111 protein-coding genes and 3 rRNA genes (2 of these 114 running past the window's edge) are annotated in these 115,343 nt (G+C 32.5%); 86 read left to right on the top strand and 28 right to left on the bottom strand.

What is annotated here, in order from left to right; genetic code table 11:
- From pstC to QPK35_RS06815, 15 genes are all read left to right on the top strand, one after another.
- On the top strand, positions 1 to 223 hold the final stretch of the coding sequence (gene pstC / locus QPK35_RS06885) for a phosphate ABC transporter permease subunit PstC (protein WP_290033217.1). 683 nt of this gene lie to the left of the window's left edge; 223 of the gene's 906 nt are visible here — the last part of the coding sequence; the start codon falls outside the window, past its left edge; it ends in the stop codon at positions 221 to 223.
- Positions 220 to 1,116: a phosphate ABC transporter permease PstA gene (gene pstA, locus QPK35_RS06880; RefSeq protein WP_290033216.1), complete on the top strand. Its 897-nt coding sequence runs from the start codon at positions 220 to 222 to the stop codon at positions 1,114 to 1,116. Before pstC ends, pstA begins: the two co-directional genes overlap by 4 nt.
- A 2-nt stretch (positions 1,117 to 1,118) precedes the next feature.
- Entirely contained in the window at positions 1,119 to 1,901 is a 783-nt protein-coding gene (gene pstB, locus QPK35_RS06875; protein WP_290033215.1) for a phosphate ABC transporter ATP-binding protein PstB, read from the top strand.
- Between the two features lie 13 nt (positions 1,902 to 1,914).
- The gene (pstB, locus tag QPK35_RS06870; RefSeq protein ID WP_290033214.1) at positions 1,915 to 2,667 is read left to right on the top strand and encodes a phosphate ABC transporter ATP-binding protein PstB; all 753 of its coding nucleotides are present in this window, start codon (positions 1,915 to 1,917) and stop codon (positions 2,665 to 2,667) included.
- Between the two features lie 54 nt (positions 2,668 to 2,721).
- Positions 2,722 to 3,477, top strand: coding sequence for a phosphate signaling complex protein PhoU (gene phoU / locus QPK35_RS06865; RefSeq protein ID WP_290033213.1), 756 nt, complete (start codon positions 2,722 to 2,724; stop codon positions 3,475 to 3,477).
- 186 nt (positions 3,478 to 3,663) lie between these two features.
- Complete coding sequence (frc, locus tag QPK35_RS06860; RefSeq protein WP_290033212.1) at positions 3,664 to 5,004, top strand: formyl-CoA transferase; 1,341 nt, start codon at positions 3,664 to 3,666, stop codon at positions 5,002 to 5,004.
- An 88-nt stretch (positions 5,005 to 5,092) separates the two neighbouring features.
- Entirely contained in the window at positions 5,093 to 6,247 is a 1,155-nt protein-coding gene (locus QPK35_RS06855) for an NAD(P)-dependent malic enzyme (protein ID WP_290033211.1), read from the top strand.
- 36 nt (positions 6,248 to 6,283) lie between these two features.
- Complete coding sequence (locus tag QPK35_RS06850; RefSeq protein ID WP_290033209.1) at positions 6,284 to 7,255, top strand: AEC family transporter; 972 nt, start codon at positions 6,284 to 6,286, stop codon at positions 7,253 to 7,255.
- A 19-nt stretch (positions 7,256 to 7,274) separates the two neighbouring features.
- Complete coding sequence (gene citC / locus QPK35_RS06845) at positions 7,275 to 8,315, top strand: [citrate (pro-3S)-lyase] ligase (RefSeq protein ID WP_290033208.1); 1,041 nt, start codon at positions 7,275 to 7,277, stop codon at positions 8,313 to 8,315.
- Positions 8,316 to 8,319: 4 nt separating this feature from the next.
- The gene (gene citD / locus QPK35_RS06840) at positions 8,320 to 8,613 is read left to right on the top strand and encodes a citrate lyase acyl carrier protein (RefSeq protein ID WP_290033207.1); all 294 of its coding nucleotides are present in this window, start codon (positions 8,320 to 8,322) and stop codon (positions 8,611 to 8,613) included.
- Positions 8,614 to 8,615: 2 nt separating this feature from the next.
- The gene (citE, locus tag QPK35_RS06835; protein ID WP_290033206.1) at positions 8,616 to 9,521 is read left to right on the top strand and encodes a citrate (pro-3S)-lyase subunit beta; all 906 of its coding nucleotides are present in this window, start codon (positions 8,616 to 8,618) and stop codon (positions 9,519 to 9,521) included.
- Entirely contained in the window at positions 9,511 to 11,049 is a 1,539-nt protein-coding gene (gene citF, locus QPK35_RS06830) for a citrate lyase subunit alpha (RefSeq protein ID WP_290033205.1), read from the top strand. Before citE ends, citF begins: the two co-directional genes overlap by 11 nt.
- Positions 11,050 to 11,062: 13 nt before the next feature.
- The gene (citG, locus tag QPK35_RS06825) at positions 11,063 to 12,481 is read left to right on the top strand and encodes a triphosphoribosyl-dephospho-CoA synthase CitG (RefSeq protein ID WP_290033204.1); all 1,419 of its coding nucleotides are present in this window, start codon (positions 11,063 to 11,065) and stop codon (positions 12,479 to 12,481) included.
- Positions 12,462 to 13,250 carry an alpha/beta fold hydrolase gene (locus tag QPK35_RS06820; protein ID WP_290033203.1) on the top strand — a complete coding sequence of 263 codons (789 nt, stop codon included), beginning with the start codon at positions 12,462 to 12,464 and terminating at the stop codon, positions 13,248 to 13,250. Before citG ends, QPK35_RS06820 begins: the two co-directional genes overlap by 20 nt.
- 61 nt (positions 13,251 to 13,311) lie before the next feature.
- Complete coding sequence (locus QPK35_RS06815) at positions 13,312 to 14,991, top strand: alpha-keto acid decarboxylase family protein (RefSeq protein ID WP_290033202.1); 1,680 nt, start codon at positions 13,312 to 13,314, stop codon at positions 14,989 to 14,991.
- Between the two features lie 38 nt (positions 14,992 to 15,029).
- On the opposite strand, the gene QPK35_RS06810 is transcribed toward QPK35_RS06815, so the two are convergent.
- Positions 15,030 to 15,791, bottom strand: a complete 762-nt coding sequence (locus tag QPK35_RS06810) for a class A sortase (RefSeq protein WP_290033201.1) — start codon at positions 15,789 to 15,791, stop codon at positions 15,030 to 15,032.
- A gap of 285 nt (positions 15,792 to 16,076) precedes the next feature.
- On the opposite strand from QPK35_RS06810, the gene QPK35_RS06805 reads away from it, so the two are divergent.
- Both QPK35_RS06805 and QPK35_RS06800 read left to right on the top strand, forming a co-directional pair.
- Positions 16,077 to 18,611, top strand: a complete 2,535-nt coding sequence (locus QPK35_RS06805) for a M1 family metallopeptidase (RefSeq protein ID WP_290033200.1) — start codon at positions 16,077 to 16,079, stop codon at positions 18,609 to 18,611.
- Between the two features lie 117 nt (positions 18,612 to 18,728).
- Positions 18,729 to 19,559, top strand: coding sequence for a Cof-type HAD-IIB family hydrolase (locus QPK35_RS06800; RefSeq protein WP_290033199.1), 831 nt, complete (start codon positions 18,729 to 18,731; stop codon positions 19,557 to 19,559).
- A gap of 31 nt (positions 19,560 to 19,590) precedes the next feature.
- On the opposite strand, the gene QPK35_RS06795 is transcribed toward QPK35_RS06800, so the two are convergent.
- Positions 19,591 to 20,322 carry an MIP/aquaporin family protein gene (locus QPK35_RS06795; RefSeq protein WP_290034264.1) on the bottom strand — a complete coding sequence of 244 codons (732 nt, stop codon included), beginning with the start codon at positions 20,320 to 20,322 and terminating at the stop codon, positions 19,591 to 19,593.
- A 131-nt stretch (positions 20,323 to 20,453) separates the two neighbouring features.
- Between QPK35_RS06795 and QPK35_RS06790 the strand changes: the two genes are divergently transcribed.
- On the top strand, positions 20,454 to 21,119 hold the full coding sequence (locus tag QPK35_RS06790; protein WP_290033198.1) for a histidine phosphatase family protein: 666 nt from the start codon (positions 20,454 to 20,456) through the stop codon (positions 21,117 to 21,119).
- Positions 21,120 to 21,150: 31 nt separating this feature from the next.
- Here the strand turns inward: QPK35_RS06790 and QPK35_RS06785 are convergent, their stop codons facing one another.
- The gene (locus QPK35_RS06785) at positions 21,151 to 22,605 is read right to left on the bottom strand and encodes an APC family permease (protein ID WP_290033197.1); all 1,455 of its coding nucleotides are present in this window, start codon (positions 22,603 to 22,605) and stop codon (positions 21,151 to 21,153) included.
- A 196-nt stretch (positions 22,606 to 22,801) separates the two neighbouring features.
- Between QPK35_RS06785 and QPK35_RS06780 the strand changes: the two genes are divergently transcribed.
- On the top strand, positions 22,802 to 24,919 hold the full coding sequence (locus tag QPK35_RS06780; protein WP_290033196.1) for a putative ornithine decarboxylase: 2,118 nt from the start codon (positions 22,802 to 22,804) through the stop codon (positions 24,917 to 24,919).
- A gap of 47 nt (positions 24,920 to 24,966) precedes the next feature.
- On the opposite strand, the gene QPK35_RS06775 is transcribed toward QPK35_RS06780, so the two are convergent.
- Both QPK35_RS06775 and gap read right to left on the bottom strand, forming a co-directional pair.
- The gene (locus QPK35_RS06775) at positions 24,967 to 25,860 is read right to left on the bottom strand and encodes a LysR family transcriptional regulator (protein WP_290033195.1); all 894 of its coding nucleotides are present in this window, start codon (positions 25,858 to 25,860) and stop codon (positions 24,967 to 24,969) included.
- A 206-nt stretch (positions 25,861 to 26,066) separates the two neighbouring features.
- A complete protein-coding gene (gene gap, locus QPK35_RS06770; RefSeq protein ID WP_290033194.1) occupies positions 26,067 to 27,080 on the bottom strand; it encodes a type I glyceraldehyde-3-phosphate dehydrogenase in 1,014 nt (337 codons plus the stop codon).
- Positions 27,081 to 27,564: 484 nt separating this feature from the next.
- Between gap and QPK35_RS06765 the strand changes: the two genes are divergently transcribed.
- From QPK35_RS06765 to QPK35_RS06740, 6 genes are all read left to right on the top strand, one after another.
- Positions 27,565 to 27,810 (top strand): transcriptional regulator, encoded by a 246-nt coding sequence (locus QPK35_RS06765; RefSeq protein WP_290033193.1) that lies wholly within the window; start codon positions 27,565 to 27,567, stop codon positions 27,808 to 27,810.
- Positions 27,811 to 27,931: 121 nt separating this feature from the next.
- On the top strand, positions 27,932 to 30,085 hold the full coding sequence (locus QPK35_RS06760) for an AAA family ATPase (RefSeq protein ID WP_290033192.1): 2,154 nt from the start codon (positions 27,932 to 27,934) through the stop codon (positions 30,083 to 30,085).
- Between the two features lie 150 nt (positions 30,086 to 30,235).
- Positions 30,236 to 31,402: an AbrB/MazE/SpoVT family DNA-binding domain-containing protein gene (locus QPK35_RS06755; RefSeq protein WP_290033191.1), complete on the top strand. Its 1,167-nt coding sequence runs from the start codon at positions 30,236 to 30,238 to the stop codon at positions 31,400 to 31,402.
- Positions 31,403 to 31,455: 53 nt separating this feature from the next.
- Positions 31,456 to 32,214, top strand: a complete 759-nt coding sequence (locus QPK35_RS06750; RefSeq protein WP_290033190.1) for a DUF4767 domain-containing protein — start codon at positions 31,456 to 31,458, stop codon at positions 32,212 to 32,214.
- Positions 32,215 to 32,393: 179 nt separating this feature from the next.
- Positions 32,394 to 33,137 carry a deoxynucleoside kinase gene (locus tag QPK35_RS06745; RefSeq protein WP_290034263.1) on the top strand — a complete coding sequence of 248 codons (744 nt, stop codon included), beginning with the start codon at positions 32,394 to 32,396 and terminating at the stop codon, positions 33,135 to 33,137.
- A gap of 130 nt (positions 33,138 to 33,267) precedes the next feature.
- Positions 33,268 to 33,777 (top strand): universal stress protein, encoded by a 510-nt coding sequence (locus QPK35_RS06740; RefSeq protein ID WP_290033189.1) that lies wholly within the window; start codon positions 33,268 to 33,270, stop codon positions 33,775 to 33,777.
- Between the two features lie 53 nt (positions 33,778 to 33,830).
- On the opposite strand, the gene QPK35_RS06735 is transcribed toward QPK35_RS06740, so the two are convergent.
- Together QPK35_RS06735 and QPK35_RS06730 are read right to left on the bottom strand one after the other, a co-directional pair.
- Positions 33,831 to 34,055 carry a hypothetical protein gene (locus QPK35_RS06735; protein WP_290033188.1) on the bottom strand — a complete coding sequence of 75 codons (225 nt, stop codon included), beginning with the start codon at positions 34,053 to 34,055 and terminating at the stop codon, positions 33,831 to 33,833.
- 38 nt (positions 34,056 to 34,093) lie between these two features.
- Entirely contained in the window at positions 34,094 to 34,435 is a 342-nt protein-coding gene (locus tag QPK35_RS06730) for a hypothetical protein (RefSeq protein WP_290033187.1), read from the bottom strand.
- A gap of 121 nt (positions 34,436 to 34,556) precedes the next feature.
- On the opposite strand from QPK35_RS06730, the gene QPK35_RS06725 reads away from it, so the two are divergent.
- The 4 genes from QPK35_RS06725 to QPK35_RS06710 all read left to right on the top strand — a co-directional run bounded on the left by QPK35_RS06725 (position 34,557) and on the right by QPK35_RS06710 (position 39,078).
- Complete coding sequence (locus QPK35_RS06725; protein ID WP_290033185.1) at positions 34,557 to 35,363, top strand: Cof-type HAD-IIB family hydrolase; 807 nt, start codon at positions 34,557 to 34,559, stop codon at positions 35,361 to 35,363.
- Between the two features lie 87 nt (positions 35,364 to 35,450).
- A complete protein-coding gene (locus tag QPK35_RS06720; protein WP_290033184.1) occupies positions 35,451 to 36,206 on the top strand; it encodes a DeoR/GlpR family DNA-binding transcription regulator in 756 nt (251 codons plus the stop codon).
- Positions 36,203 to 37,117, top strand: a complete 915-nt coding sequence (pfkB, locus tag QPK35_RS06715) for a 1-phosphofructokinase (RefSeq protein ID WP_290033183.1) — start codon at positions 36,203 to 36,205, stop codon at positions 37,115 to 37,117. The genes QPK35_RS06720 and pfkB overlap by 4 nt, the downstream gene beginning before the upstream one ends.
- 11 nt (positions 37,118 to 37,128) lie before the next feature.
- Positions 37,129 to 39,078, top strand: coding sequence for a PTS fructose transporter subunit IIABC (locus QPK35_RS06710; RefSeq protein ID WP_290033182.1), 1,950 nt, complete (start codon positions 37,129 to 37,131; stop codon positions 39,076 to 39,078).
- A 167-nt stretch (positions 39,079 to 39,245) separates the two neighbouring features.
- Here QPK35_RS06710 and QPK35_RS06705 read toward each other — a convergent pair whose 3' ends face one another.
- The gene (locus tag QPK35_RS06705) at positions 39,246 to 39,683 is read right to left on the bottom strand and encodes a hypothetical protein (protein WP_290034261.1); all 438 of its coding nucleotides are present in this window, start codon (positions 39,681 to 39,683) and stop codon (positions 39,246 to 39,248) included.
- 118 nt (positions 39,684 to 39,801) lie between these two features.
- Positions 39,802 to 40,833 carry a DUF1002 domain-containing protein gene (locus QPK35_RS06700; RefSeq protein WP_290033181.1) on the bottom strand — a complete coding sequence of 344 codons (1,032 nt, stop codon included), beginning with the start codon at positions 40,831 to 40,833 and terminating at the stop codon, positions 39,802 to 39,804.
- 211 nt (positions 40,834 to 41,044) lie between these two features.
- Between QPK35_RS06700 and pnuC the strand changes: the two genes are divergently transcribed.
- The 6 genes from pnuC (at position 41,045) to QPK35_RS06670 (ending at position 47,923) form a co-directional block, all read left to right on the top strand.
- Positions 41,045 to 41,809 carry a nicotinamide riboside transporter PnuC gene (gene pnuC / locus QPK35_RS06695; RefSeq protein WP_290033180.1) on the top strand — a complete coding sequence of 255 codons (765 nt, stop codon included), beginning with the start codon at positions 41,045 to 41,047 and terminating at the stop codon, positions 41,807 to 41,809.
- Between the two features lie 187 nt (positions 41,810 to 41,996).
- The gene (locus QPK35_RS06690) at positions 41,997 to 44,021 is read left to right on the top strand and encodes a DHH family phosphoesterase (RefSeq protein ID WP_290033179.1); all 2,025 of its coding nucleotides are present in this window, start codon (positions 41,997 to 41,999) and stop codon (positions 44,019 to 44,021) included.
- A gap of 10 nt (positions 44,022 to 44,031) precedes the next feature.
- Positions 44,032 to 44,481, top strand: coding sequence for a 50S ribosomal protein L9 (gene rplI / locus QPK35_RS06685; RefSeq protein ID WP_290033178.1), 450 nt, complete (start codon positions 44,032 to 44,034; stop codon positions 44,479 to 44,481).
- A 144-nt stretch (positions 44,482 to 44,625) separates the two neighbouring features.
- Positions 44,626 to 46,008 (top strand): replicative DNA helicase, encoded by a 1,383-nt coding sequence (gene dnaB / locus QPK35_RS06680; RefSeq protein ID WP_353851761.1) that lies wholly within the window; start codon positions 44,626 to 44,628, stop codon positions 46,006 to 46,008.
- Between the two features lie 621 nt (positions 46,009 to 46,629).
- Positions 46,630 to 47,376 carry an RNA-binding cell elongation regulator Jag/EloR gene (gene jag / locus QPK35_RS06675; RefSeq protein ID WP_290033177.1) on the top strand — a complete coding sequence of 249 codons (747 nt, stop codon included), beginning with the start codon at positions 46,630 to 46,632 and terminating at the stop codon, positions 47,374 to 47,376.
- Between the two features lie 64 nt (positions 47,377 to 47,440).
- Positions 47,441 to 47,923 (top strand): MarR family winged helix-turn-helix transcriptional regulator, encoded by a 483-nt coding sequence (locus QPK35_RS06670; RefSeq protein ID WP_290033176.1) that lies wholly within the window; start codon positions 47,441 to 47,443, stop codon positions 47,921 to 47,923.
- Positions 47,924 to 47,973: 50 nt separating this feature from the next.
- On the opposite strand, the gene QPK35_RS06665 is transcribed toward QPK35_RS06670, so the two are convergent.
- Positions 47,974 to 48,219, bottom strand: a complete 246-nt coding sequence (locus QPK35_RS06665; protein WP_290033175.1) for a hypothetical protein — start codon at positions 48,217 to 48,219, stop codon at positions 47,974 to 47,976.
- A 212-nt stretch (positions 48,220 to 48,431) separates the two neighbouring features.
- On the opposite strand from QPK35_RS06665, the gene QPK35_RS06660 reads away from it, so the two are divergent.
- From QPK35_RS06660 to QPK35_RS06625, 8 genes are all read left to right on the top strand, one after another.
- Entirely contained in the window at positions 48,432 to 49,070 is a 639-nt protein-coding gene (locus QPK35_RS06660) for a DUF1700 domain-containing protein (protein ID WP_290033174.1), read from the top strand.
- Positions 49,070 to 50,047: a DUF4097 family beta strand repeat-containing protein gene (locus QPK35_RS06655; protein WP_290033173.1), complete on the top strand. Its 978-nt coding sequence runs from the start codon at positions 49,070 to 49,072 to the stop codon at positions 50,045 to 50,047. Before QPK35_RS06660 ends, QPK35_RS06655 begins: the two co-directional genes overlap by 1 nt.
- Positions 50,048 to 50,064: 17 nt before the next feature.
- Positions 50,065 to 50,298 (top strand): PspC domain-containing protein, encoded by a 234-nt coding sequence (locus QPK35_RS06650; protein WP_290033172.1) that lies wholly within the window; start codon positions 50,065 to 50,067, stop codon positions 50,296 to 50,298.
- 73 nt (positions 50,299 to 50,371) lie between these two features.
- Positions 50,372 to 50,863, top strand: a complete 492-nt coding sequence (locus QPK35_RS06645; protein ID WP_290033171.1) for a hypothetical protein — start codon at positions 50,372 to 50,374, stop codon at positions 50,861 to 50,863.
- 493 nt (positions 50,864 to 51,356) lie between these two features.
- On the top strand, positions 51,357 to 52,757 hold the full coding sequence (locus QPK35_RS06640; RefSeq protein WP_290033170.1) for a zinc ribbon domain-containing protein: 1,401 nt from the start codon (positions 51,357 to 51,359) through the stop codon (positions 52,755 to 52,757).
- Between the two features lie 22 nt (positions 52,758 to 52,779).
- Positions 52,780 to 53,610 (top strand): zinc ribbon domain-containing protein, encoded by an 831-nt coding sequence (locus QPK35_RS06635; protein ID WP_290033169.1) that lies wholly within the window; start codon positions 52,780 to 52,782, stop codon positions 53,608 to 53,610.
- Positions 53,611 to 53,954: 344 nt separating this feature from the next.
- A complete protein-coding gene (locus tag QPK35_RS06630; protein ID WP_290033168.1) occupies positions 53,955 to 54,548 on the top strand; it encodes a class A sortase in 594 nt (197 codons plus the stop codon).
- Between the two features lie 287 nt (positions 54,549 to 54,835).
- Complete coding sequence (locus QPK35_RS06625; protein WP_290033167.1) at positions 54,836 to 55,072, top strand: hypothetical protein; 237 nt, start codon at positions 54,836 to 54,838, stop codon at positions 55,070 to 55,072.
- Positions 55,073 to 55,121: 49 nt separating this feature from the next.
- Here the strand turns inward: QPK35_RS06625 and QPK35_RS06620 are convergent, their stop codons facing one another.
- Both QPK35_RS06620 and QPK35_RS06615 read right to left on the bottom strand, forming a co-directional pair.
- Positions 55,122 to 55,880, bottom strand: a complete 759-nt coding sequence (locus QPK35_RS06620) for a DUF4811 domain-containing protein (protein ID WP_290033166.1) — start codon at positions 55,878 to 55,880, stop codon at positions 55,122 to 55,124.
- A gap of 3 nt (positions 55,881 to 55,883) precedes the next feature.
- The gene (locus QPK35_RS06615) at positions 55,884 to 57,383 is read right to left on the bottom strand and encodes an MDR family MFS transporter (protein ID WP_290033165.1); all 1,500 of its coding nucleotides are present in this window, start codon (positions 57,381 to 57,383) and stop codon (positions 55,884 to 55,886) included.
- Between the two features lie 157 nt (positions 57,384 to 57,540).
- Here QPK35_RS06615 and QPK35_RS06610 point away from each other — a divergent pair, with 157 nt between their 5' ends.
- Positions 57,541 to 58,089 (top strand): TetR/AcrR family transcriptional regulator, encoded by a 549-nt coding sequence (locus QPK35_RS06610; protein WP_290033164.1) that lies wholly within the window; start codon positions 57,541 to 57,543, stop codon positions 58,087 to 58,089.
- A gap of 41 nt (positions 58,090 to 58,130) precedes the next feature.
- Here QPK35_RS06610 and QPK35_RS06605 read toward each other — a convergent pair whose 3' ends face one another.
- A complete protein-coding gene (locus tag QPK35_RS06605) occupies positions 58,131 to 58,442 on the bottom strand; it encodes an ArsR/SmtB family transcription factor (protein ID WP_290033163.1) in 312 nt (103 codons plus the stop codon).
- A gap of 160 nt (positions 58,443 to 58,602) precedes the next feature.
- Between QPK35_RS06605 and QPK35_RS06600 the strand changes: the two genes are divergently transcribed.
- Entirely contained in the window at positions 58,603 to 60,498 is a 1,896-nt protein-coding gene (locus tag QPK35_RS06600) for a heavy metal translocating P-type ATPase (protein ID WP_290033162.1), read from the top strand.
- Positions 60,499 to 60,537: 39 nt separating this feature from the next.
- Here the strand turns inward: QPK35_RS06600 and greA are convergent, their stop codons facing one another.
- Both greA and QPK35_RS06590 read right to left on the bottom strand, forming a co-directional pair.
- Positions 60,538 to 61,008: a transcription elongation factor GreA gene (gene greA, locus QPK35_RS06595; protein ID WP_290033161.1), complete on the bottom strand. Its 471-nt coding sequence runs from the start codon at positions 61,006 to 61,008 to the stop codon at positions 60,538 to 60,540.
- Complete coding sequence (locus tag QPK35_RS06590) at positions 61,001 to 61,384, bottom strand: type II toxin-antitoxin system RelE/ParE family toxin (protein ID WP_290033160.1); 384 nt, start codon at positions 61,382 to 61,384, stop codon at positions 61,001 to 61,003. Before QPK35_RS06590 ends, greA begins: the two co-directional genes overlap by 8 nt.
- 88 nt (positions 61,385 to 61,472) lie before the next feature.
- On the opposite strand from QPK35_RS06590, the gene QPK35_RS06585 reads away from it, so the two are divergent.
- The 6 genes from QPK35_RS06585 to QPK35_RS06560 all read left to right on the top strand — a co-directional run bounded on the left by QPK35_RS06585 (position 61,473) and on the right by QPK35_RS06560 (position 66,767).
- Positions 61,473 to 62,834: an MATE family efflux transporter gene (locus QPK35_RS06585; RefSeq protein WP_290033158.1), complete on the top strand. Its 1,362-nt coding sequence runs from the start codon at positions 61,473 to 61,475 to the stop codon at positions 62,832 to 62,834.
- Positions 62,835 to 63,284 (top strand): DUF805 domain-containing protein, encoded by a 450-nt coding sequence (locus QPK35_RS06580; protein WP_290033157.1) that lies wholly within the window; start codon positions 62,835 to 62,837, stop codon positions 63,282 to 63,284. It abuts the gene before it with no gap.
- Positions 63,285 to 63,300: 16 nt separating this feature from the next.
- Complete coding sequence (locus QPK35_RS06575; RefSeq protein WP_290033156.1) at positions 63,301 to 63,780, top strand: DUF805 domain-containing protein; 480 nt, start codon at positions 63,301 to 63,303, stop codon at positions 63,778 to 63,780.
- A gap of 45 nt (positions 63,781 to 63,825) precedes the next feature.
- Entirely contained in the window at positions 63,826 to 64,401 is a 576-nt protein-coding gene (locus tag QPK35_RS06570) for a DJ-1 family glyoxalase III (RefSeq protein WP_290033155.1), read from the top strand.
- A gap of 112 nt (positions 64,402 to 64,513) precedes the next feature.
- On the top strand, positions 64,514 to 65,233 hold the full coding sequence (locus QPK35_RS06565; protein WP_290033154.1) for a hypothetical protein: 720 nt from the start codon (positions 64,514 to 64,516) through the stop codon (positions 65,231 to 65,233).
- Between the two features lie 157 nt (positions 65,234 to 65,390).
- Entirely contained in the window at positions 65,391 to 66,767 is a 1,377-nt protein-coding gene (locus QPK35_RS06560) for a DHA2 family efflux MFS transporter permease subunit (protein WP_290033153.1), read from the top strand.
- A gap of 29 nt (positions 66,768 to 66,796) precedes the next feature.
- Here the strand turns inward: QPK35_RS06560 and QPK35_RS06555 are convergent, their stop codons facing one another.
- Complete coding sequence (locus QPK35_RS06555) at positions 66,797 to 67,141, bottom strand: DsrE family protein (RefSeq protein ID WP_290033152.1); 345 nt, start codon at positions 67,139 to 67,141, stop codon at positions 66,797 to 66,799.
- 14 nt (positions 67,142 to 67,155) lie between these two features.
- Entirely contained in the window at positions 67,156 to 67,947 is a 792-nt protein-coding gene (locus QPK35_RS06550) for a sulfite exporter TauE/SafE family protein (protein WP_290033151.1), read from the bottom strand.
- Between the two features lie 170 nt (positions 67,948 to 68,117).
- Between QPK35_RS06550 and QPK35_RS06545 the strand changes: the two genes are divergently transcribed.
- Entirely contained in the window at positions 68,118 to 69,125 is a 1,008-nt protein-coding gene (locus QPK35_RS06545) for a D-2-hydroxyacid dehydrogenase (RefSeq protein WP_290033150.1), read from the top strand.
- Positions 69,126 to 69,242: 117 nt separating this feature from the next.
- Positions 69,243 to 69,599, top strand: coding sequence for an iron-sulfur cluster biosynthesis family protein (locus QPK35_RS06540; RefSeq protein WP_290033149.1), 357 nt, complete (start codon positions 69,243 to 69,245; stop codon positions 69,597 to 69,599).
- A gap of 42 nt (positions 69,600 to 69,641) precedes the next feature.
- Here the strand turns inward: QPK35_RS06540 and QPK35_RS06535 are convergent, their stop codons facing one another.
- The 3 genes from QPK35_RS06535 to QPK35_RS06525 all read right to left on the bottom strand — a co-directional run bounded on the left by QPK35_RS06535 (position 69,642) and on the right by QPK35_RS06525 (position 73,629).
- Entirely contained in the window at positions 69,642 to 71,162 is a 1,521-nt protein-coding gene (locus QPK35_RS06535) for an MFS transporter (protein ID WP_290033148.1), read from the bottom strand.
- Between the two features lie 175 nt (positions 71,163 to 71,337).
- A complete protein-coding gene (locus QPK35_RS06530; RefSeq protein WP_290033147.1) occupies positions 71,338 to 71,769 on the bottom strand; it encodes an Hsp20/alpha crystallin family protein in 432 nt (143 codons plus the stop codon).
- Positions 71,770 to 71,865: 96 nt separating this feature from the next.
- Positions 71,866 to 73,629 (bottom strand): ABC1 kinase family protein, encoded by a 1,764-nt coding sequence (locus QPK35_RS06525; protein ID WP_290033146.1) that lies wholly within the window; start codon positions 73,627 to 73,629, stop codon positions 71,866 to 71,868.
- A 198-nt stretch (positions 73,630 to 73,827) separates the two neighbouring features.
- Between QPK35_RS06525 and QPK35_RS06520 the strand changes: the two genes are divergently transcribed.
- The 15 genes from QPK35_RS06520 (at position 73,828) to QPK35_RS06450 (ending at position 92,102) form a co-directional block, all read left to right on the top strand.
- Positions 73,828 to 76,617: a sigma-54-dependent transcriptional regulator gene (locus QPK35_RS06520; RefSeq protein WP_290033145.1), complete on the top strand. Its 2,790-nt coding sequence runs from the start codon at positions 73,828 to 73,830 to the stop codon at positions 76,615 to 76,617.
- Positions 76,618 to 76,838: 221 nt separating this feature from the next.
- On the top strand, positions 76,839 to 77,342 hold the full coding sequence (locus QPK35_RS06515; protein ID WP_321315177.1) for a PTS sugar transporter subunit IIB: 504 nt from the start codon (positions 76,839 to 76,841) through the stop codon (positions 77,340 to 77,342).
- Between the two features lie 46 nt (positions 77,343 to 77,388).
- Positions 77,389 to 78,390 (top strand): PTS sugar transporter subunit IIB, encoded by a 1,002-nt coding sequence (locus QPK35_RS06510; protein ID WP_290033144.1) that lies wholly within the window; start codon positions 77,389 to 77,391, stop codon positions 78,388 to 78,390.
- A gap of 11 nt (positions 78,391 to 78,401) precedes the next feature.
- Entirely contained in the window at positions 78,402 to 79,208 is an 807-nt protein-coding gene (locus QPK35_RS06505) for a PTS mannose/fructose/sorbose transporter subunit IIC (RefSeq protein ID WP_290033143.1), read from the top strand.
- A 19-nt stretch (positions 79,209 to 79,227) separates the two neighbouring features.
- Entirely contained in the window at positions 79,228 to 80,151 is a 924-nt protein-coding gene (locus tag QPK35_RS06500; protein ID WP_290033142.1) for a PTS system mannose/fructose/sorbose family transporter subunit IID, read from the top strand.
- Between the two features lie 25 nt (positions 80,152 to 80,176).
- On the top strand, positions 80,177 to 80,551 hold the full coding sequence (locus QPK35_RS06495) for a DUF956 family protein (RefSeq protein WP_290033141.1): 375 nt from the start codon (positions 80,177 to 80,179) through the stop codon (positions 80,549 to 80,551).
- A 456-nt stretch (positions 80,552 to 81,007) separates the two neighbouring features.
- Positions 81,008 to 82,571, top strand: a 16S ribosomal RNA gene (locus tag QPK35_RS06490).
- 195 nt (positions 82,572 to 82,766) lie between these two features.
- Positions 82,767 to 85,676, top strand: a 23S ribosomal RNA gene (locus QPK35_RS06485).
- Positions 85,677 to 85,756: 80 nt separating this feature from the next.
- Positions 85,757 to 85,873, top strand: a 5S ribosomal RNA gene (rrf, locus tag QPK35_RS06480).
- The 16S, 23S and 5S rRNA genes sit together here, the layout of an rRNA operon.
- A 384-nt stretch (positions 85,874 to 86,257) precedes the next feature.
- The gene (locus QPK35_RS06475) at positions 86,258 to 87,598 is read left to right on the top strand and encodes a conjugated bile salt MFS transporter (RefSeq protein ID WP_290033140.1); all 1,341 of its coding nucleotides are present in this window, start codon (positions 86,258 to 86,260) and stop codon (positions 87,596 to 87,598) included.
- Positions 87,599 to 87,784: 186 nt separating this feature from the next.
- A complete protein-coding gene (gene bsh, locus QPK35_RS06470; protein ID WP_290033139.1) occupies positions 87,785 to 88,735 on the top strand; it encodes a choloylglycine hydrolase in 951 nt (316 codons plus the stop codon).
- Positions 88,736 to 88,849: 114 nt separating this feature from the next.
- Positions 88,850 to 89,212, top strand: a complete 363-nt coding sequence (locus QPK35_RS06465; RefSeq protein WP_290033138.1) for a GntR family transcriptional regulator — start codon at positions 88,850 to 88,852, stop codon at positions 89,210 to 89,212.
- Between the two features lies 1 nt (position 89,213).
- On the top strand, positions 89,214 to 90,080 hold the full coding sequence (locus QPK35_RS06460) for an ATP-binding cassette domain-containing protein (protein WP_290033137.1): 867 nt from the start codon (positions 89,214 to 89,216) through the stop codon (positions 90,078 to 90,080).
- Position 90,081: 1 nt separating this feature from the next.
- Entirely contained in the window at positions 90,082 to 90,726 is a 645-nt protein-coding gene (locus QPK35_RS06455) for a hypothetical protein (protein ID WP_290033136.1), read from the top strand.
- A 92-nt stretch (positions 90,727 to 90,818) separates the two neighbouring features.
- A complete protein-coding gene (locus QPK35_RS06450) occupies positions 90,819 to 92,102 on the top strand; it encodes an FAD-binding oxidoreductase (RefSeq protein ID WP_290033135.1) in 1,284 nt (427 codons plus the stop codon).
- A 59-nt stretch (positions 92,103 to 92,161) separates the two neighbouring features.
- On the opposite strand, the gene QPK35_RS06445 is transcribed toward QPK35_RS06450, so the two are convergent.
- Entirely contained in the window at positions 92,162 to 93,148 is a 987-nt protein-coding gene (locus QPK35_RS06445; protein ID WP_290033134.1) for a LacI family DNA-binding transcriptional regulator, read from the bottom strand.
- 21 nt (positions 93,149 to 93,169) lie between these two features.
- The gene (locus QPK35_RS06440) at positions 93,170 to 94,660 is read right to left on the bottom strand and encodes a sucrose-6-phosphate hydrolase (RefSeq protein ID WP_290033133.1); all 1,491 of its coding nucleotides are present in this window, start codon (positions 94,658 to 94,660) and stop codon (positions 93,170 to 93,172) included.
- A gap of 226 nt (positions 94,661 to 94,886) precedes the next feature.
- Here QPK35_RS06440 and QPK35_RS06435 point away from each other — a divergent pair, with 226 nt between their 5' ends.
- Positions 94,887 to 96,827: a sucrose-specific PTS transporter subunit IIBC gene (locus tag QPK35_RS06435; protein WP_290033132.1), complete on the top strand. Its 1,941-nt coding sequence runs from the start codon at positions 94,887 to 94,889 to the stop codon at positions 96,825 to 96,827.
- A 239-nt stretch (positions 96,828 to 97,066) separates the two neighbouring features.
- Positions 97,067 to 97,933 (top strand): DegV family protein, encoded by an 867-nt coding sequence (locus tag QPK35_RS06430; protein WP_290033131.1) that lies wholly within the window; start codon positions 97,067 to 97,069, stop codon positions 97,931 to 97,933.
- A gap of 36 nt (positions 97,934 to 97,969) precedes the next feature.
- Here QPK35_RS06430 and QPK35_RS06425 read toward each other — a convergent pair whose 3' ends face one another.
- Positions 97,970 to 99,082 (bottom strand): glycoside hydrolase family 3 protein, encoded by a 1,113-nt coding sequence (locus QPK35_RS06425; RefSeq protein WP_290033130.1) that lies wholly within the window; start codon positions 99,080 to 99,082, stop codon positions 97,970 to 97,972.
- A 135-nt stretch (positions 99,083 to 99,217) separates the two neighbouring features.
- Between QPK35_RS06425 and QPK35_RS06420 the strand changes: the two genes are divergently transcribed.
- The 11 genes from QPK35_RS06420 to guaB all read left to right on the top strand — a co-directional run bounded on the left by QPK35_RS06420 (position 99,218) and on the right by guaB (position 109,299).
- Entirely contained in the window at positions 99,218 to 99,979 is a 762-nt protein-coding gene (locus tag QPK35_RS06420) for a DUF6574 domain-containing protein (RefSeq protein WP_290033129.1), read from the top strand.
- A 115-nt stretch (positions 99,980 to 100,094) separates the two neighbouring features.
- Positions 100,095 to 100,511, top strand: coding sequence for a helix-turn-helix domain-containing protein (locus QPK35_RS06415; RefSeq protein WP_290033128.1), 417 nt, complete (start codon positions 100,095 to 100,097; stop codon positions 100,509 to 100,511).
- A gap of 145 nt (positions 100,512 to 100,656) precedes the next feature.
- Positions 100,657 to 101,349: a TerC family protein gene (locus tag QPK35_RS06410; RefSeq protein WP_290034258.1), complete on the top strand. Its 693-nt coding sequence runs from the start codon at positions 100,657 to 100,659 to the stop codon at positions 101,347 to 101,349.
- A 73-nt stretch (positions 101,350 to 101,422) separates the two neighbouring features.
- Entirely contained in the window at positions 101,423 to 101,563 is a 141-nt protein-coding gene (locus QPK35_RS06405; RefSeq protein WP_290033127.1) for a hypothetical protein, read from the top strand.
- Positions 101,564 to 101,739: 176 nt separating this feature from the next.
- Positions 101,740 to 103,284, top strand: coding sequence for an ABC-F family ATP-binding cassette domain-containing protein (locus QPK35_RS06400; RefSeq protein WP_290033126.1), 1,545 nt, complete (start codon positions 101,740 to 101,742; stop codon positions 103,282 to 103,284).
- An 80-nt stretch (positions 103,285 to 103,364) separates the two neighbouring features.
- Positions 103,365 to 104,123 carry a L,D-transpeptidase gene (locus QPK35_RS06395; protein ID WP_290033125.1) on the top strand — a complete coding sequence of 253 codons (759 nt, stop codon included), beginning with the start codon at positions 103,365 to 103,367 and terminating at the stop codon, positions 104,121 to 104,123.
- Positions 104,124 to 104,143: 20 nt separating this feature from the next.
- Positions 104,144 to 104,614 carry a hypothetical protein gene (locus tag QPK35_RS06390; protein WP_290033124.1) on the top strand — a complete coding sequence of 157 codons (471 nt, stop codon included), beginning with the start codon at positions 104,144 to 104,146 and terminating at the stop codon, positions 104,612 to 104,614.
- 11 nt (positions 104,615 to 104,625) lie between these two features.
- Positions 104,626 to 105,414 (top strand): tyrosine-protein phosphatase, encoded by a 789-nt coding sequence (locus tag QPK35_RS06385; RefSeq protein WP_290033123.1) that lies wholly within the window; start codon positions 104,626 to 104,628, stop codon positions 105,412 to 105,414.
- Between the two features lie 74 nt (positions 105,415 to 105,488).
- Complete coding sequence (locus QPK35_RS06380) at positions 105,489 to 106,823, top strand: hemolysin family protein (protein ID WP_290033122.1); 1,335 nt, start codon at positions 105,489 to 105,491, stop codon at positions 106,821 to 106,823.
- A gap of 55 nt (positions 106,824 to 106,878) precedes the next feature.
- Positions 106,879 to 107,661, top strand: a complete 783-nt coding sequence (locus QPK35_RS06375) for a tyrosine-protein phosphatase (RefSeq protein ID WP_290033121.1) — start codon at positions 106,879 to 106,881, stop codon at positions 107,659 to 107,661.
- A gap of 150 nt (positions 107,662 to 107,811) precedes the next feature.
- The gene (gene guaB / locus QPK35_RS06370) at positions 107,812 to 109,299 is read left to right on the top strand and encodes an IMP dehydrogenase (protein ID WP_290033119.1); all 1,488 of its coding nucleotides are present in this window, start codon (positions 107,812 to 107,814) and stop codon (positions 109,297 to 109,299) included.
- Positions 109,300 to 109,336: 37 nt separating this feature from the next.
- Here the strand turns inward: guaB and QPK35_RS06365 are convergent, their stop codons facing one another.
- From QPK35_RS06365 to QPK35_RS06345, 5 genes are all read right to left on the bottom strand, one after another.
- Entirely contained in the window at positions 109,337 to 110,266 is a 930-nt protein-coding gene (locus QPK35_RS06365; RefSeq protein ID WP_290033118.1) for a magnesium transporter CorA family protein, read from the bottom strand.
- Between the two features lie 69 nt (positions 110,267 to 110,335).
- Entirely contained in the window at positions 110,336 to 111,010 is a 675-nt protein-coding gene (locus tag QPK35_RS06360) for an ABC transporter ATP-binding protein (protein ID WP_290033117.1), read from the bottom strand.
- A gap of 14 nt (positions 111,011 to 111,024) precedes the next feature.
- Positions 111,025 to 112,083, bottom strand: coding sequence for an ABC transporter permease (locus QPK35_RS06355; RefSeq protein ID WP_290033116.1), 1,059 nt, complete (start codon positions 112,081 to 112,083; stop codon positions 111,025 to 111,027).
- Between the two features lie 5 nt (positions 112,084 to 112,088).
- On the bottom strand, positions 112,089 to 112,481 hold the full coding sequence (locus QPK35_RS06350; RefSeq protein WP_290033115.1) for a TetR/AcrR family transcriptional regulator: 393 nt from the start codon (positions 112,479 to 112,481) through the stop codon (positions 112,089 to 112,091).
- Complete coding sequence (locus QPK35_RS06345) at positions 112,465 to 112,593, bottom strand: hypothetical protein (protein ID WP_290033114.1); 129 nt, start codon at positions 112,591 to 112,593, stop codon at positions 112,465 to 112,467. Before QPK35_RS06345 ends, QPK35_RS06350 begins: the two co-directional genes overlap by 17 nt.
- 167 nt (positions 112,594 to 112,760) lie before the next feature.
- On the opposite strand from QPK35_RS06345, the gene QPK35_RS06340 reads away from it, so the two are divergent.
- The 5 genes from QPK35_RS06340 to QPK35_RS06320 all read left to right on the top strand — a co-directional run.
- Positions 112,761 to 113,465: a TVP38/TMEM64 family protein gene (locus QPK35_RS06340; RefSeq protein ID WP_290033113.1), complete on the top strand. Its 705-nt coding sequence runs from the start codon at positions 112,761 to 112,763 to the stop codon at positions 113,463 to 113,465.
- 400 nt (positions 113,466 to 113,865) lie between these two features.
- On the top strand, positions 113,866 to 114,468 hold the full coding sequence (gene apf / locus QPK35_RS06335) for an aggregation-promoting factor (protein ID WP_290034257.1): 603 nt from the start codon (positions 113,866 to 113,868) through the stop codon (positions 114,466 to 114,468).
- Between the two features lie 144 nt (positions 114,469 to 114,612).
- Positions 114,613 to 114,792, top strand: a complete 180-nt coding sequence (locus QPK35_RS06330; protein ID WP_290033112.1) for a hypothetical protein — start codon at positions 114,613 to 114,615, stop codon at positions 114,790 to 114,792.
- A gap of 24 nt (positions 114,793 to 114,816) precedes the next feature.
- Positions 114,817 to 115,299, top strand: a complete 483-nt coding sequence (locus tag QPK35_RS06325; protein WP_290033111.1) for a nucleoside 2-deoxyribosyltransferase — start codon at positions 114,817 to 114,819, stop codon at positions 115,297 to 115,299.
- A gap of 21 nt (positions 115,300 to 115,320) precedes the next feature.
- Positions 115,321 to 115,343, top strand: partial view of a cytochrome b5 domain-containing protein gene (locus QPK35_RS06320; protein ID WP_290033110.1) — the start only. 214 nt of this gene lie beyond the right edge of the window; only the first 23 of its 237 coding nucleotides appear in the window; the start codon lies at positions 115,321 to 115,323; its stop codon lies beyond the right edge, outside the window.

Genomic DNA, 115,343 nt, shown 5'->3' with positions numbered 1-115,343 from the left:
AGCGGTACAAATGGTTATCGGAAATGCGGTATTAATGCCAGAAGGTTTAGGAACACCAACTGCAACATTAACTAGTCAATTAACAAGTCAAATGGGTAATACTGTTTTAGGAACAGTTTCAAATAATGCTTTGTGGTCATTGGCATTAGTCCTATTAATTATGTCACTAGCATTTAACCTCTTGATTAGATTTATTACACGGAAAGGAGCAATTAAGCGATGAATCCTAAAACAAGCGATAAGGTTGCCAAAAAAGTAATTTATGGCATTGTAGGCCTATTAATTTTATTATTGGTTTTCTTGATTGGCTATATTTTAGTTACAGGATTACCTGATATGTCTTGGCACTTCTTAACAAGTGTAAGTGAATCATTTGAAGCTGGGGGAGGAATTCGTGATCAAATTTTTAACTCAGTATATATTTTGATCTTAACAACATTAATTTCTTTTCCAATTGCTTTAGGAGTAGGGATTTATCTAGCTGAATATGCAAAAGATAATTGGTTTACAAGCTTTTTAAGAACAATTATCGAATTATTAAGCTCCTTACCTTCAATTGTTGTTGGTTTATTTGGTTATTTATTGTTTGTAATTAAGTTCCAAATTGGTTTCTCAATTATTTCCGGGGCAATAACATTAACATTCTTCAATTTACCTTTATTGACTCGTAGTATTGAAGATGCATTTCGATCCGTTTCACGTGACCAACGAGAAGCTGGAGTCTCATTAGGAATTTCAAAATGGAAAACAATTACAGGTATTGTTTTCCCATGTGCGTTACCAGAAATCCTTACAGGAATTATTTTAAGTGCTGGACGTATTTTCGGTGAAGCTGCTGCCCTAATTTATACAGCAGGACAAAGTAACTCAGTAATTAATTATGCTAACTGGAATCCATTTTCAGAAACAAGTCCATTAAATATTTTCAGACCAGCAGAAACATTAGCGGTTCACATTTGGAAAGTTAATACAGAATCAATTTTACCTGATGCCCACCAAGTTTCTAGTGGTTCAGCAGCAGTGTTGATTATTGTAATCTTGATTTTCAACTTTGGTGCTCGTTGGATTGGAAATCTCGTTTATCGGAAATTAACAGCTACAGATAAGGATAGGTAATTATGACACAAGAAACATATATTAGAAAAATCAATGAAGAAGTGGCCCTTTCAACTGAAGACTTAGCTGTTTTTTATGGTGAGAAACAAGCTTTTTCAGATGGAACAATTTGTTTTCCAAGATACAAAATTTCAGCATTGATTGGACCATCAGGATGTGGTAAATCAACATTTTTACGTTCATTAAATCGAATGAATGACGGAATTGCACGGGTAGAAGGAAAAATTATGTATCGTGATTTAGATATTAATAATGATGATATTAATATCTATGAACTTAGAAAACATATTGGAATGGTATTTCAACACCCAAATCCATTTTATAAATCAATTCGTGAAAATATTACTTACGCATTGAAATATAATGGTATTAAAGATAAAAAAGTACTAGAAGAAAAAGTAGAAAAAAGTTTGAAGGCAGTTGCCTTATGGGATGAAGTTAAAGATTCACTTGATAAAAACGCTAAAGCATTATCAGGTGGGCAACAACAACGATTATGTATTGCACGTTCAATCGCAATGGAACCAGATATTTTACTTTTAGATGAACCAACAAGTGGTCTGGATCCAATTTCAACACGAAAAGTTGAAGCAACTTTACAAGAATTAAAGAAAAAATACACAATTATTATTGTTACACATAACATGCAACAAGCATCACGTAGTAGTGACTACGCTGCATTTTTCAATATGGGACGTATTATTGAATTCGATAAGACAAAGAATATCTTTACAAATCCACATATTAAATTGACAGAAGATTATGTTTCTGGAAACTTTGGATAAGAGGTGAGAGCAATTGGAAATTTTGACAACCGAAAATGTACACTTGTATTATGGTAAAAAGGAAGCATTACATGGCTTTGATTTAGGATTCAACGAAAAAGAAATTACAGCGTTGATCGGGCCATCAGGATGTGGTAAGTCAACTTATTTACGTTGCTTAAACCGAATGAATGATTTGATTGAAAATGTAACCATTACAGGTAGTTTCAAGTTAAATGGACAAGATATTTATAGTCCTAAATTAGATGTAGTTGAATTACGAAAAAAGGTCGGAATGGTATTCCAACAACCTAATCCATTTCCTTTATCAGTATATGATAATATTGCTTTTGGATTAAAATTAAAGGGAATAAAAGATAAAGATGAAATCGATCAACGAGTGGAAGAAAGTTTAAGACAAGCTGCTGTTTGGAATGAAGTTAAAGATAATTTGAAAAAAGATGCTTTAGCTTTTTCCGGAGGACAACAACAACGTATCTGTATTGCACGTGTATTAGCAGTTCAACCAGAAATCATTTTGATGGATGAACCAACAAGTGCCTTAGATCCAGTATCCAATGCTAAGATTGAAGAAATGTTAGTCGAACTTAAGAAAAATTACACAATTATTATTGTTACACATAACATGCAACAAGCATCACGTATTTCAGATAATACGGCATTTTTCTTGAATGGTGACTTGATTGAAGCAGGAAAAACAGCTAAATTATTCTTAAATCCAAAAGAAAAATTAACAAACGACTATTTAAATGGTCGATTTGGTTAATTATAATAGACTAATATAAGTTGTAGACAATGAGGAATGAAAGGCGGAGAAACGATGAAAGAAATCTTTCATGATGAAATGAAAAAATTAAATGGACGCTTCAATGAAATGGGGATTGATATTAGTGAACAAATTTATCAAGCCACAAAGTCATTTGTTGACCACGATCAAAAATTAGCTGAAGAAACAATTGATCGAGACGAAACAATCAATGATAATGAAATTTCATTGGAAGAAAGAGCCTTAAAAGTGATTGCGTTACAACAACCAGTTGCACGTGATTTCCGTAAAATCATCAGTATCTTGAAGGCTAGTTCTGATTTGGAACGAATTGGTGATCACGCAATTATGATTGCACGTGAAACAATTCGATTAAAGGGTCAAAATCGAATTGAAGAAGTTGAAAATATGATTTCAGAAATGACAGCAAATATTCGTAGTATGCTTGAACAATCACTAGATGCGATTATTCAAAATAATACTGAAGAAGCACAAAAGATTGCTAAGTCAGATAGTGAAATTGATGAACAATACTATAACATTTATCAATTGTTAATTGAAATCATGAAACGTGAAACAAGTACTGCAGTTGCAACAACTAGCTACTTGATGGTTATTCGAATGTTGGAACGAATTGGTGATCATATTGTAAATCTTTGTGAATGGGTTATTTACGATAAAACTGGTAAACTAAGAGAATTAAATCCAGGTAAATTACACCGTGATGAATACTTGAAGATTGAAGAACAAGAAGCAATTATTCGTCATGAACGTAAAAAAGAAAGATTAGCTAAAGAATCAAAAGAATAATAGATGATGGAGACTATAGTGGTCTCCATTTTTTTATTGAAAAAAGTTACTAAATTAAATTGATTTTAGTAAATGTAAAATAACTCTCCTTTTTGTCAATGGTGTTAGAATGAAACTGTAATCAAAGGAAATGCTAATTAATAGCAAAAGTGATTACTTATAACTATTGCAAAGGGGAGTTTTATTATGGCAGAAGATAATTCAACATATGCACCTTTAAAGGGAATTAAAGTAGTTGATTGGACACAAGTACAATCAGGTCCATCATGTACACAACTACTAGCTTGGTTAGGTGCAGAAGTAATCAAAATTGAACGACCTGATACAGGTGGAGATCCAACAAGAAATCAATTATTAGATATAAAAGATTCATGGGGAATGTATTATCTTCAATTAAATGCTAATAAAAAGTCACTTACATTAAATATTAAAAGCGATCAAGGAAAGAAGATCATGACAGATCTTCTAAAAAAGGCAGATATTTTTGTTGAAAATGTACGTCCAGGTGCTGCTGATCGTGCCGGTTTTGGTTGGAAAGATGTTCACAAAATGAATCCAAGATTAATCATGGCTTCATTAAAGGGATTTAACGAAGGTTCACGTTTTGAAAATGTTAAAGCTTATGAACCAGTAGCACAATCAGCTGGTGGTGCAGCTTCTGCAACAGGTTGGAATGATGGTAAGTATAATGTACCAACTCAGTCAGCTGGTGCTTTAGGGGATAGTAATTCTGGTATGCACCTTACAATTGGTATTTTAGCTGCATTATTACAACGAGAACATACTGGAGAAGGAACATATGTATATCAATCCATGCAAAATGCAGTACTTGATTTATGTCGAATTAAATTACGTGATCAAGTAATGTTAGATAATTTGGGTGCATTACCTCATTATGCTGTATATCCTAACTTCAAATGGGGAAAGGCAATTCCACGTGCTGAAAATACAGAAGGTGGAGAAGTTATTGGTTGGACATATAAAGCTAAGGGATGGGAAAAGGATCCTAATGCTTATGTCTATATTGTTATTCAAAATTCCAATAAGAGTTGGGAAACAATTGCTAATACAATGGGTCATCCAGAATGGATTGATGATGAACGTTTTAAAGATTGGCAACATCGTCAATTACACAAAGAAGAATTATATCCATTAATTGAATCATATACAAAGCAATATGATAAATATGAATTAACAGAAAAATTAGGTAAAGTAGGAATTCCAGTAGGACCAATTCTTGATTGGTATGAAATTGAAAATGATCCTGAATTAAATGCAGATGGAACAATTGTTACAATTGATGAAGGTGGAAACCGTGGTAAATATAAGACATTAGGAATTCCATTTAAATTAGGAAACTATGTTCCAGATTATAAACGTGCACCAGATTTAGGTGAAAACAATAATGAAATTTTAAAGGGACTAGGATATAGTGAAGAACAAATCAAAGAACTTGAAGAAAATGGTACTATTATTCCTGCCCAAAAGCCAAAAAACCCACGGCGAGAAGTTATCAAAGGCAAATAATTTGGTAGAATAAGGGTGTGACCAACTCAATAAAGAGTTGCGTTAACCCTTATTTTAGTTTATAAACATAATGAAAGGACTAATTATAATGACAACAACAGATGATGAAATATTTAAAATGCATGGTGGTAAAAATCCTGGTGTATTAAGCATGAAACCACGATTTGATGTTACTGATCGTGAACAGTTAGGGAAAGCATATACACCAGGAGTTGCAAAAATTGCAAAATTAATTGCTAAAGATCCACAAGCTAAAAATGAATATACAATGAGTGGAAAATTAGTTGCGATTGTAACTGATGGTTCAGCGGTTTTAGGTTTAGGTAATATTGGACAGGCAGGTGGGTTGCCAATTATTGAAGGAAAAGCTTTGCTATATAAAGATTTAGCGGGTGTAGATGCAGTTCCTCTAGCATTAAACCAGGTTCCAGTAGATGAACAGGTTGAAACACTAAAAAACTTGGCAGATTCTTTTGCAGGTTTTCATTTAGAAGATATTGCAGCTCCAAAATGCTTTGAATTGGAAGAAAAATTAGCACAATTAGTTGATATTCCCGTATATCATGATGATCAAGAAGGAACAGCAATTGTTGTATTAGCCGCCTTGATGAATGCTTGCAAAGTAGCTCATAAGGAACTCAAAGATTTAAAAGTATTAATTAACGGAGTGGGAGCATCAGGATATGCAACTGCAAAATTATTATTAGCTGCTGGTATCAATAAATTGATTTTAGTTGATAAAGAGGGGCCAATTACAGCAGAAGATACTAATTATAATCGTTATCAACGACAATTAGCAGAAGAAAGCGATATTAAAACTAAGTTTGAAAGTTTAGATGATGCAATCGAGGGAGTAGATGCATTTATTGGACTTTCTGTAGGAGATATTTTAAGTGCAGATCAAGTAAAGAAAATGGCACAAAATCCAATTATTTTTGCACTTGCAAATCCAAAGCCTGAAATTGATCCACAAGTTGCTCATGATGCAGGTGTGAAAATTATGGCAACTGGTTCAAGTCAGTATCCAAATCAAGTAAATAATGTATTAGTATTTCCAGGGTTATATCGTGGATTATTAAAATCGGGGATTAAGAAAGTTACTCCAGAATTGGAAATTACGATTGCGCAAGGATTAAGTGATCGTATAAAGAATCCAACAGCAGAGAAATTTATTTCTGGTGTCTTTGATGATGGAGTAGTTGATACTGTTACTCAAACAATTATTGATTTTGCTAACAGATAAAAAGGTTAGATATTTTTAGAAAAGAGGGGAATTGTAATGGAAGTATTTTGGACTTCAATTCAAAGTGTCATTTCAATTGTAATTATGATGGCAGTGGGATATTTCTGCCGTGCTAAAGGATGGTTTAGCGATCGTTTCTCGAAAGGATTATCACAACTTATTATGAAAATTGCCTTACCATGTGCAATTTTTATGTCAATGTTACAAAGATTCCATTTAGATCAACTTAAAAATTTATCTAAGGGACTTATTTATACAATTTTATCAATTGCAATCGGTTATTTGATTAGTTGGATAGCAATTCATGCGTTTAAAATTCCAAGAGGACAACGTGGATTAATGATGACCGGAATAAACGGTGCTAATACCGTATTTATTGGATTACCATTAAACGTTGCTTTATTTGGAAATGTATCAATCCCTTACTTATTGGTTTACTATATTGTAAATACAATTATTATTTGGACAGTCGGTGTTTGGGTAATTGCAGCAGATGATCCTACCACTAAGGATGCTAATGTAAAAATTAGTTGGAAACACTTTTTACCTGCTCCAATTTGGGGATTCATTATTGCATTGCCATTTTTGATTTGGATGCCTAATGCAGCAACTCAATTACCTACATTTATCACAAGAACAATTTCTGATATTGGAGATTTAGTAACACCATTATCATTAATGTATATTGGAATTATGCTACGTGATTTTGGAATCTCAAATATCAAATTTACTAAGAGTTTAAATATTTCGCTAATTGGAAGATTTATTGTATCACCAATTATTATGTTTTTAATTATTTTATGTGGCGTACATATGGGAATTTCAATTAATCCAATGTTTCATAAAACATTAATTATTCAAGCTGCTACACCATCATTAGCAGTATTACCAATTTTAGCTGATCAATATCATTGCGATGTTGAATTTGCCACAGATTTAGTTGCAGCTACCTCAGTATTATTTGTGATTGTGGTACCTATTATTATGATGATTATGAATTTCATTTAGAAATCAGAGAGGATTATATATGCAAGTCAACGAAATTAATATCAACTTACAGCGAAACTACAATAGATGGCATGATTTTTTAGTAAAGCATGATATTAGTGGTTTTGCTAAACAAGAATTAACTTCCATTGATAAAACCTTTATTTGGAGTAATGAAAAAAGAGAAATTATTGCAACAGGTTCAATTGCAGGCAACGTATTAAAATATGTGGCAATTGATGCTAAATATCAACAAGATGGGGCAATGTTTAATCAGGTAATAAGTTATCTGGTTAATCAGGCAGCTACAATGAATCGTTTCCATTTGTTTGTATTCACTAAACCTAAATATGTTCAAAGCTTTGAATATGTAGGCTTTAATAAATTAGCTGAAGTTGAAGATGGTGCTGTTTTAGAAAATGGAACACCTAATATTTCAGATTACATTCAAACATTGCCACATGTAAAAGATGCACAAAATAAACGAATTGCAGCAATTGTTGCAAATGCAAATCCTTTTACTAAGGGACACCGTTATTTAGTGGAAACTGCAAGTAAGGAAAATGATGTAGTTTATGTTTTTGTTGTTAGTCAAAATGTTTCATTGTTTACATACGATGAACGTTTCAAATTAGTTCAAGCAGGGACCAAAGATTTAGATAATGTTTTCGTTGTTCCAGGAAAAGAATACATGGTTAGTTATGCTACCTTTCCAGCTTACTTTTTGAAGGATGATCAAAATGTGGGAAGATATCAAGCTAAGTTAGATGCAACTTTATTTAAAGAGAAAATCGCTAAACCATTAAATATTAAATACCGTTATCTTGGCAGTGAACCATATTCGAAAACGACAGATGTCTACAATGAAGAATTAATGAAGGTATTACCGCCTGAAGTGAAAGTCAAAATAATCGAGCGTGCACGTAATGATCAAAATGATATTATAACAGCAACTAAAGTACGTGAAGCAATCAAACAAAATGATCTTTCAACAATAAAACATTTAGTAGTACCAACCACATTTGAGTTTATTAAAGAACATTTAAGTGATTTGCAAAAACGTATTAAGGAAAGGATGTAGTTTAATGGAAATTAAGAAAACAGCACTTGCTGGGACAGTAGAGTCTTCTGATATTCAAATTACAATCAGCAAAGGAGACCATGGAATTCAAATTGAATTAGACTCATCAGTTGAAAAGTTATATGGAAATCAAATTCGTAAAGTAATTACAGAAACAATTGAATCATATGGAATTAAAAATGCTAACGTAAAAGCAATTGATAAAGGGGCACTAGATTGTGTGATAAAAGCGCGTGTAATGACTGCGGTTCAACGTGCTTTGGAAACTAGTGATGAACCTAATTGGGAGGTGCTCTGATTATGGAAGAAAGATTACGGCGAACAATGATGTTTGTTCCAGGAAATAATGCAGCAATGGTTAAAGATGCTGGAATTTATGGAGCAGATTCAATAATGTTTGACTTGGAAGATTCCGTTGATTTAATGCAAAAAGATGCAGCTAGAATTTTAGTATATGAAGCACTTCAAACGCAAGATTATGGTAATGCAGAATTAGTAGTTCGGGTAAATGATATTAATTCTAAATATTTCAAACCAGATGTTTTTGCAATGGTTAAGGCTGGCGTAGATGTAATTCGACTACCTAAAACAGAATCAAAAGAAATGATGCAAAAATTAGTTGAAGTAATTGAAGAAGCTGAGGAAAAGTTTAATCGTAAAAAAGGATCAACGCATGTAATGGCAGCAATTGAAAGTGCAAAAGGTGTAATGAATGTGCTAGAGATTGCTGAATCAACTGATCGAATGATTGGAATGGCTTTGTCAGCTGAAGACTATACAACTGATTTGAAAACACATCGTTATCCTGATGGTGCTGAATTAGAGTTTGCACGGAATATGATTTTAAATGCTGCAAGAACAGCAGGGATTGCTGCCTTTGATACAGTCTTCACAAATATGAACGATGAAGAAGGCTTTAAAAAAGAAGTTGAACATATTCACGAATTAGGATTTGATGGGAAATCATTAATTAATCCACGACAAATTGATCTTGTAAATAAAATCTATGAACCAACTAAAGATGAAATTGAAGATGCATTAGATGTTCAAGCGGCAATCGAAGAAGCCCATCGAAATGGTTCAGGAGTAATATCAATGAATGGTCAAATGGTTGACCGGCCTGTTGTTTTACGTGCACAACGGGTAATTAGATTAGCAAAAGCTTCAGGATTATTAAATGAGGAGGGCGAGTACATTGAAGAATAGTTTAGGCCGAGTTTTATCTGACGATATTATGACTAAAAATGGGTATCAACCTTTTAAAACAACTGAAATTGGAAATCCAGTTGTTCAACGTGTAGCTCCTCAAGTACATGTTTCAACAGGAAATGATAAGGTAACTGATTCCTTAGCTGAAGTTATCCGTGAAACTGTAAAGGATGGAATGACAATCTCATTTCATCACCATTTGCGTGAAGGTGACTTTATCTTTAATCAAGTTATGACAGAAATTATTAACCAAGGAATTAAAGATTTAACACTTGCTCCATCATCAATCACTAATATTATGAATGAAAAAGTAATTGAAGGGATTAAGGCAGGAGCAATTACACATATTGAATCATCTGGAATGCGTGGAACATTAGGAGATGCAGTCTCTCATGGAATATTAAATGACCCTGTTATTTTACGTTCTCATGGAAGTCGTGCACGTGCAATCGAAAATGGCGAAACAAAAATTGATGTGGCATTTCTAGGAGTTCCTAATTCAGATCGATTAGGTAATGCTAATGGAATGACAGGAGATGCAGCATTTGGTTCTTTAGGTTATGCTTTAATTGATGCACAATATGCTGATCGTGTAGTTTTGTTAACCGATAATATAGTGGATTATCCTAATACGCCAGCTTCAATTAAGCAAACACAAGTTGATTATGTAGTAAAAGTTGATAAAGTGGGAGATCCTGATCGAATTGGTTCTGGAGCAACTCGTTTTACTAAAAATCCAAAAGATTTGAAGATAGCTAAAATGGTTAATAATGTTATTACACATTCACCATACTTTAAGGAAGGATTTTCATTCCAAACAGGTTCAGGTGGGGCGGCATTAGCTGTTGCACGCTTTTTACGTCAATCAATGATAGATAAACAAATCACAGCTTCATTTGCTTTAGGTGGAATTACTACTCCAATTGTAGACCTACTCAAAGAAGGATTAGTTCATAAATTAATGGACGTTCAAGATTTTGATAAGGGTGCTGCTGATTCTATGAAAAATGACCCTAATCAACAGGAAATTGATGCATCATGGTATGCAGATGCTGACAATAAAGGAGCAATGGTTGATCAGTTAGATGTTTGCATTTTATCAGCATTAGAAATTGATACTGATTTTAATGTTAACGTAATGACAGGATCGAATGGTCTTTTGCGGGGAGCAATTGGTGGTCATCAAGATGCAGCCACTGCAAAGATGACAATTATCTCCGCACCATTAACTCGTGGTAGAATTGCAACTATTGTTCCTAAGGTAGGAACGGTTGTTACGCCAGGCGAATCAATTGATGTTTTAGTTACGGAAGTTGGAGTAGCTGTAAATCCTAAACGTAAAGACTTGATTGATATTTTTGCAAAAGTGCCAAGTATTCCATTGATGACAATTGAAGAATTACAACAAAAAGCAGAGAAAATTGTAGGTAAACCAGAACCATTACAATATAAAGACAAAACAGTTGCAATGATTGAATATCGCGATGGTACAATTATTGATGAGGTAAAAGAAATTAAAGATTAAGGATCAACAAAGTATGGAAATTTTTGGACATGGACAAAAACAAGATATTCAACAGATACTAGCAAGTAGAGATCGGCGAGTAGAATTACAACAACGATTAGTTGAAAAAAATCCACAATATACTTTAGTAAGTGCTAAATTAAATATTCCAGGCCCAATTAAAAATAGTAAATTAATTACTCAATTTTTTATAGATGAATTGCTTTGCTTTGAACATCAATTACAACAAAGGGGTGTGCTTTATAAAGTTGCTGAAGAATGGCTGACGGCAGCAAGTGGTCCTGAAAGATTTTATTTGATTAAATTAGATAGTTTTCACGTGAAACAATTGACAACTCAATTTGAGGAATCAGCTAAACAACGGCGATTATTTGATTTAGATGTACTTACATTGTTTCATGAAAAAGTCGTTTCTATTTCACGTGAACAACTTCATCAAGATCCGCGAAAATGCTTATTGTGTGATCAGAATGCAAAGGAATGTGCACGTTCACGAAAGCATTCACTTGAGGAACTGCAAAGTAAGGTAACGACTTTAATTTCTGAGACGTTAATTAGTACACAAAAATCACAAGTTGCATATCAACTATCTCAAATTGGTGTAAAAGCAATGATAGATGAAGTGACTGTATGGCCTAAACCGGGATTAGTTGATCCTTTAGAACATGGATCACATCCAGATATGGATCATTTTTTATTTATCAAAAGTGCATTAGCAATTCAAAATTATTTAGAACAATGTGCATATGTAGGATTAAATTATCATGGAAATTCATATCAAGAAGTTTTTGAAGAATTAAGGACTTTGGGAAAACGTGCAGAAAAAACAATGTTTGCAACGACTGCAAATGTTAATACGCATAAGGGTGTCGTTTTTTCACTTGGGATTATGACTGCAGCTGTAAGTATTGGATTAAACCAAGCTAAACTGACTGAAAAAAACATCCAAAATATTATTCAAAAAATGCTGGTCAATTTGATAAAGGAAGATTTTAGCAAACAATCTACTACTCCAACTGCTGGAGAAAAGCAATACTATAAGTATAAATTAGGTGGCATTCGTGCTGAAGCAGCAGCGGGCTATCCTGTAGTGTTTGATTATGGCTTAAAGACATTTAATATTGCTAAAGATTTACCTTTAAATGATCGTTACATTGTTACATTAATGCAGATTGCACGGCATACAGAAGATTCAACTCTGATTAAACGAGCTAAAGACTTAAATATAATTGAATGGAAAAATTGCCAAATTGATCATTTCTTTGATTTAGGGGCAACTTTGACTGAAAAAGGACGAGAGTTTTTGGCTCAATTACAAGTAGATTTTACAAAACGAAATTTGAGTCTGGGTGGAAGTGCAGACTTACTTATATTAACAATTTTTGTTGATGAGGTAGAAAGGATTTTTAAAGATGGACTTTATCACAAGTGATGGGATTCGATTAAATTATCAAGAATATGGTAATGGCATGCCAATTATTTTTGTTCATGGATTTAGTGGGTGTCAGGAAATTTGGACTGAACAAATTGATTTCTTTGTGGAACATGGATTTCGTGTAATCACATATGATCAGCGAAATCATGGAGCTTCACAAATTGATGAGAATCTATCAGATATTTTTGTTTTGGTGCGCGACTTAAAAGAACTTATTAAACATTTGTGCAAACAGAAACCAATTATCGTAGGACATTCGATGGGAGCATCAGTTGCATATGGTATTTTAGGTCAATATCAAAATTTAGTTAAAGCAGTAGTTGCGGTTGATCAGTCTCCTAAAATGGTAGAAGACGATGAATGGCATTATGGATTTATGCATGCAACAAGAACTAATTGTCGAGCTAAGGCAGAACAACTACCACATATACGACAAACACTCCATGGCGTAACCGATAAAACACGTCAAAAAGTTAAAAATGCCCAGCGACAATTTCCTTTCGATTGGCAATTAAATAAAAAATTGTTATATAGCCATGTTAGGGTTGATTGGCGTAAAGATATAGTTAACGCAAAGGTTCCAGTTTTATTAATCACGGCTAATCAGAGTCCATTTTACGATGGTCGGTATGCAGATGTGATGTGTCAGGAAAATCCTAAATTTGTATCACATATTGCAATTGATCAAACTGGGCATTGCGTAATGGCGGAGCAGCCAACTGAATTTAATCAGGATGTTTTAAGCTTCATTAAAAATTTAAAATAAAAGAGGATACCTGTCTAAGCGATTAATTGAGTTTTATAAAACATTTTGGGGAGGACTTATTATGAAAAAAGTCACAGTTATTGATTATTTAATTCAACGATTACACGAAGTGGGAATTGATGATATTTTTGGAGTTCCTGGGGATTACAACTTATCATTTCTAGATGACGTTGAAAAAAGTGATGTTGTTAACTGGGTTGGTGATTGTAATGAATTGAATGCGGCTTATGCTGCTGATGGTTACGCACGAAAGAAAGGTGCAGGAGCTTTAATTACAACATTTGATGTTGGAGAATTAAGTGCTTTAAATGGAATTGCCGGAAGTTTTGCTGAACATGTTCCAGTAATTGCAATTACCGGTGCACCAACAACAAAAGTACAAGAAAACAAAATGTTAATGCACCACACAGATGCAACTGGTAATTTTAAACGCTCATATCGTGCTTATAAACAATTTACTGAAACACAAGCCTTATTAGGTTTTGAAAATGCAGGGGTAGAAATTGACCGTGCAATTACAACAGCTATCATAAAAAGACGTCCTGTATATATTTCATTACCGTTAGATGTTGCTCATAGTATGATTGCTGCTCCAAGTGCACCTTTAAATTTAACAGTGCAAAATACAGATCATACCAAACGTGTAGCTAAGAGATTGATTGATGAATTAAAACAAGCTAAACGTCCAGTAATCTTAGCTGGAAATGAAATTATGACATTCAGAGCTAAAGAAGCATTTGAAAAATTAATTAATAAGACACATATTCCAGTTGCAACTTTGTTACTTGGAAAATCATCAATTAATGAAGAAAATCCATACTTTATTGGAACATATTATCCTAATTATGGTGATAAGAGAGTACTAAATTACGTTGATCAGAGTGATTTAGTAATTGTCTTTGGTAGTAAATTAATCGATGTGAATACTGGTAGTTTCACTCAATGTTTTACACAAAAAGATACGGTTATTCTCAATGGAGACAATACTGACTTCTTTGGTGTGAAGAGCCGAGGAGTAAATATTAATAACTTAATTAAAGATGTTTATGCAAAGAATTTTGTTTTTGATTTTGACAGCACAGGTTTACAAAATGTTCGTCCAGATGTTAAATATGAGGACAATGATGCTAAAGAATTAAATCTAGAGCAATATATGTATGCATTTAAAAACTTTATGCAAGATAATGATACAATTTACACTGAAACAGGAACTTCACAATATGGCTTGTCCTTTATGAACCTAAAAAAGGGTGTTGATTTTGAAGCTCAACCTTTATGGGGATCAATTGGATATACACTTCCAGCTGTTTTAGGAAGTCAAATTGCTGATCCTGAAGGACGGCATATACTATCAATTGGTGACGGCTCTGCTCAAATGACAATTCAAGAATTAAGTCTAATTCAAAGACATCATTTAAAACCAATCATCTTTTTAGTTGATAATAGTGGTTATACAATTGAACGTGTAATTCATGGTCCTCACGCTCAATATAATAATATTGCAAGTTGGGATTATACAAAGATTCCAGCAGCTTTAGGCATTACTAAAGAAACCATGGACATTAATGTCGCTACAACTAAAAAAGAAATGCTTGAAATTATGAAAAAAATTGCTGATGATCACAGTAAAGCACATTTTGTTATCATCAAAACTAAACCATTAGATGCTCCTGAATTAGTAAAGAAAATTGGAAAATCAATGAGTTTAATTGATAAGTCACACTTTTATGAAGAAGATTAATCATTTATAAAAATAACTTCCATGAATTATCATGGAAGTTATTTATTAATAAGGTTTTTTTCTTTAAAAGAAGAATCCCAGGGATTTAGGCACAGCATATCCCAACGAGAATATCTAACAGTATATTTTGCATCTAAAAAAGCTCGAGATGATTTAGAAACGTCATTATAACTTTTAGTATTAACTAGTTTTGCTTGAAAAACAATTCGTTTTGTGTTGTTTGAATCACTACATGTAATCAATGTGAGTTTAGAGAATTTGCTATTTTGAAAAATAGTTTGATTATAAGCAGAAATAGTAGATTTAGCATATATTCGATAGCTATAAACTTTATTAAAATTGGTTACATATAAGATATCACCAATTTTTGCTTTCTTATACAATGGTGTAAATAAAGCATTCTTACTTGTAGGAACATTATGAGCAGCAAGGGTAAAGTTTCCCTCGCCAAATTTTTGATTAGGCTTTAAAGTTCCTGCACATAAAGCATAAATAGAATTATTAACGCCTTCTGCAATTGGAACATTAAGGCCTAATTTTTCATTATATATTCCACCGATAACATGTATTTCAGGATGATAAATCCGTGCTTTAATAACAGTAAAAAGATTTATAGGTTTTACATCATCCCATTTATAAGGAATTTTATTTTGAGAAGTCTTATTATCTTTATAAATTATAGGATGATAACTCTCAATAAAAAAATTAGTTAAAGGTTGATTGAATGTCATTACGAACCCTGCAATAAGAGCAAAAATAATAGTAGACCTTTTAATATAAAGTAAAATTTTCTTTTTCATAAATCCTTGGTAGTACCCCTGAAAAGGGAAAGCGCTATGATATATGAAATATCTCTAGCGCTCCTTTCTAATTTAGTTATATAATTTATTGCTTTTTGAACTTTTTGTTATATAAAATATCGTATATTAAACAAGTTTAAATTGTATTTTTAATAGTGTCAAATGTTTTATGAGATTAATTAAAATCAAAATGAAAGCGCACAAATCTTTTTCTTTAAATCCGTTTCCAATTGGCCTATACTCAAGCTAGTTGGATGAATATAAATTAATTTAGGGGTGATTGTAATGAGTCAAAAAGAACATTTATATGATCTATATAGACCTAGTCATTATAATATCTATTTAGATATTAACCGTGAAAAGAAAGTCTTTTCTGGTAAAGTTTCAATTGAAGGTGAAGCTTTAGATTCAAATATTGGAATTAATGAAAAATATATGAATATCACATCTGTTAGCGTTAATGGCAAAGATGCTGCTTTTATCTACGATAAGGATAATGAAGCTATTCGTATTGAAGTCGATCAATTGGGGAGTGCTACTCTTGAAATTGAATTTAATGCCAAATTAACTGATACTATGATGGGAATTTACCCTTCCTATTATGAGGTTGATGGTATTAAAAAACAAATTATTGGTACTCAATTTGAAAGTACTGCTGCTCGTCAAGCTTTTCCATGTGTTGATGAACCAGAAGCTAAAGCAACTTTTGACATGGCAATTAAATTTGATGAAAAGCCAGGTGAAACTATTTTAGCTAACATGCCTGAACGAGAATGTGTAGAGGGTGTTCATTATTTTGAAACAACTAAAAAGATGTCATCCTATTTAATTGCATTTGCCTTTGGTGAGATGGTAAGTAAAAAAACAACAACATCAGATGGCATTAAAATTGGCGTTTTTGCTTCTCCTGCACATCAAGAAGATGAACTTGACTTTGCGTTAGATATTGCTAAAAACGCTATCGAATTTTATGAAAAATATTATGATACTAAATATCCTTTGCCTCATTCATGGCAATTAGGATTACCAGACTTTTCAGCAGGAGCAATGGAAAATTGGGGCTTAATTACATATCGGGAAGCATTCCTAACATTGGATCCTAATAATGCAGCTTTGAGTATTAAACAACATAATGCTACTGATATTACTCATGAATTAGCTCATCAATGGTTTGGTGATCTAGTAACAATGAAGTGGTGGGATGATTTATGGTTAAATGAAAGTTTTGCTAACATGATGGAATATGTATCAAGTGATGCAATTCATCCTGAATGGCATATGTGGGAAGTATTTCAAGAAAAAGAAGTACCAATGGCATTAAATCGTGATGCAATTGATGGAGTTCAACCTGTACACGTTGAAGTAGAAGATCCCGCTGATATTGATGCAATTTTTGTTGGAGCAATTGTTTATGCTAAGGGTTCAAGAATGCTTGTAATGGTACGTTCTTTAATTGGCGATGATGCATTACGCAAAGGTTTAAAGAACTACTTTGAAGCTCATAAATATGGCAATGCTGTTGGTGAAGATTTATGGAAGGCATTAGGCGATGCTTCAGGAATTGACGTTAGTGCAGTAATGAAATCATGGTTGAATCAACCTGGGTATCCCGTTGTAACTGCTAAGATTGTAGATGGAAACTTACAATTATCACAGAAACAGTTCTTTATTGGTGAAGGTAAAGATATGGGACGAAAATGGCAAATTCCTTTGAATAGTAATTATGAAACTATTCCTGAATTAATGAAGGATACAACCTTAGATCTTGGAAATTATCAAGAATTAAAACAAAAGAACAATAATAAGCCATTTATTCTTAATGTAGATAATAATTCTCACTTTATTGTAAAATATGATGAAACATTACTTAATGATATTTTAGAGCATCTTGATGAACTGGATGCAATTAGTCAACGTGAATTATTACAAGATATGCATTTACTTGCTAAGGGACGTGAGATATCATATTCAGCATTAATTCCATTAATGGGTCACTTTAAGGACAATCAATCATATATTGTTAATGATGCTTTATTTGAAATTGCTGATGATTTAAAGAAATTTGTTACACCTGATTCTCAAGATGAGAAAAATTTACGTGCTTTATTTAATCAATTAAGTGAAAGTAAATTTGCTAAGTTGGGAATAAAAGCTACATCAAAAGATGATAATGATGCAATTTTAGGTCGTCCAACAATTGTTAAGGCAGCATTATATGGTAAAAATGAAAAAGCAATTGAAGCAGCACATAAATTATTTACTGAATATCAAGATAATATTATAAATATTCCAGCAAGTGTGCGTGCTGCGGTAATGATGAGTGAAGTTACTAATTATGGAAACGAAAAACTATATGAAAAACTTTTGAATGAGTATCGCCAAACAAGTGATGGGATATACCAACGTGATCTTAGTGTTGCTTTAACTGCAACCACAGATAAACAATTTATCCAAAAATTATTGCAAGAATTCAAGAATGCAGATACTATCAAACCACAAGATTTACGAGAATGGTATTTAGGCTTATTGCAAAATGATGATGGGCAACAAGCTGCTTGGGATTGGATGCGAGATAATTGGAATTGGATGAATGAAACGGTTGGTGGTGATATGGAATTCCATACATATATCACTGTCACAGCTAATACATTTGATACTGAAAAACGGTATAAAGAATTTAAAGCATTCTTTGAGCCAAAATTAAATACTCCTGGACTAACACGTGAAATTGAAATGGATGTAAAGGTAATCAAGGGTAAAGTTGATTTAATTAATGCTGAAAAGCAGGCAGTTAATAAGGGAATTAGCGAAGCATTATAATATTAAAAATAGTGAGTACAAGGGATATAGGAATATATCCCTTGTATTTTTTATTTTGAAATAACACGATATAATAATATATAAAGCGATTACATTTATTTAAAGGGGATTTAATTTATGCAAAGGAAAATAATTGCAATTGATATTGATGGAACTTTAACGAATGATAAAAAAAGAATTATGCCAGAAACTAAGGCGGAATTAATTAAATTAAGTGATATGGGACATAAAATTGTGTTATGTTCAGGAAGAGCAATTACAGGTATTGAGCCATATTTAAAAGAATTAAATTTATGGGGGAAAAAGGGTCAATATGCGATTGCGTTTAATGGTGGTGGAACATATGATTTATCAACGGAAAATGTCATTGATGCAGGTTACTTAAATAATCAAGAGGTAATGCAAATTGCTAAACTATCTCATTCTTTGAATGTTAATGGTGAGGTAATTACTAGCTCAAGTAATTCATATATCATAAACGGAAAAGAATCAGTCTATAAAAAAATTGATCGTAAGAATAGTCAGTTGATTTTTCACAAAGTGAATGATTATAGTTTTTTGAAAAGTGAACATGTGCAAAAATATTTGTGGGTAGATGAACCTCAAGTAATTACAAAGCAAATCGAGAATATTCCAGCAGATTTCTTTAAGGATTTTCAAATTGTAAGAAGTGCACCTGTTTTCTTAGAGTTTCTTCCAAAAAATGTAAGTAAAGGAAATGCAATTTTACATTTATCTCAAGCATTGGATATTCAGTCTGCAGATATCATTGTCTTAGGGGATGAAGAAAATGATTTATCAATGTTCAACATTGCAGGAGTAGCGATAGCAATGGAAAATGCGAGAGATGAAATAAAAAAATCAGCAACAATGATTTCAATTGCAGATAATAACCATGATGGGGTAGGTAAAACATTAAAATTACTATTTGATTCAAAAAGAGCGTAAAAAAAGACTGGATTTAATCCAGTCTTTTTTATTACATCAATACCACACGTAAAGCTGCAGCAAGAATACCACCAATGATTGGACCTACCATTGGTACCCATGCATATGCCCAGTTAGCTTTTCCCTTATTTGGTACCGGTAAGATAGTATAAGCCAAACGAGGACCCCAATCACGTGCAGGGTTAACAGCGAAACCTGTTGTTCCACCTAAAGCCATACCAATAACTGTGATGATTAAACCAACAATTAATGGCTTTAATCCTTGTGTGAAGTTACCTAAGTTTAATAAAGTGAAAATAAAAATAAATGAGGCAATAATTTCACTAAGAAGATTAAAAATAGGACTGTTAATAGCAGGAGCTGTTGCAAAAATACCAACTGAGTTACCTTCTGCTTCATTCTTAGATGCTTTGAAATGAGGATAATATTGAATTAATACAAGTGCTGCACCAACAAAAGCGCCTAAAAATTCACCAGCTAAATATGGTAATACATTACTCCATGGAAAAAGACCAAAAATTGCTGAACCTAAAGTAATAGCAGGGTTAATAAAACCTTGTGAACCAAGTGTTCCAGCAACATAAACACCGAATGTAATAGCTAGTCCCCAACCTAATGATACAAATAACCAATTTTGACTACGGTTATATGTGTTTTTTAAATTAATACCTGCACCGATTCCACAACCGAGAGCGGTTAAAATCATTGTTCCGAAGAACTCTCCAATAAATCCATGCATGAATTTATACCTCCTAAAAAATATAATCCATCCAGATTATAGGTTATTTTTATTTAGAAAACGTATAAAATCCTGGATTTTTAAATAACCTTAATTAAAAATTCTTAAATCTAATATGTTAAAATACGAGTATTAGCAAAATGAGAGGAAAAGATATGAATTTTACAATTTATTTAACACGTCATGGTCAAACGATGATCAATAAATATCGTCGACTTCAAGGATGGTGTGATTCACCACTAACAGAAAAAGGAATTGCTGATGCTAAGATAGCAGGGAAGCATTTAAGTGAAATAAAATTTGATGCAGCATATAGCAGCGATACATTGCGTGCAATGAAAACGAGAGATTTCATATTGAGCGAAAATCAAAATGAAATTCCACAAACATTTGAATTAATGAATTTTCGTGAACAAAATTTTGGATATTTTGAAGGTGCTGATGCAGGCCAAACTTGGACAATGGCTGGATTACCTCATGATGCAAAAACATATTATGAGATTATTGATAAATTAGGTTTTGCAGCTACTCGTGATTTATTACATGAAACTGATCCATTTCACGATGCTGAAAATGATAAAACTTTTGTAACCCGTATTAATCAGGGATTTGATTATTTGAGAAAACACCATCAAAATGGAGAAAATATTTTATTAGTAAGTCATAGTTTAACGATTCGAACTATTGTAAATCAATTTGCTCCTAAATATAATGCTCCAGTGAATGGACCTCAAAATGGATCAATTACAAAGCTTAAAGTTAGCGATAATGATGTTATAGTAGAATATTATAATCATTATTTAGATGGCGAAGAATATTAAAAAAGCAGGTTAGTTAACCTGCTTTTTTTATTTATTCAATATTTTTTTCTTTTCTTTTTAATTCAAGTTTGCGTAGCCAAGGAAGAAGGAATCCAAGAACAATTAAGAATCCTACAGTTAGGAAATTCATTAATAGTTGATGATCAAATGTGGCAGTTCCTGGTTCAGCATCCTGTGGAATAAATCCCATGGTTGCACAAATAAATGTGAAGAGGAAGCACCACCAACCGACAGCTAAAGCACCTTTTCGGTTTTTAATAAATACATAACTTGAATTAAATTCATCTTGATGCCATCTAATGGCAATAAATGCAACGAAAACTAATGCAGTCTTATATGGAGAAACAATCCCATTTAGATTTAATAGCCAGTTATAAATAGAGTTAATGCTAGGAAGAGTACCACTTAATAATAAAATTAATAAACTAATCCCAGCAGTTAAAATATAACTGTTAATTGGACGACCATTTTTGTTTTTCTTAGTTAGCCAACTTGGCATGTATTTAGAAGCTGTATCGCTAGCAAATACACGACTTGCAGCATCAATTAAAATAGCTAATTGAGCTAACATAAAGAATAATTGAACAAATGCAAAAACATACATCAATGATTTACCCATTCCACATTGTTCACCTAACAATTTAAATGCATAGTATGGACCATTCATTTTGAAATCAGCTGGAATATGATTTGCATTAAAGAAAACAGCAAGAGCTAATGTTCCAAAAATGGTCAAGAAAGCAGTCATTAATGCAAGTGCCCACATCGCTTTAGGGAAATCACGATTGGGATTTTTCAAACGACTAATGTATGGGGCAGCTAATTCAGCACCAGACATCGCAAAAATTAGTAGTCCAGTTGTCGAGAAATAATGGAGACTGAAACTTGGCTTAAACGCTTCTAAACTAAAATGAGTAGCAACATGAGCGCCATGTGTGAGTGCCCAAACTGTCATGAAAACAAAAAGCATTGAAATTAAGAACATAGCACCGCCACCAATGACGGAAAGAATTTCAAGTGAGTTTCTAACTTTATTTTCAAAAATAATGAATAATAAGATGATAATAAATGTCATTAAGCCAAATGTCATGGTTGACATATGTTGGTTTAAAGTGGCATTTCCTAAAATTATCCAACTAATTGATACAACAACAGAGTTTGATACATCAACTAAATAAGGAATGGTTTGTGTCCAATACATCCAAGATGTGACATAACCGAAGAGATCACTGTGAGTTCCACGACGAATCCAAGAGGCAAGACCTCCAGCTTCTTCTCCACCAAAAGTTAATCCCAATTGAGTTGCAATCAATGCATAAGGGATAACGTATGAGAATAAAAGGAAGATCCAGGAAACGACAACAGAAAGTCCTTGGTTTTGAAAAGGGTAGAAAATATTTTCAAAACTAATAATAGTAACGAAATCTAATAAGGCAATAACTGGCCAGCTCATATAATGTTTTTTAGTTGTTGTTAAATCATTCATAATTTGATTTTTCCTTTCTTATTTTGAGTTCAAATTAGTGAATGATTTGCCAGGAGCTTTATTCCAGCTAAGTCCAGCGTTATACTGCATGCTTTCTCTCCTTTACGTTATAATTAATTTATGTACATACTAATATAGTTTAATCTAATTTTGATAAATAGCAAATGATTTTGACAATTAAAAGGAGGATAGGAATATGAAGTATTTAAAAATTGCTGCACCTAAAAATCTAATGAAGTATATTCCTGAAGAATGGATTAGTGTTACTCTGGACTCAAAACTAAATGGGGCAGAATTGGCAGCTATTGTAATTGATAAAAATAGTATTGATGAAGACAAAACTGCAACTAAAATTCGAGAAGATTCTGCACTTTATATTCCAATCGTTGTTGTAGATGTAGTAAAAGAGTCTGATAAAATTTCTGAGGAAATAAAAAAATGTGCAAGTGAATATGAAAAAAGAATGATTCCTCGATTTTTAACTGATTTAATTAATTTTGCTGATAAACGACCTGTAAGTTTTACAACTCCTGGTCACCATAATGGACGTTATAATGCTAAACATCCAGCAGGAGTTGTATTTAATAAGTTTTTTGGAGATAATTTATTATTTGCGGATACAAGTGATACGGTGGCAGAATTAGGAGATACGATGACTCACGCTGGTTCTCCGTTAGAAGCAGAGCAAAAAGCTGCAGAGGTATATCATGCAGATAAGGTTTATTTTTGTCCTAATGGAACGACTGGTTCAAATGATATTTGTGCGAGTGCAATTTTGCGACCAGATGATTTAGTTTTATTTGACCGTAATAATCATAAATCACTGTATAATGGTGCGTTAATTATGAATGGTGCTAAACCTGTTTATATTCCAACTGACCGTAATCCACTCGGGCTAATTGGTGAGATGGATCCAAGCTTTTTAACAGAGGATAGATTAAGAGCAGAAGCAGCTAAGGTTGACCCTCAAAAAGCTAAGCAAAAACGCCCATTTAGAATGGCAGTAATCCAGGCAGAAACATATGATGGCGTATTTTATAATGCCGCATGGTTATTAAAGAAAATTGGCAGTTTATGTGATTATGTTCTTTTTGATTGTGCTTGGGGAGGATTTGAGCAATTTGTTGATTTAATGAATGAATTATCACCTCTTAGTCAAAGCTATAGTGCTGAGGATCCTGGAATTTTAGTAACTCAATCATTACATAAACAACAAACAGGAATGGGCTCTGCTTCACAAATTTTAAAAAAAGATGCACACATTAAGGGACAAGATAGATATGTTGATCATAAGCATTTTAATAATGCCTATTTAAAATATGTAACTTCAAGTTATAACTATCCCCTTTATGCTTCAATGACAGTAAATTCTTATCTTGCAAGTGGCAGAAGCAACCAAAAGTGGTGGCAACAAATTTTAATAAAGGGAATTGAATGGAGAAAACAATTAATTAAGAATTCAAAATTATTCCGTCCTTTAGTCCCAATTGAAGTTGATGGAAGATTATGGGAGGATATTCCTACAACTGAATTAGCCAGTGATATTAAATATTGGCGGCTAAATCCAGAAGATGATTGGCATGGATTTAAACGAATTGCAAAAAATGAAGCAATTATTGATCCATTAAAATTAACGGTTGTAACGCCAGGAATTGATATTGCAGCTGCCACATATGAAAAAGAAGGAATTCCAGGACCAATTGTTGCTGAATTTTTAACAGAACATCAAATTTTAAAAGCTAAGGCTGATTTAAACTCATTACTATTTCTTTTAACTCCGGGAGATCTGGACAGTGATCTTGATGCATTGCTAGATGCATTTATGGAATTTGAAGAATTATATGAAAAAGATGCTCCACTAGACGTTGTATTACCTCAACTAACCAAAAAGTACCATAGGCGATATGCAAATTATACAATTAAAAAACTTTGTCAGGAAATGCATGATTATTATAAACAAAATCATACATTTGAATTACAACAAGCATTATTTGAAAAGAAAGATATGCAAAAATATGATTTGAGTCCAGCAGTAGCTGACTTAAAATTTAGATATAATCAAAGTGAATTATGTAACTTAGAAAATGTTGAAGGAAGAATTGCTATGGAGGGCGCTTTACCATATCCTCCAGGTGTATTCATTGTTGCACCTGGCGAGAGATGGCAGAAAGTCGACATTGCATATTTTCAAACACTTGTAGGAGCAATGGAAAAATTTGATGGTTTTGTACCAGAAATCCAAGGAGTTTATTATGGTGATAAAGATGTCAATGGTAAAATTCATGTACAATGTGAAGTTTTAAAAAATGAATAATATAACAAAAGAGACTAATTACTTAGTCTCTTTTTCTATGTAAAATTTTATTCATGATAAGTAGGTAACCACTCATCAAGCAATTGAAGGTATTCTTTTTCAAAATAATTATTATTTAAGTAAACCAAATATATTGGATGAGTAATATTAATTGAATTTAAATTGACTTCCATCAATGTACCATCGTGAATTTGACGTGCTACAATTCCACGATACATAAAACTAATACCTACACCTGTTTCCAATACTTGTTTGATTGTTTCAGGATTACTAATTTGTGTTCGCTGATCAAAATCACTAACTTTAAGATTTTGAGTGCCTAAAATTTGTTGCATAATTGCATAGGATCCAGAACCGCTTTCGCGATAGATGAGTGGAAAATCAAGCAGTTCATTTAATTTATATTTTTTATTAGGATCTAGACCTAATTTTGGAGATGCAACTGCAATAAATGGCTCGTCAATCAATGGATGAGCAGTGAATTGTTCAGTGTCAAAATTACCCTCAACTAATGCAAAATCTAACTTACCAGAATGTAATTGCGCTAAACACTCTTTAGTGTTCATAATATCACAGTGGAGGATGATTTCTGGATGCTTTTCATTAACAAATGCAATTAAATCAGGCAACATTGAGTTTGTTAATGATTGAGTCGCAGCTAAATGGAGTGGACGTTTATTTTTAGGAATTGCATGTAAATGTTCTTTGAACTTATTACTTTGAGAGCGCAAAGATTCCACAAATAAAAGAAGTTGTTTTCCTGATTGTGTTAAATGTAATTTGCGCTTTTTATAAGTAAAGAGTTTAACATTTAATTCTTCCTCAAGGTTTTTCAATTGTTGTGATACAGCAGGTTGACTAATATAGAGTTCTTCTGCGGCTTTTGTATAAGAGCCCACTTTAGCGACTGTTAAAAAAGTGAGTAATTTGTGATCAAACATGATTTAACCTTCTTTAAAGATAAACTGAATTTATACTTTTATTTTATATTATTAAAATAATTTATTCAATATTACATAATGAAAAATATTATAGATAAGTTATTTTAGCACAAGAATTGGAGAAGGGGTTATTAAAATAAAAAAAGACTATGACTTAGTCATAGTCTTTTTTACCTGTAAATTAGATTTCACTAACAGGCTTTATCTTAAAGCATGCTTGCGAATTTTTCTAATGTACGGATCATTTGAGCTGTGAAGCCTGATTCGTTGTCATACCATGCAGCAACTTTTACTACTTGGCCTTCGCCTTCACCGACAACTTGTGTTTGTGATGGGTCAAATACTGAACCAAATGATGTACCGATGATATCGCTTGATACGATTTCGTCTGCGTTGTAACCAAATGATTCGTTACCATCTGTTACCTTCTTAACAGCTTCGTTTACTTCTTCAGCTGTAACTGCTTTGTCTAATGTTACAACTAATTCTGTTACTGAACCTGTGATTGTTGGTACACGTAATGCGTGTCCATCTAACTTGCCGTCTAATTCTGGAACTACCTTACCTAAGGCCTTTGCAGCACCTGTTGAGTGAGGAATGATGTTTTGTGCAGCAGCACGTGCGTTACGTACATTACCTTTGCGGTCTGGACCGTCTTGTAAGTGTTGTGTTGCTGTGTATGCGTGTGTTGTTGTCATTGTACCTGCTTTGATACCAAATGCATCGTTAACAGCCTTTGCCATTGGTGCTAAGCAGTTTGTTGTACATGATGCAGCTGAAATGATGTTTGCATCTGGTGTGATGATGTCATCGTTTACACCGTAAACAACTGTTGGCATGTCACCTGCTGGTGCTGATACAAGAACTTTCTTTGCGCCAGCCTTCAAGTGTGCTGATGCCTTTTCTTCTGATGTGTAGAAACCTGTTGATTCAAGTACTAAATCAACACCATCGTTCTTAACCCAAGGAATGTTTGTTGCATCTGCTTCTGCATATACAGGGATTTCCTTACCGTTTACGATAAGTGAGTGATCTGTTGCAGATACTTCTGCATCAAATTGACCATGAGCTGTGTCATACTTCAATAAGTGAGCTAACATAGCTGGTGATGTTAAGTCGTTGATAGCAACGATTTCCAAATCATCTGATACTTCAGCAATCCGACGGAATGCTAAACGGCCGATACGACCAAAACCATTAATACCTACTTTTGTAGTCATATTAATATTCCTCCTAAAAGGTAAAATTTGAATGATGAAAATCATCATCCCTTAAACAAGTTTTATTATAACGCTATATCATTAAAAATAACAACTAATATCTTACGAAATTAGAAATAAAATTTAAATAAAAATATTATACTAAAAAAACTTTAATATATGGATATTTTTTTAGATAATTAATTTTAATTAAAATATAAAAAAAGCCCCTTCCAATTGCCAGTAGACCTCAACAGTTCTATGTATAGTAATAGAATTGCTTCTATTACTATATAGCCCGATACGGCAATTTGGAAAGGGTGGTGTTATTACAAACACCATCATAATAATAACATTATGAATTCATAAGTTAAGTATCAACAACGAAATACCAAGAATTGTTGTAAATTTCAAAAAAAGCAAAATTTATTTTACATTTGTGGTATTTTACACTTGTAATATATTACAAATGTGATATACTAATAGTCGTAGGGATGTGATAGAGATGAAAATCGATATTAAAAGTTATCTCGATCACCAAGAATTAACAATTTATCGAGTAGCTAAAATATCGGGTTACGGTTACACAACTCTACATAAGTCGTTTAACAAAGAGCAATCAAAGGCTACTTCGATGAATTTGCGAGATCTTGATGCGTTAGCACAAGCCCAACATAAAGCAATGTGGGAAGTGCTTCGAGAATTAGAAGAAGGATATCTTGTAAATGACGACAGAAAAGATGATAGATAGTAAGGTTTTGTAACCGCAGGAAGTCTTGGTTGAGTCACTTTGGTTTGTGTATCAGTCAGACTTTTTTGTTATCAACTCTTACTGATATATATTACTTAAGAAATTTAGGAGGTATGCTACTATGGCTGATATTCCAGTAGGACCATTTGATAATATGGATGATATTTTTAATCAATTAATGGGAGGTATGAATGGAATTAATTCCGAAAATCGTCGTTATTTAATTAACGGACGAGAAGTAACTCCTGAAGAATTTGCAGAATACCGTAAAACAGGAAAATTACCAAAGGGTGCAAATGCACAAGGAGCACAAGTTGCAGGTAAAGCTAAGAAAGATGGTATCTTAGAAAAATTAGGACGCAACTTAACTCAAGAAGCTCGTGATGGTAAGTTAGATCCTGTAATTGGTAGAAATAAAGAAATTCAAGAAACAGCTGAAATTTTGTCACGTCGGACAAAGAATAATCCTGTATTAGTTGGAGATGCCGGTGTAGGTAAAACAGCTGTTGTAGAAGGATTAGCACAAGCAATTGTAAACGGAGATGTTCCAGCTGCTATTAAAAATAAGGAAATCATTAGTATTGATATTTCTGGTCTAGAAGCAGGGACACAATACCGTGGAAGTTTTGAAGAAAATATCCAAAATTTAATTAAAGAAGTAAAACAACGTGGAAATGTAATTTTATTCTTTGATGAAATTCATCAAATTTTAGGCGCCGGTGGTATGGGTGGCGACAATGGCTCAAAAGGTTTAGCAGATATTTTGAAACCAGCATTATCACGTGGCGAAATTACAGTAATTGGTGCAACTACACAAGATGAATATCATAATACAATTATGAAAAATGCAGCTTTAGCACGTCGTTTTAATGAAGTTACAGTTAATGCGCCAAGTGCAGAAGATACATTTAAGATTTTACGTGGAATTCGTCCACTTTATGAAAAACATCACAATGTAGAATTGCCAGACAATGTCTTAAAAGCAGCTGTGGACTATTCAATCCAATACATTCCACAACGGAGCTTGCCAGATAAAGCAATTGATTTAATTGATATGACTGCTGCACATTTAGCAGCACAACATCCAGTAACAGATGTTAAGGAAATTGAAAAGCAAATTGCTGCAGAAAAAGAAAAGCAAGAAAAAGCAGCTGAAGATGAAGATTATGAAGCAGCATTAAATGCTAAAACAAAGATCAAAGATTTGCAAAAGCAAATTGATAACCATGCTCAAGAACAAAAAGTCACTGCAACAGTAAATGACGTTGCTGAAGCAGTTGAAAGATTAACTGGTATTCCAGTATCTAAGATGGGTGCTAGCGACATTGAACGCTTAAAGACAATCGGTGACCGTTTGAAGGGTAAGGTTATTGGTCAAGATGAAGCGGTTGATGCAGTAGCACGTGCAATTAGAAGAAATCGTGCTGGATTTGATGAAGGAAACCGTCCAATTGGTAGCTTCTTATTCGTTGGACCAACTGGTGTAGGTAAAACTGAATTAGCAAAACAATTAGCTTTAGATATGTTTGGTTCAAAGGATGCGATTATCCGACTTGATATGTCAGAATATTCAGATAGAACAGCGGTATCTAAATTAATTGGAACTTCAGCAGGATACGTTGGTTATGAAGATAACAACAATACGTTAACTGAACGTGTTCGTCGTAATCCATATTCAATTATCTTGTTAGATGAAATTGAAAAGGCTGATCCACAAGTTATTACTTTATTATTACAAGTGTTAGATGATGGACGTTTAACTGATGGTCAAGGAAATACTGTTAACTTTAAGAATACAGTAATTATTGCTACATCAAACGCTGGATTCGGTAACGAAGAATTAAACGGTAATGAAAAGAAGGATGAAGATATCATGAAGAAGATTGCTCCATACTTCCGTCCAGAATTTTTGAATCGTTTCAATGCAGTTATTGAATTCTCACACTTGACAAAGGATGACTTGAAGAAGATTGTTGATTTAATGTTGACTGAAGTTAACCAAACTTTAGCTAAGAAAGACATTGACTTAACAGTTTCTGAAAAAGCTAAAGATTACTTGATTGAACAAGGTTATGATGAAGCAATGGGAGCACGTCCATTGCGTCGAGTAATTGAACAACAAATCCGGGATAAAGTAACAGACTTCTATTTGGATAATCCAAATGTAAAACATTTAGCTGCAGATATGGAAGATGGTAAGTTAGTTATCACAGAACGTAAGTCAGCTGAAAATAAGGATCAAAAAGAAGAAAAGAAGACAGATGAAAGCAAGTAATTAATAGTTATAAGCGGTTCACTGACTTTTATAAAGGGAATCATGATTATTCATGATTCCTTTTTTTGTATATTTTGAAGGAAAAGCTAAAAAGATAAGAGCGTTTTGTTATAATAAAAAATGAAACTTATTTTTGAAAGGAAAATAATAATGACCAAAATAAAGGTAACATTACCTGATGAGGTAGTTGAAAAATATAACATACATGATGGTGACAAATTTCATATTAGCGAAAAACATGGAGAAATTCGTCTCAAAAAAACTAATAATACTAGCAATAAGCGTCAATTCAATGTAATGTGGCTAGTATTAGCATCAATTATTGCAAGTGCTATTTTTGGCTTATATATTAATGCAATACATTTAAAACAAGTTCCATTGGTTGGGAATCAATCAATTGCTAGTGGTTTGATTGTATTAGGTGGTTTATCAGGAATGATAATGTTTAGTACCTATTTCATTGTAAACCGAAAAAACATCACTACTAATTATTCAGCGCATACTTTTTGGAGAACATTTCCAGTGATCGTAATATCGTTCGTACTAATTTTAGCACTTGCTTTAATGGGAATTGCATGGGGAATGGGAAGAATTTTCACAGGAATTACTTTTGGCCATGTTACAGCAATAATGTTATTTTTAGTTTTTGTTTTAGCAATCAATTATATTATGGTCAGAATTGGCTTAGCTGTAGATTATGGCATGTTAACGACAATTATGATTTTAGTGATTATTAGCGGTGCAGTATTATCAATGGCATCTAACGGTAAAAATTGGTGGCAACATAATCTTAGTTTTTTAGGTACTAAAAATGCTAACAATAGCTGGCAATTTAATTTAACGCTTGTTTTTTCATCATTATTAATGGTTGCGTTAATTGATTATATTTTTGTTTCATTACATGATGTAGTTAAAAATTCATGGCGAACAATTACATTAAGAATCTTATTGACTTTAACGGCTCTTGATGTAGGTGCTGTTGGGGTCTTCCCTAACAATGCAAATTTCCATATTTTGCATGATAAAGTTGCAGGATATTTAGTTTATTTTATTATCATCTTAATAGTAGGAATTCGTTGGCTTTTACCCGAAGTGGGAAAACGGTTCTTAACTATTTCATATGCAATGTGTATAGGACTAATTGTTGTTGATTTAATGTTTAAACCATTCTATCTGATTTCATTAACAGCTTTCGAATTGATTGCTTTTGTTCTTGCTTTCGGATGGATCTTATTACTTTTTGATACAATGATTGGAATTGTAGAAGATGATGGACAAAATTATCAAATTAAACTTAAATTTGATAATAAAGATTAAAAAGGAACATCTATAATTAATTACCGGGGAAATAAATGTAAGGAGATTAAATAATGAAAAAATGCCCTAAATGTGGGAGCGAGAATCCAAAGAATGCCAATTTTTGCAAGAAATGCGGTAAAAGTTTACTAAATGTAAAACCAGAAACTCAATCTTTACGACGAACAGGAAATCATAATGGAGGGCAAAATTATAATCATAAAAGATATAAATATATAGTATTTTTAATTGCTGTCATTATTATTTTAATTGGATGGATGCTACTTTCAAAATCAAGTAATGAAAGACATTCAAGTGAAGAATCGATGTCAATAGATGTTGTACAGAGTGCAAAGAGCAAAAAAACAACAGAATCGACTTCAAAATTGGAAAGTTCTTCTTCAAGCCAGACAGTGAAACTATGGAATAGTAATAAAGCTAGTCAACTTGCATCATTCATGCAGTCTTGGGGAAATCAAATGAATCAACAATATGAAAATTGTGGAGAAGATACAAATAATGATGTTGATTTTCATGATTACCATTTTCCAAATGATTTCGGTAATATTAATTACAGAGTTAATAATGAACCAGTAAGCGTCACTTGGTCAGCGGATGGACAGGGTGATGCAGATTATAATGTAGTTGCAATTTATAGTGATGCAAATAATCCAAGCAGTGCAGGGACACACTTGTACTTTTTTGCAATTCATAATGGAAGTCCAATTGTTTTAATTACAGAACAAAGCGATGGAGAAAATCAATTGAATTTCAAAGAAACTGCCAATCGAGACTTGCGGGCAGGATTTGAAAAAATTGTCAATGAAAATTAAAAATTTATAAAGAGACAATGCCCATTTAGGATATTATTCCACAATATATAGTAATCATAAGCGTTTTTCATCGCAAAATATTGACTTTATTTTTTAAATAAATGGGCGTATGATATAAAGTGCAATTAAAAAAGAGACTAGTTTTGTCTGGTCTCGGAGGAAAGGATGCATCTATCATTTTGATTACACTTTCAGGTATTATCGGATCAGGCAAATCAAGCCTTACACAAATTTTATCAGAGGAATTAGGAACAAAAGCTTTTTATGAACCAGTAGAAGACAACCCTGTATTGCCTTTGTTTTATAAAGGTAATGAGATTGCTGCTAAAAAGCGTTCAGAAGGAGATAAAGAAGCTACTAATCCTTACGCATACTTATTGCAAACATTCTTTTTAAACCGTCGTTTTGCAATGATTAAACAAGCAATGGAAGAAGACAATAACATTTTAGACCGTTCTATTTATGAAGATGAGATCTTTATGCGTATGAATACTGAAATGGGTAATGCTACAGATGTTGAATATGATATCTATAAGAGCTTGCTTAGCAATATGATGGAAGAATTACCATATGCTTCACATAAAAAATCACCAGATTTGATGATCATGATCAATGTATCTTATGATACGATGCTCAAGCGAATTGAAAAACGTGGTCGTGAATATGAATTGGTCGAAAATGACCCTTCATTAGTTGATTACTATCACCGTTTATTAAAACAATATGATATTTGGCGTGATGAATATGAAGCATCTCCAATGCTTGTAATCGATGGAGATAAATTTGATTTTGTAACTAATTTAGAAGACCGTGTAACCGTTCTTGAAATGATTGAAAGTAAATTAGTTGAATTAGGCAATTTAACAGAAGAAAAATTTGCTGAATTAAAAGAAAAACATAAAATTATGTTAGATGAAATGTAATTAAAAGTGGAATGAGAATTAGTTTTTAAAGAGCTATCTTTAAGGCTAGTTCTCATTTTTTATAAATATGTTCTTTGCTTGAAAAAAATAATTGATACAGCTATCATTAAAATAGATAGGAGTGTTGATTATGGCATTAGGCTACAAAAAAATTTTAGTAGGTATTGATGGTTCAAAGGGTTCAGAACAAGCTTTATTTGATGCTTTAAATATAGCTAAAAGAAATGATGCTCATTTAGATGTTTTATGGGTATTAGATATGAATTCACTTGAATATGGTAATGCGGGGATTACTTTAGATGGTGAACGAATTTACAAAGAAGAACAAGAATGTGAAAAATATATAAATGATCTTAAACAACATTTGATTGAAGAAGGATTACCTGAAAATAAAATTGCAGTTCATTTGAGATTTGGTAATCCAAAAACAGTAATTGTCGAAGATTTTCAACCTGAATATCAAAATGATTTAATTATTGTAGGGGAAACAGGTAAGAATTTCTTCAAACGTATTATTGTTGGTTCAGTTGCCTCATATATTATGCGGACTGCTAAGTGCGATGTAATGATTGCAAAGGCACCTGAAAAGATTTTATCAAAAGAAATTGATATTGATTTGAAAGATATTGACGCAGAATAATTATAACCTAAGATTAGATCTTGTAACTCTTTTATGATCTAATCTTAGGTTATTTATTTTCTGCGTTCTTTAATTTTTTTAACGAGATATTGAATTGCAACTGTCATTAATGATGTAAATGTACTTAAAACGATGAAGTCAACAATTAATAGTAAAATCATCCCTAATGATAAGGATGGATGCAAAGAAAATTGTTGAATTGTGAATGCTAAGCAACCAATTAATACAATTGCATTAATAATAAATATTATTGTTAAATTTCGTTTTAAATGTTTCATAGACACTCCATCTTTATTAGAAATTTAAGCAGACTGAATTATTCGCTACCTACGATGCTGCGAACTTGCATTCCAAGATTTTCCCAAAACTTATATGGATTTTGTTTAAAGTCATCCGCAAATGTTTTGAAACCTTCACGGGGAACCATTTCACCAAGACGTTCACTCATTGCGCCTCTAACCCATAACTTTTCATCTTCCACGTCCCATAATACAGTCCAGTAGGATTCTTCTAATGCTTCGTTGAATAAATCTTGAGCACCAGAAATAATTGTGTCACGTAATACGCCTTCTTCAGTTGCATCAGGATATCCATTTGCTTTAAGCCAATTAAGTTTGGCAAGAACTTCTGGATAATCATTTGGAATTACATTAAACATTGAATTGCTCCTTTGAATAAATATATGTTTTTATTTTACAAAAAAATTCCTATAAGTAAAAGACTTATGATATTCTATAAATGAAAAAGAAAGCGATTTCTAAAAGAGATGAGGGATCCAAATGGCAATCAAATTAATTGCTACTGATATTGATGGAACTTTGGTAAATGATGAACGTAAAATTACATCATTTACAAGGAAAGTATTAAAACAAGCTCGAGCTAAAGGAGTTTATGTTGTTTTATGTACAGGACGACCTGTTTCAGGTATTCAAAATTATATTGAACAATTAGAATTAAATACTACTGATGATTTTGCAATTACCTTTAATGGGGCGCAGATTCAAAATATAGGAACAAATGAAGTGATTGCACGTAATGAGATTTCGATACCGGATTGTATTGAATTAGCAAATTTAAGTCATCAATTAGGAATTAAAGCTCAAATAGTAACTGCTGATTCTGACCTATATGTTTTTGATCAAGATATTAGTCGTTATTCAGTGAAAGATGCTTTCTATACTAACATGGAATTGCATTATCGTGAGATATCACAATTATCAGTCAAAGCAACTAAATTTATGTGGGCTGATGAACCTAATAAAATTTCAAAGACAATAAAACAAATTCCGCAAGAAATTAAGTCAAAATATTATATTGTAAGAAGTGAGCCATTTTTCCTTGAATTTACTTCTCCCCAAGCCACTAAAGGACATGCTGTAATTGAACTTGCTCAAAAGTTAGGGATTAAGCAAAATGAAATAATGACTGTTGGTGATGAAAATAATGATTTAACCATGTTAGAGGCTGTTAAACATAGTGTTGCAATGGGAAATGGAAATGAAAAGGTAAAACAAGTTGCTTCATATATTACTGATGACAATAATCATGATGGCCTTGGAAAAGCAGTAGAAAAATTTGTTTTATGAAAATTAACAATTAGTGATTGAAAATGACTGAATGTGATTGAAACTGGCAATTAATGATGCTAAAATAAAGTCATGGAGGGAATGAAAATGCTTGCAGAAGAACGACAACAAATTATTTTAGAGATGTTGAGATCAAATCGAGTTGTTGAAGTTCAAGAATTTTGCAAACGCACCCACGGATCTGAATCTTCAGTTCGGCGTGATTTAAAGACGTTAGAAGAACAAGGACTTCTTGAACGGGTGCATGGAGGAGCAAAGATTAATTATGCCTTACAAAATGAACCTGATATGTTTGGAAAAGCTTCACAGAATCCAGATGCTAAACGAGCAATTGGGCAACAGGCGGCTACACATGTTAATCCAAATGATGTAATTTTTTTGGATGCAGGTACAAGTACATTGGCAATGGTTGATTATTTGCCACAAAACCAGGGGATTACAGTAGTAACAAATGGAATTTTACATGCCTCAGCACTTGCTGAGAGGCATATTCGATCAATAATCATTGGTGGACATTTGAAAGAAACAACTAAAGCGATTGTTGGAGTCAGTGCACTTTCTCAATTAAACAAATTACGTTTTAATAAAGCTTTTCTAGGGATGAACGGAGTTGATATTTCTGATGGATATACTACTCCTGATCCTGAAGAGGCAGCTATTAAAGAATGTGCAATGCAGAAGGCTCAGTATTCATATGTTTTAGCAGATTCATCGAAATTAAATGAAGTTTCATTTGTGCAAGTAGCTCCTTTAAAAATGGCTACTCTGATTGTTGAAAAAATATCTGCAGCATTACTTCATTCATTTATGAAAGAAACAACTGTTGAGGAGGTCAAAAGATGATTTATACAGTAACAGTAAACCCATCAATTGACTATATTGTTCAATTAGCAAACCTAAATTTAGGTGAAGTAAACCGAATGGATTATGATAACATGCTTCCTGGCGGTAAGGGGATCAATGTTTCCAGAATTTTACAAGAATTAGGACATGATAGTATTGCCTGGGGATTCTTAGGTGGTTTCACTGGAGATTTTGTAAAATCTTCACTAGAAGAAGTGGGACTAAAAACAGATTTTACACCGATTGAAAAAAATACTCGAATTAACGTTAAAATTAAAGCTGAGAAAGAAACAGAAATTAACGGTCGTGGACCTAAATTAACTGATGAAGAACTTGCAAGTTTTAAAAAGCAATTTGACAAGTTAACAGCAGATGATACTGTTGTTTTTGCAGGTAGTTTACTTCCAGGATTAGATGATAATTTCTATTTTGATTTAATTAAAATTATTCGTGAAAAAGGTGCACAATTTGTAATTGATACAACTGGAGATAGTTTATTAAAAACATTGCCAGAACACCCACTAGTTGTTAAACCTAATAATCATGAATTAGCAGAAATGTTCCACGTGAAATTTGATGGAATCGATGACATTGTTAAATATGCAAAGAAATTGTTAGACATGGGTGCGCAACATGTTTTAATTTCTATGGCAGGCGATGGTGGCTTAATGGTAACTAAAGACAAAGTTTACCGTTCTCTTGCACCGAAGGGAACTGTAATTAATTCAGTTGGTGCAGGGGATTCAATGTTGGCTGGATTTACAGGAACATATGCTCAAACAAAAGATCCTGTTGAAGCATTTCGTTATGGATTAGCTTCAGGTTCTGCAACAGCATTTTCTGAGGATTTAGCAACAAAAGCTAAAATTGACGAAATTTTACCTCAAATTAAGATTACAGAATATAAATAAGGAGAATTATTATGGATATTCGTAAATTATTGATGAAAGATATCATGATTATGAACCTTAAAGCTACAACCAAAGAGGGCGTAATTGATGAAATGGTTCATAATTACTATGAAAAAGGTATCATTAGTGATGAAGAATTATATAAAAAAGATATTTTAAAGCGTGAAGCAGAAGGTTCAACAGGAATGGGCGATGGAATTGCAATTCCTCATGCTCATGATGAAGCTGTAAAGAAACCAGCAGTAATGTTTGCACGAAGCATTAAGGGTGTCGATTATGACTCAATGGATGGTCAGCCAGCACACTTATTCTTTATGATTGCTGCTCCAGAAGGTGCAGATAATACTCACTTGCAAGCTTTAGCTGCTTTATCACAAGTGTTAATGAATCCAGATGTAGTGGCTGCTTTGAAGAAAGCTGAAACACCAGATCAAGTTCAAGACATCTTTGCAAAGGCTGTAGCTGAAAAAGAAGCTGAGAAAAAAGCAGCAGAAACGCCTGCGAATAGTGACAAACCATATATTGTAGCTGTTACAGCATGTCCAAATGGTATTGCTCACACATATATGGCAGAAGAAAACTTAAAGAAAACAGCTAAAAAAATGGGTGTTGATATCAAAGTTGAAACAAACGGTTCAGAAGGTATCAAACATGAATTAACAAATGACGAAATCAAACGTGCTAAAGGAGTTATTGTAGCTGCAGATAAAAAAGTTGCAATGAGTCGATTTGATGGTAAGCATTTAGTAAATAAACCTGTAACAGCAGGGATTAAGGAACCTGAAAAATTAATTCAAGATGTTTTAGATGATAAGGCACCTATTTATCATGCAAATGGTGATGATAGTTCTAACGAACAAGAAGAATCAGGTTCAGGAATTTGGGCAAATATCTACAAACAATTAATGAATGGTATTTCACACATGCTTCCATTTGTTATTGGTGGTGGGATTTTGATGGCCCTTTCATTTGTAGTTGAAAACTACATGGGTGGTTCAAAATCAGAAGCATTTGTCTTTTTGAACAATGCTGGTAATATGGCATTTGCCTTTATGGTACCTGTATTAGCTGCATATATTGCTGAATCAATTGGTGATCAACCAGCCTTAATGCCAGGTTTTGTTGGTGGATTTATGGCAATGGTTTATAAGGGATCATTTGGTGGAGCATATATCGCAAATATTCAACATGGTGCTGCTTCATCAGCAGGATTTTTAGGTGGTATCGCAGCTGGTTTTATTGCTGGATACATTGTGGTTGGCTTAAAGAAACTCTTTGCTAAATTACCTAAATCACTTGAAGGAATGAAACCAATGCTTCTATATCCAATCCTTGGATTACTCTTTATTGCATTGATTATGTACTTCATTATTAATCCAATCTTCTCTGGAATTAACCTTTGGATTACTAATTTCTTAAATAGCATGGGTACAGGTAATTTAGTCTTATTAACAACTATCCTTGCTGGAATGATGGCTATTGATATGGGTGGCCCATTTAACAAAGCTGCATATGTTTTCGCATCAGGAGCATTTGCTAATGATCCACATTCAGCAACAGCTGCAATTTTAATGGCTGCTGTAATGGTTGGTGGTATGATTCCTCCATTTGCTACAGCTATTGGTACAGTTTTATTTAAGAACAAATTTACAAAACAAGAACGTCAAGCAGGTGTTACTAACTGGGTATTAGGATTCTCATTTATTACAGAAGGAGCAATTCCATTTGCTACAGCGGATCCATTACGTGTTATTCCATCATGTGTAATTGGTTCAGCAATTGGTGGAGGAATTGTTGGTTTGATGAAAGTTGGGGTTCCTGCTCCTCATGGTGGTTTATGGGTAACACCATTAGCAACTAATTGGGTTGGTTATGTATTAGCAACAGTAATTGGCGCAATTATTGCGGGAATTATTATGGGGTTAGTGAAGAAGAAAGTTTCTGAAGATCCATATGAATAATAAATAAAAAGGTAGCAAATTGACTGCTACCTTTTTTTATTTAGTCAAGATTTTGAAATGGTTATTAGTTCAGTAAAATTTAATCGGTTAAAAAGAGGTTGTGACACATAAGCCATAACCTCTTTTATTTTAGGGCTCGAACCTATTTATTTTGTAAATTAATTAATTTACTCGTCATCAACATCAAATTTGTGTGCTTCAACTAAAATTTCTTTAGCTTTTTCAATGTAATCTTTTTCGGCTAAGAATGCTTTAACTTCATAACCTTCAGACCCCTTCAATTGGTCAAGTTTTTTGTCCAATTCTTTAAATTCTTCGCGTAAATGTTTGATTACATCTTCTTCGTCTTCTTCATATACGTAGTGATTTTGTACTGAGTCTTTGTGGCCTTCATCTTCATGCACCATGATCTTGATTTCATCTTTATCAACCTTAACAGCATGTTTCAAAATTGATTTGATGTCTTTAATAGTTTCATGTTGTGCAGTACGATGTTTCTTTTCATCGACACCGTCTTCAATTTTTGTTAAGTGGTTCTCAGCGTCCATGATTTTCTTTGAAATTCTACTCAATGCTTTTAATTGTCTCTTTGCGTAATCCATAATCTAACACTCCCAATTTTTAAAGATTTAGGTTTCACCCTTCATTCATTAAAATATATCTATTGTCATTAAAGTAAAAGAAAAAAGGCTTGGCATAACGCCAAGCTTTTTTGCATTATAATTAATTCCAACCAAAAAGATTTTTAACCCAGTTAACAAAACGTTCAAACCAGTTTTTGGCATTTTGAGTAGCGGCTTGTCCTTCTTTACTATTCATCCAATCTTTAGCCTTATTCATTAAATTACCAGTAGAATCTTTAACATTTTCAATTGTGTTATTAACGTTTTTAGTATAAGATTTATCGGCAGAAATTGGAGAATTTTGGAAATTAATCAAAGCATTTACGATGTTATTCTTTTGTTCATCACTAGTTTTATTTTCGATGCCTTGTTTAGCTAAAGCTTTATCAAGCATATCTTGAATATCTTGTTTTGTTGCTAGATTTTGTCCATTATCATTTTGTTTTTGCTTAGAAATTTCTTTAGAAGCTTCTCCAATAGCAGCCATTAGTTTTCCGGGATACTTCTTATCATCTTTATTGTCATCAATAGCATTTTGAGTAGCAGTTAACATTTCATTAGCTGTTGAAGTATTTTGAGTGTTTAGTTGAACTCCGTCTTCAGCCAAGGCTTCATATACTCCTGTAAGAGCTGATTCTCCCGATACAGGGCGGTTAGCACAAACGACAATAGTGACATCTTTAACACCAGCCATTTGGGCAACCATAGCATATTGTTGAGCTGTTACTTCAGTGATATTATTATCGCCTTCATAATTTTTAATATTAACTTTTACCCCAGAACCAGGATCACTTGGTGCAATTGCAACAGAACTAATCATAGCGGCATTAGTAGTACCAGAATTGCCATTAGCAATATACTTGTTATAATCTGCGGCAGTAGCTGTCAATTTTTTAAATGAGGAATCTACGCCAAAAATATCATCTAATTGTGAGCGTACTTCGCTTGAAGTTCCGGCACCATAAACAACATATGCAGAATTTAAAGTTTGATGACTATTTGATTCTGAACTTGATGTTTCTGATGTACTTTCATCAGCAAAGACCATTTGATTAGTTGATGGTAGCATGCTAATAGTTGTGATTAACATGCAAGTACTTATTAAAAGTAATAATAGTTTGTTTTTTTTCATAACAAACTTCCTTTCTATTTTCTTATATACGAATTTTATCATTTTTTAAATATAATGATTCAAATTATTTATGAACTTTATTCGAAAAAAAACAAAAAAAGACAGAAAAATACAATATATTGTAATTTGTTATTGATATACATACTATATGTATGTATAATGAAAAATGTTGTTTTTAATAACAAAAAAATTTAGAAGGAAGTTTTAGTATATGTTTGACCGTTATCGGGATGTATTGACCCATTTACCACAATATTCAAAAAATGTATTTCGTAAAGGATACTTTAATTGGTTAATTGATCAATGCAAAGGCTGGGGTAAATTCAGTTATGGATTATTAGCATTTAACTTTATTTTACAAATTATTTCATTAGTGCAATCATTCGCTAGTCATCCATTCACATCAATTATTGCATTTATTGGTGGAAATTTATCAGTAGCATGTGTAATTGGTATCTCTAACCGTTCTGGAATTCAAGGATGGGCTGGATTAATTAGTGCTTTATGTATTGCTACTACAGCATTTATTGCACATAACTATGCAAATGTATGGGAACAAATTGGCTATATTTTATTCTTAGATATTTTTTGTATTTTGGATCCAAAATGGAATGATGATATTAAGGCTGAAAAATTTGAAAGCTGGCTTGAATGGATTAAGTATGGAATCTTTTTCTTACTTTCATGGGCAGTATTACATTACATTTTCAGTTTAACAAACGACCCACGCGTCTTTTTAGACAGTATGAGTTTAGCAATGTCTGTTACAGGATCACTTTTAGAATTAAATCGTAAACGTGAACAATATTTTGTATGGACATTGGCTTCAGTTTTGACCATTGCATTATGGGTACAAACAATGTTAGAAGGAGCCGGAAACTTTGCTTTGATCTTTAGTTATTCAATCTTCTTCTTAAATGATATGTATGCATTCTTTAGTAGAAAAGGTTGGTTCCGTTCAGAAACAGGAAAATAAAAACAAAAAATTTATTAAATCCAATGACAAATGCTGACAAGAATTGTATACTAAGTACAATCAAACTCATAACCAAGAAAAAAGCTTCGGTTTTCCGGGGCTTTTTCTTGTATTATCTGAGTTAAATTATCGAATTGAATTATGTGGTAAAATATATAAGGATATATTTAATAAAATGAGGGAAACTATGGAAAAAAGAACATCAAAAAAATTCTGGCGTCTTCCTGAGTTTATGAAAGATAATCGAATGCGTATAATTGCGCTTTTTATGCTAGGATTAGCAATCATAAGCGATGGCCTTGCATTTTTTGTGAGTCCATTGACAGGTGTTTTTGTTTTAATTTTAGTGATTATAATCACCGTTGTTGGTTATACTATGCTAAAACACTTAAAAGAAGAAACCAGTGAATATATTTCTGATTTATCGTATCGGTTAAAACGAGGCAGACAAGACAGTTTGATTAGAATGCCGATTGGGACAATCTTTTTTAATGATGATTATGAAGTTGAATGGATCAATCCTTATATGCAAAGATATTTTGGAAAAGAAGATATTTTAGGGAAAAAAATAAATGATATTGATCCTACATTAATGGAAATTTTTAAAAATCATCAAAGTGATAAAAAAAGTCAACAAGTAAAATGGAACAATCATGTATTTGATTTAATGATTCAAGATGATATTGGAGTGGCATATATGATGGATGTTACTCATTATGCTGAAATCCAAGAAAAATATGATAATTCACACGTTATGATTGGGCAAATCTTTTTAGATAACTATGATGAAGTTTCAAAAGCAATGAATGATAAAGATATTTCAAACTTAAGTAATTTTGTGACAAGTGCTTTATCAGACTGGGCTAAAGAATTTGGAATGTTTTTAAAACGTGTTGATGAAGATCATTATATTATGATTGGCTATACAGGAACATTAGCTAAGCTTGAACAACATAAGTTTGAAATTTTAGATCGTATTCGTGAACGCACAGTTAAAAGCAATTCGCCAATTACTTTAAGTATTGGGATTGCATACGGTGAAGATGATTTAAATGAATTAACAGAACTATCACAATCTAACCTTGATTTAGCACTAGGACGTGGTGGTGATCAAGTTGTTGTACGTGAAGTAAAGGGACAAGCACGTTTTTACGGTGGTAATACTAATCCGATGGCTAAGCGTACTCGTGTACGTGCTCGAGTAATTTCTCAAGCTTTAAGTGAATTGTTAAAGCAATCAGATCAAGTTTTTGTTATGGGACATAAGCGTCCAGATATGGATGCAATTGGAGCCTGTTTAGGAATTCGCCGAATTGCATCAATGAATGGCAAAAGATGTTGGATTGTTTTGAATAAAGAACATATTCATTCTGATGTTAAACGACTCTTAGATGAATTAGATAAATATCCTGAAATTAAGGATAGTATCATTTCTCCAACTGAGGCATTAGAAAAAATAACAGCTAATAGTTTATTAGTATTAGCAGATCATTCTAAGCCATCAATTTCAATTAGCCATGATCTTTATGAAAAATTGGCTAATCGATGTGTTATTATTGATCACCACCGGCGTGGAGAAGAATTTCCAGAAAATCCAATTTTGGTTTATATTGAACCATATGCAAGTTCAACATGTGAATTGATTTCAGAAATGTTTGAATATCAATCACGTGATAGTGAACCAATTAATTCGTTGGAAGCAACAGCAATGTTAACAGGGATCATTGTTGATACTCAGTCATTCTCTCAAGGAACAGGGACAAGAACATTTGATGCTGCTAGTTATTTACGATCAATGGGAGCTGATCTAAAGATGGCTCGTCATTTAATGAAAGAAAGTGAAAGTAGCTATATGCAACGTAATCACTTAATTGATCGGACAGAGTTTATTGGCAACATTGCCTTGTGTACCGGTGAGGATAAAAAAATCTATGATTCAGTGATTGCAGCTCAGGCAGCTGATTCATTATTACAAGTTAGCGGAATACAAGCTACATTTGCAATTACGCGCCGTGATGATGAAACCGTTGGAATTTCTGCACGGAGTGATAATTCAATTAATGTTCAAATTATAATGGAAAAAATGGGTGGTGGCGGACATTTAGCTAATGCTGCTACTCAGATTAAAGATATAACGGTTGCCGAAGCTAGAGAACGTTTATTAGCAATATTAAAAGCTGATGATGAACCTCAAGATGCAACAGAAGATTAGGAGGATTAAAATGAAGGTTATTTTTACACAAGATGTAAGAGGAAAAGGTAAACGTGGCGAAGTTAAAGAAATGGCTGCAGGATATGCTAATTTTTTAATTAAAAGTGGTAAAGCAAAGCAAGCAGACGCAACAGCAATGAGTCAATTAAGAGCTCAACAAAAAGCTGAAGCTAAAAAGGAAGCTGAAATTCTAGCAGAAGCAAAGGAATTAAAGCAAAAATTAGAATCTGGAAAATATGTTGTTGAATTAAAAGCTAAAGCAGGCGAAGATGGTCGCTTATTTGGTTCAGTAACTTCAAAACAAATTTCACAAGGATTACAAAAACAATATGATATTAAAATCGATAAGCGTAAAATGGATTTACCTCAACCAATTCGTTCAATGGGATATGTAAATGTTCCAGTGAAACTCCACAATGAGGTAACTGCGACAATCAGAGTACATATTTCAGAAAAATAATTATTAAATTAGTCAGGGTGGCAATTCAAGAATATGACGATTTAAATCAGAATTAATGAATATAAATGATGGACTTTATGGTGTAACATGTTTCATACTGATTTAATTTGTCATATTTTTTCTATGATATGAAAGGATAAGCTTGTGGATAATAATGGAATAGAAAATGTTATGCCGCATGATGCGCGTGCCGAACAAACAGTTTTAGGATCGATTTTTTTAGATGGTAATACCCTTGCAGATGCAGTTGAATTTTTAATGCCAGAAGATTTTTATAATCGTGCAAATCAAGTAATCTTTAAAGCGATGATGGCGGTTGATGATCGTGGAGATAAAATTGATCCAGTAACAGTTGCAGATGAATTACAACGTTCTAATCAATTAGAAGATGCTGGGGGACCAGTATATTTAAGTGAATTGATGAATAATATTCCATCAAGTAGTCATATTCGTGAATATGCAAAAATTGTTCAAAGCAAGGCACTTTTAAGACGATTGATTAGTGCATCACAAAATATTATCAATTTAGCACAAAATGAAGATGATGATGTTACAGAAATTCTAGATAGTGCTGAACGTCAAATCATGGATGTGGCAGAAAATAAAAATAGTGCAGGCTTTAAGTCAATTAGTCAGGTTCTAGACCAAACGATGATAGATGTTCAAGAACTATCACAACAAAAAGAAGAAATCACGGGATTACCAACAGGGTATCATGATTTTGATGAAATGACATCAGGCTTACAGCCAGATAATTTAATTATTTTAGCTGCTCGTCCGGCTGTTGGTAAAACTGCTTTTGCATTGAATATTGCACAAAATGTAGGGAAAGCTACAGACGCAAATATTGCGATTTTCTCTTTAGAAATGAGTGCAGAATCACTTGTTAATCGAATGATTTGTGCTGAGGGTGGTATTAATGCAAACCACTTGCGAAATGGTCAACTAGATGATCAAGAATGGAATGCATTAACGGTTGCGATGGGGACATTATCAGGAACTAATATTTTTATTGATGATACCCCAGGAATTAAAATGTCAGAAATTAGAGCTAAGTGTCGTCGATTAGCAAAAGAACAAGGTGGTTTAGGACTAATCGTTGTCGATTATTTGCAATTGATTGAGGGTTCAAATAAGGAAAGTCGACAACAAGAAGTGTCAGAAATTTCACGGCAATTAAAAAAATTAGCAAAAGAACTAAAAGTGCCAATTATTGCTTTATCTCAATTATCTCGTGGAGTAGAACAGCGTCAAGATAAGCGACCAGTGTTGTCTGATATTCGTGAATCTGGATCAATTGAACAGGATGCCGATATTGTTGCATTCTTATATCGTGATGACTATTACGAACGTGATTCAGGCGATGATGATGAAAATAGTCAAGAAGAACCAAATGACACTGATGCTGGGGAAGTTGAATTAATTATTGAAAAGAACCGGGCAGGTTCTCGTGGAACGGTTAAATTATTATTTATCAAATCATATAATAAATTTGCTAACTTGTCACCAATGTCCGAAAATAATTAATTTTAAAATTATCATAATAATAATATTTTTATTATGATAAAAAATAGATTTTAGCGAAAATGTACGTAATTTCTAGATATTATTGTCTTTTATTATATAATTTTATTTATCTTTTTTTGCCTACAATATGCATATTGTAGGCATTTAATATTAATTTATGTTGGTATAATTAAAAAAATTAGAAAAAATCTTAGAAAAAAATTTTTTGAGTAGGAAAAACCCGGAAATATAAAGTTTGTTATGTCAAGTAAAATTTTTTAAATAATTTTGCACTTTTTTTTTATAAAATTCAGCGCTAAAATATATCAAGTAAATAATAAATGTGAACGGCTGTTCGATAGTTGGGGGTTTTGTTTGTGACGATTTCATCAAAGATGTCAACGGAAGATTTGATTAAAGAAGTTATGCACGAAACACAATCAAGTTATCAAGAAGCAATTGATATGCTTTTGGAACTGACTGAAAAATAGCATAAGTAATGGAGGTCATGATTAAATTCATGCCTTTTTTATTTGCATTTAATTGTATTATGTATAGTTTTATATTTCGCACTTTATTTTTCAGGACTTAATGAGTTATAATTGCTAGAGTTACAAAAAGATAACCATGGAGGGAATAACCATGAAATATAGTGCCGATACTGTAAACTTAGCAATCAGTAAAGGATTAGCTGATTTAAAAGTGGGCAGAGATCAAGCTGAAGTAAAAATAATTAGTCAAGGAAGAAAAGGATTTTTGGGTATTGGCAAAAAACCAGCAGTGGTTGAGATTAATGCATTAGCCTCAAAAGAAATTGATGATAAATATTCTAATAAAATTGAAACAGAGATTACAGATGATTTAAAAGCGGCTGAACAAACAACTACTGAGACAAAAAGTGAAGTAGTTGCAGTGCAAAATGATGATGAAGATTTAGAAGATGCTTTTCATGCAGCGGGTAATTATTTAAGTGATATTATCGATCAATTGGGAATTGATGCAGAAATTTCAGTGACAATTAGTCGTAAATGTGTCTATTTTGATTTTGAAACTGATCAACAAGGCTTATTAATTGGAAAACATGGAAAAACAATTAATGCATTACAAATTCTTGCACAAGCATATCTCGATAAGTTAATCAAACAACATTATCGTGTAATTTTAGATGTAGACGATTATCGTGAAAAACGACGTGAAGAATTACAAAAAATTTCAAAAGAATTGGCACAACGAGCAGTAGCTGAGAAACGAGCATTTAAATTAGGCCCAATGCCTGCTCTAGAGCGCAAAGTGGTGCATAAGACTTTAGCTAATAATCACCAAATTAAGGCTAAGTCACATGGAAATGATCCATACCGTTATGTAATAATCGCTCCCAAATTTCATTAAATTTATGTTAAAATAATTTTAAGAAAATATTGGTTTGGAGAAATCCAAATCGGGAGGATTAGACATGCTTGAACATAGACCATATCATCTTGAAGATGAATTGTGCTTTGCAATTTACTCTGCACAAAAGAGTTATCACCATTTTTACAGTGAGGCTTTGAAAAAATTTGATTTAACATATTCGCAGTACATTACGTTACTTGTGTTATGGGAAGAACGTAAACCAATGATGATAAAAGAAATTGGTGACCGTTTGAATTTAGATACAGGAACATTGACCCCATTGCTAAAACGATTAGAAAAAAATGGTTGGATAACACGGACGCGTTCAGGAATAGATGGCAGACGTGTATACTTGGAATTGACTGATAAGGCTGAAGAAAAGGAAAAAGACGTTAAGTTTGCTGTTTCGTATACATTTCGTTTAATTGATATGGATTCAGAAGAATACCAAACTAGTGTTAAATTATTAAAAAATATTACTCAAAAATTAAATGAATTAAATGCAGAAGTTGACGAAATGAATGAAAGAAACAAATTAATCTAATTGGGTAAATAAAAAAGACTATGATGATAAATTATCATAGTCTTTTTTATTTAACTTAGCCAATCATATCTGAGCAATTGATTGGTGTTTTGGTTAACAGGGATCCATAGATGGTGTTTCCAAATGTCTTTTAAGATTTCAGTGAAAATTTTAAAAGTATGCTCTTTTTGTTGGCTTTTAGGATATTCAACCTTTATATATTTGCCTTGTTCTGTTTTTAAATAAATCTGTTTATTTTTAATTTTTATAATTTGTGCTGAAACAATTTCAGCCGAATTTTTGTTATTTGTTTGCATAAAATGCATCTCAATTCTAATAATTATTACTTACTCCCTATAGTTATTAGGTTATTAGATACTTGTGAAGATTATGTGTAATTGCTGTTAAAAGTTACAGAAATAACTGGTTCCAAGTAACGAATAAATTCTTAAATTTATTTAACATTTTTAATTTACATTAAGTTTTATCAAGAATATAATGAAACCAGGGAAAATTAAGGGGTAACTTTATGGACAAGGAAAAATATTTAGTAGATTTAGAGAATGTTATTAAACAAATTCCAGAAAAAAAGCGTAAAGTAATTATTGCAAAATATAATCGCTTAATAACTCGGTCGGGTTTATCCACAGAAGCAGAAATAGAACATTTTTTAGGAACTGCTCAGCAAGTTGGATATCAAATTTTAGCAGATGCAGCTTTGAGAGAAAGGAAACGTCAAAAGCGAAACGGAATTGAGATGCATGAAATTGCTACTAATTGGCATGTTTTTATGATGATGTTAATGGCAATTAGTAGTTCACCAATGACATACTTGTTAGGAACTTTCGCGATATGGGGCTATTTATTAATTGGTATATTAGCATTTTTAGTTGGCTTTATTATTGTTATTGGAATGTCAGCTACAATTGCTTTAGGCGGAATATTAGTATATGCCGGAATCGGTACACTATTAAGTGCATTTGCAGTTGGTGTTTTTCATTTAGGTATTGGCTTGATATTTATTAGCATAGTTTTACTTTTAGTTCCATTAATTCATAAAACTTATATATTGATTTTTGCATTATTAAATAATTTAGGAAGTTGTTTATATTTAAAATTTAAACAATGTTGGCATAATCATTTAAGTGAAAATGGAGAAAATGGATAATGGAAAATAAACAAAATTTAGGATGTGTTTTCTTAATTTTATTATTTGGCATTTTTTGTACATTCTTTGGTGCATTGAATAATGGAGTAAAAAATATTGCTTTTAATGGAATTAAACCAGTAGTTCCTGAAAAAGAACGACAATATCATAAAGTAATAAATAAAAAGAAATTTGTTTCTATTGAAGTTGATGTTAAACGTGCAAGAATTAAAATATTACCTGGAAATGAATATTCAATTAGATATCAAGGAAAACGAGCTAATTTACCTAGAATGTCAATTGATGATAATCATTTAATGATTAGTCAGACTAATAATATTTTATCTGAAACAACTCATTCAATTCATTGGAAAGAGTCATCAAATGTTGATCGTGATAATAGCATTATTACAATTACAGTTCCGGCTAAAACTAAATTACATAAGATTCGCATATTTAATAATTATGGTACAACAAGTGTATTAAATATTGATACATCAGTACTTGAAATTACTGAAATGGAAGGCGGTGTTGTATTAAAAAAAGTAGCCGCTGATGCAGTAGATTTAGAAGCCCATGCAGGAAGGGATATGTATTTAGAAAATGTTAATCTTGCCAATGGCCAAATTCAAAATACACAGACAAATTTGAATTTTAACAATGGACTATTAAAAGATGTAATTTTTGACATTGATCAAGGTTCAATTGATGCTGATAGTTTAATTGCAGACAACACTATGATAAATAGTAATCATGGAAATGTAACTTTGAATAAATTGAAGATTAGGAATAAGTTGACAATTAATACCCAAAACGGTAATAATACCATTAATAATAGTAATATAGATAATTACAAATTAAATGTACAAAATGGTAAAAACCAATTGTTCAATAATACACAAGTTGCCAATAATCAAATGCAAACCCTTAATCAAATAAAAAATAATAAGGGAAGTTTGAAAATAACAACAATAAATGGCAATAATGTAGTTAAGTAGAGAGGAGTTACTTTACTATGAGTAAAAAGAAGCGATTAACAAAATCAGCAGATAAAGTAGTATGTGGTGTATTTGGCGGAATTGCTGAATACTTTGGTTGGGATAAAGCAATTACTAGAATTGTTGGTGCATTTTTAATTATTTTTCCAGGTACAATTTTTGCGGGAACATTATTATATTTTATTGCTGCAATGGTAATGCCAAGTCCTGATAAACCAGATATTATTGAGGGCGACTTTAAAGAAAAGTAAATTTATTGTAGACCTCATGTATTGATGTTAAGTGCTATAATAAAGTTATGATCTGAAGGGAGCTCGGAAACTTATGATTTCAGAAAAATTAAGTCTAACATTTGGCCCAATGAAAGAATTAAAAATGATTATTGCTGATAATCCAGAACGAAAGTTTAAGTTATTTCATTCAACAAGCGATAATTCAGAATATATGTTAATGGATTGTTCAGGTGAAAAGTCAATTTTTCATTCAGGCCTAGACTATTATCTTTGTGGAACAGTTAATCCTGAAAATGAGACAGGATACTTAGAATGTCGATATGTAACTTTAAATGAAGATGAACAAAAGGTGTTCAAGTCAGTCTTTAATTCATGGAATACAGAAGCAAAACGACCTGTTGGCTTAACATCAAGTGCATTGGTTCATTCTTTAAAAGATGATTTTGAATTTTTATTAATTAATCTTTGGGAAGATGAAAATGCATTTATGGTATGGGATAACGAAAATGGAAATATTATGAACCAATTTGGCCATGATGGAAATGCAACTCCTGTAATCAAGACATATCGTGAAGTTGATTAATTAGGTAAGTGGAGATCGAGTATTAGTTTTAAAATTAATACTCGATTTTTTATTGTTTAAATTTAAACCGAATATTAGAAAAAGAAACTAATTTTATAGCATTAAATTGGTTTAGGCTTATATTATAAAAAATTATATTATTTTATTTTTCTAATTTAACAATATTGCTGTTATAACAATATAATGTTAGTGATTTTTTGATATAACAAAACTAAAATAGATGTTTGTTTATCTAATATATATAAATTTAAATATAATTAATTAGAATTATATTGCGAACATTATATTCTAATTGGAAGGTAATGTCTTGACTTTAAAATAATAGTAGCAGTAAAGTAATATCGTAGATTGTGTTAGGTTAGTAATATAAAAAGGATTCTTTAAAAACTTGCAAGTTGATATCAATTTATGGCAAATCTAGCATATTCATATCATTTAGACTAATTATCATTTCTTTAGTCAAAATATTATAAGGAGTTTATAGGAGGCAATCATGGCTAAAAAATTCTGTCCACAATGTGGAACTGAACGACAATCTAATGAAAAGTTTTGTCGGAAATGTGGCTATAATTTTAATTCTAGTAAACCAAACAATCATCAACGAACAGAGGCACAAACAACTAGAAATGCGCAAAAATCTTCTCCACGGCAATGGTCGAAAGGAAAGAAAATTGGCGTAATAAGTGGGATTGTTTTGGCAGTGGCATTAATTATTTTCTATATTTGGGGAAATGATTATTATTCACAAACAAAGCAACTAACTAGAATTTCTGAAGTTATGAGTAGTACAAAAGAAGATGCTTCAAAAATTATAACAAGTTCAGATTCTAATTTGAAAGTTACGAAAGCATCTGTAGAACCAACTCAAAAATATTTCTCAGAAAATAAAAGTGAACTTAATACAATGATTACTACTGTAAGTACAGGTGCAAGTTACCATGGGATTAATCTTGTCCAAGATGGACATTACTGGTTGATTTTTCCAAAATATAAATTAAATGTTGAACCTGCATACGGTACAGTTGAAACTAATCATAAAAATTCAAAAGTTTATATTGATGGTAAAAATGTTGGAACGGCTAAGGGAAGTGATGGTGAATACACACTTAATTTTGGCCCATATTTCCCAGGAACACATACTTTCCAAGTGAAAACTACTGTTAATGGACGTAAATTAGCAACTAATAAAGATACTGATAATATTTGGAGTAAGGGAAATAATGAGGAAATGACAATTACTACTGCTTCTTTTAAAGTTCAAACAATTCCTGGCGCAACTGTTTATCTTGATGGTGAAAATCAAGGAAAAACAAATGGCGATGGAGAAATGGACTTTAAACAATATCCAATAACTGAAGGATTGAAGTTACAAGTTGAAGCTAATGTAAATGGTAAAAAGATTAGATCGAAGAATTTAAATGTATACGACTATGTAGAAAATGAAGGCGAAAAAACATTAAGTCCAAAATTTGCAGGAACAGCTTCAGAAGAAACTGTCCAAGAATTACTTTCCGATGCATTCCAACCATATCAAGCAGCATCTGACGATAATGCAAATATATTCCAAAATCAGGAAAGTAATGGCGACTTCAAAGATATCAAAAAGATGTTTGATGGATTTAATAAGGATGATAATAATTTATCAATTTCAACAGATGTCACAGTCAAAAGTGTATTGCCAGCTGGAGATAATAAAACGGATGTTGTATTCGATGTTAAATATGCTTTTGACCGTATTGATGATAAAAAGATTGTGCAAGTTATGGAATACACTGGTGCAGTTATTGAAAAGAATCCAGATTATGAAAAGAATAATTCTGCAAGAGAGTATATGATAGATACAATTGGTAAAGGTAAGTTAATTAAAAACGATACTTTATCAAGTGATGATTAGTTAAGAGAAAGGGATTGTAATTATGAAAAAATGTCCAATTTGTGGAGCGGAAGTTAGTGAAGATGCTAGATTTTGCACAGAGTGTGGCGCTGATTTAACTAAAACAAGTAACGAATCAGAATCAAAGCCAACAGCCACAGTTAATAAAGAAAAAATTAATGATAACAAAAGTACAGTACAACCGACTGTAAATACAGAACAAGTAAAACAACATGCGCAAAATTATTGGAAATGGCTATTAGAAACTTGGAAAAGACCAAGTAATAATGAACAACCACTAGTGAAATGGTTTGGGATTGTTTCACTTGCGTTGGAGACATTTATATTTTCAGCTTCATTTTTCGCATTAAGTAATCGACTTGTTTCACAGGCGAATGATTCTATTAATGGCATTATGAGAAACTTTGGAGTAAATAATAGTAGTAATGTCATCGGATATGATGCATTTGGCACATCATTTGAATTATTTATTACTTTAATTTTTGTAAATGCATTAATTCTTGCAGGAACATACGGAATTAATCGTTGGGTATTTAAGCCTGCAGAATCATTTTTTGATTTTATTAATCGATTTGCAGGATATACAAATATTCTATTAATAGTAAATACATTGTTGTTCATTATGGCAGCAATAACAAATAGTTATAATTTTATTACAATGCTAGTTATCATTAGTATTGTGATGTATGTTTTGGCAATTGAAGCGACAATTCTTGCACGACAAGATGTTGAACGTTTTGATAAAATTTATGGTTCCATACTTGTGTTTATTGTTTTCTTAATTGGCATATTTATTCTTACTTTAATTTGTGGATCGGCAATTGAAAGTATCGGTAATTCGTTATTTAGTTAATAGATACATTAATAAATCTCGTATTTAAGTATTTATACTTAAATACGAGATTTTTTTATGATTAGATATATAAAAATTGTATATCACTCTTGACTTATATAACAAAAAGTATATTATTGCTTAATAGATAAAAAAGTTAATAAAAAATAAAAATTATTAATTTTATTTAAAGAAAAACTTGGAAGGAGGAGCCGAAAGTGTCTTGTAGTGATTAATTTACGCTATAAGATACTCGCTTTTATATTAAATAAATTATGAAAAATAAATTTCTTACGATAATAAAGAAATTAGCAATATATACAATTTTCATAATTGGGTTTGCTTTAACATTTAATAGACCGATTATGAATTATTTAATTAATAGTTATCATCCGATTATTGAGAATTTTACCGTATTAAAAACTAAACCAAATATACATTGGAATGATGTTAGAACGCTTAATTTATTTAGTGTAATAGGAGCAAGATTGGCAAAGCAAGATATTCCAGTGATTGGTGGAGTCTTTAATGAGAAGATTGGTTTGAATACACCAATTTATAATGGTGCAAATAATGATTGCTTAGCACTTGGCGCAGGTGTACTTTTAGATCATGAACATATGGGAATTGGAAATTATGTTTTAGCAGGGCATAATTTACATGGAAAGTCAGATGCACTTTTTTCACCTTTATATTATAAAGCTTCCCCAAATACGATTATAAATATTACTGATTTTAAAAAAGTTTATCAGTATCAAATATATAAAAAACAAGTTATAAAGCCTGATAATCTTTCAATTTTGCAACAAACAGCAACACCAAAATTGACATTAATTACATGTAATAATGATGATTCAAAAAGATTAGTTTTAACTGCAAAATTAGTGAAAATAATACCATATGAAAAATTATCTGCACACACAAAAAAATTTCTTGCACAAAAGTATGTTTTTAAATGAAATTATTAAATTGATAATAAGTTTATTTTTATTAAGATGAAAATCTTTATAATATAGCATTTTAAATTATAGAAAGAAATAATTGTTAAGTAATTAATATATTTGCAATTTTTATTAAGAATATCTTTGTATCATTATGAACATATTAATTTTTTAACTATTTAGTTAATGTACTTAAAAAAAGTCAATTATTTGAGATTAATTATCGTTATAAGGGTTTTTTTTAGTATAATCAAAAAGCTGAAAAAATTCGTATTAAATGTAATTTAATAGTAAAGGAGTTCGAAATGTACGTTTTACTTGATGATGAAGGGAACGTTCTAATTGAAGAAATGGATCTTGTTTCAGGGGGAAGCATAGATCGTTTCGTTAAACCAGAAAAAATTCGTGTAATCAATTCATATCGAAACAAAGATGCACGTGTAAAAACATTTTTTCCTTGGTATTCATTTAAGAACAAATATCATTTAGTAAAAAAGAGTAAGTGGCTTCGTAGTATTAAAGGAAATATCGCTCTATCTTAAATTTATAGAGAAAAAAGATGCTATCCAATTAAATGGATAGCATCTTTTTTTACAATGATTCTTTTTCTAATTGTGGTAATAGTTTAGAAAAAGTATTTTTAGTTAATTCAGCAATTAACTTTTTCTTTTGTTCGGCAGTAATTTTTTGCTCAAGTTTCTTTTTTTGATTGTCAGACATTGTTGGATCTTTTTGCAATTCTTTTTCCATTTCAGTTTTAATTGCATTTGGAAGTTGTTGCTGCAATTGTTGTTTGATATCATTTTGAGCTTGTTGTTTTACAGCTTGTAGTTGTTTCATATCTAAAACTAACCAATTCTTAGGAAGTTTAAAAATATAAGTATATTGATATGTTTCTTTATTTAAACCTAAACCACCAAACATTAATCGCCAAAATTCGTTTTTATATACGTAATGTTTTTTCTTAATTTCAACTTGAGGAGTTTCAGAAGATCCTCGTTGTACTTTTATGGTTACATTATATTCGATTTTAGTTTTGCAATTTTTATTAGGATGATCAGCAGTTCGGTAAATAAATATCTTTTCATCCCCATTACCTAAAGATTTATAAGTAATTAAATTTAGTGGTGAATCTTTTCCTGTGATTGAAACTAAATCTTTTGTCTCGGTATAAACCTGAGTCTTCATTCCTAAGTGATTTGAGTCATTTAACATTAAAGATATAGAACAAATGATTGCCAAAACTAAGAAAGAAATTGAAGTTGCATAGCGTAAAACAGGTTTGTTTACAAGAGCAATAAAAGTAACCGCAAATAGTGCCATACTAATTAATAAAATCCATAAAACCATTATTTACGCCTCCTTCATATTTTTAGAATTTACATCTTTTTTGACTAAACCTGCATTCTTCTTTAAACTAAATGCCAAAATTAATCCGATAACACCAAAGATAACAGCAGTAAAGAAAGCAGCATGATAACCATTTAAAGCAGCAATAATTGCTTCGTGTTTATATTGTAATGGAGCGACATGCAATAAATGTTTACTTGGCATTTGAGCATTTTGAATATTAGAGTAAACCGTTGTGAAGATAGCAGTACCAATAGCTCCAAGAGTTTGACGTAAAGTGTTATTAATAGCTGTTCCATCATTCATTTTATTTAATGGTAAAGCATTGAGTCCTGCGGTAGTAGATGGCATTAATACTAATGTAATTCCCATTACACGAACAGCATATAAGACGATAATCTCAATAATAGGCGTACTTGTAGTTAAGGTTGTAAAATTGAGAGTTCCTAATGTTAATAATGTTAAACCGGCAATTGATAATGTTCGCGCTCCTAAACGGTCGAAAAGCATCCCTGCAATTGGACTCATTAATCCCATTAATAAAGCACCTGGCAAAAGCATTAATCCAGAATGAAATGCACTTTCACCACGTACAATTTGAATATATAAAGGTAATACTAACTCAACTCCAACCAAGGCAATTCGAGCAATTGAACCTAAAAGGGATGCAAGTGAAAAGTGCCAATTTTTTAATAAACGGATATCTAAAAATGGTGTTTCTAACTTAATTTGACGCCAACCAAATAGGAAGATAAAAATAAGACCAATAATAATTGACCAGATAACGAGTGGTGATGTCCAGCCGTAGTTACCTGCTTCAGATGTTCCATATAATAAAGAACCAAAGCCGATAATAGAAAGAATGGCAGATAGGACATCTAGTTTTAATTTTTTAGTTGGCAAAACTTTTTTCATATAAAAGAAACTTAGTAATAAGTCTAAACCAATAAATGGTAAAGTTATACCGAAAATCATTCTCCAATTTAGGCTATCGATAATCCATCCAGATAATGTTGGTCCAACAGCAGGTGCAACACCAATAGCTAAACCAACCATACCCATTATTGTTCCACGTTTTTCTGGAGGATAAATTGACATAGCAATTGATTGACCTAAAGGGGTCAAAATTCCACCACCTAATGCGGAAACAATTCGACCAATCAATAGCATTGCAAAATCAGATGCTAAAAAACAAATTGCATTACCAATGAAAAATAATCCCATACCAATAATATAAAGTAGTTTTGAACTAAAACGATTCATCATCCAAGCAGTAATAGGAATCATGATACCTGTTACTAACATGAAACCAGTTGATAGCCATTGAACAGTACTAGCTTTAATATTAAATTCATTCATTAATGTTGGATATGCAGTTGCAAGCATTGTTCCTGCTAAAAATGTACCAAATAAACCGATGATGATAGTAACCATTAATAATCCACGGTTATATGGTTTACCATTCATATCAAGTACAGGCTTTTTTGAAGTGCTTGTATTCATGAATAGTCCTCCTTTAAATTTTTAATTTTAAATAACGAATAGTGCATAGATAATTATTACACTTGTGTTTATTTTTACGTTTAAATATAATAAACCGTGTTATAATTAAATGCAAGAAGTTTATTCACGTGTGAGTATTAATTTACGAGGGAAGATTATGGATAAAAGAATAATTAGGACTGTAAGTAAAATAAAACAAAATTTTATTGCATTGTTACATGAAGAGGATTTCAGTAAAATTACAGTTAAAATGATTTGTGAAAAGTCAAAAATAGAACGAAAAACATTTTATCTTCACTTTAAAGATAAATATCAATTATTAGATGTAGTAATTGAAGATCGGATTGATGCATTTCGAAATCAAATTCGACTAATGCCAAATGCAACACCAGCTGACTTCTATAAAGAAGCATTAGATTTCTATGACAGACATAATGATATTTTCAAAAAAATTTATAACGATCGTGGTTCAGTACAAGTACGTAAAAAAATTCAACTATATATGTTGCATCGTTTTGAAGAACGTTATGGTAAAGATAATGATCCAACATTTATGAATTTTGCAGCAGCTGGAATCAGTGGGGTTTTTGAAGCATATGTAAATGGAGAGTTAAAAGAAGATAAACAGAAAATTGCTCAAGACATTGCAGAATTAATTAGCATAGTTAAAGAACATTTAGATAGAAATAATAAAAAGAATGATTAATAAAAAGGCCATAGTTTTAGACTATGGCTCTTTTTATGAAATTAATCTTCAGCAATATGTTCTTTTACTTGTTTAAAAATATTAATGATATGTCGGTCAGCTAATTCATAAATGATACTTTGTCCTTCACGCTTACCAATTACTAAGTTAGTTTGGCGTAAAATTTTTAATTGATGTGAGACAGCTGATTGTGAAATTCCAATTAAATTAGCAATTTCATTAACCGATAGTTTATGTTCAAATAATAAAAATAAAATACGATAGCGTGTCTGGTCACCAAATGCCTTAAAAATTTGGACGCTTTGGTCAGTTTCACTAGGTGTAGGGAGAATTAATTTTGATCTTTCCGCCATTTTTGTCGTCCACTTTCTTAGAAATAGTTCGTGAATATTTTACGACACTCAAAATGTTTTCGCAAATAAAAACTAGCTTGCTTTTTTAGGTCAGTTAAACTAAAATATAGGTAAATAAATATATGAGCATATATTCATATATCGTTGAGGAGGGCAATTTATGAAATTGAAAAAATTAACTAGGGATGAGTATCTAGCGATTATTCAAATCATTGCAAGTGCAGTATTGACAGTAATTGCTAGTCTAACGCCTTACTCTCTTATTCAAATTGGAATTTATATTATTGCATATTTAATTGTTGGATTTCCAGTATTGAAGGAAGCGATTAGTAACTTATTTCATGGGGATTTATTTGATGAGAATTTTTTGATGATGATAGCTACTTTAGGAGCAATGTTAATGAAACAGTTTCCCGAAGCGGTTATGGTAATTTTACTTTATGAAATCGGAGAATTCTTTCAGGATCAGGCAATTAAGTCATCTCAGAGTTCAGTGACTGACTTACTAGACAATCGTCCTGAAAAAACAATTCGGTTAAAAGATGGCCATGAAGAAGAAATTTTATCTGAAGATGTTAAGTTAAATGATATTTTGATAATTAAACCGGGTGATAAGGTTCCGGTTGATGGGACAATTGTTTCTGGTGAAGCTGATGTTGATACGGCAGCATTGACTGGTGAATCTGTTCCGCGTCATTTAGTTAAAGGTGATCAATTATTAAGTGGAATGATTGTTGAAGATAGTGTACTAAAAATTATAGTAACACATACTTATGGTGATTCTACTGTAGCTAAAATTTTAAATTTAGTCGAAAACGCAGCTAGTCGTAAAGCCAAAACTGAAAATTTTATTACTAAATTCAGTCGTATTTATACACCAATAGTAGTTTTAGCAGCATTACTTTTAGCAGTTATTCCGCCAATAGTATTACATCAAGGATTTCATCAATGGATTTCCCGAGCATTGATTTTCTTAGTGATTTCATGTCCGTGTGCTCTAGTGATTTCAGTTCCGTTAAGTTATTTTAGTGGGATTGGTGCAGCATCCAGAATTGGTGCTTTAGTAAAAGGAAGCAATTATTTAGAAGCACTTACACAAATAAAGGGAGCAATGTTTGATAAAACTGGAACTTTAACACGTGGTAAATTTTCAGTAGTACAAATTGAACCACAAGAAGGATTTTCTGAAGAAAAAATCCTTCATTTAGCAGCATTAGTAGAACAACATTCACCACATCCAATTGCTCAAGCAATTGTTAATTGTTATCCAGGACATTTAAATAGCAAAGTAAAATGTGTAAAAGAGGTTGCAGGACTAGGAATTAAAGCTGATATTAATGGGAATGAAGTTATGGTTGGCAATGCTAAAATGATGAAAAAATATCATGTTAAGAATTTCAAAAAATGTTGTAAAGATGGGACTGTTGTTAATGTTGCAGTAGATGGTCGCTTTTTAGGATTTATTGAAGTTGCTGATACCATTAAGAAAACTTCTAAACAAGCAGTAGAAGGATTATATGAATTAGGAATAGATGACATTGTAATGCTTACAGGAGATAGTAAAAAAATTAGTGAGAAGATTGCTAAAAAAATAGGTATTAATGAAGTGAAGGCTGATTTAATGCCACAAGATAAAGTTAAAGCAATTAGCGATTTTCAACAAACGCATCCAGATGAAAAATTAGTTTTCGTTGGAGATGGTCTTAATGATACTCCAAGTTTAGCAAGTGCGGATGTAGGTGTAGCAATGGGGGCTTTAGGTTCTGATGCAGCTGTTGAAGCAGCAGATGTAGTATTAGTTCATGATGATCCCCTTGTTTTACCAAATTTAATTAAAATTGCATGTAAAACTAAAACAATTGTATATCAAAATATTGCTATTTCTTTAACCATGAAAGTGTTATTCCTTATTTTAGGTGCATGGGGGTTAACAACAATGTGGGAAGCGGTATTTGCTGATGTTGGAATCACATTAATTGCTGTTATTAATTCATTAAGATTATTAAGAAAGCCAATAAAAAAAGTCAATGAAAAAACAACCTTATCATTAGAATGATAAAAAAGAGTTATGAATTACTCATAACTCTTTTTTTTATTATATTTTAACTTCTATAATTTTAACTTTATATGAGCAAGCTGGTGCAGAAACAGTAACAGTAGTACCAGCTGATTTATTCATAATTGCGCGGCCAATAGGAGAGTCAAATGAAATTTTTTGTTCATCAACATTGACTTCATGTTTACCGACTATTTGATAAGTTTCAATATCGTCATCATCTTCAAAACGAAGTTTGACAGTAGTACCAATATCAACTTTACTATCATCTTGAGGGTTAACAATTTCAGCATATTGTAATTGCTTATTTAAATAACGTAAACGACTTTCTAAATGACGTAAATCGCGTTTAGCTGCACTATATTCAGCATTTTCTGATAAATCGCCTAGGGCACGGGCTTCTTGAAGTTGTTTAATTTTAGCTGGACGGTCTTTTTTGAGAGCTTCAATTTCATCCAAAATTTGTTGATAGCCGTTTGGTGTCATTTTTTGAAAATATATATCACGCATTGTTTTTCTCCTCAAGCATTTTTCTTTTTAATGGAATATAGTGATGTTGTTTAATTTCACGATCAACTTGATGAATTTCTTTATCCGGTGTCTTTTGAGTTGTTTTTCGAAAAGCATGCATGATAAAGTAGTCGCCTTCTTCAGCGATAAACATCAAGCGATATTTTCCTAAACGAATTTTGTATAAATGTCGATATGGTAACCGCAAAATCATACGTTTTACAGTAGGGCGTGTTAATGGAAGACTTTGTGCATCCATTTGTGAAAGCATATCATTAACCTTGCGATAAATACTTGGGTCCTTTTCTTTGATTTTATGATACCAATCTAAAAATAAAACTTTGCCACGTTTATCTTCATAAAGATAGATTGCCATTTTAAAATCTCCTCTAAATCATAAATTTGCCGTGATATAATAGTAATTATTATATCATGGAAACAAAAATAAGTAGAAAGGATATGTGATGAACGAGTTATTTGAAAAAGCACCAATAAAAAAAGTGTATTTTAAAATTTCATTACCCGTGGTTATGGGAATGCTTGCAAGTATGATCTTTAGTTTGGCAGATACTTTTTTTGTAGCTCAAACAGGAAATACTAATTTAGTAGCAGGAATTACAGTTTGTACGCCTATGTTTATGTTTATGATGGCTTTAGGTGATATTTTTGGTTTAGGTGGAAGTTCGATAATTTCAAGACTATTTGGACAAAAAAATTATGAATTAAGTCGCAGAATTAGTGCAGTTTGCTTCTATTATTCGTTAATTTTAGGCGCAGTGGTTGCTATCTTATTATTAGTTTTTGAAAAACCAATTCTTCATCTTTTAGGAGCTACAGATGCAACTTATTCATACGCAGCTGCATTTTATCGTGTCTTCGTTATAGGTGCTCCATTAATAATTGCTGAATTAGCACCATCAAATCTAATTCGAACAGAAGGCTTAGCTAAACAAAGCATGCAAGCAATTGTTTTTGGTACGGCATTGGCATTGATATTAGACCCAATCTTTTTATTTATTTTTAAATGGGGAGCTGCTGGAGTTGCATTAGCTAATATCCTTGGTTATGCTTTAGAATTTGGCTTTTTAATATATTACACACATCGTGATTGTAAATATATTACTATGGATATTAAAGAAGCCCATATCTCATTTAAAGATTTTAAGGAGATTCTTGCCATTGGAATTCCAGGATCAGTAACTAATTTAATGCAAAGTTTTGGAATGGCATTACTAAATAATTTCTTAGCCAAATATGGTGCTACACAAGTGGCGGCAATGGGAATTACTCAAAAAATATACTTGATTGTAATGTTAGTAATGGTAGGTTTTGCATTTGGAGCACAACCTTTAATTGGGTATAATTATGGTGCACGGAAGGCAAAACGTTTTAAGGAAGCATTACATTTCGATTTATTGATTGAAATTGTTTATTCAGTTGTGTTATCAATAATTTTAATGATATTTGCACCACTATTAGTTAAATTCTTTATGGATAAACCTGAGATAATAACAATTGGGGCTTATATGACACGTGCATGTTTGAGTACTACTCCATTTATTGGAGCTATTTTAGTTTTTACAACAGTTTTTCAATCTGCAGGTAAGGCATGGAGTGCTTTTATAATGGCATTATCTCGTCAAGGAGTAATTTATTTTATTGCAATGCTTGTATGTGCACATTTATTTGGACTTCATGGTGTTGTTTGGGCTCAACCAGTAGCTGATGTTATTACTTTTGCAATTGGATTTGCATTATATCAAGGAGAATTTCGTAAATGGATTAAGCAAGCGGAGTTTGAAGCAGAACAGAAAGGAATTGATTAGATGAAAATCAAACAAATTAATGAAAATAAGACAACTTCTGTAAAAGATATTTTATTAGACTTTTGGAAGGGATTTATTAGTTTTAACGGAAAAACTACTAGAAAAGGTTTCTGGATTGGTTTAGTTGAATTTTTAGCTGTTGTTATACTTGATTTTCTCATTTTTGGAAAATTAAATTATAGCTATGCAGGTGGTGTTAGTGGAATTATTTTTAGTACATTCCTTTACGGAATTTTCTTAGTAATGTTGATTCCATTATTTGCTTTAGCTTTTCGCCGTTTACGTGATGCAGGAATGAAGACATTACTAATTACAATTTTAGTTGTATTAACATTTGCAATTTCTGTTTTATGTTTATTCTTCCCACTTCCTTTAATTTATGTAGCAACAATTGCATGTCATTTCTTTATGATTATACTTTTATGCATACCAACTGGCGCAATTAAATAAAGAGAGAAGACTTCTGATGAAAAAAATTAATGAGCAAGGAAAAACATCTTTTACGGATGCTTTTAGCCATTATTGGAAAGGATTATTTAATTTTAATGGTCGCTCAAGTTCAAGCGGATATTGGTGGGGACAACTATCTATGTTACTTGGATTAGTTGCTCAATATACGATTTTTATAGGATTTTATCAATCGATGATTGTTTCTGGAATTAATATTATTGGAACAATTGGTTCTATAATTATCATTATCATTATGTGCTGGATTTTAGTTGCTAGTTTAGCATTATTTGTACGTAGAATGAATGATGTGGGTATTAAAATGGTTCCTGCCTTAGTTTGGCTAGTAATTATTGGAGCAGTTTTGCTTTTGGGTGAATCGAATTTAATTTTTGATGTTATTGAAATAATTTTATTTGTCATTCAAGGTATTATTTGTTCAAAAGGATCAGATGAACTTGCACGGGATCATTCTAATGCGATTTTTCGTGCTAAATAGACAAGTGAGCTATAATAGAAACAAATAGTGAAAGGGGATTAGACAATGAAACGTGCAGCTGTAATGATTGCTCCAGGATGCGAAGAAATTGAAGCACTAACGCCTGTTGATACTTTGCGTCGTCTAGGTGTTAATGTTGAAATGGTTGGACTTTATGATATTGATGTAATGGGAGCACATTCTATTCAATTGAAATGTGATAAGGTAATGAGTGAAGATTTACTTGATTACGATATTGTAATTTTCCCTGGTGGTTCAGAGGGTGCCGCAAATTTACGTGATAGTGATGAATTAATGAAATTGATTCAAAAACGTCATGCTCAAGGGAAATGGAATGCGGCAATGTGTGCAGGTCCAATCGCATTAGCAAGATTTGGATTATTAGATAATGCACAATATACATGTTTCCCTGGAGTTCAAACTGAATTTGAAAACGATATTAAAGGTGCAACTCGCTTAGATGATATTGTGGTTGTTGATCATCAAAAGAAAATTATAACAAGTAGAGGTCCAGCAACAGCAATGGCATATGCATTTAAAATTGCTTCTGTCCTTGGAGTTGATCCGCAACCACAAATGGATGCAATGCAATATGAATATTTAAAGAAACATATTAATTAATAATTCTGAATCATTTCTGTGTTATCACAGAAATGATTTTTTATTTTGAAATATTTTAATAATCAAAGAGTAGAAAATAAATAAATGTTATAATTAAAAAGAGGTGATTGTAATGAAAAAAAGTAGAACAAGTTTATCTTTAATTGCTATTTTGGCCTTGATGCTTGCAGGTTGTGGTAATTCAAACAATCAAAATCAAAATAAAAAAGAAGCTTCACATGCAAAAACAGAGCAGGTTAAAAAGCAACATAAGTCAAAGACATCAAGTTCGGAAAGCAGTCAAGTAAAGACAGCCTCAAGTAGTGTAACGAGTGTGGCTGATAATAAAAATGGAGACGCACAACAAACTAAGCAAGATTCATCAATTGTTGCCAATGCTGATTCAGAAAACAGCAATAGTAATAATGTTGCTACTGATGGAACAAGTACACAAGATTTTAGTACTAATGAACAAGCTGTTAGTTATATCACTAATCAAGGTTATCGGACAAGTCAATCAACTCAAGGTTTACCAACCGTTAATTTAGGATATGGAATCACCGGAACTATTGATTCAGGAGCTGGGCAACAGTATTTACACTGGAATGAAGGTAATTGGTCATTTACAGTGCGTTCTTCAAACGTAGAAGGCCAAAACCCAATTCCAACAGCACAAAAAATTGTTAATACTTTACAAAGCACATATCTACCAGCACCTCAAAATCGAGGAACAGGAACATTTGATATTGCTACCGGAAATTATCAATTAACATGGCAAAAAAATAACAAAGTTTATACAGTAACAGGTAATAGTCCTGAAAATGTAATTCAAAAAGCTGTTAATATGAATTAATTAAAGAGAAAGATTGTGATAAAGATATCACAGTCTTTCTTTACGTTTTAAAGTAAATAGTGTATAGTTAAACGGTATTTTTTATAAATTATGATTAAAATCACTTATATAATATATATATTTAATTAAAATAATTTATTGGTGGAAGGAGGATATTGTGAATTCAGAAAAAAATATTACAAGTACAATCGATTCAAGAAAACGATTGATTGTTTCAGCAATATTGTTAATTTCTAATTTTATTTGTTTAATGAGCCAGACGATGATGGTTACTGCTTTACCCGTAATTCAAGATGATATGAGTCAAACAATGACAATGGTTCAATGGCTTACTACTGGGTATACTTTATTAATTGGAATTGTAACACCTTTATCATCAAATCTATATGAACGATTTACTAATCGACAGGTTTTTTTAGGAACAATTAGTTTATTTATTATGGGAACAGTATGTGGCTGTGTAGCTTCAAATTTTTGGATGCTGTTACTTGCAAGGCTAATACAGGCTGTTGCGAGTGGAATTTTGATTTCATTTCAAATGACAGTAATGATAACAATCTATCCTCCAGAAAAACGTGGAACAATAATGGGAATTTCCAGTTTAATTGTTGATTTTGGCCCTGCTGTAGGCCCAACATTAGCTGGATTTATTTTAAGTTGGCTAGGATGGCGTTATTTATTTATCCTTGTATTACCTATTATGGTTGTAATATTGTTAATTGGAGTTGTAGTTTTTCCTAACTTTTCTCAACCAAGAAATATAAAAATTGATTTTATATCTGTTTTTATTTCATTAACAGGTTCTGCATTAGCATTAGCTAGTTTGACTTTGATGCAACAAAATTTAAAATTAGGATTACTTATGTTATTTGTAGGATTAGTCTTGATTTACTTTTTTGTTAAACGTCAATTGAAATTAAAACATCCAATGTTAAAAGTTTCGATTTTTAAAGTTCAATCTTTTAGATTAATGACATTAGTGGCAATTTTAGTTTCAATGGTTCTTTTTGGAACTGAACAAATGATTTCAATTTTTGTGCAAGATGTTTCAGACTTAACAAGTATGCAAGCAGGGTTAGTTTTATTACCTGGAGCGGCATTAAATGCATTTACTGCGGCGTTTGTTGGAAGATTATATGATGAATATGGTCCTAAATATCTTGTTATTGGCGGTGCTTTTTTTATGATCATTGGAACTCTTCCATTTGCATTAATTCAAGCGTCAATGCCAATAAGTGTGATGGTAGTTGCCTATACAGTTCAAATGATTGGGGTTGCACTAGTCTTTTCTCCAGTAATGACTGAAGTATTTAAAGACTTAGCGCCACAGGAAATAAGTCACGCAACAGCATTAAATAATGCTCTACGTCAAATTTGGGGATCTGTTTCAGTTACATTGTTAATTGTAGTTAGTGAGATTCCACAATCACTTGTAACAGGAATGCAGTTATCAATGTGGCTTACATTATTCTTCAGTGTAGCTTTACTAATATTATTTATGCGATATTTATATGTGAATAAAAGTAAAAAATAACAAGAGGTTAGATGCCTCTTGTTATTTTTTTAAGGTTTAACATATGCCCAACCAGCATTTTCCTTTTCAGCAATTTCAAGTAAGCCTGCAGGAACAATTTTTACGAATGAAAAGATATCTTTTTCAGCTAAATTAAAACGATTCATAGAATTGTGACAACCCATAATATCAAAATCTGCGTCAGTTGCTTTTTTTAAATTTTCACAAAATTCAATTTCGGCTTTGTTTAATATTAAATTTTGGATTGCATCACCAGTGACAACAACTTCAACTTTTAAATCAGGATGAGTCTTTTTTGCATTTATCATGTTCTTTAAATTACTTAGAACAGCATTCCACCGTTCAGTTTGATCAATATGAAGTAATATTTTCAAAATAATCCCTCTTTCTAAATAATTCCAGCATAGTGTAAAGTGTTAAATAAGGTAACACATACCAATGCTGATAATAAGATGTTATAAATACCATCTAATAATTTACAAGATGCATGCCGATTAATCCATGTTCCTACAAATCCACCAATGATTGCTGCTATTATTACTGCAATCATTACCATAAGGTTTATTGATGGTTTAACGGCACTAAAAGTAATTGTGACCATTTTAGTAAGCTGAGCAAAGAAAATAATTCCTACAGAATAAACTGCAGCTTCGCGCAAAGAAAATGAGAAAAGTAGCATTGTTAAAGCAACATTGATTGGACCACCACCAATACCTAAGAAGACAGAAAACGTTCCTAATCCAACTCCCACAATGAAGATCAGTAAAATATTTGTTAGATGAAAACTAATCAATTTATTTTTGATAAAACTATAAATTAGTACAGTTACTAACATAACGAATAACATTGCAGATTGAAGAACTTTAACGTGATTTGCTGCCATTGAATGAACAACAAAGGTAAGTAGTTTTTGACCAATAAATCCTCCAATGATTGCTCCAAATGAGATTGTTAAAAGTGATTTGAAATTAAATTTAAATTTTTGCTTTAATTGTTTTATCAGTGAGACGATTGCCATGATAAAAACGGCAAGTGATGAATAAAAGTTAATAGTGGCTGTAGGTGCACTACTTACAATATCAAATAATGGCTTAATGACAACGCCACCACCTAAGCCAGTTGAAGAACCTGATGCGGTAGCAATAAAAACAATTAAAGCATAGATAATTAGTTTCCCCATGTCACAAACCTCCTAAAATTAAATATATCTGTTTATCTAAACAAAAGTCTAGAAATCTGCTTATAGCGAAATAAGATTAAAAAAATTTATATAATTGTTGCTTTTTTTGCGTAAATGATTTTGAACAGTGTATAATTAAGACTGTAAAACAAATTATTGGAGGGGTTATTATGCCAAAGATTTTTGCATATAGTATCCGTAAAGATGAAGCTCCATATGTTGAAGAATGGAAAGAAGCTCATCCAGAAATTGAAGTTGAATATACAGATGCATTATTAACACCTGAAAATGCTGATTTAGCAAAGGGTGCAGATGGAGTTGTTACATACCAACAATTACCATATAAAGCTGATACAGTTGAAGCTTTACACAATGCAGGTATTGATAAATGGTCATTAAGAAATATTGGAATTGATAACATTGATTTAAAGAGAGCTAAGGAATTAGGCTTTACTTTAACAAACGTTCCAGTATATTCACCAAATGCTATTGCTGAACATGCTATTGTTCAAGCTGCACGTATTTTACGTCAAGACAAACGTATGGACGATAAAATGGCTCGTGGTGATATGCGTTGGGCTCCTACAATTGGTCGTGAAGTTCGTGACCAAACATTTGGTATCATTGGTACAGGACATATTGGTCGTGTATTTATGGAATTAGTTGAAGCATTCGGTGCTAAGATTGTTGCTTATGATAAATTCCATAATGATGAAGTTGAAAAGAAGGGCTACTATGTTGATTCATTAGATGAATTGTATGCTCAAGCAGATGTAATTTCATTACATGTACCATCATTACCTGAAAACATTCACATGATTAATGACGACTCAATCGCAAAAATGAAAGACGATGTTGTTATTATGAACGTTTCACGTGGTGATTTAATCGATACAGATGCTTTATTACGTGGCTTAGATAGTGGTAAAGTTTATGGTGCAGTATTAGATACTTATGAAGATGAAGTAGGTATCTTCAATGCAAATTGGGATAGAAAAGGTGTTCCAGATGCACGTTTAGATGATTTAATTCACCGTGACAATGTGTTAGTAACACCACATACAGCTTTCTACACAACACATGCTGTACGTGAAATGGTAACACAAGCCTTTGATAACAACTTATTGATGATTGAAGGTAAAGATCCTAAGACACCAGTTGATTTATCAAAATACTAAAATAAATCATGAAATTGAAGGGCTATGACTTTGATGTCATAGCTTTTTTTATACAATCAAACTGCTTGTTGTGCACAATAAGTTAGGATAAAATATAGGTGAAAGGGGCAAGATAATATGGAATTAACAATTACCGCTAGTGCTCAAGATCGTTTAGCAAAGTATTTTGATGATTCAAATGCTGTAGTGCTTTTAGATTTTGATGATGGCGTTGGCTATCGTCCAGAAGAAGCAATTTCATGTACATTAAACCAAGAATTTAGATTATTAATTGTAAATAAAGATAGTGATTATCATGAATATAATGCTAAAATCCAAACAGAATTAGGCCCAATGTATTATAAAGCATATTCAAAAACATTTATGGATGAAAAAATGAAAATTGATGTGAAACCAAATGGGCAATTAACTATGACGGGAATTTATCGTGGTGAATTGACACCTGCTTTAAATGTGATTGATTTAAGAAAATAAAAAAGCCTGAGATTTATTATCTCAGGTTTTTATTTTGGAAAATTATGATTTTTTTATATCTGTTTGTGGTGCTTTTTTAATCAAGAACCAACAAAGAATACTAGAAACAATGAAAAGAATTAGTGAGATCCATAATAATTCATGAATTCCATCATAATAAGCATGACGAATAATAGTGGTAATTCCGGGGATATTATGAAATTTTTTAGCCATTTCCATTCCTGAAAAAGGACCTGCTTGAATAATTGCTTGGCTAATATCGGTGTTACCTAAATGTTTTAATATACTATGATGATAACCATCACCAACAATTAAGCCTAAAACAACGATTCCTAAGCAATTTCCAAATTGACGACAAACACTATTAATTCCAGAAGCCATTCCCATATTTTGTGGTTCTACATTTAGAAGTGCAGCATTTGAAATTGCTGGATTAATACCAGCGTTACCTAATCCCATAAAAATAAATGCAGGGATCAGGAAAGTCCAATTTAAATGATATCCAAGCATTAAGTTCATAGACAACACCCCCAATGCTTCAAGTAATAATGATCCAGTTGTGACAATTCGACTTCCAATTTTTCCAACTAAGAATCCTACAAATGCGCCTAAAAAGAGTGGAAAAGCACTAATTAGTAAACGTTGTAATCCAACTTCTAAAGGTGAATACTGCATATAGTCCTGCATTAAGATAGTCAAATATGTAAAGAATGAGAAAAGGCCTAATGTTATTGTGAAAGCGGCAATGCATGAACCTACAAAAGAAGAATTTTTAAATAAGTCAAGGTTCATCATTGGATGGTCGTAATGTTTTTCCCATAAAATAAAAATAATCAACAAAATAATTCTACTAATTATCCATCCACAAATATTAGGTGTTAACCAACTTGCATTAATATTATTTTCTTTATTTAATAAACCAAAAACTAAACAGAAAACCATACTTGTACTTAAAATCATCCCTAAAATATCTATATGATGGTCTACTTCATAGTGTTTTTCAGTAATGAATTTAATTCCAATTAAAATTGCTAAAATTCCAATAGGGATATTAATGAGGAAAATGGAACGCCAATTAAAATATTGTACTAAAACTCCTCCAACAAGCGGGCCAATCGAAGTTCCAAAACCAACGATACTTCCCCAAATTCCTAAAATAAAAGCTCTTTGTGCTCCTTCATAGTTATCACCAATTAATGCCATTGATAATCCTAAAATGCCAGCACCGCCAACTCCTTCAATTCCCCGGGAAATATTTAAAATAAGACTATTAGGGGCGATTGAACATAAAAGTGAACCAGTTGTAAAGATTAAAAGCGAAAGGATAAAGAAAAGTTTTTTACCATACATATCACCTAATTTACTAATCAATAAGATTGAAATAGCATATGTTGAAGTGTATGCATTGACAACCCATTGAGTAGTAATATAGTTTGTGTGGAATTCACGTTGAATAGTTGGTAATGCAACATTAACAATTGTCACATCAAGCATAGCCATTAATACTCCCATTCCAATTGCAATTAATACTAACCAACTCGTTTTTTTGGATGCATTTTGCATATCGAACCTACTCTCTATTATTTTATTATTCTGACTAATTTAGTTTAGCACTCAGTTTGATTTTTTTCACTGCGTAGATAATTTTATATACAGAAAAGCGAACTCATACCGACAATGATATGAGTTCGCCTTTAAAGTCAGATTTAAATTTTTAATTGTTAAAGTTAAGAGTTAATTATTGAATATCGATATTATGGTTACTATCGATTTCTTCTTTTGTCTTTGGCAATGTAATTGTCAAAACCCCATCAGTGTATTTAGCAACAATTTGTTTACTATCAACTTTTGGCAAACGATATGAACGGCTGTAAGTACCGTAATCACGTTCACTAGCAATCATATTACCCTTTTTATCGCTATCATCGCTAAATGATTCACGCTTAGCATCAACGGTTAAAACATCGTCTTTAAAGTTTACAGCGATGTCTTTTTTATCAACACCAGGCATGTCAATCTTGATGATATATTCTTTATCAGTTTCTTTGATATCACTCTTTAAAGGTTTGATTTCATTATTCCAACTATTAAAGAATGAACGACCAAAATCATTAAAGAAATCATTAGTGTTTGCTAACTTGTTGAAACGATCAATTAAATCATTACTCATAATAACTGCTTCCCTTCTATATAAGATAATTCTTACATTATTATAGTAATTCTTTTATCAATCGAATTCAAAATATTTGATTGCAAAGTATCTAGGTTATTTATTATGATGTTTATCTTTCCAACGGCGATGAAAAGCACCAATTACCATTAAGACAATTACTACGAGAGAAAGGATAAAGCCAAAGACACCTAAATTATAAACAGGTGAATGTTCGCGGCTTCCTTGAACTAACATAGACGATCCTAAAATAACAGCAGCAAGAATTATTGTCACCATGATTCGATTTACGATTTGATCAATACGGTACATGAGTTTATTTTGATCTTTAAGCTTTAAAGTTAAGCGTGCTTGACTAGAATTCATAATATCTAGCAATTGGCTAATTTTTTGAGGCATACTAGGTAAATCTTTAATTGAACCGAATGTTTGTAAGGCTAAATCATCAAATGAGTTACGTAAATTGAATTTCTTTTTAAGGTAATCAATTCCAAAAGGCCGAGCAACGTCCATTAATGATAAATTAGGATCTAATTGTGCAATCGTTCCCTCTAAAGTTCCAAAAGCTTTAAATAAGAGAGTTACTTCAGGTTTAATTTGTAAGTTATTTTGACGACATAGGGCAATCATTTGATATAAAAAGTCTGTAAAGTCGATTTGACCAACAGTCATTTTTAAATATGGTGAAACAAATAATCCTAGTTCCTCGTAAAAACTTTCTTCATCTACTTTACCTGTTCGATTACAAACAGCTAAAACGGCTTCACCAATTGAACGCGGATTGCGTGTGCTAATTGCCATAACTAATTGAGCAATACCGTCGATTAGAGCAGGCGTTAAACGTCCCATCATTCCAAAATCTAAATAAACTAAGCGATAAGGAGGGAGTTCTTCAGCTTTCTCGATCTCAATTTGATTATTTCCAAATGTTTTTGTATAAGATTTAGTCTGTTGATAATTATGTTTATCATTGATCTCTTCTTTGTAATTTAAATGATGAAATAGAATATTTCCTGGGTGAGGATCCGCATGAAAAAAGTTATCTTTAAATACTTGCTTAATAAAATTCTGTACTAAAGTTCTAGCCACGTATTTTTTAGTTTGTTCCAATTCAATTGCTTCTTGTGAACCGGGTTTTGCTTTTTGCTGGATTAGATATTTAATACTTTTTCCAGCCATAGCTTGGTTAACTAAGACTTTTGATGTTGAATATTCTTCATAAACTTTAGGAACGCGGATAATACCTTCATTATTGTTTAGGTTATAAAACTCAATACCATTTTTAATTTCATTTTGAGTATTAATTTCATTTAATAACGCATTTTGAATTTGATAAAGAGTTTCTTTAGCATCAATCACTTCTAAATCTGGGACGAACTTTAAAATACTTAAAGCTTTACGAAATAGTGCTAAATCAGTGCGAACTAATTCTTCAACCCCGGGATGTTGAATTTTGACGACAACTTTTGTGCCATCTTTTAAAGTTGCGTAGTGTGTTTGACCGATTGATGCAGAAGCAAAAGGCTCCTTATCAAAAGAAGCAAAAGTTTCTGAAATTGTTTGTCCAGTCTGTTTTAAAAAAGTATGTTCAACTGTTTCATAGTTATCAATTTGAACATTATCTTGAAGCTTACGTAGTTCTTTTACATATTCAGGCGAAATTAAGTCAGGTCGTGTTGAAAGAATCTGGCCAGCCTTAATAAATGTAGGGCCTAAAGTTTCAAGAGCTTCTCTAAATTCTTGAGGATTAGTTTGGTGAACAAAATTATGAATCATATTGTAATTACGCATTGTGCGAATGATTTTTAATAATCGAGTTCGTTTATCTTTGCGAGTAATTGTGGTTACTGATGTTGTCATATTGTTCACCCCGTAAATAATTGATAAATATATTTTAACATTTTGAAACAATACACGATAATTGTTTTGCTTAAAATACAAGGGTTTTAGATAAAACCTTCCCATCGATACACAAAGGTGCTACACTAATAAATAAAGCGCTATCATAAATTTTAAAATGATACACAAAAAGGGTATTAATGTGGGAGGAAAAGTTGAATGACACGTAGAGAAAAGATTTGGAAATATTTACAACAACAGTTACAGTTTAATTCAACGGGAATCACTACAACCAAAATTGCACAAGACTTGGATTTAGTACGTACAAATGTAAGTAAGGAACTTAACATTTTGGTTAAGGAAGGAAAACTTTCTAAAACCAAAACGCGACCTGTAAAATATTTTTTTGAAAAGCCAAAAAACAATAGTGTATTAGAAAAGAAGACAACAGAAAATAATCAACATCAAAAAGCAAAAAAGGAAACGATTTTTGATCATATTATTGGAAAAAATAGTAGTTTGAAAAATCAAGTTGAGCAAGCAAAAGCTGCAATACTATACCCACCACATGGATTAAATGTGTTAATAACAGGACCTACAGGATCTGGGAAAACATATTTCGCACATGCTATGAACCAATTTGCTAATAATCAGAAAGTGATAACTAATTCACACTTAACTACATTTAATTGTGCCGATTATGCTCATAATCCCCAATTATTAATGTCACATTTATTTGGCTATGTAAAAGGAGCTTTTACTGGAGCAAATGAAGATCAAGAAGGGTTGATACAAAAAGCTGATGGGGGAATATTATTTCTAGATGAAGTTCATCGTTTGCCACCAGAAGGACAAGAAATGATTTTCTATCTAATGGATCATGGAACATACTCGCGTTTAGGGGAAACTAGCAAACTACATAAAGCGAATGTTAGATTGATTTGTGCAACAACAGAGGATCCAGAGAGTTCGTTACTAGCAACATTTGTACGTCGGATTCCAATTATTGTTCAAATGCCAAGTTTTAATGAAAGAACTATGGAAGAACGGTATCAGCTATTAAAAGAAATGCTTACGATTGAGGCTAATCGAATTCAAAAGAAAATTTATTTAAATGAAGATGTAGTACGTGCGATTTTAGGAAGCGTTACGTATGGAAATGTAGGACAATTAAAATCTAATGTGCAGTTAGTATGTGCTCAAGGTTTTCTAAATAGTATTAAAGAAAATGATTCGATTCATTTGCGGTTTGAACAATTACCACCAAATATAAAGGATGGGCTTTCACGTTTAGCTAATGACCGCAAACAATTGAGTGAATTAGCACATATATTACAAGCTCAAATGGTTGTTTCACCAGATAATTCGACGACGCCGGTAAAAGAAGATGATAAGTATGAATTGCCTTATAATTTGTATGAAATTATTGGTGATAAAGCTGCACTACTGAGTGAAGAGGGACTAGATCAAGATGCAATTAATAATTTTATTATGACAGATATTAACGTGCATCTTAAAGGGTTCTATGCTAATAAAAAGTTTGAACGTGGTAAAGATAATCTACATGATATTGTTGATCAAGATGTGATAGATTTAACTAAAAGACTAGAACAAAAGTTACATTCAGAAGGATACACAAGTACAGGGAATTTTTTGTATGCTATGAGTTTGCATGTTAGTTCTTTTATTAAACGAATTGAATCAGGGAAACCATTGCGTAAAGCAGCGATTAATATGATTTCAATGGTTCAAGATTATCCACAAGAACTAAAATTTGCAAAAATTGCTAAACGAGAAATTGAGAAACATTATCATATTCCAGTACCAGATTCAGAATTATATTATTTGGCAATATTGTTAATCTCATTAAAAGCGGAAAAGAAGACTGAAAAAGTAGGAATTGTGGTTGCTGCGCATGGAAACAGTACAGCTTCCTCAATGTGTCAAGTTGTTACTCAATTATTGGATGCAGATAATTTAACTTCATTTGATATGTCACTTGATATGAGCCCAAGTGAGGCTTTAAAAAGAATTGAGGAAAAGGTACAACAAGTGGATCGTGGTAGCGGAGTGATTTTGCTAGTAGATATGGGTTCTTTGAGTACATTTGGGGAAAAGATTACTCAACATACAGGAATTAAGGTTAAAACTATCGATATGGTAACAACAGCATTAGTTTTAGAAACTGTTCGTAAAACAACGCTGATTGATAGTGATTTAGAAAATGTATATCGTGAGATTTTAGAATTTAATGGTTATTCACGTACGTCAGAGTTAAAAGCAGCACAAACTAGTCAAAAATTAATGTCAAATAAATCCAAGGAAAATGATAAGCCTAAAGCGATATTAGTAGTTTGTTCAACTGGAGAAGGAACGGCATCCAAAATTAAAAAGATGTTGGATAATATTCTTGTTGATCATTTAATTGATGATATTGTGGTATTACCGATTTCAGTTGTTGATATGGATAAAACAGTAATTGATATCCAAGAAGAATATCAGATAATTGCAGTTACTGGGATTGCACACCCTCAATTGAAGGTTCCTTTTGTTCCATTAGATAAGCTTCTTCAGGGAGGTGGAGAAGAATTTATTTCAGTAATAGAAAATAATGCTAGTGAGATGTTTAGTGAAAGCATTAAGTCTTCAAATGTTGCTAAAGACAAAGTCTGTCAATATTTAACAGACTATTTTACTTTTTTAAATCCCACAAAGGTAAGCGAAATATTGTGGGAATATTGTAATGTAATCGAAAGAAAATTATCATCAAAGTTGTCAAATACTTTGAAGATTAATTTAAGTATGCATCTAGCAGGTATGATTGAACGGATTTTAACAAACGATAAATTATCTATTCAAAATGATATTGATGATGAGAAAATCAAACAGCATCCATTGTATGATGCAGTTAACAAGGCTGATCAAATGTTGGAGAAAAGTTTAAATATAGTTTTACCGATTGAAGAAGTATATTATATTGAAAAATTAATTGATACACAGAAAAAATAGTTAATTCAAAAGACCGTTGATACACAAATCATTTGTGTATCAACGGTCTTTTATTGTTGTAATATCAATATTTCAGAGCGATACACAACGTTGGCACGCTTTTTGCTTATATATAGTGTAAGGCAAAATAAATTAGTATTTTCTTTCTGTATATAAGATATTTAGCAATCATTTGATTTTTTATTTGAAGGTCAATACTAGTTAATGAAAGTTTGATAAAGATGTTGCAAGTGCAATTATTACGAATCGATAGTCGATTGTTACATGGTCAAGTAGCAACTAATTGGGTACGAATTTTAAAAATAGACCGAATAATTGTTGTTTCAGATCAAGTGGCAACGGATGCAATTCGTAAAACTTTGATTAAACAAGCCTCACCACCTGGATTGAAAACCAATATTGTTCCTGTTGAAAGATTAATAAGGGTCAATCATGATAGCCGCTTTGACGGCATGAAAGTATTGATCTTGGTTGAAAATCCACAAGATGCTTTAAGACTAGTTTTAGGAGGAATCAATGTAAATAAAATAAACATTGGTTCATTAAGTTTTACTAGTTCAAAGCAGATGGTGAGTGATGCAGTTTCTGTTAGTAAGCAAGATATAGAAGTGTTTACTCAGATACATAATCAAGGGATAGACTTAGAAGTTCAAAAGGTTTCAAGCAATCCTAAAAAAGATTTTTGGAAGATTTTGAAAGATAAACATCTAGTTTCAGATGATTAGTTAATTTATTTTGTAAACTTTAATAATTTTAAGGAGGAAAGGCATTATGGTAGGAATTATTCTCGCTAGTCATGGTGGCTTTGCTGAAGGAATTTACCAATCAGGGGAAATGATTTTCGGTAAACAAGATAATGTTAAAGCTTGTATTTTAAAACCTAATGAAGGCCCAGATGACATTCGCAAGAAAATGGAAGATGCGGTAGCATCTTTTGATGATCCAGAACAAGTGTTATTTCTGATTGATTTATGGAGTGGTACTCCATTTAATCAAGCAAGTAATTTATTTGAAGAACATAAGGATACATGGGCAATTGTTACTGGAATGAATTTACCAATGTTAATTGAAGCATATGGTGCAAGGCTACAAGATGGAATTACTGCACGTGAGATAGCTAAGCAGATAATTAATGCTGGTAAAGATGGAATAAAGGTGCTTCCAGAAAGTTTGCAACCTCAAAAAGCAGCTAAAACTGAGGAAAAGGGTTCACAACCAACAGGAGCTATTCCAGAGGGAACAGTTTTAGGTGATGGACACATTAAATATGGATTAGCTCGGATTGATAGTCGTTTATTACATGGTCAAGTTGCCACGGCATGGACAAAATCAGTCAGACCTGATCGTATTATCGTTGTATCTGATAATGTAGCAAAAGATAAGTTACGTAAAAGCATGATTATTCAGGCAGCGCCTCCTGGAGTTAAAGCTAATGTTGTGCCTATTAAAAAAATGATTCAAGTTGCTAAAGATCCAAGATTTGGAGCAACAAAAGCATTGGTTTTATTTGAAACTCCAGAAGATGCATTAAAGGCAATTGAAGGTGGCGTTGATATTAAAACGTTAAATATTGGATCAATGGCCCATTCAGAAGGAAAAGTTGCTGTAAATAAGGTGCTTTCGTTAAACGAAGAAGATGTAAAAACATATGACAAGTTACATGAAATGGGAATTAAATTTGATGTACGTAAAGTTCCAAATGATACACCTGAAGATATGATGGAACTTGTCAATAAAGCACGCAAAGAGCTAGCTGAAAAGAAGAATAGTTAGGAGGAAATCACATGTCTATTATTCAAGCGATCTTGGTAGTTATAATTGCCTTCTTTGCAGGTATGGATGGCATTTTAGATGAATTTGAATTTTATCAACCATTAGTAACATGTACGTTGATTGGTTTAGTAACAGGAAATTTAACAGCAGGAATTATTCTTGGTGGTACTTTACAAATGATTGTATTAGGTTGGGCTAATATTGGAGCTGCGGTAGCACCAGATATTGCCTTTGCATCAACTGCATCTGCAATTGTATTAGCAATGGGAAATCTAGGTGTAAAAGGAGTTATGACAGCGGTAGCAATGGCTGTACCTTTTGCTGTTGCTGGTTTAGTTCTAAATATGATTGTGCGGACTATCTGTGTTGGTATCAGTCATGCTATGGATAAGGCTGCTGAAGAAGTTAGCTTTAAGAAAATGAACATGTGGCAAATCATTGCGATTGTTTTACAAGGTTTACGTGTAGCAATTCCATGTGGCTTGTTATTAGTTATTCCAACACATACAGTTCAAAGTATGTTAAATGCTATTCCAGAATGGTTGTCAAATGGTATGACAATTGGTGGTGGAATGGTTGTTGCTGTAGGTTATGCAATGGTTATTAACATGATGGCAACAAAAGAAACATGGCCATTCTTCATTATTGGTTTTGTAATTGCTGCATTAACTAACTTAACATTATTAGCTATTGGTGCATTAGCAGTTGCAATTACATTAATGTACTTAAATCTTGATAAGAAAAATGGTAATGGTGGCGGCGGTTCATCAGATAGTAATACCGGTGATCCACTTGGCGATATATTAGATGATTACTAAAAGAAAGGATGGGTATGGAATGACTAAAGAAGATAGAATCAAACTTGATAAGAAGACACGGTTTAAAGTTGCAGCTCGTTCACAATTTTTACAAGGTTCATGGAACTATGAACGAATGCAAAATGGTGGTTTTGCTTTTTCAATGATTCCAGCCATTAAAAAGCTTTATAAAACGAAAGAAGACCGTCAAGCTGCATTAAAACGTCATATGGAGTTCTTTAATACAACACCATTTATGGCATCGCCAATTTTTGGTGTTACATTAGCCTTAGAAGAAGAACGTGCGAATGGTGGTGCGGTAGATGATGAAGCTATTAATGGTGTTAAGGTAGGTATGATGGGACCTTTAGCTGGTGTTGGTGATCCAGTATTTTGGTTTACAGTTCGTCCTATTTTAGGTGCTTTATGTGCTTCATTAGCAATGAGTGGGAACATTTTAGGGCCTATTATGTTCTTTGTAGTTTGGAATTTATTCCGTTGGGGATTCATGTGGTACACTCAAGAATTTGGGTACAAAGCTGGATCTGCAATTACAGATGACTTATCAGGAACAATGATGCAAGATGTAACTCGTGGTGCATCAATGTTAGGTATGTTTGTTTTGGGATCATTAATTGAACGTTGGGTCAAGATTGATTTCAAACCAATTGTTTCAAAAGTTAAATTGCAAAAAGATGCTTATATTGATTGGAGTTCATTACCAAGTGGTCATAAAGGAATTCAAAAAGCATTGGAATTATATAACAATGGGAATGGGCAAGCATTATCATCTGTTAAAGTTACAACAATGCAAAATGTATTAGATCAATTGATTCCAGGTTTAGCAGGATTACTTTTAACATTCCTTTGCATGTGGTTACTAAAGAAGAAAGTATCTCCAATTTGGATAATTATTGGAATCTTTGCTGCAGGTATTTTAGGACACTTAATCGGACTATTATAGAAGAAAAAGTATGGAGAGGATAGAAATGGTTCAATCATTAAATTCAAAGGCTGATGTTGTTGAAAAGGCAGTTTACCATCATGGTTTAAGTACATATGGGAAATTAATGGTAGGTGATAAAGCTTTCGAGTTTTATGGCGATAACGTTAATCATTATTTGCAGATCCCATGGAATAAGGTAAGTAAAATTATTGCATCACTTTATTTCAAAGGAAAGTGTATTCCGCGATATGCAGTACAAACAGTAGACGGTAAAATGTATATTTTTTCTTCTAAAGAACCAAAGAAAGTATTACGTGCATGTCGAAATCATATTGGTGCAAGTAATATTGTCCGCTCTTTAACGTTTTTTCAAGTACTTAAACGTAATATTAAACGTGCGATAAAAGCTAATAAGTAAGATTTAAATTCTAGGATTTCAATCCTAGAATTTTTTTATAAAATAATATTCGTGATTTTATATTTTTGTTATCGATATTTGCTTGAAAAAACTTAAGAAGAGATTAAATCCGAAATAAAATTCGATAACCAAAATAATTGTTAGGCTAAAATAAATTCATCAAATTTATTTTAAAAATAGGCTTGACGATAGGGTTTATAGCTGATAGAATAAATATCGTTGTCAGGAGATAACAAAAAAGTTAAAACTTAATTTTAAAAAGTTTGAAATTAGTTGTTGACATTTGATTTTAAACGAGTATAATTTTAAGAGTTGTCGATAAGATAACAAACAGATGTAGATCTTTGAAAACTGAATATGTTTCGATGAACAAATGTGCAGGGCAATTCATGAAAATGAATGCAAAAACATTTGCGAAGTCAATTCGCTAGTAAAATTTATGAGTCACAAAACTTTTAAAATGAGAGTTTGATCCTGGCTCAGGACGAACGCTGGCGGCGTGCCTAATACATGCAAGTCGAACGAGAAAATCTTACACCGGATGCTTGCATCCACCGTAAGAATTTCGAGTGGCGGACGGGTGAGTAACACGTGGGTAACCTGCCCAAAAGAAGGGGATAACATTTGGAAACAAGTGCTAATACCGTATAACCATGACAAGCGCATGCTTGTGATGTGAAAGATGGTTCTGCTATCGCTTTTGGATGGACCCGCGGCGTATTAACTAGTTGGTGAGGTAAAGGCTCACCAAGGTGATGATACGTAGCCGAACTGAGAGGTTGATCGGCCACAATGGGACTGAGACACGGCCCATACTCCTACGGGAGGCAGCAGTAGGGAATCTTCCACAATGGGCGCAAGCCTGATGGAGCAACGCCGCGTGAATGAAGAAGGTCTTCGGATCGTAAAGTTCTGTTGTTAGAGAAGAACACGTGTGAGAGTAACTGTTCATGCGTTGACGGTATCTAACCAGCAAGTCACGGCTAACTACGTGCCAGCAGCCGCGGTAATACGTAGGTGGCAAGCGTTGTCCGGATTTATTGGGCGTAAAGGGAACGCAGGCGGTCTTTTAAGTCTGATGTGAAAGCCTTCGGCTTAACCGGAGATGTGCATTGGAAACTGGAAGACTTGAGTGCAGAAGAGGAGAGTGGAACTCCATGTGTAGCGGTGAAATGCGTAGATATATGGAAGAACACCAGTGGCGAAAGCGGCTCTCTGGTCTGTAACTGACGCTGAGGTTCGAAAGCGTGGGTAGCGAACAGGATTAGATACCCTGGTAGTCCACGCCGTAAACGATGAATGCTAGGTGTTGGAGGGTTTCCGCCCTTCAGTGCCGCAGCTAACGCAATAAGCATTCCGCCTGGGGAGTACGACCGCAAGGTTGAAACTCAAAGGAATTGACGGGGGCCCGCACAAGCGGTGGAGCATGTGGTTTAATTCGAAGCAACGCGAAGAACCTTACCAGGTCTTGACATCTTTTGACCACCTGAGAGATCAGGTTTTCCCTTCGGGGACAAAATGACAGGTGGTGCATGGCTGTCGTCAGCTCGTGTCGTGAGATGTTGGGTTAAGTCCCGCAACGAGCGCAACCCTTGTTGTCAGTTGCCATCATTCAGTTGGGCACTCTGGCGAGACTGCCGGTGACAAACCGGAGGAAGGTGGGGATGACGTCAAGTCATCATGCCCCTTATGACCTGGGCTACACACGTGCTACAATGGACGATACAACGAGTCGCGAAATCGCGAGGTCAAGCTAATCTCTTAAAGTCGTTCTCAGTTCGGATTGCAGGCTGCAACTCGCCTGCATGAAGTCGGAATCGCTAGTAATCGCGGATCAGCATGCCGCGGTGAATACGTTCCCGGGCCTTGTACACACCGCCCGTCACACCATGAGAGTTTGTAACACCCAAAGCCGGTGGGGTAACCTTTATGGAGCTAGCCGTCTAAGGTGGGACAGATGATTGGGGTGAAGTCGTAACAAGGTAGCCGTAGGAGAACCTGCGGCTGGATCACCTCCTTTCTAAGGAAAAATACGGAAGCTGCACATTGTCGAAACTTATTCAGTTTTGAGAGATCTACTCTCAAGCTTGTTCTTTGAAAACTAGATAATAATTTATTTCTTAATAAACCGAGAACACCGCGTTTTTAAGAGTTTTAACAAGAATCAAAGTTCTTAATTCGCTAAACTCATAAACCAACTGATCAAATCAGTTCAGGTTAAGTTATTAAGGGCGCATGGTGGATGCCTTGGCACTAGGAGCCGATGAAGGACGTGACTAACTGCGATATGCTTCGGTTAGCTGTAAGTAAGCAATGATCCGGAGATTTCCGAATGGGGAAACCCGAAACCGTTAGGTTTCATCACTAAGTGAATTCATAGCTTAGTTGAAGGAAGACGCGGGGAACTGAAACATCTAAGTACCCGCAGGAAGAGAAAGAAATTCGATTCCCTGAGTAGCGGCGAGCGAAACGGGAACAGCCCAAACCAAGAAGCTTGCTTTTTGGGGTTGTAGGACTGAACATCCGAGTTACCAAGAAATAACGTAGTTGAATGATCTGGGAAGATCAACCAGAGAAGGTGATAGTCCTGTAAACGAAACGTTGTTTCCTCAGTTCAGGATCCTGAGTACGGCGGAACACGTGAAACTCCGTCGGAATCCGGGAGGACCATCTCCCAAGGCTAAATACTACCTAGTGACCGATAGTGAACCAGTACCGTGAGGGAAAGGTGAAAAGCACCCCGGGAGGGGAGTGAAATAGTTCCTGAAACCATGTGCCTACAAGTAGTCAAAGCTCATTAACGAGTGATGGCGTGCCTTTTGTAGAATGAACCGGCGAGTTACGCTTGCATGCGAGGTTAAGACCGCAAAGTCGGAGCCGCAGCGAAAGCGAGTCTGAATAGGGCGCAAGAGTATGTAGGTGTAGACCCGAAACCAGGTGACCTACCCATGTCCAGGTTGAAGGTGCGGTAAAACGCACTGGAGGACCGAACCTGTGTATGTTGAAAAATGCTAGGATGAGGTGTGGGTAGCGGTGAAATTCCAAACGAACTTGGAGATAGCTGGTTCTCTCCGAAATAGCTTTAGGGCTAGCCTCGGAGTTGAGGATCGTGGAGGTAGAGCACTGTTTGGACTAGGGGCTCATCAAGAGTTACTGAATTCAGATAAACTCCGAATGCCACAGATCTATATCCGGGAGTCAGACTGCGAGTGATAAGATCCGTAGTCGAAAGGGAAACAGCCCAGACCACCGATTAAGGTCCCTAAATATGTGTTAAGTGGAAAAGGATGTGGGATTGCATAGACAACTAGGATGTTGGCTCAGAAGCAGCCACCATTCAAAGAGTGCGTAATAGCTCACTAGTCGAGTGATCCTGCGCCGAAAATGTAACGGGGCTAAACACATTACCGAAATCGTGGATGCACGTAGTGCATGGTAGGAGAGCGTTCTAAGGGCAACGAAGTCAGACCGTAAGGACTGGTGGAGCGCTTAGAAGTGAGAATGCCGGTATGAGTAGCGAAAGATTAGTGAGAATCTAATCCACCGAATGACTAAGGTTTCCTGGGGAAGGCTCGTCCGCCCAGGGTTAGTCGGGACCTAAGCTGAGGCCGAGAGGCGTAAGCGATGGATAACAGGTTGAGATTCCTGTACTATTAATTTTTGTTTGAACGATGGAGGGACGCAGGAGGCTAGAGATGCGCACGAACGGAAATGTGCGTCCAAGTAATAAGTCGGTATGAGAGTCAAATGCTTGAATACACAACGACAAGTTACGATGGGGAACGAAATTAAAGTAGTGAAGTGATCGACGTCACACTGCCAAGAAAAGCTTCTAGTGAGAAAATTAATACCCGTACCGCAAACCGACACAGGTAGTCGAGGAGAGTATCCTAAGGTGAGCGAGAGAACTCTCGTTAAGGAACTCGGCAAAATGACCCCGTAACTTCGGGAGAAGGGGTGCTGACCTCCGGGTCAGCCGCAGTGAAAAGGCCCAGGCGACTGTTTATCAAAAACACAGGTTTCTGCAAAATCGTAAGATGAAGTATAGGGGCTGACGCCTGCCCGGTGCTGGAAGGTTAAGAGGAAAAGTTAGCTTCGGCGAAGCTTTGAATTGAAGCCCCAGTAAACGGCGGCCGTAACTATAACGGTCCTAAGGTAGCGAAATTCCTTGTCGGGTAAGTTCCGACCCGCACGAAAGGCGTAACGATCTGGGCACTGTCTCAACGAGAGACTCGGTGAAATTATAATACCCGTGAAGATGCGGGTTACCCGCGACAGGACGGAAAGACCCCATGGAGCTTTACTGTAGCTTGATATTGGGTGTTTGTATAACTTGTACAGGATAGGTAGGAGCCATTGAAGGCGGAACGCTAGTTTCGCTGGAGGCGTTGGTGGGATACTACCCTAGTTGTATGAACACTCTAACCCACGCCGGCAATCACGGCGGGAGACAGTGTCAGGTGGGCAGTTTGACTGGGGCGGTCGCCTCCTAAAAGGTAACGGAGGCGCCCAAAGGTTCCCTCAGAATGGTTGGAAATCATTCGCAGAGTGTAAAGGCAGAAGGGAGCTTGACTGCGAGACCTACAAGTCGAGCAGGGACGAAAGTCGGGCTTAGTGATCCGGTGGTTCCGTATGGAAGGGCCATCGCTCAACGGATAAAAGCTACCCTGGGGATAACAGGCTTATCTCCCCCAAGAGTCCACATCGACGGGGAGGTTTGGCACCTCGATGTCGGCTCATCGCATCCTGGGGCTGTAGTCGGTCCCAAGGGTTGGGCTGTTCGCCCATTAAAGCGGTACGCGAGCTGGGTTCAGAACGTCGTGAGACAGTTCGGTCCCTATCCGTCGCGGGCGTAGGAAATTTGAGAGGATCTGTCCTTAGTACGAGAGGACCGGGATGGACATACCGCTGGTGTACCAGTTGTCTTGCCAAAGGCATCGCTGGGTAGCTATGTATGGATGAGATAAACGCTGAAAGCATCTAAGTGCGAAACTCACCTCAAGATCGGATTTCCCATTCCGTAAGGAAGTAAGACCCCTGAGAGATGATCAGGTAGATAGGATGGAAGTGGAAGTGCAGCGATGCATGGAGCGGACCATTACTAATCGGTCGAGGACTTAACCAAAGGTTAAAAAAGCGGTGAAGGTCAAAAGAATAAATTATTAGCTAGTTTTGAGAGAACAAGGTTTTCTCAAAAGCACAAAGTGCGGTGATGATGGCTTGAAGGATACACCTGTTTCCATTCCGAACACAGAAGTTAAGCTTCAAAACGCCGATAGTAGTTAGAGGAACGCCTCTTGCAAGGGTAGGAAGTCGCCGTGCAATGTTAAAAGACTATGGTTAATGCCATAGTCTTTTTTTTATAAAAATATTATCTATTAATTATATTGATATATATATTTATTTTAAAAATAGTAATTAATTTTAAAGATTCTCCGTGTTTAAATGCCTTTATATCAATGATTTTAGTGGTTTTACCCACCGTGTTTAAAACTAATTTAATAAAAAAAATATAACTTAAATAAAAATTATAAAAGTTGTAGGCAATAATATTTGACACTAAATAACGAGTGTGGGAAAATGGCATAGTTTGAGATCTAAACTTAGGTATTTTTAATTTTTGATGAAAATTCGAAAATCTAAATTATTTTGGTTTAGTTTGCAATTATTTTTATTATTAATTTATTTATAGAGAGGGGTTTAATTATGAATACTACTGTTAACGATAAAAAAGTTGTAAGTAACGGTTACAAGTATTTCATGGTTTTCCTATGTATGTTTACTCAAGCTATTCCTTATGGAATTGCACAAAACATTCAACCATTGTTTGTGCACCCACTTGTTAATACATTCCATTTTAGCTTGGCTTCATACACATTAATCTTTACATTTGGTGCTGTTGCAGCTGCTGTAGCATCTCCATTTATTGGTAAAGGTTTAGGTAAATATAACTTCAAGTTAATGTACTTTATTGGTATTGCATTAGCAGCACTTGCATATGTATTTTTTGGCTTTAGTTCAAAATTACCTGAATTCTACGGTGCAGCAATCCTATGTATGATTGGTTCAACATTCTTCTCAGGACAAGGTGTTCCTTGGGTAATTAACCACTGGTTCCCAGGAAAAGGACGTGGAACAGCTTTAGGTATTGCTTTCTGTGGTGGCTCAATCGGTAACATTTTCTTACAACCAACTACACAAGCAATTTTGAAACACTACATGGTTGGTGGCACAAAACATGGTCACTTAATTTCAATGCAACCATTCTTCATTTTTGCAATCGCATTGTTTGTAATTGGTTTAATTATTACATTCTTTATTCGCACACCAAAAGAAGACGAAATTGTTATTTCAGAAGCTGAATTAAAAGAAGCTAAAGCAGCAGCAGCTGAAGCAAAGGCAGCAGAATTTGAAGGCTGGTCAGCTCAAGAAGTAATGAAAATGAAATGGTTCTGGGTATTCAGTGCTGGTTTCTTAATCATTGGTTTAGGTTTAGCTGCTCTTAACGAAGATTATGCTGCTTTCTTAGATACAAAATTATCACTTACTGACGTTGGTTTCATCGGATCAATGTATGGTGTAGGTTGCTTAATTGGTAATGTATCAGGTGGTATTTTATTTGATAAATTAGGAACAGCAAAAGCAATGACATTTGCTGGTGTAATGTATGTTGTTTCAATTGCAATGATGATCTTCATTTCATTCCAACCATTTGGTGCACCTCAAAGTAAAGTTGCCGGAATCGCATACGCTATCTTCTGTGGTTTAGCAGTATTTAGTTACATGTCAGGTCCTGCATTTATGGCCAAAGACTTATTTGGTGCCAAAGATGAAGGTGTAATGCTTGGTCTTGTTGGTCTTGCATATGCTATTGGTTTTGGTATTGGTGCTCCATTATTCGGTGTAATCAAAGGCTTATCTGACTTTACAGTTGCATGGGATGTAATGTTAGGTTGTGTAGTAATTGGTTTCATCCTATTAGTAATCTCAGTTATTAAGATTAAAGGAATGCAAAAACAATTCGAAGCAGAAAAAGCTAACAAATAAGAATAAAAACTAATTCAGTCATCAATCGGAAAGGTATCAAGTTAATAACTTAAATATCCCCCTGATTGATGGCTATTTTTAAAGCATTTAATATAAAGAAAAATCAAGATTATGTTTAATAAATTTTGAAATATTATTGATAATATCTACGTTAGATAATTATTTTATTTAAAGGAGAAAACAATTATGTGTACAGGTTTACGTTTTAATGACGCAGAAGGTAACTTATATTTTGGTCGTAACCTTGATGTAGAATCATCATACGGTGAAAAAGTTCTTGTAACACCAAGAAATTACGAATTACCATACCGCTTTTTAGAAAATGGTAAAACAACAAAAGCAATTATCGGAATGGGTATCATGGCTGGTGACTATCCAATGTATTTTGATGCTTGCAACGAAAATGGCCTTTGCATTGCAGGATTAAACTTCCCACGTTATGCATACTTTACAGAAGGACCAGTTGATGGCAAAACTAACATGGCACCATATGAATTTATGGTTTGGTTAATGGAAGAATTTGATACAGTTGCTGAAGCTAAAAAAGGTTTAGAAGAATTAAATCTTGTTGATGCACCATTCTCACCACAAATGCCAGTTGCTCCATTACACTGGATCATCAGTGATAAAGATGCTTCAATCGTTGTAGAACAAACAAAAGAAAACGGCTTAAAAGTTTATGATAACTATGTTGGCGTATTAACAAACAACCCAGATTATGCTTGGCATATGACAAACTTAAACAACTATGCTGGTTTAACACCACATGATGCAAAAGCTCAAGAATGGAATAAGCAAGAAGTTAGACCATTAGGTGTAGGTACTGGTAGTTTAGGTTTACCTGGTGACAGTATTCCTGCTTCACGTTTTGTTAAGGTTGCATACTTAAATGCTAACTATCCAACAGTAGAAGGCGAAGAAGCAAATGTTGCTAAATTCTTTAACATTCTTAAATCAGTTGCAATGATTGATGGTAGTGTAATTAACGAACAAGGTCAAGATGAATTTACAGTTTATACTGCTTGCTACTCATCAAATACTAAGACATACTACTACAACCGTTACGATGACTTTACAATGAAGAGTGTTCAATTAACAGACGAAAACATGAACGCTAAAGAAGTAACTTTATACTAGAATAGATGTTACTAAAATCCCTATGACATTGTCATAGGGATTTTTTTGTTGACATTTAATCACTGCGCTTATATACTTAGTTACATAAGTAACGAAGTAGAGAAGGGGTGAATTATGAAATTTAAATTTAATCAATCAGAACCAATCTATCGTCAAATTGCCAAACAACTTAAAGAAATGATCTTTTTAAACTTACTTAATGAAGGTGAACAAGTGCCATCAACAACGCAGTTATCGCAAGAATTAAAGATTAATCCAGCTACTGTTTTAAAAGGAATGAATATTCTTGTAGATGATGGATTGTTAGAAAAACACAGAGGAATGGGATTATTTGTAAAAAAAGGAGCACGAGAAAAAATAATTGCTAAACGACAAGAAGAATTTTGTAGTGAATATATAGATAATTTAATTAGTGAGTCTAAAAACTTAGGATTAACTAAACAACAGTTAATTGATTTAATTGAAAGGAGATATTAAAATGGCAGAAATTTCTGTAAAAAATCTTTCAAAGAATTTTTTAGGGAGAAAAATTTTAAATGATATTAATTTTGAATTGAAAGAAAATAAAATATATGGATTATTAGGAAGAAGTGGCGTTGGTAAAAGTACATTATTAAATATAATGACTGATCGAATTTTAGCATCAAATGGAACTGTTCAAATTGACCATCATGATGTTCATAACAATACTAATTTACTTCAGGAAATGTTTTTAATTAATGATGATGATCATATATTTCCAAAATGGATGAAAGTAAAAGAAATTTTCAACAATGCTAATTTCGCATATGGAGATTTTGATTTTGAAGAAGCACATCGTTTAGCAGAGGAATTTGGAATTAATGAAAATATTCAATTAAGTAAATTATCAACAGGGCTAAAAACTGCAGTTAAAATTATATGTGCTTTCTGTGTTAACGCAAAGTTCATTTTCTTAGATGAACCTACTTTAGGTTTGGATGCAAATTTACGCCAAATTTTTTATAAAGAGTTAATGCACACGTTTACTGAACATCAACGAACATTTGTTTTAGCAACTCACTTAATTGAAGAAATTCAAAATTTATTAGATGAGGTGCTAATCGTTAAAGATGGAATTTTAATTTGTAATAGTACTGTAGATGATTTGCTAAACCGCGTGGTTGAAATTAGTGGTCCTAAAGATGAAATCGAAAAACTCGACAATCAATTAGATATTTATTATCAGAAATCAATCGGTAATATTCAAACTGCATATGTTATGGGAGATACTGACCAATTGAAATTTTCTAAAAATATTACTATTGATCATGTAGATTTACAAACAGCTTTTATCATGTTAACAAGGAAAAAAGGAGGACATTAAAATGAAAAAAGAATGGGCTTTATTTAAGTGCACAGGCAAAAATTCAATTTGGTACATTAGAAATGCATTTCTACTAATTTCGTTTTTTTATTTAATTAGTTTTATTGGTGATAGTAGTTCATTTAATCTCAAAGGAGTTATAACATATTTAGTAAATCTATTGGTTTTGATTACTGTGACAGTAGTTTTAGGAATGCATTATTCAGATTTTAAAATAGCAGTTCAATTTGGCTTTTCACGAAAAACCTTATGGAAAGAAAAATATATTGAATTAATAATTATGTCTTTAATTACTTGGTGTTTATTTTTATTAGAAAATGGATTTTCTGAAACAATCTATAATTGGATTATGTTATTAGTGATTTTTGATATATATGTATCTTTTTTTGCATTTACCAGTTTCTTTTCATTGTTTAGTAGAAGAATTAAAATTTTAGTGGGTGCAGCATTAATGTTTTTAACTTGGGTATGCTCACTTAGATGGGTTATTTTTGCAAGTACACACGGAAAAATTTTACAAAGTTATGCAAACTTTATTAGTCATAATGTTTATTCTTCATTAACTATTTTGGGAATTATTGGAGCGATAATTATGACTATTATATCCTATGTAAGTATAATTAAGAAACAATTAAGAAAAGATTAACCCAGCTATAGACTAAATTCTTAAAAGATTCATCAATTATCCCCGATGTTTTCCAAAATGTCCTATATTATAGTACCCTGAGGTGGTATTTGGTGAAAAAGAAAACAAATAAGATAGCAATGATTATATTCTCTAGTATTCCATTATTAATGACAATTCCGTTATTTGTTTTGGGCAAAACAGATATCAAATATTTTTTAGGAGAATTTGCTTACTGCTTATTTATTTTTGATGTAATTTTAGGTTTACGTCCAGAGTGGATTGAAAAATTAATTGAATTAAAACAAGTTTATTTTATTCATGGAATTATGGCTATTTTAGCAGTAATTTTTAGTGGGCTACATGTTGAAATGAGTCATATAGATGGTATATCAGGATTAGTTGGGAATATGGCTTTTTATGGTTCTATTTTAATAACAATATTAGCTTTAATATTTTTGACTAATCAGTTTTTAGGGGAAATCCCAATTGTTCGTCATATTATTAATATGGTACGTAAGGTCTGTTCAATGTTTGCAGTAACACGTGAATTAAACTTGTTAATACATGTGTTATCACCATTGATTGTTGTTTTCATTTATTTGCATGTATTATTTATTCCTGAATTTAGTCAACGACCAAGTTTTATGATGTTTTTTGAAGGATATTTTGTATTCTTTGTTGTTGCCTATTTATATTATGGAGTTTATCGCAAATTACATGTTGCAAAATATAAGATCGAAACAATCAACAGATTGAATCAAAATACGTACGAAATAAGTTTAAATTATGTAAAAGGAAGAAGATTGAAAATAAAGGGTGGACAGTTTGTCTTTATTCAATTACCTTTTGCTAAAATGGATGAATATCATCCTTTCTCTTTATTAGAAAATACTGAAAAAGGAAAACATATAAAGTTGGGAATAAAAGCGGTAGGAGATTTTACTGATAAACTAGCTGAAGTACAACCAGGCACAATTGCTAAAATTAAAGGTGTATATGGTCATTTTACAGCACCTAGAGGAAAGGCTCCTGTTGTTGCAATTGCTGGTGGAATTGGAGTAACTCCATGTATTAGTTTGATGCAATCCTTATCCGAAAAACGAAAGGGATATTTAATTTGGAGTATTCATTCTGAAAATGATAAAGTTTTTGAAAATGAATTTCAAAAATTACAAAAAACTCATCCAAATGTTAAAGTTATTTATCATAATTCTTCTCAGATGGGACATTTAAATGCAAAACAATTAAGAAATGAAATTCCAGAGTTAGATGAGCATAAAATGATTGATTGCTTTATTTGTGGTCCTGCACCAATGACCAAAAGTGTTACAAAAGACTTGCAGAGATTGGGTGTAAAGGATAAGAATATTATCACTGAAGGATTTATTTTTTAATTTGATGTAGTGTTAAATCTAAAAAATGCAAGAAACAATATAGTTTCTTGCATTTTTTATTATAAAGTTGTTTCATTACGTAAAATTTTAACTGGTAGTTTAAAATGATTGATTTTAAAAGTAAGGTCTTCTTTTTCAATTTTTTGATATAGAAGATCAGTTAAAAGTTCTGCAATTTCAGCAATAGGTTGAACAATTGTTGATAATTCTGGATAGTAAGTTTGAATTAGTTTAGTGCCATCAAAACCAATTACTTTTAATTGATGTGGGATATCAATTTTTTCTTTTTTTGCTTCTTGCAATACTAATAAAGCAGTTAAGTCATCTGAACAAAAAATTCCATCAATAGTGTGTTGCTCTAATAATTGACGAACGGATGCAGTTTTTAATGCAGCTGACTCAGAGAATTTTACAGTATGAATATATGACTTTAATCCAAGTTTACTAATAGTATCTTGATATGCTTGTAGCCGTTCGTTTGTGGGATTAGAAATGGAATAAGGATTTCCCAAGAACGCAATGTGACGACATCCAGCGTTATATAATTCATTTGTTGCAAGTTGTCCTCCTTGGTAATTGTCACAACTTACAATTGGAATTTGATCAGAAAGTGTACGATCAAATGAAATTATAGGAAGTCCAACTTTATCATATTCTGCAATATCTAAATTATGTGTGCCAGTGATAATGCCATCAACTTGATTAGCGATTAACATTCTAAGGTACTCTTGTTCTTTGTTTTTATTGTAATTTGCATTACATAGGATCATTTTGTAATTTTTTTCAAAAAGTTTCTTTTCGATATTAGCAACTAATTCTGCAAAAAAAGGATTATCAATACTAGGAATTATTACCCCAACTAAATTTGTTCGTTTACCTTGTAGTGAACGAGCGAGTGAGTTAGGTTGATAATTTAATTCTTTCATGGCTTGATAAACTTTATTTTTTGTTTGCTTGCTCAGGTATCCATAATTATTAATTACTCGAGAAACTGTTGTTGGTGAAACTCCAGCTTTTTTTGCAACATCAGTTAATTTAGGACGCATTATAGAGGCTCCTTCCTTACATTACATATCTGCTAAATTCCAATATGTTCCGTAGTAATTTAATTTCTGATCTGCTTCTAAAATAATTTGATTATTTTTACTATCGGTAAAATAACGTAAGGTCATTACATGTTCACCATTATTAATAAATATTTCAGCTAGTGAATGATCAATGAAAATGTCGAGATCTAAACTTTGATTTTTAGGTAATTCAATACAACGAGAAGTTCCATACTTTTGATTGAAACTAATGCCACAGTTAGCGCGATCAACCTCAAAAGTTCCTTTTTGAGTATCAAATTTTAATTGAAGACTGTTAGTTGAGGTTTTATCGCTAACTAAATGTAATGTTCCATTTTGATTAGCACTAATAGTTAGTTTCAATTCGTATTGTTGGGATGCATGTTTATGGATTATTTGGTGTCCATTAATATTTTTTTCAGAGTGAATGCTATGCCCATCTTTACGTAATTTGGTGATTGTATTTACAGGACGTTGAATTAAGTGGCCATTTTTCAATGAAAGTTGTTTAACTTGACTTAGACAATTAGCCCAGTTTTCATGATCAGATGGATAAGAAACATCTGGAAGGCCAACCCAACTAATTAGATAAACTTTACCATCTGGAGCGTTTATTGCCTGAGAAGCATAAACATCAAAACCATCATCTAGATTTAAAGGCTTTTTTTGTGTAGTAGTAAATTTACCGGAATCAAAGTGAAATTTTTCTCCAATAAAGTACATATTTGGATAAATATTCTGATATTCAGAAACATTATGTGATAAACCTTGTGGACAAAAGATTAAAATAGGTTGATCATCAATAAAGACTAAATTAGGACATTCAATCATATATCCCATATCATCAGATGTAAAATCAATATAACCTAAATCTTTCCATTGAGAAGTAATATCATCAGCAGTGAAAAGTGAAATTTTTCCTTTCTTTGTATCCTTATCTTGTGCACCAAGAATTGCATAGTACTTATCGCGAAAACGTAATATTTGAGGATCGCGAAAATGTTCTGTAACATGTTTTGGAGCATTAAATAATGGTTGAGGTATTTTAGTTATTTTTCCATCTTTATCCATCCAAGCACCATTTTGATATGAGTGTCGAATCCAGTTTTTATCACGAACATTGCCTGTGTACATTAAAAAAAGATTATCATCAATTGCCATTGCTGAGCCGGAATAAGCACCATGACTGTCATATTTAGAATCAGGTAAAATAGCGATTCCTTGATCTGACCAATGAACCAAGTCTGATGATTTCATATGATGCCATGATTTTAGACCATGAACGGCTCCGAATGGGAACTGCTGATAAAATACATGCCATTGATTATCGAAATATGAAAAACCATTAGGATCATTTAACAAACCTGAACTAGGGCGTATGTGATAATGTAATTGATACTTAGAAAGATCAGCTTGTTTTTGTAATTTTAATAATGTTTCAGCGTCCCACTGATTATATTTTAAATATCTTTTTTCGGTTGACCAATTCATAAAAATAAAACTCCTCTCATTATTGAAGACAATTTGTACTTATAGTAATTAAAATATTTATTTGTGTCAATCGTACAACAATTTATATTTACTTTAATTATAACATTGAATACGATTACATCATAAAAATAAAACATTTATGTGATAAACGTTTGACATATAAAATAAAAGGTTTATGATAGAGATATAATTTATAAAGCGTTTTCAAAAAGGAGGATATTCAACTATGGATCACAAGAAAGTTGCTTCAGAAGTAATTAAAGCTGTTGGCAAGGATAATATTGTTGCTGCAGCTCATTGCGCAACTAGATTGCGTTTGGTACTAAAAGATGATTCTAAAGTTAATCAAACCGCTTTAGATAATAATGATGATATAAAAGGAACGTTCAAAACGGATGGTCAGTATCAAGTTATTATTGGACCTGGGGATGTTAATAATGTCTATGATGAGTTTGTTAAGCAGACAGGTGTCAAAGAAGCGTCTACTGAAGATTTAAAAGAAATTGCTCAAAAAGGGAAAAAGCCTAATCCTATTATGGCATTTGTAAAACTATTATCTGATATTTTTGTTCCATTAATTCCAGCATTAGTTGCTGGTGGGCTATTAATGGCATTAAATAGTTTTATCACATCAGCAGGTTTGTTTGGACCAAAATCTGTAGTTCAGATGGTTCCTGAATTAAAAGCTGTTTCTGAAATGATTCAAGTAATGGCTTCAGCACCATTTATTTTCTTACCAATCATGGTTGGCTTTTCTGCTGCTAAAAGATTTGGGGCTAATCCATTCTTAGGTGGAGTAATTGGAATGATGATGACTTCACCAAGTTTAATTGATGGTCATTTTTGGAATTTGTTTGGAATGCATGTTTCCCAAACTCCTTATACTTATCAGGTAATTCCTGTTTTGGTTGCTGTTTGGGTACTTTCTATTTTAGAAAAATTCTTTCATAAACATTTACCAACTGCCGTTGATTTCACCTTTACTCCATTACTTTCGGTAATTATAACTGGATTTTTAACATTTATCGCAATTGGTCCAGTAATGCGTGAAGTTTCAAATTTGATTACTGACGGCATAGTATGGCTCTATAATACAACTGGTGCATTCGGAATGGGTGTCTTTGGTGCGGTTTATTCGCCAATTGTTTTAACTGGTTTGCATCAAAGTTTCCCAGCGGTAGAAGTGCAATTGATTTCGGCATTTACAGCACACCATCAAGGTGTTGGTGATTTTATTTTTATCGTTGCTTCAATGGCAAATGTTGCTCAAGGTGCCGCTACATTTGCAATTACAACTTTAACCAAAGATAAGAAGATGAAAGGATTATCTTCTTCAGCTGGGGTTTCTGCATTGTTAGGAATTACAGAACCTGCTATTTTTGGTGTTAACTTAAAATTGAAATTCCCATTCTTCTGTGCTTTAGTTGGTTCATGTATTGCTTCATTCGTTGCTGGAATTTTCAGAGTAGGAGCAATCGCTTTAGGATCAGCAGGATTTTTAGGATTTTTATCAGTTAATCCAAAATCAATCGTTGTATATATTATTTGTGAATTAATTAGTTTTGTTATTGCGTTTATTGTTACTTTTGTTTATGGAAAAACTCATGAACAATTAGTAAATCCAGTTCCTGTAGCTGCTTCAGAAGCTCAGGCACTCGAAATGAAAGAAGACGAAAAACCTATTCAAAAAGAAGGGATTTCTTTACAAAATGAAGTTATTGCAGCACCTGTAAATGGAACTGTTAAAGATTTAGCGAGTGTTGATGACCAAGTCTTTTCAAAGAAAATGATGGGCGATGGTGCAGCAATTATTCCAAGTGATAATACAATTTATGCACCAGTTAGCGGTAAAATTACAGTTGCATATGAAACTAAACATGCATATGGAATTCAATCTGATAAGGGCGCTGAAGTTTTAGTTCATATTGGAATTGATACTGTTAATTTAAAAGGAAAACATTTTGAAAGCTTTGTTAACCAAGGTCAAGTAGTCAAAAAAGGTGACAAATTAGGAACGATTGATGTTGATGCGGTTCAAAAAGAAGGATATGACCCAACAGTAATGACGGTAATTACTAATACTGCTAATTATATAAAGGTTGGTCATAGAAAAGTTGATGAAATCCATCATGGTGATGATTTTATTAAAGTAATCGCACATCAATAATAAGGAAAAGAGATCATAAATTATTATGATCTCTTTTTGTTAATAGATACGTTTTGGTAAAACCTTGTTATTATTTCTTAAAGATGTAAATAAGTACTATAAAAAGATTAAGTAATCGATTATAATAGCACTATGCTTATTATTTAACTATATCTAGATTTAAAATCTAGATATAGTTGACTTATTAAATATAATATATATAATTGAAGTATAATAAACTTGCTTAAGGAGAATTTGACATGGCAAAGATTAAAATTGTGACAGATTCATCTGTTCAATTAACACCTGCAGAAATTGAAAAATATAATATTACAATTGTTCCCTTAACTGTTGAAATTAACGGCGAAAACTTTATTGATGGTGAAACAATCACTCGTGAAGAACTTGTTGAAGAATTGAAGAGAGGTAATAAACCTAAAACAAGTCAACCACCTGTTGGTTTATTTGTAGATACTTTTGATCGTTTAGGTGAAGATGGTAGTGAAATAATTGCAATTACCTTATCTGATGTTTTAAGTGGAACATATCAAACAGCCGTGTCAGCTGCAGAAATGTCTAAATCAAGAGTTACTGTAATTAACAGTAAATCAACTGACCGTGGTGAAGCCTTTCAAGTGCTTGCGGCTGCTAGAGATGCTGAAGCAGGCAAATCAATTGAAGAAATTAAAAAACATTGTGAAGATATCTTGGAACGAACAACTGTAGATGTGTTAGTTGACGATTTAGATAATATTTTATCTGGTGGTCGTTTAGGTAAAATGGCTAGCATGCTTACAAAATTAATTAACTTAAAGGTTGTTGTCCGTTTGCGTGAAGATAAATTAGATATAGCTAAAAAGGGACGTAGTCGTAAAGTGTTCTTTAAATACTGTGATGAATTAAAGAAACTTCATGAAGATAACCCTATTCAAGAATTATCATTGTCAAATGTTGCATGTGATGAAGATTATTTAGAACGAGTTAAGGATGCAGTTTTGCCAGAAAATAGTAAAGATGCTAAATATATTGCACGATTAACAAGTCCTATTATTATGACTCATACTGGATTAAATGCAATTGGAGTAATAACTCTTGCAGAGAAGAAAGAACCAGAAGAATTTAGATAGTTATTAAAAACAGGGAACCAATTTGGTTCCCTGTTTTTATTTATGAATATGATAAATTCCAAGTTTTTGTTTTAATTTCAAAATGCGATAAACAGAACGGTTAATTTGTTTTTCTGAAATCTCATGATTTTGTACAGCCTTTTCAATTGCTGGGATTCCACTAGCGTAGTTTTTACTAATAAGCATATCATTGCCTGCTTTAACTGCAGTAACATCAGCGTTTATTTGTTTTTCTTGTGCAAATTTTGTAATAGCATCCATTCCTAAATCGTCAGTAATAATGATTCCACTATAATGCAAATTTTTACGCAAAAATCGATTTACTTTGGGTGATAATGATGCTGGCAATTGATTGTCTATCTGACTAATTAAAATATGAGAAATTAAAATTGCATCAACTTTAGCTTTGATTCCAGCTTTAAAAGGTAAAAGATCTTGCTTTTTTAGATCACTTAATGACTTGTCGCTTGTTGCAAATCCGGTATGTGTATCATTAGCGTTTCCATAACCTGGGAAATGTTTTAATGTAGCAACGACTTTTTCTTTTTGGATTGCAGGAACAACTTTTGAAATGTATTTTGCAGTTTCAGTGTAGTTTTTACCATATGTACGGTTGTAAATAAAACTGTTAGGGTCAGTTGAAACGTCTGCCACAGGTGCAAAGTTCCAATTTATGCCTAGGCTTTTTAATATTTTGGCAGTTTCTGTTGCTTCAGTTGTTTCTTGTTTTAAGTTTTGATTCAAGTTTAATGGAGATGGAAATTGCCGGTTGTTTGTTAATTGTGGGTTATCAGAAAGACGAGAAACGGTACCACCTTCTTGATCTGTTCCAATAAATAGAGGAATGCTGCTTACTTTTTGAAATTGATTAATCTTATCCTTAAAAGTTTGTTGAGTTTCGTTTTGAAAATCACTACCAAATAAGAGGATTCCTCCGAAATGATATTGCTGGATATCTTTTTCCATCTGAGCTGAATCGCCATTACTAGGAACAAAATACATTTGTGCAATTCGATCCCTTAAGGACATTCTTTTAACTACTTTCATTAAATTATTTGAATTTGATGCTTCAGTAGTATTAGATGAAAGTGATATTGAAGTAATGATGGTGATTATCGTTAATAATATAATATAAAGTCTTTTTCTCATTAGTAGTTGATCCTCCCATGAATTTTCAAAGAATATTATAAAAACTTTTAATGAAAATTGATACCCTATTCTTTAAAAAATGTTACGATTAGTTTACAATAAGGATGTAATGATAAAGAAAGAGAGCGGGTTTTGATGTCACAAAACAAATTACAAACAGTAGTTTTCTATCCAGATGGATCAGAAAAAGTTGCAAGTAAAGTTACTAATAATTCAAGTGAAAATAATGAAAAAAACCAATCAGTAAATTATTTCAAATGGTTGGTTAATTCATGGATTCACCCAGGTACTAAATGCCAAGGAGCAAAATGGTTTGGTATTACAACAATAATTGCTGAATTATTAGTATTCTTTGGCTCATTATATGCTTTCTTCCATAAAGTATTAGCTAATACAATGTTTGATATTGATAACATTTTTTATACATTAAATGGAAGTAAGTCAAATATTGCAGAACTTTTAGTTTATTCAAAATTATTTGGATATAGCTTAATTGCTGCAGCAATTATTCTCGGTGGTACATATTTGGTAAACCGTTACCTAGTATCTGGAGAAAAAGAAAGTTTTTGGGATTATATGAATCGTGTTGCACAATATTGTGGCTTAAACGTGATTTTTGCCCTAGTTATTTTAATTTTAGGATTAATTGGTACTGGCGGTCGTGTAATTTCAATTTTAACAATCTTTTCACTATTCATCTTTGGAATTGCAATTTTGATTGCAGTTGTAGGACATTCAAATGAAGAAGGATTAGATAAGGTTTATGCTGGAATTGTTACAGGCTTAATTATTGGTTTAGGATACTTTGTATTCTACATTTTAGCATCTCAAATCTTACTCCGAATTTTATCAATCGGAATGTCTGTTTTAATGCAAATGATGTTTAGTGGACAATAACCTCTACCATGGCAATTTGAATGTATTTTTACATTCATTGGTTATTTTGAGACTGTGACATTCGTCACAGTCTCATTTAATATGTAATTAAAAATATATCAGATGAGGTGAAAAAATGTTTCCTGAACGTTTACGAGCACTCCGACAGGGTAGAGGATTATCTTTACCTGAATTGGCAGATGCCTTAAATCAGTCTTTAACAGATTATCCACGAGAAAGAGCTAATACAGGCCCTCAAATTGGTAGTTGGGAAAGAGGCGTCAATGCTCCTTCGTATATCGAAATGATGAAACTGGCTGATTATTTTGATGTTTCATTGGATTTTTTGACAGGCCGTGAATATACGGAAATTGAACTTGATGATTTGTTTGTCTCTACTGCTAAATTGAATTTTGATGGTCATCAATTAAGTTCTAAAGATAAGATGGCTATTTATGGAATGATTAAAGGTTATTTGCATGGAAAACAGCTAGAAACTAATCATGAGAAGGTTCAAAGTGGTGAACTGACATTACCATTGGACAAAATTTAAATTTTGTTAATATAATGCTAGATTGGATAAAAAAGGATTTAAAATGTGTTACGGTTATGTAGAAATTTAAAAGATAGGGAGATTTTAATTGTTACATATTTTACAAAATTTATACGGACCATTTTTTGATTTAGAAAATTGGAAAATGGTAATTGAATCAGGACAAGATTGGATGATTATTTTTTCGTTGGTATTGATTGAATGTCTATTATCAGTTGATAATGCAATTGTACTAGCAGCTCAAACACAAAAATTACCAACAAAAGAAGAACAGGAAAAATCATTATTTTATGGTCTTTGGGGAGCATATTTATTTAGATTCCTTTTAATTGGTGTTGGAACATACTTAATTAAATTCTGGTGGATCAAAGTTATTGGTGCAGGTTACTTATTATACTTGTCTATAAAACATTTTTGGAAAATGGCTCATCCAGATTCTGAAAAAGAAGCTAAGAAACAAAAAACTAAAAAGAGAATACTACCATTATTCTTGTCAGTAGTTATTTCAATTGAAATGATGGACATCGTATTTTCTGTGGATTCAATTTTAGCTTCACTAGCAATTTCTCCTAACCCAGTTATTGTGTTAATTGGTGGAATGATTGGGATTTTATGTATGCGTGGAATCGCAGAAGTTATTATGAAATTAATGGAAAAAATACCTGAACTAGAAGTTATGGCATATGCATTAATTGCGATTATTGCAGTTAAACTATTTTTATCAATCCCAGCAATTGATATCGAAATTCCTGCTGGAGTATTTGGCATGATTGTACTTGCATCTGTCGTAATTACATTAATAGTTCATCAAATTAGAGCAAAGAAGATTCAAGAATAGAAAGTAAACTTGAAATTTTTTAAATTTTTCGGTAAAATGAATGGTTGTTAATGTCTGAAGGGAGGTTATTCATATGTCACAAAATACACATATCGGTGTAGCTAATGATCGTCGTCCAGTAAACCACAAGAACATTAAGAAACGTCGTAAGCAACATGAAGCTGTATTAGACTTCTTAAAGGAACGTGATGAAGCTGACAAGGCTGCTAAATAATTGAGCTAACGCGGTTATTGTGCCACGTGGAGCTCAGTAATAATGTGAGCTTTCTCGAGGAGTTACATTATTAAAAAGAGTTTCAATTAATTGAATACGATAAGAAGCTCCACATGGTCGCAGATGCGATTATGTGGCGTTTTTTATAATAATAAAGAATTTGTGACATGAATTAAATGGGTATTTTAGAAGTAACGCATCTTTCAATGAGCTTTGCAGATAAGCAGTTATATTCAGATGCGTCATTTAGTTTAAATAAAACGGATCATATGGGGGTTATCGGACAAAACGGTGCCGGTAAATCAACATTGATTAAATTAATTACTAAACAGATTTTTCCAGATGAAGGGAAGATTAAGTGGCAAAATAATATTAAAATTGGTTATTTAGATCAATATGCTCAAAACGCACATGATTTAACTATAATTGAATTTTTAAGAAGTGCTTTTAAGGACTTATATTTGTTGGAGAAGCAACAAGCCCAATGTTATACGGAATATGCAGAAAATTTAGATGAGAAATTATTAGATAAAGCGGGAAGAATTCAAGAAAAACTTGAAGCTGCTGATTTTTATAATTTGGATACTAAAATTGACCAAGTAATGCAAGGTTTAGGAATAAATGCTCTTGGAAAAGATAGGGAAGTTAGTCAATGTTCAGGAGGACAACGATCAAAAATTATTTTAGCTAAACTATTATTAGAAAATCCAGATGTATTATTGCTTGATGAACCTACGAATTATCTGGATACAGAGCATATTGATTGGTTAACTGATTTTTTGAATGACTTTAGTGGTGCTTTGATGGTTATATCCCACGATTACGATTTCTTAGAAAAAGTAACTAATACAATTATTGATGTAGCATGGGGAAAAATCACTAAATATACAGGGAGTTTTAAAGCTGCAATCAAACAAAAAGAAATAAAAAAAGAAGTGCAACAAAAAGCTTTTGAAAAGCAGCAGCAACAAATTAAAAAAGATGAGGCTTATATTAGGAAAAATAAAGCGGGAAGCCGCTCTAATATGGCAAAATCACGTGAAAAAAGATTAGCCAAAATGGAACGTATTACTCCTCCAAGTGATAATTTACAGGCTCATTTTAAATTTCCTTATATTGAAATATTATCGACAAATACTCTTACTGTTAAAGATTTAGTTGTAGGTTATGATAAGCCATTATTATCTCCAGTTACCTTTTCTATGACACATGGCGAAAAAATCGTTTTGAAGGGGTTTAATGGGGTAGGTAAATCAACTTTGATCAAATCGATTTTAGGACAAATTAAGACTTTTAATGGAACAGCAAAATTTGCTGATAATGTGACAATCAATTATTTTAATCAGGATTTAGTGTGGCAAAATCCACAGTTAACTCCATTGCAGATTATCCAAAATGAGTATCCAAAGTTAGAGCCTAAATTGATTCGTCAAAAATTAGCACGAGTTGGAATAAATGCTTCTAATATAATGAAACCAATTAAATTGCTTAGTGGTGGTGAACAAACCAAAGTTAAGTTATGTATGCTTGAATTAGTATCGTCTAATTTTCTGATTTTAGATGAACCTACTAATCATTTAGATGATGAAACCAAAAATGCCTTACAAGATGCATGTATTAATTTCCCAGGAAATATCATTTTAGTAAGTCATGAACCATCATTTTATGAAGAATGGGTTGATCATGTGTTAAATGTAGAGTCTTTACAAAAGAAAAATTAATTTGTTTTTTGAGTAAAAATTTGAAAAATTTACGGATTTAGGTATATTTATTATGTAACAAATAAAAGTGAGGAAATATTATGGAAAAGAAAAAGCGCCATTTATGGCTTTCTTGGTTAGTTGCAATTTTATTAGTAGGAGCAACTGTTGGGACATATGTATATGTACATCATTTAGAATCGATTAAAGAAGTGAAAATAACAAAACAAAAGAAAATCGATGAAAAAAATGAAAAAATAAACAAAAAGTTGATAAAAAAGCAAAAGAAAAATATGACAAAACCAATTTCATGGGACCAACCTAGTGAAACTTTGCCATATCCTGATATAAAAAAATACAAAAACTATAAAACATATAATCGAGTATGGTTATCAGTTGATTTAAAAGCAGAACGACTATATGTTCATCAAGGACCATATACTATTTATACAATGTATGCTTATGCTAATCGAGATTATGATGAGATGAGTGACAATCAAAGAACGCCAACTGGTATTTTCAAAATACATAAAAATCGAGGAACTGATTACTATGATGCACCAAAAGGATATTTCTATCATGCATGGCTATCTTTTGGTAAACATGGAAATTCTATGATTCAATCAGTTCCAACTACTGAAAATGGTGGCAAAATTAAGAAGATAACCGATGTCTTAGGTAAGCGATACAAGCATAAACATGTTGTAAAAACTAATGGTGCAATTTGGTTAAGTGCACCAGATGCCAAATGGTTAGTCGAAAATATTCCTGCTAAGACAATCATTATTATTCAAAGTCAAAAAGAAAAAACAGATCCTTATCAAACTTTGAAAAAGTATTATGAGCAGAAAAAAGATTAGTCGCAGTTAAGGTGATGAGAATGGAAATTAAAGTTAAAGACTTTATTGACGATATTGTAGATGGAAAATTTATTAATAGTGAAATGCAAGTTGCAATTGAAGATTTAGACTCTGCATTAAAACAAGTCATATCAGATTTTCAACTTTCTGTTTCACAAAATAAATTGAGTAAGCAGACACTTTTCGTACAGGGATTTAATGAAGAAATTCAATTTAGCTTAGAAAGTGGGATTATAAATCTTCCGTTTGCAAACATTAGTAAAGTAGATAATTTTTTTGAAAATCCAGATGATAACGCACCAGTGAACCTATATTTAATTACACAAGCAGACGATTTAAATGCATCTAAGTTTAGAATTGATGAAGTTTGTTCGATTGATGACTTAATAAACCATCCAGCTAAAACGGCATCGATGGTATCTGAGATGGTGCATAAAAACATCGAGGATATTCAAAAAAATATTGAAATGAAAACTGAAAATAAAAATTAGAAGGGTGTAAGATGGAACAACACGTTTTAGATATTCAAGAAGGATTTAATTTTCGTGATATTGGTGGTTATGAAACTAAAGATGGTCAAATAATTAAATTGCATAAGGCAGTTCGTTCGGGAATGCTTTATAATCTTAATCAACATGATTTAGACTATTTAAATGATTATGGGGTTAGAGTAGATATTGATTTTCGTTCAAAAGAAGAACAAGAATCTTTTCCTGATAAAGTTCCAACAGCAGCTAAATATATCTCAGATCCGGTTTTTCCTGCAGATGAAACTAATAGTACTGAAAAAGCACAATTGCGCAAAAAGGCATTTTTAGAAGATCCTAATGCAGGTTATAAAAATATGATTCAGTCATATAAAGATATTGTTCTAGCACCAAGTGCACATAAAGCTTATCGCCTCTTCTTTGATGAATTATTAGCAAATACTAATGAGGATGAAGCAGTATTGTTCCACTGTACAGCTGGAAAAGATCGAACAGGAATGGGTGCAGTTTATCTAATGAGCATATTAGGTGTTCCATTTGAAATAATCCGTAAAGATTATTTATCTTCAAATAAACATTTAATTATTAATCAACAAAATAAACAAGAAATGTATAAAGACTTAGGAGAGGTTTTCCTAAAAAATATTGAAGCTTTAACAATGGTTTGTGATGAATACCTGGATACTGCATTAAATATCATTAAGAATGAATATGGATCGATTGTAAAATATCTAGAAGATGTTATTAAAGTAACACCTGAACAACAAAAAGATTTAAAGAAAATTTACTTAATAAATAGATAGTTTTTTCAAACATACCATGTAAAAGGTGGTATTATTAGTTATATAAACTTTATTGAGAAATGGGGAATGACTAAATGTCAAGTGGTCAGGCGATAATCAACTTGATTATTGTAGTGATCGTATTTTACTTTGCGGCGTTTTTTGTATCCGCGGAATTTGCAATTGTTTCTGTACGTAAAAGTGCGATTGAAAGTGCTTTGGAAGAAGGCAAGGGAAACAAAAAGAAATTAAAACTAGCATTGCAAATGGTCACGAATATGAATGAGTACCTGTCAACGACTCAAGTAGGGGTTTCAACGACTGGAATCATTTTAGGTTGGATTGGTGCAGATACTCTTTCGCAAGTTTTAACAAACTTATTTGGACATTTACCAATAAATCATGCAACTATTGTAGCTGTTAGTGCAGTTTTAGGGGTTGCAATTTTAACTTATTTAGAAGTTGTTTTAACGGAAATTGTTCCTAAAAATATTAGTATTGATATGCCAATGAAAATGATGATGTTCATTGTTAGACCATTACATTATTTTCATGTGATTTTTTATCCATTCGTTTGGTTACTAAATGCTTCAGCTTCTGGAATTGTCAAAATGTTAGGCTTAAAACCGGCTGGCGAAGAAGAAGACGTAATGTCGCAGAATGAAATTTTAAACGTTTCTAAAAACTCTGTTGACAGCGGAGCAATTGATCAAGAAGATTATGTTTATATGGAACGGGCTTTTGAATTTAATGATAAAGTGGCCAAAGACATAATGGTTGATCGAACAAGTTTAGAAGTTGTAGATGTTACTGACACAGTACGTGATGTAATAAATAAATATTTACAGACAAAATACTCACGTTATCCAGTTGTTGCTAACAATGATAAAGATAATATTTTAGGCTATGTGTACATTTATGATATGATTCGTCAAGCTCAAGTTGATGATACAGTTAAGGTTGCTCGTGTAATGCGGACTGTTATTACAGCCCCAGAAATGACACCAATTCAAAAACTATTACAACAGATGATTAAAAAACATGTACCATTAGTTGTGATTTTAGATGAATATGGTGGGACTAGTGGGATTGTAACTGATCGCGATATTTATGAAGAATTATTTGGAACGGTAAAAGATGAGGCTGATGATGTTTCATCTGATGATATTATCTCCAATAAAGATGGTTCATACACAGTTTCTGGGAAAACGACATTATATGATTTTGAACGTTTCTTTAAGTTTAAAGACAAAGAATTTCAAGAATCAGATAGTGTTACACTAGCGGGTTACTTACTTGAAAATTACAAAGTCAAATTAGGAACAAAAATTACGCTTGGAAATGTAGAAGTTGAAGTTACTGATTTTAAGCGTAATTACATTGATTGGATGAAAGTAAAACCTTTAAAAAAGAATGAAAAATCAGAATAAAGGAAAGGTTATGGTGGGAACCATGACCTTTTTTTGTTAAAAAGGAGGGCAAAAAATGGTATTAAAACGCATGTTAGAACTTCAAGGTGGAGTTAATTTTCGCGAACTTGGAGGATATCATACAATTACGGGTAAGACTGTTAAATATCATAAGCTATTACGTTCAGGTAATATGAATGATTTAACAGATCAGGATTTAAATTATCTATATAATTATGGTTTACGAATTGATGTAGATTTACGTTCAGAATCAGAAGTAGAATATTATCCTGATCGTTATCAAAAGGGAACAGCGTATGTAAATATACCTGTTTATCCTTTTAGTAAAGATGTATTTAAAAATTTAGGAATAGTAAATTATATGAAATTAAAGTTAGATAATAATAATTATGCTGATCAAAGTTATGTTCAAATGCTTGTTGATAAGCATGCATGGTGTGCTTATCGCAAAGTCTTTGATTTGTTGTTAGCTAATGAAAAAGAAAATCAAAGTTTAGTTTTTCATTGTACAGCAGGGAAAGATCGTACAGGAGTAGCTGCATTTTTAATTTTAAATGCTCTTCAAGTTAAACCTGACGAAATATTAAACGATTATTTGTTAACAAACTTATTTTTTCAAGGTAATTCTGCAAAAGAAATCAATGAATTAGTAACAAATGATCAAAGAAATGCTTTGGCAGATAAATTAAATGCTAATTTAGCTGTTAGTGCTGATAATTTTGCTATTTTAGAAAAAACATGTAATGTAGTAGCTTCATCAATGGATGATTATTTAAAAAAATATTTGAATTTAGATGCAATCCAATTAAAAAAATTACGTTCGATTTATTTGGAGTAAAAATTCAAAATATTCAATATAAAATTAAATATAAACAGATAATTAGAAAAAATATTCGTAAATGATATTTTTAAAGAGAAAATACTTGAAATTTGTACGGATTTTTTGTAATCTATATAGCAACAAATTATTTTTGAAGGAGATCAGAGAATGTCAAAATGGGATACTAAATTTTCAAAAAAAGGTTTTACATTTGATGATGTATTATTAATTCCTGCTGAAAGTCATGTTTTACCAAATGAAGTTGATTTGAGTGTAGATTTAGCTGATAATTTGCATTTAAATATTCCGATTATCAGTGCAGGAATGGATACAGTTACGGAATCACGGATGGCAATTGCAATGGCTCGTGAAGGAGGACTTGGTGTAATTCATAAGAATATGTCTGTTGAACGCCAAGCAGAAGAAGTTCGCAGAGTTAAACGCTCAGAAAATGGAATTATTGATGATCCATTCTATTTAACTAAAGATAATACTGTAACTGAAGCAGAAAACTTAATGCAATTGAACGAGATTAGTTCTGTGCCAGTAATTGATAATGAAGAAAACCGTAAGCTTTTGGGAATCATTACAAGTCGTGATGTACGCTTTATTAAAGATCATTCTCAAAAATTAAATGATGTAATGATTAAAGAAGATTTAGTTACTGCTAAAGAAGGCACATCATTAGCAGAAGCACGAGATATTCTTAAGAAAAATAAGATTGAGAAACTTCCTTTGGTTGATGGTCAAGGCAGTTTATCTGGATTAATTACATTAAAAGATATTGAAAGAGTAGTCGAATTTCCAAATGCTGCTAAAGATGAACAAGGACATTTATTAGTTGCAGCTGCTGTAGGAGTTACAAGTGACACATTTGAACGTGCTGCAGCATTATTAGATGCAGGAGCAGATGCTTTAGTAATCGATACTGCACATGGTCATTCTGCAGGTGTCTTACGTAAAATCAAAGAAATTCGTGAACATTTTCCACATGCAACATTGATTGCAGGAAATGTTGCAACAGCAGAAGCTACACGTGATTTATATGAAGCTGGTGTTGATGTAGTTAAGGTTGGTATTGGACCTGGTTCAATTTGTACAACAAGAATTGTTGCAGGTGTTGGTGTACCACAATTAACAGCTGTTTATGATGCAGCAAGTGTAGCCCGAGAATATAATAAGGCAATTATTGCTGATGGTGGAATTAAATATTCTGGTGACATTGTAAAAGCTATTGCAGCTGGTGGTAATGCAGTAATGTTAGGTTCAATGTTAGCGGGTACAGAAGAAGCTCCAGGTGAAACAGTCTTTTATCAAGGTCGTCGTTTCAAATCATATCGTGGAATGGGAAGTTTAGGAGCAATGGACTCAACTCATGGTTCATCTGATCGCTACTTCCAAAGTGCTGTAAATGAAGCAAATAAATTAGTTCCAGAAGGAATTGAAGGCCAAGTTGCATATAAAGGTCCGGTTTCAAGTGTTCTTTATCAAATGGATGGTGGATTACGCGCAGGTATGGGATACTGTGGTGCTCCTGATCTTAAAGCATTACGTGAAGATGCTCAATTTGTACAAATTACAGGTGCTGGGTTACGTGAATCTCATCCACATGATGTTCAAATTACTAAAGAAGCACCAAACTACTCAAGAGATTAAAAATAAAAAGACTATGTTTTAAAACATAGTCTTTTTTTTATATAAAGTGATGTTTTTTCATATAAACAAACAGCCAAATCATAAAGGCAATATTTAATACAATAATTATTAACCATGCCCAATGGTTATTCATTAACGGTAAATTAACGTTCATTCCAAAAAATCCAGTAATAATAGTTGGAATAGTTAATAACAAGGACCATACTGTAAGGAACTTCATGGTATCGTTCAAGTTATTATTCAAAATATTATTAGATGTTTTAGAAAGCATCTCAGTTACTTCATTTGAAATTTTTACCATTTGAGATGATTGATTCGATTCAATTAGAATATCATCTAATCTTTCTAAAGCGGCTGTAGTAAATTTAGAAGACAATGGAGTCTTATTCAAACTCTCAAGCATCATTAAATTTGTACTAATACTACTAGAAAGATATACTAAACTTTTTTCAATTTGTGCTAATTCTCGTAAATCACGGTTAGCAATTTCGCTATTCAATGCACGGTCTAGTTGGTTTCGTTCAGTATTAATTTGAGTAAGTGCACGTTGAAAATATTGAGTAGAATGAAATAAAAACAACATTACAAATTCTACAATATTTTTAACATTTTCAAGACGATTGTGCATGTCAGATTCCACAAATTGATCAAACACATAATTTGTTCGATGTGTGTGAAATGTAAAGACTGTTGATTGATAAATCAAAAAGACGATTGGACGTGTTGTAAAGTGATTAATTTCAACACTGGGCCATAACGGAACGTCGTATACCAGCAAATGACTATCAGTGTGTTCATCATAGTCATAGTGCGGACGTTCATTTAAGTCAGAAATATATGATGTAATTTCTGGTGTTAATTTAAAAGTCTTTTTTAATTCACGAATATCAGCTTCATCAATATCAACAACATCTAGCCACTTAAAATTATTAGATGCTAATTCTGGTAAATCCTCGTGTTTGATCAAAATGTTTCACCTCTTTAAACAATATCTTTATTATTGTAACAAAAAAACGAGAGGGAATGAATAAAAAAATTATTTTTCTTGAGTCATTTTACCATCAATTATGTTATAGATATTATCAGCAAATTTACGTAAACGAAGATCATGAGTTACTACAATGACAGCACGTTGTTGTGTATGGGCTAATTCAGCAAGGATTTTACCAACTTCTTCAACGCGTTCAGTATCTAAAGCGGCAGTTGGTTCATCAGCTAATATTATTTCGGGATTAGGATAAAGAGCACGTGCAATGGCTACTCTTTGACTTTGTCCTCCTGATAACTCATCAGGATACTTATTGATTAAATTATTAATACCTAATTGTTTAAGTAATGCTGTTAATTGATCTGCTGACATGTTATTTTTCTTTTTTATTTTATCAACTAATTTAAATTGATCCGCAACAGTTAAATAAGGGACTAAATTGTATGATTGTAATACAAAGCCAATATGATTAAGACGAATTTTTTCACGCTGTTTGCTGGTTAGTGTTTGAACGTTTTTGTCATTAATTAGAACTTTGCCACTAGTTGGAGTTTGTAAACCACCTGCAATTGTTAAAAAGGTGCTTTTACCTGAACCTGATGGTCCTAAAATGAGTGAAAGTTTTCCATAATCAGCACTAAAATTAATATCAGTTAAAGCATTAACTTGAGCACTTCCTTGTCCAAAAATTTTATTCACGTTTTGTAATAATAACGTAGCCATATTAAAACTCCTTTCTACCCGATTACTTTAATTGGATCAATCTTCAAGATAGTCCAGATTGGTAAAATAGCACCTAATATAGATGTAAGTGTTAAACCTAATCCGACTGCACTTAGTATAGGAAGATTAAATGTCATTGGTACACTAGCTGGAATAAAGATACTTGTAAGGTATGTTAGTAATGCTCCAATTAAAATTCCGCTAATAACTAATATAAGTGATTGTGAAATTGTATTAATTACTAAAGTTTTAGCAGGAATACCTTGTGCTCTTAAAACAGCATAGTTTGGTAATTTTTGATTTGTAATGATATATAAGAAAATTGCAATTACAATGAGAGAAATTACCATTAAAAAACCAATCATAAATTCAAATGTTGTATTTTGTGCAGTATATCCAGGTAAATTATTTATAAACTTATTAATAGAATAAACTTGTAAATCGGAAGAATTTACTTTATATGAAGTTGATTTAGTAACTAATGCATTACCAATGAAATTAGTGTTTAAATTACTAATTTCATTCCATTCGCTTAAAAAACCATAAACAATAGGGGAAATATTAATTTTGGCGTTATTAGTAAATCCAACTATTTGGTATTTTTGTTCAAGAGAGTTTAGTTTAATCCATTGATTAAGTTTATATCCATCATTTTGAAAAGAAGAATCTAAAACAACTTGATGATTATTTTTAGGTAAATGTCCACTGGTCAATTTCATATCTTGATAGATAAATTGTGAAGATTTTATACCAATAAAAGTTGCAGAAATTTTTTGGGCATTAGGATGCTTAACAACAACATTAGCTTGTCCAATTAATGCTTCATTTTTGCCTTGTTTAAGTTGTTTTCCTTGTTGTTTAGTAATAAAAGACTGTCGCATACTGATATTTGAATTTTTATTTAATACAATTTGTTGAGCATGCCAGGTATCAATTGCTGCAGTATTCTGACTTGAGAGTCCTTGTGCTAGGCTTGTTAAAATAAAAATTAAATAACTAATTAAGACAACCATAGAAATAACGAGACTATATCTAAGTTTTTCATGTTTAATTTCTTTAAGTGCTAAGAACATAACTATTACTCCTTCATATTTTGAATAATATTTGCAAAACGATTTAAGTAAAATGTGTGATGCGGATAATCTAAGAAAATCTCACGTAAAGTTTCGTGACTTAATGTGAAAATTATCCATTCCTTTTTAGTAAACTTTATAGTAGATATAAATGGATGTAGCAATTGTTCATTGCTTTTAAAATGCATTCTAAATAAATCAAAATAAGAACTAGAATTAGCTTCAGCAATAAATTTTTTCATTTTATCGATTAAAAATGAAGAATCTTGAAAATTCTCAAGAGATAAATCATTATGAAGTTCTTTAAATGCTTTATTTAATAAATATTGATAAGCATCCTCTAAATTATCAAAATATTTATAAAATGCTCCACGAGCAATTTCAGCTTTTTTTGACAATTCGGGCGACTTGAGCATCATTGATTGAATAATGAGAAAATTCGATTAGAAGAGCTTGTTCAATTCGTTGTTTTTTTAAATTATTTAAATGTTCAAAAGTAGTTGTAGGCATAATTTCCTCCTGGTTGACATTGTGTCACTTTTTAATTTGATTATATTATTTAAGGTGACACTTTGTCAATTCTTTAAATTTACTTGTTATTCTTTGATGTTAGGTGTAAATATTAGTTGCTAAATGATATGATTGTACTTGAAAATATATGAGTTAAGGGATAGGTTATGAAAAAAGAAACAAGACGTAAAATTTTCTTATATACTGCAGTAACATTTGGGATTATATTAGCTCTTGGATTATTGACTCTTTTAATTCAAGATTATTATCCTCAAATTAAAGAACTATTTAATCCAAATGCTGATCGGGCATATTTGAAACAAGCATTTCGTCATCACGGATTAAAGGATGCATGCTTGTTAATTGGATTAACGGCAATTTTAACAGCAATTCCAGGAGCACCTGTGGCTGTAATATGTATTTTTAATGGAGTATTATATGGGCCATGGGCTGGAATTTTAATGAACTTAATTGGGTATGTTTTAGGAGATTTATTAGTAGTTTACTTGTTGGCTCATTTTAACTTTATTAAGAAATCAAAGAACTTTAAGAAACAAATGGCTTCATTTAAACGCTTTAAGAATCCAGCTTTAGCGATCATTTTGGGATATGCAATTCCATTTATTCCATCAAGTTTTACTAGTTATATGGCGGTTAAATTAAAAATGAAATTGTCGAAATTAATAACATGTATTGCAATTGGAACATTACCAACATCATTACTTTATGCATTTGGTGGTGATGCTGTATTTAAAGGAAATACATTAAGAATGATTATCGCAGTAGTATTAATTGTTATTATTTTTGCTGGATTAGTAAAAATTTATCATGAATTTAGTAAAAAAAGACGCGAAGATGAAGTTTTAAAATAACAAAACTGTTACAAAATAAGGGTTTAAAGTAGCGAAAAAGACATTTAAAGATGTTTTTTCGCTATTTTTTTAATAAAAAATAATTTTTTTGAGCAAAATAAGTTTGAATATTAGGCAAAAAGTGCATTTTTTGTCATATTTTAGAGAATTTCTACAAATACCATAGGTAAGGGAATAAGCTGATATATATAAAAATATATTGTTGAAATTTGTTGCGAATTATTACAAGAGTAATATAAATATTACAGAAATGGGGGAAATAGTAATTCATTTGCTATTTTATTGTTACACAGACCTCTTATACTAAACTATGTTGTTTCGATGGAAGGCGAAACAAAGTATAGAGTTTAGTAAATAGATAAGACAAATTTTACAGGAGTGAATTTAATTTATGAAGAATATGAAAAAATTATTTGTAACAGTTGCTACAGCTTTAGGAGTTACTACTGTTAGTGCCGCAGCAGTTAATGCTGATACAATTACAGTAAAAAGTGGTGACACACTTTCAAAGATTGCTAAAGAATACAATACATCAATTTCAAGCCTTCAATCATTAAATAGTTTATCAAACATCAACATGATTTATGCTGGTCAACAATTGAAGGTTAATAATAATGGTGAACAACAAGTTGCAACAACAACTGCTGTGAATAATGGAACAGCAAGTCAAGCTACACAAACAACTCAACCAGCTGCTCAACAAGTTTCATATAACACAACTACTACATCAAATAATAATCAAACAAGTAGTAACAATAACTACTCATCAAATCTTTCAAGTAGTGAAGAAGCAGCACGTGCATGGATTGTTGCACGCGAATCAGGCGGTAACTACAACGCACGTAATGGTCAATACATTGGTAAATATCAATTAAGTGCATCATACTTAAATGGTGATTACTCAGAAGCTAACCAAGATAAAGTTGCTGATGAATATGTAACTTCACGTTACGGTTCATGGCAAGGTGCACAACAACACTGGCAACAATGTGGTTGGTACTAAAATAAAAGAATTAAGAGAAGCTATGACACTAGTCATAGCTTTTTTATTATAAAAAAAATAACTTTTTATATTTTTAACAAAAATCATAGCATTCAAAGTTAATGTAAGATAAGATAATTATATAGGAAGTTAGGTGGTGTCAAGATGCGAATTTCAATTGTTTTAATTATTTTATTACTAATTGTAATTGGGTTTTTGATGATTTACAATTCATTTGGAATGAAGGAACGAGATGCCATTTTAATGAGAATTATAATTACTATTTTAGGGATTTTGAGTTTATGCGCCGGCGTTTATTTGTTTGTGCGTTATATTACAAGATAAATTCAAAAGAATGGAGAGAATTATATGGCAAATGAACCTAGTCCAGTAAAAGCATATATTGCATGTAGTTGGTTTACACCTGAACAACGTGCGCAGTTAGAACAAGGATTAAAAGCAATCGAAGCAAATCCTTCAGTTTCACGAGAATTTTCTCATTTTCCATTAGATCATCAATATAAAGGTTTAGATGTTAATGAACATCCTGAATTAATTCATGATGTTGAATGGCAAAATCGGACATATGTTTCTGATATTGAAGGAATGATGGGAGCAGATCTTGGAATTATGTTATACAATCCTGCTCAAATTGATGACGGTGTAGCTTATGAAATGGGATATTTACGCGCATCAGGAAAGCAAACAGTAATGGTAATTCCAGATGATGCTGATGAACCATTAAATTTGATGGTTGCAATTGGTGTTACACGTATTATTAGAATGAAAGAATTAGCAACTTTTGATTTTCGTCATGTAACTAGTGGAACATATAATGGCGATGTATATTAAAATGGTGAAGGAGGATTTTTGATGAGTTTAAAAGAATTTACTAA

It is taken from the genome of Ligilactobacillus cholophilus, from assembly GCF_030389495.1.
GTDB classification, from domain to species: domain Bacteria; phylum Bacillota; class Bacilli; order Lactobacillales; family Lactobacillaceae; genus Ligilactobacillus; species Ligilactobacillus cholophilus.
Note: the sequence above shows the minus strand (reverse complement) of the source record. Positions and strands in the feature narration are given on the sequence as shown.

What these genes read in the sequence shown, in the direction of transcription:
- pstA (WP_290033216.1), top strand. Translation starts at nt 220, where the DNA reads ATGAATCCTAAAACAAGCGATAAGGTTGCCAAAAAAGTAATTTATGGC.
- pstB (WP_290033215.1), top strand. Translation starts at nt 1,119, where the DNA reads ATGACACAAGAAACATATATTAGAAAAATCAATGAAGAAGTGGCCCTT.
- phoU (WP_290033213.1), top strand. Translation starts at nt 2,722, where the DNA reads ATGAAAGAAATCTTTCATGATGAAATGAAAAAATTAAATGGACGCTTC.
- frc (WP_290033212.1), top strand. Translation starts at nt 3,664, where the DNA reads ATGGCAGAAGATAATTCAACATATGCACCTTTAAAGGGAATTAAAGTA.
- QPK35_RS06855 (WP_290033211.1), top strand. Translation starts at nt 5,093, where the DNA reads ATGACAACAACAGATGATGAAATATTTAAAATGCATGGTGGTAAAAAT.
- QPK35_RS06850 (WP_290033209.1), top strand. Translation starts at nt 6,284, where the DNA reads ATGGAAGTATTTTGGACTTCAATTCAAAGTGTCATTTCAATTGTAATT.
- citC (WP_290033208.1), top strand. Translation starts at nt 7,275, where the DNA reads ATGCAAGTCAACGAAATTAATATCAACTTACAGCGAAACTACAATAGA.
- citD (WP_290033207.1), top strand. Translation starts at nt 8,320, where the DNA reads ATGGAAATTAAGAAAACAGCACTTGCTGGGACAGTAGAGTCTTCTGAT.
- citE (WP_290033206.1), top strand. Translation starts at nt 8,616, where the DNA reads ATGGAAGAAAGATTACGGCGAACAATGATGTTTGTTCCAGGAAATAAT.
- citG (WP_290033204.1), top strand. Translation starts at nt 11,063, where the DNA reads ATGGAAATTTTTGGACATGGACAAAAACAAGATATTCAACAGATACTA.
- QPK35_RS06820 (WP_290033203.1), top strand. Translation starts at nt 12,462, where the DNA reads ATGGACTTTATCACAAGTGATGGGATTCGATTAAATTATCAAGAATAT.
- QPK35_RS06815 (WP_290033202.1), top strand. Translation starts at nt 13,312, where the DNA reads ATGAAAAAAGTCACAGTTATTGATTATTTAATTCAACGATTACACGAA.
- QPK35_RS06810 (WP_290033201.1), bottom strand. Translation starts at nt 15,791, where the DNA reads ATGAAAAAGAAAATTTTACTTTATATTAAAAGGTCTACTATTATTTTT.
- QPK35_RS06805 (WP_290033200.1), top strand. Translation starts at nt 16,077, where the DNA reads ATGAGTCAAAAAGAACATTTATATGATCTATATAGACCTAGTCATTAT.
- QPK35_RS06800 (WP_290033199.1), top strand. Translation starts at nt 18,729, where the DNA reads ATGCAAAGGAAAATAATTGCAATTGATATTGATGGAACTTTAACGAAT.
- QPK35_RS06790 (WP_290033198.1), top strand. Translation starts at nt 20,454, where the DNA reads ATGAATTTTACAATTTATTTAACACGTCATGGTCAAACGATGATCAAT.
- QPK35_RS06785 (WP_290033197.1), bottom strand. Translation starts at nt 22,605, where the DNA reads ATGAATGATTTAACAACAACTAAAAAACATTATATGAGCTGGCCAGTT.
- QPK35_RS06780 (WP_290033196.1), top strand. Translation starts at nt 22,802, where the DNA reads ATGAAGTATTTAAAAATTGCTGCACCTAAAAATCTAATGAAGTATATT.
- QPK35_RS06775 (WP_290033195.1), bottom strand. Translation starts at nt 25,860, where the DNA reads ATGTTTGATCACAAATTACTCACTTTTTTAACAGTCGCTAAAGTGGGC.
- gap (WP_290033194.1), bottom strand. Translation starts at nt 27,080, where the DNA reads ATGACTACAAAAGTAGGTATTAATGGTTTTGGTCGTATCGGCCGTTTA.
- QPK35_RS06765 (WP_290033193.1), top strand. Translation starts at nt 27,565, where the DNA reads ATGAAAATCGATATTAAAAGTTATCTCGATCACCAAGAATTAACAATT.
- QPK35_RS06760 (WP_290033192.1), top strand. Translation starts at nt 27,932, where the DNA reads ATGGCTGATATTCCAGTAGGACCATTTGATAATATGGATGATATTTTT.
- QPK35_RS06755 (WP_290033191.1), top strand. Translation starts at nt 30,236, where the DNA reads ATGACCAAAATAAAGGTAACATTACCTGATGAGGTAGTTGAAAAATAT.
- QPK35_RS06750 (WP_290033190.1), top strand. Translation starts at nt 31,456, where the DNA reads ATGAAAAAATGCCCTAAATGTGGGAGCGAGAATCCAAAGAATGCCAAT.
- QPK35_RS06740 (WP_290033189.1), top strand. Translation starts at nt 33,268, where the DNA reads ATGGCATTAGGCTACAAAAAAATTTTAGTAGGTATTGATGGTTCAAAG.
- QPK35_RS06735 (WP_290033188.1), bottom strand. Translation starts at nt 34,055, where the DNA reads ATGAAACATTTAAAACGAAATTTAACAATAATATTTATTATTAATGCA.
- QPK35_RS06730 (WP_290033187.1), bottom strand. Translation starts at nt 34,435, where the DNA reads ATGTTTAATGTAATTCCAAATGATTATCCAGAAGTTCTTGCCAAACTT.
- QPK35_RS06725 (WP_290033185.1), top strand. Translation starts at nt 34,557, where the DNA reads ATGGCAATCAAATTAATTGCTACTGATATTGATGGAACTTTGGTAAAT.
- QPK35_RS06720 (WP_290033184.1), top strand. Translation starts at nt 35,451, where the DNA reads ATGCTTGCAGAAGAACGACAACAAATTATTTTAGAGATGTTGAGATCA.
- pfkB (WP_290033183.1), top strand. Translation starts at nt 36,203, where the DNA reads ATGATTTATACAGTAACAGTAAACCCATCAATTGACTATATTGTTCAA.
- QPK35_RS06710 (WP_290033182.1), top strand. Translation starts at nt 37,129, where the DNA reads ATGGATATTCGTAAATTATTGATGAAAGATATCATGATTATGAACCTT.
- QPK35_RS06700 (WP_290033181.1), bottom strand. Translation starts at nt 40,833, where the DNA reads ATGAAAAAAAACAAACTATTATTACTTTTAATAAGTACTTGCATGTTA.
- pnuC (WP_290033180.1), top strand. Translation starts at nt 41,045, where the DNA reads ATGTTTGACCGTTATCGGGATGTATTGACCCATTTACCACAATATTCA.
- QPK35_RS06690 (WP_290033179.1), top strand. Translation starts at nt 41,997, where the DNA reads ATGGAAAAAAGAACATCAAAAAAATTCTGGCGTCTTCCTGAGTTTATG.
- rplI (WP_290033178.1), top strand. Translation starts at nt 44,032, where the DNA reads ATGAAGGTTATTTTTACACAAGATGTAAGAGGAAAAGGTAAACGTGGC.
- jag (WP_290033177.1), top strand. Translation starts at nt 46,630, where the DNA reads ATGAAATATAGTGCCGATACTGTAAACTTAGCAATCAGTAAAGGATTA.
- QPK35_RS06670 (WP_290033176.1), top strand. Translation starts at nt 47,441, where the DNA reads ATGCTTGAACATAGACCATATCATCTTGAAGATGAATTGTGCTTTGCA.
- QPK35_RS06665 (WP_290033175.1), bottom strand. Translation starts at nt 48,219, where the DNA reads ATGCAAACAAATAACAAAAATTCGGCTGAAATTGTTTCAGCACAAATT.
- QPK35_RS06660 (WP_290033174.1), top strand. Translation starts at nt 48,432, where the DNA reads ATGGACAAGGAAAAATATTTAGTAGATTTAGAGAATGTTATTAAACAA.
- QPK35_RS06655 (WP_290033173.1), top strand. Translation starts at nt 49,070, where the DNA reads ATGGAAAATAAACAAAATTTAGGATGTGTTTTCTTAATTTTATTATTT.
- QPK35_RS06650 (WP_290033172.1), top strand. Translation starts at nt 50,065, where the DNA reads ATGAGTAAAAAGAAGCGATTAACAAAATCAGCAGATAAAGTAGTATGT.
- QPK35_RS06645 (WP_290033171.1), top strand. Translation starts at nt 50,372, where the DNA reads ATGATTTCAGAAAAATTAAGTCTAACATTTGGCCCAATGAAAGAATTA.
- QPK35_RS06640 (WP_290033170.1), top strand. Translation starts at nt 51,357, where the DNA reads ATGGCTAAAAAATTCTGTCCACAATGTGGAACTGAACGACAATCTAAT.
- QPK35_RS06635 (WP_290033169.1), top strand. Translation starts at nt 52,780, where the DNA reads ATGAAAAAATGTCCAATTTGTGGAGCGGAAGTTAGTGAAGATGCTAGA.
- QPK35_RS06630 (WP_290033168.1), top strand. Translation starts at nt 53,955, where the DNA reads ATGAATTATTTAATTAATAGTTATCATCCGATTATTGAGAATTTTACC.
- QPK35_RS06625 (WP_290033167.1), top strand. Translation starts at nt 54,836, where the DNA reads ATGTACGTTTTACTTGATGATGAAGGGAACGTTCTAATTGAAGAAATG.
- QPK35_RS06620 (WP_290033166.1), bottom strand. Translation starts at nt 55,880, where the DNA reads ATGGTTTTATGGATTTTATTAATTAGTATGGCACTATTTGCGGTTACT.
- QPK35_RS06615 (WP_290033165.1), bottom strand. Translation starts at nt 57,383, where the DNA reads ATGAATACAAGCACTTCAAAAAAGCCTGTACTTGATATGAATGGTAAA.
- QPK35_RS06610 (WP_290033164.1), top strand. Translation starts at nt 57,541, where the DNA reads ATGGATAAAAGAATAATTAGGACTGTAAGTAAAATAAAACAAAATTTT.
- QPK35_RS06605 (WP_290033163.1), bottom strand. Translation starts at nt 58,442, where the DNA reads ATGGCGGAAAGATCAAAATTAATTCTCCCTACACCTAGTGAAACTGAC.
- QPK35_RS06600 (WP_290033162.1), top strand. Translation starts at nt 58,603, where the DNA reads ATGAAATTGAAAAAATTAACTAGGGATGAGTATCTAGCGATTATTCAA.
- greA (WP_290033161.1), bottom strand. Translation starts at nt 61,008, where the DNA reads ATGCGTGATATATATTTTCAAAAAATGACACCAAACGGCTATCAACAA.
- QPK35_RS06590 (WP_290033160.1), bottom strand. Translation starts at nt 61,384, where the DNA reads ATGGCAATCTATCTTTATGAAGATAAACGTGGCAAAGTTTTATTTTTA.
- QPK35_RS06585 (WP_290033158.1), top strand. Translation starts at nt 61,473, where the DNA reads ATGAACGAGTTATTTGAAAAAGCACCAATAAAAAAAGTGTATTTTAAA.
- QPK35_RS06580 (WP_290033157.1), top strand. Translation starts at nt 62,835, where the DNA reads ATGAAAATCAAACAAATTAATGAAAATAAGACAACTTCTGTAAAAGAT.
- QPK35_RS06575 (WP_290033156.1), top strand. Translation starts at nt 63,301, where the DNA reads ATGAAAAAAATTAATGAGCAAGGAAAAACATCTTTTACGGATGCTTTT.
- QPK35_RS06570 (WP_290033155.1), top strand. Translation starts at nt 63,826, where the DNA reads ATGAAACGTGCAGCTGTAATGATTGCTCCAGGATGCGAAGAAATTGAA.
- QPK35_RS06565 (WP_290033154.1), top strand. Translation starts at nt 64,514, where the DNA reads ATGAAAAAAAGTAGAACAAGTTTATCTTTAATTGCTATTTTGGCCTTG.
- QPK35_RS06550 (WP_290033151.1), bottom strand. Translation starts at nt 67,947, where the DNA reads ATGGGGAAACTAATTATCTATGCTTTAATTGTTTTTATTGCTACCGCA.
- QPK35_RS06545 (WP_290033150.1), top strand. Translation starts at nt 68,118, where the DNA reads ATGCCAAAGATTTTTGCATATAGTATCCGTAAAGATGAAGCTCCATAT.
- QPK35_RS06540 (WP_290033149.1), top strand. Translation starts at nt 69,243, where the DNA reads ATGGAATTAACAATTACCGCTAGTGCTCAAGATCGTTTAGCAAAGTAT.
- QPK35_RS06535 (WP_290033148.1), bottom strand. Translation starts at nt 71,162, where the DNA reads ATGCAAAATGCATCCAAAAAAACGAGTTGGTTAGTATTAATTGCAATT.
- QPK35_RS06530 (WP_290033147.1), bottom strand. Translation starts at nt 71,769, where the DNA reads ATGAGTAATGATTTAATTGATCGTTTCAACAAGTTAGCAAACACTAAT.
- QPK35_RS06525 (WP_290033146.1), bottom strand. Translation starts at nt 73,629, where the DNA reads ATGACAACATCAGTAACCACAATTACTCGCAAAGATAAACGAACTCGA.
- QPK35_RS06520 (WP_290033145.1), top strand. Translation starts at nt 73,828, where the DNA reads ATGACACGTAGAGAAAAGATTTGGAAATATTTACAACAACAGTTACAG.
- QPK35_RS06515 (WP_321315177.1), top strand. Translation starts at nt 76,839, where the DNA reads ATGTTGCAAGTGCAATTATTACGAATCGATAGTCGATTGTTACATGGT.
- QPK35_RS06510 (WP_290033144.1), top strand. Translation starts at nt 77,389, where the DNA reads ATGGTAGGAATTATTCTCGCTAGTCATGGTGGCTTTGCTGAAGGAATT.
- QPK35_RS06505 (WP_290033143.1), top strand. Translation starts at nt 78,402, where the DNA reads ATGTCTATTATTCAAGCGATCTTGGTAGTTATAATTGCCTTCTTTGCA.
- QPK35_RS06500 (WP_290033142.1), top strand. Translation starts at nt 79,228, where the DNA reads ATGACTAAAGAAGATAGAATCAAACTTGATAAGAAGACACGGTTTAAA.
- QPK35_RS06495 (WP_290033141.1), top strand. Translation starts at nt 80,177, where the DNA reads ATGGTTCAATCATTAAATTCAAAGGCTGATGTTGTTGAAAAGGCAGTT.
- QPK35_RS06475 (WP_290033140.1), top strand. Translation starts at nt 86,258, where the DNA reads ATGAATACTACTGTTAACGATAAAAAAGTTGTAAGTAACGGTTACAAG.
- bsh (WP_290033139.1), top strand. Translation starts at nt 87,785, where the DNA reads ATGTGTACAGGTTTACGTTTTAATGACGCAGAAGGTAACTTATATTTT.
- QPK35_RS06465 (WP_290033138.1), top strand. Translation starts at nt 88,850, where the DNA reads ATGAAATTTAAATTTAATCAATCAGAACCAATCTATCGTCAAATTGCC.
- QPK35_RS06460 (WP_290033137.1), top strand. Translation starts at nt 89,214, where the DNA reads ATGGCAGAAATTTCTGTAAAAAATCTTTCAAAGAATTTTTTAGGGAGA.
- QPK35_RS06455 (WP_290033136.1), top strand. Translation starts at nt 90,082, where the DNA reads ATGAAAAAAGAATGGGCTTTATTTAAGTGCACAGGCAAAAATTCAATT.
- QPK35_RS06445 (WP_290033134.1), bottom strand. Translation starts at nt 93,148, where the DNA reads ATGCGTCCTAAATTAACTGATGTTGCAAAAAAAGCTGGAGTTTCACCA.
- QPK35_RS06440 (WP_290033133.1), bottom strand. Translation starts at nt 94,660, where the DNA reads ATGAATTGGTCAACCGAAAAAAGATATTTAAAATATAATCAGTGGGAC.
- QPK35_RS06435 (WP_290033132.1), top strand. Translation starts at nt 94,887, where the DNA reads ATGGATCACAAGAAAGTTGCTTCAGAAGTAATTAAAGCTGTTGGCAAG.
- QPK35_RS06430 (WP_290033131.1), top strand. Translation starts at nt 97,067, where the DNA reads ATGGCAAAGATTAAAATTGTGACAGATTCATCTGTTCAATTAACACCT.
- QPK35_RS06425 (WP_290033130.1), bottom strand. Translation starts at nt 99,082, where the DNA reads ATGAGAAAAAGACTTTATATTATATTATTAACGATAATCACCATCATT.
- QPK35_RS06420 (WP_290033129.1), top strand. Translation starts at nt 99,218, where the DNA reads ATGTCACAAAACAAATTACAAACAGTAGTTTTCTATCCAGATGGATCA.
- QPK35_RS06415 (WP_290033128.1), top strand. Translation starts at nt 100,095, where the DNA reads ATGTTTCCTGAACGTTTACGAGCACTCCGACAGGGTAGAGGATTATCT.
- QPK35_RS06410 (WP_290034258.1), top strand. Translation starts at nt 100,657, where the DNA reads ATGGTAATTGAATCAGGACAAGATTGGATGATTATTTTTTCGTTGGTA.
- QPK35_RS06405 (WP_290033127.1), top strand. Translation starts at nt 101,423, where the DNA reads ATGTCACAAAATACACATATCGGTGTAGCTAATGATCGTCGTCCAGTA.
- QPK35_RS06400 (WP_290033126.1), top strand. Translation starts at nt 101,740, where the DNA reads ATGGGTATTTTAGAAGTAACGCATCTTTCAATGAGCTTTGCAGATAAG.
- QPK35_RS06395 (WP_290033125.1), top strand. Translation starts at nt 103,365, where the DNA reads ATGGAAAAGAAAAAGCGCCATTTATGGCTTTCTTGGTTAGTTGCAATT.
- QPK35_RS06390 (WP_290033124.1), top strand. Translation starts at nt 104,144, where the DNA reads ATGGAAATTAAAGTTAAAGACTTTATTGACGATATTGTAGATGGAAAA.
- QPK35_RS06385 (WP_290033123.1), top strand. Translation starts at nt 104,626, where the DNA reads ATGGAACAACACGTTTTAGATATTCAAGAAGGATTTAATTTTCGTGAT.
- QPK35_RS06380 (WP_290033122.1), top strand. Translation starts at nt 105,489, where the DNA reads ATGTCAAGTGGTCAGGCGATAATCAACTTGATTATTGTAGTGATCGTA.
- QPK35_RS06375 (WP_290033121.1), top strand. Translation starts at nt 106,879, where the DNA reads ATGGTATTAAAACGCATGTTAGAACTTCAAGGTGGAGTTAATTTTCGC.
- guaB (WP_290033119.1), top strand. Translation starts at nt 107,812, where the DNA reads ATGTCAAAATGGGATACTAAATTTTCAAAAAAAGGTTTTACATTTGAT.
- QPK35_RS06360 (WP_290033117.1), bottom strand. Translation starts at nt 111,010, where the DNA reads ATGGCTACGTTATTATTACAAAACGTGAATAAAATTTTTGGACAAGGA.
- QPK35_RS06355 (WP_290033116.1), bottom strand. Translation starts at nt 112,083, where the DNA reads ATGTTCTTAGCACTTAAAGAAATTAAACATGAAAAACTTAGATATAGT.
- QPK35_RS06345 (WP_290033114.1), bottom strand. Translation starts at nt 112,593, where the DNA reads ATGCCTACAACTACTTTTGAACATTTAAATAATTTAAAAAAACAACGA.
- QPK35_RS06340 (WP_290033113.1), top strand. Translation starts at nt 112,761, where the DNA reads ATGAAAAAAGAAACAAGACGTAAAATTTTCTTATATACTGCAGTAACA.
- apf (WP_290034257.1), top strand. Translation starts at nt 113,866, where the DNA reads ATGAAAAAATTATTTGTAACAGTTGCTACAGCTTTAGGAGTTACTACT.
- QPK35_RS06330 (WP_290033112.1), top strand. Translation starts at nt 114,613, where the DNA reads ATGCGAATTTCAATTGTTTTAATTATTTTATTACTAATTGTAATTGGG.
- QPK35_RS06325 (WP_290033111.1), top strand. Translation starts at nt 114,817, where the DNA reads ATGGCAAATGAACCTAGTCCAGTAAAAGCATATATTGCATGTAGTTGG.